The sequence below is a fragment of the Caballeronia sp. LZ001 genome (genome assembly GCF_031450875.1).
GTDB lineage: Bacteria > Pseudomonadota > Gammaproteobacteria > Burkholderiales > Burkholderiaceae > Caballeronia.
In genome coordinates this window covers 1-110,619 of sequence record NZ_JARTVX010000004.1, presented here as the reverse complement: position 1 = coordinate 110,619, position 110,619 = coordinate 1, and the positions used below count along the sequence as shown (strand labels likewise).

Sequence of the window (110,619 nt, the reverse complement as noted above, 5' to 3'; positions counted from 1 at the left end):
CGAACGTACGAAAGCTTGCGACCCTCTCGGAGGGTGCGGCGAAGGCAGCACGCGCTGCAATCGCGGCTCACAACACGGCAGCCGCCCGTATCGCAGCGCTCGACGAACAGTTCCACCGTGAGAGGATTTCCCATGAAGCTGACAACGCCAAAAATCGCGCCGCTATTGCTGACGGCACTCGTCGGTTGCGCGTCGCAATCGCCAAAACAACCAGCGGTGGCATTGCCCCACTTACAGGCACCACCGCCGGCGGCATGGGCGATGGAGCCAGTCGCTACGCCGAGCTATCACCAGAGATTGGAAGAGATCTTTTTGCAATAGTTGACGATGCTGATGGCAACGCCCGAATGAAGGCAACTTACTTGCAGCACTACGTGCTCATGCTGCAACGGCGAGGTCTGATCACCGGAGTCGAGCCGTCTAGTAACGTGGCCAAAGAATTTGATTAGCGAGGCGGGATACTCGGTATTCCTCCATCAATAATGCGTCGATCCGCCGGGGCGCTGAACGACGGGTCAGGTTCTAGCGAATAACCAACCAATTCAGGTTGTATTGGCGAATGTGGTGTTCGGTCGTTCCGGAGGGACGCTTGCTCGACGACACCGTTCGCGCACAAAATTGAACGTCACGGAAAATGACAACACGGCTTTGGTTTTGAACGACCTACACGACGTTGTTGTCACGTCAGACGAGGCGCAGACATTCGAGATTTCATATGGATCAAACGGCATCAGGCAGCACACGGAATGCAGACAGAAAACTTCCGGCATTCGGCGGGGAGCGGCACGATGCATTTAGCAACGCCTACCACCTGGGTAACGGATACAGAGCGTACAGTCCCGCATTAATGCGCTTCCGATGCCCTGATAGCTTGAGCCCGTTTGGAGCGGGCGGCATTAATCCCTACGCATATTGCGCGGGCGACCCCATTAACAGGCTGGATCCCTCCGGGCATCTCAGTTGGCAGGCCTGGATGGGTATCGGTTTGGGGGTAGTGGGGCTCGGGCTCGCGGCATTCACCGCAGGCACTTCCATCGCCGCTGCAGGCGGTGTCATAGCCGCAATCGAAAGCGCTTCCGCCGTGGGACTGGCGGTTGGAGCGGTGGGCGTGATCGGTGACCTTGCGGCAATTGCGAGCGGCGCTGTTGAGGATAGCGAGCCGAAGGCGTCGGCCGAGTTGGGGTGGCTTTCGTTGGCGTCTGGCGGGGTAGGCGTCACATCTGCCGTTTTAGGCGCTGTCAGGGCAAGCATGGCATCGCGTACTGCGATTGCCATGACGCGCCCTGTCGCCATGGGCGGGGACATCCGCCTATTGACGGTGCCGACGAACACAATGTACATGTTCGCCGATGATTACAAATTCGGCCGGCGCCTCAACATCGTAGCCCATTCTTCCCGGATGGAAAATGGTAGGCTAGCGCTCGCGCTCAACTCGCGAAGGTTCGTGACAGAACCAAGCCATTTGCGCAACGTCATCATGCTTTCTCATGTCGACGTTCCGGCGTACAAAACCATTCGTTTGATCGCATGTTTTACCGCAGACGGCGATATCAACTCCTTTGCTCAAGGCTTTGCGAACGCTATGCGGAAGCCTGTTAAGGCCTATGAAGGTCAGGTTTGGATTCCCCAAAGATTCCAGCCATCGAATTTCTTGACCGCGTTTCGGCAAGGTCGGCCTGGCGTGCCTCCATCGGATGGGCATCGACTAGCATTTTTCAACGCCCGCTCGACACAGTTCGAAATTGTTAAGGAACAACCTGGTGTCAGTTATAGTCCTCACTGGTTCGAGCCGCGTAGCCCCTCGCCACCACTGAATGCACCTGAGATCTGACTCTCCTATTTCGCTGATGAAGAGGAAAGTAGCCTTTCAACGATCAAACAAGATTGCCCGGACGACAAAAATTCTTGATCTTCGTCAATAAACCTCGACTAGCGACAGTTGTGTTCCAAATTCGTCCATGCTGAGGTATTCGCTATTTTTCGTAACCGATCTCAGTACTGCGAGCCGCGAACCGAAGCGCATGCCTGGCACGTTCGGGGCAAGCTCATAGAGCACTCCATACCGACCTTTATGGAGAGGCGGCAGGGCGGACGGCCCCGCTTGTCGCATGAAGTCGGATATAGTCCGAATTAGAATCGCATAACGAGCACGTCACTTCGGTTTCCGCTGCGCCTGTATCATTCGTGTAGCATATTCGAAAGGGTCGGCGCGAATGCGCTGCGTACCGCCAAATGGATCGTCGCTGTCAGCAACAAGCCATAACATCGCGCCAAGAAACGCCGCGTAAAAAAGGAAAATCGGCATGTGCTTCCTCGATAGTTGACGATAACGGAAAATCGTGAGCGCAACGGTGGCGACGCTCGACAAGATCAACAGCAACCACAGTGGCCCTGTTACGCCATCGCGAGCGAGAGCGAAGCGATGAGTTCGGTTGACGTTAAGCTCTTTGAGCTCTGCGACAATTGCGTCATTCAAGGTATGATCCTGCGGTTCATCAGTTACGATCACAGCTCGCCAAAGCCTGTCGAGAGTTGCGTCGGCTAAGGGCACTTGGTCGATCGGCTTTTTTCCCGTGCTTGCCAATATTGGCCAATCGTTATCCCGTACTTGTTCGGTGTACGACTGGAGCAGTCCAAGGATCTGGCTGCGTCGCGGCTCCGGGAGTCTTTGCGTCTCGCGCATTAAATTGTGGATCGCTCCCGTCTCGTTTGCTACTGTGTCACGGATTGCATTGTATTTCTCCCAGACGACGACGACCACAAAGGCCAAAAGAAGTGCGCTCAAGGTAGCAATCGCACTGGCGATCGTATCGGCGACCGCACTCTCATCCTCGTCGGCAGCGCGTGCCGCGGAATAACGGCGCGCAGACAATAAAATGCCAAATGTCACTACGAGCATGCCGCCGATAAATGCTGCAAGACTGTTCCAGCCTCCGCCCACCGTCAATCGCTCGCCTATAAGCATTTGAAATTTCCCCAATAGCTGGCGCTATACATTGATACACCCCAGCTTAGCTGGCTACGAACAAGCAACCTCTTGCACATTACGCGCTTCCGCAAATGCAGCCTCACTAGCATAGGAGCTTTGAGTATGGTGGGCAATCAGAACTATGATGTTCAGTTTGTGTCTAATGTGCGATCTCAAATACCTTCTTTCATGCATCGCGAAACAGGCGCGGTTGCTGGTCGCCCGCAGAAATGATGCTGACGTCGAGACCCTTTCTCGCCAGGTGACCGCGAACCTGAAGATGGGTGTCGAACATTGCGGGTGGAAGTTCGGCGGGAAATGAAAAGGCCCGGCGCGCGGCCGGGCTGCGTCGCCAAGCAGATGACTTATGCAGGCTGAAGGTTCATTGAAGCCCAATCTGCCATCTGAACCACGAACACCCTATGAGATAGGCCAGCGCGGAGCTGAGTCGACGCTGCAGCACTTGCCTTATTGCGGACCGTCTTTGTGGTCGCGAGCGCCTCTGTTGTTGAATGGACGTACTCAGCAGGTGGAAGATGTGCCTTGCTGCCGTCCGAGCTGACAATTACAGTGCCGAACCCGGCTGCGCGCATGCGTGCATGGAGGTGTTCGTAATCGGCGGCAATGGTTCTGCCGAGCAGTTCAACCCCGGATGCTAAAGTTTTTCATTTAGACGATTCCTCTGGGCGCGCCTTGACATCGCTCCATTGAGCGGCCAATATCACGACCTGTACGTTGCAGAAAGGCCTCGCTGATCTCGGAAAAGATGATGAGGCCGCTTGCAGATTCAACTAAGGCCACTTCCTTGCCGGGACGTGGCCTTTTCGTTTCCGCGGTCAGACTTTAACCCACTGCGTGGGCCATTTCCACAATATCTTGTTCTTGCAAAAAGTTCGATCCAACCTATAGGTGTCCGTGTTCGAATTCTCGGAACCCTCGTCGCTGGATAAGAAATGCCCGGCGCGCGGCCAAGCAAGAATGAATCACGGTTCGGCGGCGGCGTCACCGGACATGAGCAGTCGCAGACCCGGGAAGGAGACATCGCATCGCTCGTGCTGCGCAGCGGCAGTGCGCCTTGGACAGGCGGCCAGCTTGGCGCCGAGTTCGGTCACCGGGAAGTCCTTGCCATATTCGGCGACCAATCTACTGATCGGTATCGCCCCTTTCGATCGCAACGAGAGCAGGCGATGTTGATGTGGCTTGCGCGGGCTGCTATCTGGCCGAGCGAAACACTTCCATTCCTCATGATCAATCCTGCGCCTGCACCTCGACGGGCGCCGGTTCGATCCAGTCGGGCTGCTCGTACTCGTCGTCGTGTTCGTTGACCACGCAGTCACAGTCGCCGCACATCCGCCGGTTCGGCACATCGCCGACCGCCGGCTGGTACTCATCGCTCCGGTCGGAATGACGCGGCTTTCGTTGTCGTCGACGACGACGGTCTATCTCGTCATCAGCTCCAACTTCTCGACCTCGACGAACTCTGCATACGGGTTCATCGCGGCGCGCCGTCGGCGCTATTTGGTTATCCCCGCCGAAAGCCGCTCGTCGAGGGTGGCTTTTCGTTTCTAATGTCCGGCGCATGACCGATCGCACAGCCGCGGCGTCGCCGCAGTCTGACATCTACCGCGGCGATTCCTGAAGTTTCGCCGCTCCGACGTGGGCAAGAAACGCGTTGATTTCCCACTCCTCGTAACCGAGCAATCGGCCTATCTCTCGCTCAACCTCCGGTATGTAGCCTCTACCACGCGTACTGAGGTTGAGCGCCATCAGCCGTTCTGCGTCGGCGTTATGCCCGCGCATGTAGAAGATGGTGCACATTCCCCTCGTGTCGCTAATGACGTCCATGTCAAGATTGGACGGGTTGTCAATAAACTCGTCCGGTATCAAATCCGAGAACATAGCCAGTTTTTTCTTGCCTTCACACATGAGTCGATACTCGATTTCGCTATGCGGGCCAACGCCCTCGGGGATCTGTGCATCGTCCATTAGAGAGTCATTTCCTTATTTCGGATTGATCGGTGTCGGCGGCACGAAGGGTTTCGGCGGACACTGCTTGCTATGGCAATCAGGGCACAACGGGTAGTAGCAACCACCGTGTGGCGCGTTGCATTCTTGGCATCGGTAGGTGGGGACTTTCGTTCCACCTACTTGAGGTTCTTGTTCACTGACTCTTTGGAACCGGCCTTCAGTTTTAACAGAAACATCGGATACGCTTGCCAACGCTACAACCGATACACACAAAACCGCGCTGGCAACGCTAGCCAGCAGCACCCCAACCTTTCGTTTCATACTCATCTCCGCAGTGATTGGCCGAGGATGAACCTCACCATGAGGAATGATCCCGGCCGGACTCGTGCAAAGTGAACGAGCAAACGGAGTGTATTCGGCTATGACATTCCTATGAAGGTAAACTTTTCAACGGCAAGAAAGGTGCCGTTAGGAATTTTTGATGCTAACGAATGGTGAATTTTAAGGCGCAGTTAAGGATGATCCGGCTGTCTCGGTCAGACCCATATTGTTCCATGACGATGCCGCATTGGCTGGGGGTAGGGATGTGGGTAGAACCCCCGGATCGCCCGCAAAGCATTGTCGCACGGTGCTCGCGTGCTGACCCTCTCTCCGCCAGGATTTCAAGCCCTTGATTGTTCAAGGGCTTTTTTCTTTTCCAGCCGTAATTTTCGCCTTGCTCTTAGGCGATTCTCATCACGACAACGTCCGCGTTCCAGACGTTTCCCCAAGCGATGCACTTCACGCAACGCAAGCGATCGCCATTTCTCACGCGCGATCCAACCGAATACTCATCCGCGGGGAAAAGCCGCACTCCTAAGCGTACGTCCTTGAAAAATTTAGTCAAATTCGCATCACTCGATGCTGGAAAGACTAACCTTCGACGGTACTCCGCGCTAAGGTTCACGCGCTGCAACTCCCTATCAACTCAAGGAATTGAAACATGAGCATCTTCGGTGACATCGTCAACAAAATTTTCCACAAGGCAAAGCCCGCCGAGCAAGCGCCCGCAGTCGAAGCGCAACCGGTCCCGGCTGATGTCGCACAAGCCGACGCGGCGCCGGCTCCTGCCGCACTGTCAGACATCGACGTGGCCGCCGTCATGGACAGCTTGGCGCGCGAAAGCGGCCAGACGCTCAACTGGCGCGTATCGATCGTCGATCTGATGAAGCTTCTGCAAGTAGACAGCAGCCTCGACCATCGCAAGCAGTTGGCCGCCGAGCTGAAGTACAGCGGCGACACCAACGACTCGGCGACGATGAACATCTGGTTGCACAAGCAACTGATGCAGGCATTGGCTGCCAATGGCGGCAAGCTGCCGTCGGATATGCTTGCTTAAACGCAAGCAGAAGACAGTCAGCAGAACAAGCCCGCTATCGGAGTCATTTCCGATAGCGGGCTTTCTTTTAGGACAGACACGGGGAAAAGGAGGCGCCGTAAGAACGATGGCTACGACGGCAAGGCCAGGCCTCTAATAATGCTCGATTGAATCGCGCACATGGCAGGGCGGGGCCAACCGTGTATCCATCTCTTACGACATCCAAAAGAATAGTCGATCCTGCTTCGGTGTCGATATCGGATTAATCGTGTTTCTGCAAACGTTTCATCGTCAAATTGCCGAAGAAACGTACGCTCCGTGCTTACCGTTGCCGCGGCGCAGTCGCGAAAGCCTCGATCGGATCGCGCGACGCGGCCGCTTTTTCCTCGCGTTTCCTGGCTGATGAGTCCGGTCGCGCGAACGCGGCGATGGGATCGGACTGGTTTGCGGTATCGACGTGCTTTGATGTATCCGCCACTTTTCGTTTTGGTGACACCGTCTTCGCCGCATGTTGCGGCGTGCTTTGTCGCGCGCCCGCCGTACTGCTAACCCATTCTTCGCTGTAGGTCGCGAAGGCCGACGATGCACAGGTCAACGCCAGGAATCCGAATGAAACAATAAGAGCGCTAAGTGTTCGCATGATTTCGTGATTGTTTTCCAATTGGCGGATGCACCATGACGCTGCCTGGTACGTGGACATGGGCGCGTAACGGTTGAAATCGTTGCAGTGAGAAGCCCCGCGCGTGCGGGGCTGTGAGTCGCTCGACTCGATACCGCGTGCTTTTGCTCGTGGTTAAGTCGCTTAGTGAGCGATCATTGCTTGCGCAGCCTGCTCTGCGTCGAAATGCAATGCGGCGTTTGCCGCCTGTTCCTGCGCCATGAATTCACGCGCCGTCTGAACGCCCTTTTCAAAGGACGCGCGAGCCGTGTGCTCTTCGAGCGCGGCGATCAACGGCATCTGTTCTTCTGCGACGGAGTGGAGCAGGCTCAGGATGTCGCGACGCATGGTTTCCGGATACGAGCAAAAGTGTTCGAAGCCGCCCGGCGCTGCGACGATATTGACGAGCGATGACAGCAGGCGCGCACGATTGGCGCAATGCTCGCCGATAGCCATGGAGTGGGAAGTGGTGACGCGGCCGTTGGAGTCGACGGAAACTTGCAGGTCCTTCATTATTGTGAGCCTCTTTATGGTCTGTAGGAGGTATGCATTTAAGCGACTCACGCTGCAAAAAACCTTCGGACAATTCTTAATCGTTGTGATGGAGACGATAATTAACGTTTAGGAGGTCCGATGGCGATCACGCCAAACCGTTCGCGAGTGTCGCGCCCAAGCCGCCAACAGTAATGGACGCTTTGTCCGGAAACGCGCGTGTCAGCGCGCCGCACGAATGCACGGCGCGCGGTTCTATGTCACGCACGACTACTGCTTCATCGTCCCAGTAGAATTCGCGCCCTTTGCGGGCGCCTGCGTCGCGTCGGGCGCCATGCCCTTCTCGCGCTGTTGCATGAGCGTGCCGCTTCCCGCTGTGCCCGACGGCACGCCGCCCTGGGCCGAGTCGTTCATGTTCTTGCCCGGCGAGACGCCCGGTTGTACCTGCTGCATTTGGGAAGGACGCTGATTCAACTGATCGCGCGACATCTCCTGCGCCAGCGTGGCGGTGCTGACTAAGGCAATGAAAGCGCCGGCAACCAATGCGGTGGATTTCATGTTTGTCTCCTAGAAGTCCGGCGCGAGAGGTGCGCCGTGTGCCGACTTCGTAAGCATCGCGCGTGCCGCGTCGAAACGGCGGCTTTCTTGTCTTAAATCATTCGCAAAGACTAGGATTTATGGACGGGCAAAAGCCGCTGTTGGTTCGTTACAATTCGTGGTCCAGAAGATCTGGAACGGATCGAAATCCGTTTCAATCAACAGAATGTTACGGAGTTTTCCATGTCGATTTCCCTGAACGAATTAATGGCATGGAGCGCACGCATGCCCGATCCATCGAGCGAAGAAGCGCGAATGCTTCAGACCATGATTGCGCGCCGCGATAGCGAATTGCGCTTGCGCATTGCCGATCTCATCTCGAAAATAAGTGAGCGTGAAAATTGGCGCTTGCATGTGTGCGCCGCGACTGCGCGACGTGTCGAGCAAACGCCTGCCGATGGTCTGGAAGCGGTTTATCAGTTTTTCGTCGGCCGAAATGAAGGCACCATCCGTGCCGATATACCGGCGCCCGAGCCGCTTCCCGAACCGCGGGTGAATACGCCGGTCGTCGTCGAAAACGTCAGTCGTCTGTCCGCGTCCACGCACGCTGCGCCGCCCTCGCGGGTACATGGCGTTGCGCCTATCGAACATCTGTATCTCCACATGTCCACGCTTGAGGCCAGCGTCGCCAAGACGCCCGGCATTACATGCGGCGTACAGGGCATTCGAATCATGCGCATGGTTGCTTTAATGTCCAAGGCACGGTCGGCGCAATTAGCCAAGTTGCGCATGAGTGGAACGCAGGCAATCTACCGCCATATGTGATTAGCGTTGCCGGAAGAGTCACGGCGTTTCACGGAATTGCATTCACGGAAACGTCGCGAGTCACTCCTACGAGATACATGAGAAGCCTCGGCCTTTTCAAGGCGTCGATTGAATCTAACGACGCCTAGGCTATACTAAGTTTTCCGCAGTTCAATCGTATTGAAGATTAAAGCGTCATTGAGCGATACATATTAGTGGCGTTTCAATCTTCAAGCTCGCAATTCATCGCGAAGCAATTTAAGTCGCGAACTTCGAATACGGATCGCGTGACATCTGGCGATCGGAACGAGGCGCAGCCGGGGAGTCAATGTGAAGAGTCTGCTCAGCAGAAGAGGCACCTTACTCGATAATGCGCCATCGTTTCTCTTACGGCCAAAAGCGCCTGATTCCTTTCGAATGCACGCCCCTCAGCCGCTTGACGATGACACTGGTGCCGAGCCGCCTACCGTCGCCACACCCGCTGCGCAAGCAACGCGCGTCACGCCTCTTCGGCCGATAGGCGCATCGGCGCAGCAAGTCAATTCACAAGCGTTGCAGGCTGCTCAAATAGCTGAAGTCGAATGGCTGATTCAGCAATCATCGTTATCGACGTTTCGCGCTTTTCAAAGTTTTGCGTTTTCGACCACTCTCCTGTTTTACCCGCGTGACCTGACGTACTATTCGGTACTTTTCCACGACGACGCTGTCTGGCGAGTCCTGAAAGCAGAAGATGCCGATGCCGCTGAAGCCGCGTTCCGTCACTTCGTCGAGCAAGCCATGCGACTCGCCGAAGCCGAAATGCGGCGCGCATACCTGGAAGCACAGAACGAACAGTACACACGGTTGATTGCAGAATCCGAAGCGCAAGTCGAGCGTGTGCGGGTCGATCTGCAGCGTGGCAATAGTCAGGATCAGCAAGTCGCAGCCAGGCAGCAGGAAATACGTCGCGAGCTTGCCCAACTAGAAGGCCGGCGAGTCTCGGCACAGGTGCAGCTCAGCAAGCTTCAACGTCAGCTTCATCAACTCGAAACGACCTGCAACGAAGTTGTCCCGTACCTTCCGTCGCGTCGTTGAGTTGTTCCATAGTGGGGCAAAAAAAAGAGTGCTGGCGGCAATAAGCTAAAATGGCGGTTTTGGCGGCTAGCTAATTTTTTCGGCATACTCGCCGCCGTATCGCGAAATGTAGGTGCTTAGCCCGCGTCCAGTGTTAGCTAGCCGTTTCATCTCCTCGACTGTCGTACGCCCCGGCGTGCAATAGTCGTATAAATAGGTCCCGCCGTTGACGAAGCGTATTTTTATGCCGTCGTGCAGGATTTCGAAAGCCGCAATGCCCGATTTGCCCGAAAGATTTTCATAAGGCTGCATGAGTAGTTTCCCGCATGCTGGATCTGGCGCGGCCGTGTGGCCGTGTAATGCGAGTCCGACAGCGCGCGTGATCCTAAAGTATTGCCGGCGTCAGCCGTTATCGATTTCATGCAACCGCCGCGGCCGGGGCCGACAGAGTGTCATGGATAAAGATCAGATACCGTTTCTGGATTCGAGCGATCCACACTTCGAACACGCTCGTGCGTTGAGCCTGTCGGTCGGAGCCATCCGGCGTGCACAAGGCAAATGCAATCCCAACGACTTCCCCGTGGGCTCGCTCGAATGGCACTTCGCTATCGAAGACTTCGCCGGCGACGTCCTGAAGGCGCTGATGGGCGAGACCGAAGGCGTCGACGTCCACGTCGGCGAGCGCCGCCGCGACTAGGCGGCTCGCCGAAATCCGTCCGCCCGTCAGAGCTTGACGCCGCCCGCCTCGGGCGCGTCGACGCCGGATGGCGGGATCGCGCCCATCGGACTCACATCGTCCGGCCGCGTCTCATTTGTCCAATAAGGCTCTCGTCCGTAGTGCTGATGCACCGTGGTCGCCCAGACGCGGTCGGCCATGGAAGGCCACGCATCCTTGTCGAAACCGGGCGAGCTGCGCACTTCCTCGGCAGTCGCGGTTAGCCGAAAGCAGCGATTGTCGGTATCCAGCGTCAGCGCGCTCCAGGGAATGGCCAGCAGCTTGTTGCCGATGCCAAGAAAGCCCCCGCTCGACAGCACCGCATACGCAATACGTCCGCTGCTCACATCCAGCATGATTTCCTTCAGCGAGCCGACGTCGTGACCGTCGCTCGACAATACCGAATTTCCATCGAGCGTACTGGCGGCCATCACGTCCGGGCCAGGTCCGGCGGCGGTCGCGGCGCCTTTGCCTATGATCGTCGCGCCGCCTGAGGCGGGTTCCATCGGTTGGTTCATGATTCGCTCCTTACGCGTGAAAAACGTTGCGCGGTGTCGGTTTTCAAAGGTGCATGAGCCGCTCTTTTTCTTCAACTAAGCAGCAACGTTCGTTCCCATCGATGCCTGTTTGAATGCGCGCTGATGGCGTCTGCTAAGCTCGGGCTTCTTTTTCCCCGATGCCTCCTTAGTTCATGATCGATGTCGAGGAACTGCTTGCGGTTGCCTATAAGAAGGAACGTGAACGGAGCCGCCGGCTGTCCAAAGGCGCTTCGTTGTCCGAGCACGAAGCGCTCATCAGGACGATGACGAAAGTCGCCGGTTCGCAAAGCCTCGCCGATTTGATCGCGACCCGACGTGCAACGCAGCGGAAGTTTGCCGATGCCGTACGAACGCGCGAGGCCGAGCGTGCGAGCCGCGCGAACCGAAAACCCGTGGTCACCGATGCGCCCGCCTGGCGCGGCTGGTTCGACGGCTCCGCGCTGCCGAATCCGGGGCGCGTCGGCATTGGCGCGGTATTGCAGAGCCCGCAAGGCGAAGTCGTCGAAATCAGCGCGGAAGCGGGACGCGGCGACAGCAGCGTTGCCGAATATCGCGCGCTCATCGCGCTATTGGAAGCCGCCTTGCGCGAAGGCGCGACGGAGATCGCGATTTACGGCGACAGCCGCGTCGTGATCGACGATATGCACGCCAGCGAAGGCGCGGGCATTCGCTCCCTGACTCATTTCGCACGCGAGGCGCGGGCGCTCATCGCCCGGATCGGCGCGGTCCGCCTCACGTGGATTCCGCGCGAACGGAATACGAGCGCGGACGTGCTGTCGCGTCGGGCGCTCGACGGAGCGTCGATTCAAATGGACACGCACGACGCTCAGCCGAGCTCGCGCACGTCCGCTATGGCCGCGCTGCCGAACGCATCGCTCAACAAGTAGGCGATCAGCTTCTCGGACGATTGTCGCGGCGTCGCGAGCTGACCGTCGCGCTTGAGGGCATCGAAACGTTCCCGCAGCGGAAAGCGTTCGAGTCCGGTCGATCGGATTTCAGCCTGCATGTCCGTATCGACGACACCCGGCGCGACGCTGCAAATGCGCAGCGTGCGATCCCCGGCTTGCTCCGAATCCAGTGCGACCGCGCGCGCGTGGTGATCGAGCGCGGCCTTGGTCGCGCAGTACACGCTCCAACCGGGATAGGCGTTGCGCGCCGCGCCGCTCGAAATATGCGCGATGCGTTTGTCCGTAACGTGCGCAGCCTGTGCGGCGAAGGCCGCGGCGAACATCAGCGGAGCGGCAACGTTGACGCTGACCGCGCGCGCGATGGTCGCGGCGTTCTGATCCGCGAGCGCGCCGATCGGTGCCAGCATGCCCGCATTGTTGACGAGGAGCGCCTGGTCCGCGTCGCCGATGAACGTGCGCAATGCGTCGCCTTCCAGCCAGCGGCCGAGGGCATCCAAGTCGGTCAAATCCAATTCCACCTCTTCGAGCTTGCCGGAATAGCGCGCGGCGAGCGCGGCGTTTGTGTTGCGCGAGAGGGCGAGAAGCCGAATGTCTCGCGCGAGCAGCGTTTCGGCGAGCGCCGCGCCAAGGCCGCGCGTGTGGCCCGTCACGATTGCGATGGTGTTTTTCGACATGGGGCGTGATCCGGTTGTCCGTGAGCGCCTCGATTCTAGCGGCAAGCAACACGGGTCGCTGACTATGCTGAAGAGGGCGAAATCCGCAACCTCAATAAAGCAGAAAAAAGCGCGTTCGTTGGTTCAAGGTCACAGAGGGCTTTGCTGACGCTTTTCGACCTGACAACCTCGATTGCAGAATCGACAATCGCTCTCAGAACCAAAACGAACTATCGGAGCTCTTTATGCCAATCCGTCCGCGAAACTGCCGCGATACTTCTTCGGCCGTCGATGCTGGCCTCACGCCATCCAGCGCGCTGTTCGGCGTCCAGGCGGCGGTGGCAACCATCATCGCAGTCGTCGGGACGCCGTCGGCGGCCTGGGCGCAAAGTTCGGTGCAACTTTATGGCGAAATCGACACCGGCGTGGCTTATGTCAGCAACGTGGGCGGGAAGTCGCAGTATCGGCTGACGAGCGGCACGATCGATGGCAGCTATTGGGGGCTGCAAGGCTCGGAGGACCTCGGCGGCGGCGCGCGCGCCATCTTCCGGCTGGAGCGCGGGTTCTCGTCGGTATCGGGAGAGGGCTTGAACGATCATCCGATGTACGTCGGACTCGGCACCGACGCGCTCGGCACGGTGACGTTCGGGCATCAATACGATTCCATCCACGATTACCTCGCGCCATTCACGTTGACAGGTGGCACTGGCGGCGCCGCGTTCGCCCATTTGCTCGATAACGACAACGCCAACAATTCGTACCTTGCCGCAAATTCCGTGAAGTACACGAGCGCTTCCTATGGCGGCCTGAGCTTCGGCGGGTTGTACGCGTTCTCTAATGCCGCCGGCCAGTTTGCGGAGAATCGCGCGTACAGCATCGGCGCGAACTATTCGCTCGGGTCGTTCAGCGCGGGCGCTGCCTATCTGCATAACAACGGACGCGGCGACACCACGAGCGGCGCGTACGACGCATTGGCGCTTCCCGGCGCGGCCAGCACGGTCTACTCGGCGAACGTTCAGCAGCAAAATACGTTTGGCGTGGGCGCAAGCTATGAACTCGGTGCGGTCACGCTGGGCGGCGCGTTTTCACGCACTGTCAATTCTGGCGTGACCGATGCCGACACCGGCAACGTCATGCCATCGCTCGGGCTAAACAACTACGAGATCAACGGCATTTACAAGCTCACGCAGTCCATCGCGATAGCGGGCATGTATGTCTATACCAGCGGCGGCGGCGCGCACTGGCATGAGGGCGCGCTGCAGGTGGATTATCTGCTGTCGAAACGCACCGATGTTTATCTCGAATCGATTTACCAGAGATCATCGTCGCAGGCGCCAGCGGTGGTTTATGGCAATGATCCGTCGAGCGGCCGAAATCAGTTGATGTTCACGACGGGAATTCGGCATCGTTTTTAAATGTGGTGCTGCACATTTTCACGTAATTCGAACGATTATTACGCTCGTAATTGCGATGCTCTTTTGGCATCGCAAAGTCTGTTTCCCCAAAGATTCGTGGCGATATGCGCAATTAAAATTGCAGCGGTTGTCGTGCAGCGCGAGATTGGCAAGAGAATCTCGTTGGTCTGCCTTGCAATACCGGTGCGTCGGAGTTTTGTCGGCATCCGCTGCGGCAACTTGCGCAATAGCCTGTTTCTCAATTTCCCCCATGATCCACACCGCGGATTTGCGATAATCACCCATTTTCCCGCTCGAACACGCCTTACAGTTATTTGACTTTTTCCTGATCACCCTTTGAAGCGACGTTTCTCGCGCCGCTGATTCGCCCATCGTTGTGCAAGGATTTATCGATGATTACTCGCCCGCACGGCACGTCTGAGACGCGCTCGTTCACCACGGTTTTTCTGATCGAGATGTGGGAGCGTTTTGGTTATTACGGCATGGCTGCGTTGCTCGTACTGTTCATGATTGACAAGATCGGTTTCGCCGACGAGCACGCCAATCTCACATGGGGCGCATTTACCGCGCTGGTTTTCTCCGCGCCGTCCATAGGCGGCTGGATTGGCGATAAAGTGCTCGGCGCGCGGCGCACGATGACGCTTGGCGCAATCGTGCTTGCGCTCGGTTATTTCATGCTGGCGCTGCCATACGACGCGCTCGGGTTCATGTATGCGTCGCTTGGCGTGATCGTCGTCGGTAATGGGCTTTTCAAGTCGAATGCGGCGAATCTCGTGCGACGAATTTACGAAGGCGATATCGCACGTATCGACAGTGCGTTCACCATTTACTACATGGCGGTGAATATCGGCTCGACCTTTTCGATGCTCGCCACGCCGTGGATCAAAGATCACTGGGGCTGGCACGCGGCCTTTGCGGTGTGCTGCGGCGGCATGCTGCTCGGACTTCTGAATTTTGCGCTGATGCGACGCACGCTCGCGCATATCGGCTCGGCGCCCGACGAAGCGCCTTTGAACTGGAGGCGCTTGTTCGCGGTGATCGGCGGCGGCGTGATGTTAGCGCTGGCAACAGTGTTCATCCTGCAGCACAAGGCCGTGGCCGTGACGTGCGTGTATGGCGCGGGCGTCGCGATTCTCGCGATCTTCGGCTACATGCTGAGCGTGTGCGATCGTAGCGAGCGCGCGGGACTCGTCGCCGCGCTGATCCTCGTGTTTCAGGTCATCCTGTTCTTCGTGTTCTATCAGCAGATGTCGACGTCGCTCACGCTGTTCGCCCTGCGCAATGTCGATCCTTCGTTCTCCATTGCAGGCCAGCATCTCTTCAGTTGGAGCGCGGCGCAGTTTCAGGCGCTCAATCCGATCTGGATCATGCTGCTGAGTCCAATGCTCGCGCTGGCTTATACACGCCTCGGGCGTAGCGGCCGCGACATTTCCGTTGCGGCGAAGTACGCCCTTGGCTTTGTCGTCGTGGCGATCGGCTTTTTCGTCTTCGGATTGAGCGGGCGCTACGCGGTGGAAGGGCGCGTGTCGTCGTGGTTCATGGTGGCGGGGTACGGACTCTACTCGCTCGGCGAGTTGCTGGTGTCGGGCCTTGGTCTCGCGATGATCGCGCGTTACGTGCCGGCGCGCATGAGCGGCTTCATGATGGGCGCGTATTTCGTGGCGACGGGCGTGTCGCAGTATCTTGGCAGCGTGGTTGCCAATTTGGCACGCGTGCCGAGCGGCAGTCTCGATGCGGTGCAGTCGTTGCCGCTTTATACGCATCTGTTCTTCGGACTGGGATGGCTTGCGACGGCCGGCGCGGCCATCGCATTCATCTTGCTGCCATTGCTCAATAAACTTTCGCGGGAGCACCATCGAGCGTTGCAGTCTGGCGAAGAAACGCACGCCAGCGAAACACTTCTGCGTGTTTCATCGACTTGATGAAAACTCCGTTTGACGTAGCGAGCAAGTTGCGCCTATAATTCAATTCTTCAGACGCGGGGTGGAGCAGTCTGGCAGCTCGTCGGGCTCATAACCCGAAGGTCGTAGGTTCAAATCCTACCCCCGCAACCAAGTTTCAAAGCAAAGAGCCCGGTTAAAGCCGGGCTCTTTGCTTTTGTGCGTTTGTTTGGCCTTTGCGCGCCGATATCCTGGTTGCAAGTAAAAACCAAAACACAAGGCCGCGTCGAAAAATTCTTCCCCGACAAGCACGAAAAGCCTGCATGAGCATTCACTCATGCAGGCTTTGTGCATTCTTGCCAGCCGTTGTCCGAAGTACGCACGTCGAGTGCGCGTACCACCCGCGAGCTTTCGCACCGATGACCAGACGGCCACTCAAAAGCGAAACCGCGACTAATCAGACTAAGGCTATGACCGGCTATCGGGCCGCTGTACCAGACAACTCAAACGACTCCGAACAGCTTTGATGCAGGCGAGGGCTCGAGCCCCGCGTCGATCAATAGAATTTCTTCGGCAATTGCGCGCGACGGATCTGCTTGCGCAGGCGAGCGACAGCAGCAGCTTTCTTGCGCTTGCGCTCGGTGGTCGGCTTTTCATACGCCATGCGCGACTTGAGTTCTTGAATCAGGCCCGTGCGCTCGACGGTACGGCGAAAACGGCGCATGGCGACGTCGAAAGGCTCATTCTCTTTCAGCAGTACTTTTGTCATTGAATTCTCGGTTGATCTGGCCCTGCCAGAATTTAGGGCAAAGCACAATTGTACACTTTTTGAGAGCCGGCCTGCATCCTCTTTCCACTCGGACATGCTTGGCGGTGACTCGGGATGTTCATCGTAGGTCGTTGAATCGAGACGACAATCCCGGAATACCCGGGTTCGCGGAGTCAGAATCCGCGCGAGCGTGAAGGGCGCGGCGAAGGCACCATCTCACGCGCTTCGGGCTGCTCGATCACCACATCCGACGTCGCAAGCGCCACGCACGGCAGAACCCAGCGTTCGGCTTTTTCTTCCGCCGTGAGCCCTGGCCACTCTATTCGATACCGCACGTCGCCTTCGATCAGGCGGCACATGCACGCGCGGCACGTGCCGTTACGGCAGGAACTCGGCAGCGCCACGCGTGCCTTTTGCGCGGCTTCGAGCAGCGAGACGTTTTCATCGACCGGGACGACGAACCCGGCCGGCTCGACGCGCATTACGAACGCGCTCAAGTGCGCACCTCGACATTCGCGCGGCCATGGGTGAGGTCGCGCAATTCGGCGGCAGCGGGTTCGCGTGCAACAGCCGCCATCTTGACGACGAGCCGCACGCGCATGCCGTAGGCGCTTTCCACGAGTTCGGCGGCGTTCTGTTCGATCCAGCGTCGCACGCGCGCTTCATCGGCGTAATCGATGTCGATCTCGACGACTCCTTGCTCGATGCGCTCCACACGCTCGGCCAGTTGCATGGCGCTGGCGATGGCATCGGTGTAGGCGCGCACGAGCCCGCCCGCGCCGAGCTTGATGCCGCCGTAATAACGTACGACGGCGGCGAGCACGCCATCGACTTCGTGATGGCGCAGCACTTCGAGAATCGGGCGGCCTGCCGTGCCGGATGGCTCGCCGTCGTCGGACATGCCCGACTGGCCGCCCGCCAAGAGCGCCCAGCAGACATGCGTCGCCGATGGGTGCTCCGCGCGCAGCCGTTCGAGTTCGCGCATGGCCGCGTCGCGGTCGGCGACGGGAATCGCGAGCGCGATGAAGCGGCTTTTGCGGATATCGATTTCAGCGCTGACGGCGGAGGCGAGTGTGTAGGTCGGCAAGGCGTGCTCAACTCTTCCCGTCGATGACCGGCGCCGACGCATCGAGCGCACGTTGCATCAGCACGGAATCGACCCATCGGCCATGCTTGAAGCCGACATCGCGCAGCACGCCCACATGTCCGAAGCCGAGCCGCGTATGCAGCGCAATCGACGCCGCGTTGCCGCTGTTGCCAATGACCGCGACCATCTGACGCCAGGGCCCGGCCTCGCATCGGTCGATCAGCGCGCTGAGAAGCGTGTAGCCAAGACCGCGGCCATGAAAGCCCTCGGCGATATAGATGGAGTCTTCGATCGTATGCCGATACGCCGAGCGCGCCCGATACGCCGACGCATAGGCATATCCGGCCACTTCGCCATCGATCTCGGCGACGAGATAAGGCAAGCCCGCAGCCACGATGGCCGCCTGACGCGAACGCATTTCATCGGGCGATGGCGGGACTTCCTCGAAGGTGGCGAGCGCATGGTCGACGTAATGCGCATAGATGCGCGCGATGGCGTCGAAATCGCCGGATGCGGCGTCGCGAATGATCGGCGCGGTGGCGCTCTGTGCGTTCATCGTCGTTTCTGGAGCAAAAGTGATAGGCGGATTCTCGCACGACCGGCCGAGGCAAAAAAAAGGGCCTGCGGGCCGTGCGCCAACCCACCAAGCCGGCGACTTATAGGTTAAAGAAAGCGTTGAACCGGGCGGGCGCTGCCCCCTACACTTAGTCGTCTGTCCGGGACGGCGGACGGCGCTGCCCTGCGCGCGCCCCGCCGAGTCGAGCATCCGAACGAAAAACGCGCTCAAAGCGCGTGCGGCGTAAGACCAGTATCACCCAACGCGCCGCGGACCATAACATGCAATGAACAAATTCCAACGTGGGGCGCTGGCGGCGCTTCTGATCGTCATCGTGGTGACTGCGGCGCTCGCACCGGCGGGCATCGGCTTTTTATTGGCGGAGCGCAGCCGCCGGCAGGAGCGAGTCGAATTGCTGAACACCGCCGCCGCCGCCGCGCTGTTTCGGGCGGAAGACGTAACGCGCCGTCTGTCGGGCGCGCTCGGCGAAATCGGCAAGGTGAGCGCCACGCCATGCTCGACGATCTATCTCCACGAACTCAGGCGCATTGCGCTGACACATACCCAAGTGCGCGATGCGGGCGCCTACGATCACGACGGCCGCTGGCAATGCTCGTCGCTTCTGGGCGCGGTGTCGGCGGGCACGCTCGAAGGGCTCACACTGCCGGCTCCGGACTGGCGTTCGCGCGACGGTGTGAGCGCCTGGTATGCGCTCTCGCGTTTGCCGGGCGGCAAGGAGTCGCTCGTCATGGGCCGCGACGGTTTCTACGTCGCCGCCGATCCTTCGCTTTATCTCGATGGTCGCGACAACGCGAGCGCGCCCGCGAGTCTCGCGGTCATCAACACCGAAGCGAGCCGCGTGATCGCGCGCACGCCCGCCACCGATACCGCCGCCATCCTCGCCGTTTATCGCACGCCATCGCCCGGGCCCGATTGCGCGTCGTGGGTCGTGCGCCGGTCCGTGTCGCTGCCGCTCGCGGTGGTCGTGAGCGCGCCGCATCAGACCTTCAGGCAGCGTGTCTCCACCTTGCCGTGGGGATGGCTGCTCGGCGGCATGGGCGCGGGTCTCGCGTGCGCGGCCTGGGCCGCATGGTTCATCGTGAGAAGGCTCTCGCCGCGCGGTCAGTTGAGCGACGCGGTGCGGCGGCATCAGTTCATCGTCGCGTATCAGCCTATCGTCGATCTCACCACGCGGCGTTGCGTCGGCGCGGAAGCACTCGTGCGCTGGAAGCATCATGACCGGATCGTGCGGCCGGATCACTTCATTCCGCTCGCGGAGCATGGCGGGCTGATCCAGGCCATCACCGATCAGGTGCTCGACACCGTGCTCTTCGAACTCGGCGAGTTTCTCAAGCGCTATCGCGATTACTACGTGTCCGTGAATCTGTCCGTGCCGGATCTCACGACGCACCGTTTTCTCGACGTGCTGCGCCCGGCGGTGGCGCGGGTCGGCGTGCGGCCGCAGCAGATTCGCATCGAAGCGACCGAGCGCAGTTTCCTCGATGCCGCCGCCGCGAAGGAAGTCATCAGCGCGTTCCGCGATGCGGGGCACGCGGTCTATCTCGACGACTTCGGCACCGGTTATTCGAGCCTGTCGCACTTGCAGAATTTTCGCGTGGATGGCCTGAAGATCGACAAATCGTTCGTCGATACCATCGGTCAGGACGCGGCATCGAGCAGCGTGGCCTCGCATATCGTCGACATGGCCGAGACGCTCGATGTGCAGGTGATCGCCGAGGGCATCGAGCGCGAGGAACAGGCGGCGTATCTGCAAGCGCGGGGCGCGAAGTTCGGTCAAGGCTGGCTCTTCTCGCCGCCGCTCTCGGCTGCCGAGTTCATCCGCTACGCAAGCAGGACGCGCGGCCACTGAGCGGGTTGGAATCGCCGGTATCGTCCTTATCTGGTGGGCTGACCTCAAGGAGCCACGACCATGAACGACCAGACAGCAAGCGCTTTTCTTCGCGATGTCCGTCATCCGCTGCTCACGCTTCATCGCAGCGTGCTCGCGCACATGCGCGTGCGCCACGAGGCCGAGTTCGGCGCGGTGTCGCCCGGCGAGTTCCTGCAGATCGTGATCAACGGTTCGGCTTATAAATGGCTCTCGCCCTTGTCGGCCGCGATCGCCGCCATCGACGAGGTCCTCGACGACCGTGAAGCCACGCCCGAGGCGCGCATCGAGCACGCGAAAGCGGTGGCCGCGATGTTCCGCGCCGAAACCCGCGACGCCGCCTTCGCCGAACGTTTCCTGCCGCTGCTGCAGGAAAGCGCCGATATCGCGGTGGCCAACGGCCAGGTCGCGCAACTCGTGCGCGCGCTGCCAGCGGATTGAACGCGACGCGGCCACGATAGGTCATCGTCTGGACGCCGACGCGTCTATCGAAAATGCGACCTGAAAGCGCGATTTTTCAACGTCGTGCGTGCGCGGGTTCCGATCCGCGCTCGCGTACGCAGCGGCGTCTCGACTGCCTTCACACACGGATGCTGCATCGCAATACAAGCCAGCTTGCGCTTTGAGCGATTATTTTTAGCTTGCGAGGATCGCCGCCAATCGAAGAACGAATTGGAGGCGCTCCTTGTCTTTACACGGTTTCGGTCCGCTCCTCTGGGCGGGCGCCAGGGAAACGCTCGCGCTCGCGGTGCTGTCGCTTCTCGTGGCGGTGCTGCTCGGACTTGCGGGCGCGACGGCCAAGTTGTCGCGGCATGGCGCGCTGCGCGCTATCGCCACCGCCTACACGACACTCATCCGCTCCGTTCCCGATCTCGTCCTCATGCTGCTCTTGTTCTACAGCATTCAGATCGCGATCAATCGCGTCACCGATGCCTTCGGCTGGGACCAGTTCGACATGGACCCCTTCACGGCTGGCGTGCTGACGCTCGGGTTCATCTACGGCGCGTACTTCACCGAGACCTTTCGCGGCGCGTTCCTCGCCGTGCCGCGCGGCCAGCTCGAAGCGGGTAGCGCCTACGGCATGAGCGGCATGCGCGTGTTCGGCCGCATTCTTTTTCCGCAGATGATGCGCTTTGCGTTACCGGGCATCGGCAACAACTGGCAGGTGCTGGTGAAGGCGACCGCGCTCGTGTCGATCATCGGGCTCGCGGATGTCGTCAAGGCGGCGCAGGATGCGGGCAAGAGCACCTTCGACATGTTCTTCTTCATCCTAGTCGCGGCGCTCATCTATCTCGCGATCACGAGCGCTTCGAATCTGGTGCTGATGGCGCTGGAACGCCGCTATTCCATTGGCGTGCGGCACGCCGAACTCTGACCACTCGCGCTTGCCATGATCCAGATCCTTGCCGAATACTGGCGCCCGTTCCTGTACTCCGACGGCATGCGCGCGTCGGGTCTCGTCGTCACGTTGTGGCTGCTGGCGGCATCGATCGCGACGGGCTTTTGCGCCGCCGTGCCGCTCGCCTGCGCGCGCGTGTCGAAGCGCCGCTGGCTCTCGACGCCCGTGCGTCTCTACACCTACGTGTTTCGCGGCACGCCGCTCTACGTGCAGTTGCTGCTGCTCTACACGGGCATGTACAGCCTCGAATTCGTGCGCTCGCAGTCGCTTCTCGAAGCGTTCTTCAAAAGCGGCTTCAATTGCGCGATCCTCGCCTTCGCGCTCAATACCTGCGCCTACACGACCGAGATCTTCGCGGGCGCGATTCGCGCGATTCCGCACGGCGAAGTGGAAGCGGCGCGCGCCTACGGCATGAGCGGCTTCACGATGTATCGCCGCGTGATCCTGCCATCCGCGCTGCGCCGCGCCTTGCCTTTGTACAGCAACGAGGTGATCCTGATGCTGCATGCCACGACGGTCGCGTTCACCGCCACCGTGCCCGATATCCTGAAGGTCGCGCGAGACGCCAACTCCGCCACGTACCAGTCGTTCGAATCGTTCGGCATTGCGGCGCTGTTGTATCTCGCGATTTCGTTCGCGCTCGTGGCCGCGTTCCGGCGCGCGGAGCGGCGCTGGCTCGGCTATTTGAGACCGGCGAGCCGTTGACGAGCGGTAAAATCCGAAGCCATGCATCACGACAAGCCATCATCCGAGGAGAAAGCGTTGGAGCCTACCGCCAAAGACGTCGCGACCAAGCTCGTCGCCAGTGACATTCACAAGCGCTACGGCGACAACGAAGTGCTGAAGGGCGTGTCGCTCTCGGCGCGCGCGGGCGATGTCATCAGCATCATCGGCGCGAGCGGTTCGGGCAAGAGCACGTTCCTGCGCTGCATCAACTTTCTGGAGAAGCCCAACGCGGGGCAGATCGTCGTCGACGGCGAGCCCGTGCGCACGAAGGCGGACAAGGCCGGCAATCTCGATGTCGCCGATCACAAGCAGTTGCAGCGCGTCCGCACCAAACTCGCGATGGTGTTTCAGCACTTCAATTTGTGGTCGCACATGACCGCCATCGAAAACGTGATGGAAGCGCCCATCCACGTACTCGGATTGTCGAAGAAGGAAGCCGAGGACCGCGCGCGTACGTATCTGGAGAAAGTGGGTTTGCCGCCGCGCGTGGAGAAGCAGTATCCGTCGCATTTGTCGGGCGGCATGCAGCAGCGCGTGGCGATTGCGCGCGCGCTTGCCATGCATCCCGATGTCATGCTCTTCGACGAACCTACGTCCGCGCTCGATCCCGAACTCGTCGGCGAAGTGCTGAAGGTCATGCAGAAGCTCGCGGAGGAAGGCCGCACGATGATCGTCGTCACGCACGAGATGGGCTTCGCGCGCAACGTGTCGAATCACGTGATGTTTCTGCATCAGGGACGCACCGAGGAAGAGGGCGCACCCGCCGATGTGCTGAGCGCGCCGAAAAGCGACCGCCTGCGTCAATTCCTGTCCGGCAGTCTCAAGTAAGGTGGGGCTGTCGCCGCCGGGTTCCGCGGGCTCGTCCGGGCCGTTGCAGGTCGTGATCGTGGCGCTGCCGCCGGTATCCATGAGCGGCATCGCGCCGATCATCGACAGTCTTCTGCTCGCCAACGAGATCGACGGGCACAGGCTTTACGAATGGCGGATCTGTTCGTGGGACGGCCGGCCGGTGCCGCTCTCGGGCGGCGCGCACATGCCCGCCGATTGCGCCTTCAACGACGCGGTGCAGTGCGACTGGCTCATCGTGATCTCGGAGCGCTACCAGCAGTTCGCCGACTACCGCCTCTTTCTGGCAAGCCTCGCGCGCGTGGCGCCCCGCACGCCGCTCGTTTCCGGCATCCATCACGGTGTCTGGTGGCTCGCCATGGCGGGACAACTCGCGCAGTATCGCGTCGCGGTGAACTGGGAAACGTATCAGCAATTCACCGAGCAGTTCGAGCGCGCAATCGTCTCGCAGCAGATCTTCGAGATCGACCGGAATCGCGCGACCTGCGCGGGCGGGCAAGCGAGCATCGACTTCATGCTGGCGATGATCGCGCGCGATCACGGCCAGGATCTTGCCGAACGCATCGCCGACTCGCTCGGCGTCGGCGTGTTGCGCGCGGGCACGGAGCGGCAGCGCATTCCGTTCGTGACCGCGCCGGGCGAGCGTCATCCGCGTCTGAACGACGCCTTGCAGCTCATGGAAGCGAATATCGAAGACCCGCTCGCCACCGATGAAATCGCGAACCTCATCGGCATTTCGCGGCGGCAGCTCGAACGGCTGTTCCGCCAATACCTCGGCGCGATGCCATCGAAGTACTACCTCAATCTGCGGCTCACCAAGGCGCGCACGCAATTGCAGCGCACGAGCAAGTCGGTCGTGCAAATCAGTCTCGCATGCGGCTTTTCTTCAGCGGCGCATTTTTCGAATGCTTATCGCGACCGTTTCGGCGTGACGCCGCGCGAGGAGCGCCGCAACTGGATCGAGAAGCAGCGCGGCGGCGTGGTCGACGAACCGCGCGGCGGCGCGCTCATTGAACCGCCCGATGACAGCGGCCAGCGCAATTGACGAGGTGCCTCGCGGCGCACGCCATCGACCGAAACGGAGCCTGTCCGCCGGTCGATGGACGCATCGAGCGAATCAACAAGTTTTGCACCGGCGCTTCTTTTATGAAGTCGCCTCCGGCAAGGTATAGACGCTCGTTTTTCTCATTTGCATCGTGTACTTGGTCGTCATTCCGTCCGGCCCCGACTTGGGATCGCTCAACGTTCCTTTTTCCGCCAAGACGCGGACCGAGACGGTGCCGTTCATGTCCTTGGAGATGACCGCTTCTCCAGTGCCTACCACGCTCTTCGAGTTGTCGGGTTCGAAGTAGTCGAACATCGACATTCGTTCAGCGGAGTTGCCAGTACTCGGATTCGTCAGGCTTCCGGATTTGCCGTTATAAACGATCACCGAGAATGGATACTTATTGCCGACGTTCATCAGGTCTTGACCGCCGGGCGAGGCAGAAGCAACGACCGGGCTATCTGGGCGCATTGCGTTGTGCGCCCGGACGATTTCAGCGGCGCCGTCCTTGGAGGTCGTCCATCCTGGACCCGCGCGATTGGTGCCGGCGTGGTAAGCATAAAAGTTCCGTCCGTCCGATGCCATCACCACGGAACATCCGGACAGAGTGCCTGTAGTCACGAGGACGGTTCCCCCGCGCGGAATCTTCGAGTACGGCACCGCGATGGCACCGACTCCCTCCCGGCCGTTGTCGATACTGATGATCTGATCGGTTTTCTTGAGCGAGATGCCTTTCTTGTCCCAATAAGTACCGGTGAACATCTTCATTCTGCTGTCGTACGAGGTCGCATCCTTCGTCTCGCCTACGTTCAGCACGTCGCGGCGCTGATCGTATCGCGCTTCGGTGGCGTCCATCGGCGTGGCCATGTCGGTGACGTCTCTGTCGTGCCGATAGTATTCGAACCGCACGCGTATCGAATTCATTCGTTGCTGTTCGGCCGCCTGATCGGTGGGTGCACGTAATTTGAGCGGGCCTTTTCCGGCCAATTTCTCGACATCGCGCTGGCCGAGCTGGCGGGCAGGCGGCCGTGTCGTGCTGCCGCCCCCGGCTGTCGAAACGCCGGAGGTACCGGGTTGTTCCGGGCGCATGCGCGGTGGTTTGGTCGGCCCCAACAGGTACCCGATGCGCCCGTCCTGGAGATGTACAGGCCGCTTGACGAACGGCGTCGAAGGTGTTGCAGGCGGCGTCTCGTTTCGTGCGCTTTGCACGGCTCCCAAGTCCGGCCGCACGTTCAGCACGTCGAGCAGCTCGTGCGCCGATTCTTTCGTGAGTGGCTTTCCTTCCTGGACTTGATTCAAGCCGCCAGTCAACACACCGGCGACTTTCATGACCCTGCCAGCAGGCGTCAATGCGTTGGCCTGGTCTAAAATGCCGGTATACCATTCTATGGTCGATGCCTCTTCGGGAGTAAGCGCTTCTCCTCTTGCCAGCTTCTTACCGAGGTCATGCGCGTTCTTCACGAAGGACGTGAAGGGATTTTTGAGAGCCTCGGACGTCATTTCTAGAACTTCGGCTTGCGTATAGTCCGTCCGGATAATCGGGCCGCCTACATATCTGATCTGCACTTCGTCTTGAGTATGGGTGGACGGTGTGTCCAGCATGCTCTTGAGCGCGGGATCGACACGCGCAAGATATTCCGTCGCGACAGCGAACCGCCTTAGAGCGACGATTTCGTCCGCCGTTAGCTCCTGATGAGCCTGCAATTTGCCTTCAATCGCGAGAACGTTATTTCCCAGCATGCCGAATCGATTGGTAATTGTCTGCGCGACCAAGTCGGGGCTAAGCGTGAGCCAGCTTCCTCCCTTCGCGGAGACGGAATATCCGTTTGGCGTATAGCGCGTGAATACGTTCTGCCCGTGAAACTTGGGTGGCGTTGTTGACGGCGTTTGCGGGCCTCCCGTCGTGCTTGCGCCCCCAGGCGAAGTATTTGCGCTTCCCACACGGGGCGGCGGGGCCGCCAGCGCTCTCGTACCGGCCGGCATCAGCGATTCCGGCGGCAAGCCGCTCGTATCTTGCGTCAGTGCATCATTCGATACGCCGTACATATACCCAGTTTGCGAATTTACTTGCATACGGACCTCCTCAACGAGTTGTGGTCAATCCTTTTGTTACAGCTCGAGCGTACGAGATGAGGTCCGGCAGGGGTGATACGCGATCAATGCGCCGGATAAATCGCGCAATCCTGCGATAGGGAAGCGTGCTCCAAGGCATTGCGCTGCGGTCTTGCACGCGCCGTTCCGCGAAAAGCCCTCGAAGCATGTCGCGAACGCGCAAGACGGATGGCGCGCGATTGCCTAATATCGGAGACATTGCAATGGCAGACGAGGAGCACAGCATGAGCGAGATCAAGGTAAGCCGCGATACGTTCGACGAAGTCATGGTGCCGGTATTTTCGCCGGCGAGTTTCGTGCCGGAGAAAGGCCGCGGCTCGCGCGTGTGGGATACCGAAGGAAAAGACTACATCGACTTCGCGGGCGGCATAGCGGTCACGGCGCTCGGTCATGCGCATCCCGAACTGCTCAAGGTCTTGCACGAGCAGGGCGAAAAGCTCTGGCATATCGGCAACGGCTACACCAACGCGCCGGTGTTGCGCCTCGCGAAACGCCTCACGGACCTCACTTTCGCGGATCGCGCGTTCTTCGCCAACTCGGGCGCCGAAGCCAACGAAGCCGCGCTGAAGCTCGCGCGCCGTTATGCCATCGACACATTCGGTCCGGAGAAGATCGGCATCGTCTCGTTCACGCAATCGTTTCATGGCCGCACTTTCTTCACGGTGAGCGTGGGCGGCCAGCCGAAATACGCGGAAGGCTTCGGGCCGCAGCCGCAAGGCATTCGGCATCTGCCGTATAACGATCTCGCGAAGGCCGTCGAAGCCATCGGTCCCGACACGTGCGCGGTGATCGTCGAGCCGGTGCAAGGCGAAGGCGGCGTGCTGCCCGCCGAACCCGCGTTCCTCGAGGGTCTGCGCCGAGCCTGCGACAAGCACGGCGCACTCCTGATTTTCGATGAAGTGCAGACGGGCGTCGGCCGCACGGGCACGTTCTACGCATACATGCAGTATGGCGTGACGCCCGACATTCTCACGAGCGCGAAGGCGCTGGGCAACGGTTTTCCCATCGGCGTGATGCTGACCACCGAAGCGATCGCAAGCCATTTCTCGGTCGGCGTGCACGGCACGACGTATGGCGGCAATCCGCTTGGCGCATCGATTGCGGAAAAGGTCGTCGAACTGATCAGCGATCCGAAGGTGCTCGCAGGCGTGGAAGCGCGCAGCCGCGCGATCAAGGCGCATCTGCAGCGGATTGGCGAGCGCTTTAACATGTTCAGGGAGATTCGCGGTCGCGGTCTTCTGATCGGCGCGGAACTCAAGGACACCTACAAGGACCGCGCGAAGGACGTGCTCAATGCGGCAGCGGCGAATGGCGTGATCATGCTGATCGCCGGCCCCAACGTGCTGCGTTTCGCGCCGTCGCTCATCATGCCGATGGCCGATCTCGACGAAGGCTTCGCGCGTATCGAGCAGGCAATCGGCCAGCTCGTGAACGCGTCCGCCGTCACTCGCTAATAGGACCCGATGATGCTATTCGTTCGTCCCGCAAGACTCTCCGATCTCGACGAGCTCGAACGGATGGCGCGTGCGGCGCAACCCGTGCTGCATTCGCTGCCGCGCGACCGCCGCGCGCTCGAAACGCGCGTTGCGCTCTCGGAAGATTCGTTTCGCGCCGAGGTGGATTTGCCCGGCGAGGAGTTCTATCTTTTCGTGATGCAGGATTCGGCGACGGGCAAGCTGCTCGGGACATCGAGCATCGTCGCGTCGGCAGGGTACTCGGAGCCGTTCTACGCGTTTCGTAACGACGCGCTGATCCACGCATCGCGCGAACTCAAGGTGAATCGCAAGATTCACGCGCTCACGATGTCGCACGAACTCACGGGCAAGAGCCGTCTTACGGGCTTTTATATCGATCCGTCGCTGCGCACGCCCGAAGGCGAAGCGGCGGCGCATTTGCTGTCGCGCTCGCGCATGTTGTATATCGCCGCGAACCGCAAGCGCTTTTCGAGCGAAGTCTTCTCGCTGATGCTCGGCGTCAGCGACGACACCGGCGCGTCGCCGTTCTGGGAAGCAGTGGGACGCAAGTTCTTCAGCCGCGACTTCGAGCAGGTGGAACTCGAATCGGGTGGACGCAGCCGCACGTTCATCGCCGAAGTCATGCCGAGTTATCCCATCTATGTACCGCTCCTGCCGGGCGAAGCGCAGCGCGTGCTCGGCGAGCCGAATGAAAGCACGCTCCTTGCATACGACATCCATCTGGAAGAGGGCTTCGAGCCCGACCGTTTCGTCGATATCTTCGACGCCGGCCCGGTGTTGACGATAGCCGTGGACAAGAGCGCATCGGCGAGTTCGGGCGAATTGCGCACGGTGCGCGATGGCGCGCTTGCCGGTTCGCGCGCCGCGCCGTATCTCGTGGCCGCGGGCGGCGCGCACGAATTTCGCGCCATCGTCGCACCATTGGCGGGCACGCGGTCCGACGGCGCGGCCTTGAGCGCCGACGCGCGCGCGGCGCTCGGCGTGCAGGAGAAAGAGACGGTGCGTGCCGTGCCCTTGCATCAGGCTTCGGGAGAATTGCAATGATCGTCGTGCGCTCTGTGCGGCCGGGAGATGTCGACGCACTCGTCGCGCTGGCCCTCGAAACGGGGCCGGGCCTGACCACCTTCAAGCCGGATCGCGATGCGCTCGCCGCGCGCGTCGAACGCGCGCGCCGCACGCTTGCGGATGCCGCCGAGGCTTTCGAGGCAGGCTATCTCTTCGTGATGGAAGACACCGCGACGGGCGATATCGCGGGCGTTTGCGGCATCGAAACGGAAGTCGGACTGGAGCAGCCGTTCTACAACTATCGCGTGGCAACGGTCGTGCATGCGAGCAAGGATCTGGGCGTATGGACGCGTATGTCGCTGCTCAACATCTCGCACGACCTCACCGGTTACGCGGAAGTGTGCTCGCTGTTTTTGAGCCCGCGTTATCGCACGGCGGGTGTCGGCGGTTTGCTGTCGCGCTCGCGCTTCATGTTCATCGCGCAATTCACTTCGCGGTTTCCGCAGCGTCTGTGCGCCGAGTTGCGCGGTCACTTCGATGACAACGGCGAGTCGCCATTCTGGAACGCGGTCGGCTCGCATTTTTATCAGATCGATTTCAACGAAGCGGACTATCTCAGCTCGCATGGCAAGAAGTCGTTCGTGGCGGAACTGATGCCGCGTTATCCCGTGTACCTCGACTTGTTGCCCGATGCCGCGCGCGATGCGGTCGGCATCACGCATCGCGATACCGCGCCCGCGCGCAAGATGCTCGAAGCCGAAGGGCTGCGCTACGAGAATCACGTCGATATCTTCGATGCCGGTCCCGTGCTCGAATGTCACGTCGCGGATTTGCGCACGGTGCGTGAAAGCGTGCTGGCCGAAGTGAGGATCGGCGTGCGCGATGCCGCCATCGAAAGCGATGCGCGCAGTCTCGTGTCGAACACGCTGCTCGAAGGGTTCCGCTGCGGCGCGACCGTCGGCGCGGTCGATGACGGCGAGTTCCTGCTGACTCAGGAAGAAGCCGATGCCCTGCGCGTAACCGCAGGCGATGCCGTGCGCGTGCTCACGTCTTATCCGCGCGCCAAGTAAAGAGAAACGACATGACTATCCAGAATCAGTTGTATATAGGCGGCGAGTGGCTCGAAGGCAAGGGTGCGGCGTTCGCCTCGCGCAACCCGGCGACAAACTCGGTCGTCTGGCAAGGCAACAGCGCGTCGGCCGACGATGTCGAGCGCGCGGTTTCATCGGCGCGGCGCGCGTTTGCGTCGTGGTCGGCGGTGAGTTTCGATGAACGCGTCGCCATTGCGCGCCGCTTCGCCGCGTCGTTGAACGAGAACAAGGAAGCGCTCGCCGACGCCATCGGCCGCGAGACCGGTAAGCCGTTGTGGGAAGCGCGCACCGAGGTGGCTGCGATGGCCGCGAAGGTCGATATCTCCGTGCAGGCCTATCACGAGCGCACCGGCGAGAAGCGCGCACCCATGGCCGATGGCGTCGCCGTGTTGCGGCATCGGCCGCATGGCGTCGTTGCCGTGTTCGGGCCGTACAACTTTCCGGGGCATCTGCCCAATGGTCATATCGTGCCAGCGCTCATCGCGGGCAACGCGGTCGTGTTCAAGCCTTCGGAACTCGCGCCGGGCGTGGCTGCAGCGACGGTCGCGTTGTGGAGCGAAGCAGGCTTGCCCGCCGGCGTGTTGAATCTCGTGCAGGGCGAGAAGGACACGGGCGTGGCGCTGGCGAATCATCGGCAAATCGACGGGCTTTTCTTCACCGGCAGTTCGGATACGGGCACGCTGTTGCATCGCCAGTTCGGTGGGCGGCCGAAGATCGTGCTCGCGCTGGAAATGGGCGGCAACAATCCGCTCGTCGTCGCGCATACGGACGACGTGGACGCCGCCGTGCATCACACCATTCAATCGGCGTTCTTGTCGGCGGGACAGCGTTGCACGTGCGCGCGCCGTCTCTTCGTTCCCGACGATGCCTTCGGCGAGCGCTTCATGCAGCGCTTCGCCGAAGTGAGTGCGAACATTCGCGTTGGCGCTTACAACGAAGATCCGCAGCCGTTCATGGGCGCGGTGATCTCGGCGCGCGCGGCGACGCGGCTCCTCAAGGCGCAGGCGCATCTGATCGAAGCGGGCGCGGCGCCCGTGCTCGAGATGAAGCAGCGCGCGGCGCATCTGGGCTTCGTCACGCCGGCTATCCTGGATGTGACCCACGCGGCCGACGTTCCCGACGAAGAGCATTTCGGGCCGCTCGTGCAGGTCACGCGCTACCGGACTTTCGACGAGGCCATCGAACGCGCGAACGATACGGCCTACGGTCTCTCGGCGGGCTTGCTCGCCGACGACGAAGCCGCGTGGACGCACTTTCAGCGCACCATTCGCGCGGGCATCGTCAACTGGAACCGGCCGACCAACGGCGCTTCGTCGGCGGCGCCGTTCGGCGGCATCGGGCGCTCGGGCAATCAGCGGCCGAGCGCGTACTATGCGGCGGATTACTGTTCGTACCCGATGGCATCGGTGGAAAGCGCGCAACTGCAGATGCCCGCGAGCGTGTCGCCGGGACTCACGTTCTAAAGAACCGCGAAGGATCAAGGATGTCTTCATTCGAAGCAAACTTCGACGGGCTGGTCGGCCCGACGCACAACTACGCGGGGCTGTCGTTCGGCAACGTCGCGTCGCGCAGCAACGAGAAGTCGGTGGCGAACCCGAAGGCCGCCGCGAAGCAGGGCTTGCGCAAGATGAAGCGGCTGGCGGATCTCGGCTTTAAGCAAGGCGTCTTGCCGCCGCTCGAACGGCCTTCCGTGCGTCTTCTGCGCGATGTCGGCTTTTCCGGCGACGATGCCACGGTCATCGCGCGCGCCGCTCGCGAAGCGCCCGAACTGCTGGCGGCGGCCAGTTCCGCATCGGCGATGTGGACCGCCAACGCCGCGACCGTCAGTCCTTCCGCCGACACCGCCGATGGCCGCGTCCACTTCACGCCCGCGAATCTCGCCGCGAAGCTACATCGCGCGATCGAGCATGGCGAAACGCGCCGTTCGCTCGCCGCGATCTTCGTCGACGAAGCGCGCTTTCGCATTCATCACGCGCTGCCCGGCACGCCCGCGCTCGGCGACGAAGGCGCGGCGAATCACACGCGTTTTGCGCGCGAGTATGGGGAGAAGGGCGTCGAGTTCTTTGTCTACGGACGCAGCGAATATGCGCAGGGACCGCAGCCGCAACGCTATCCCGCGCGGCAGACGCTGGAGGCGAGCCGGGCCGTCGCGCGTCTGCATGAACTCGATGAGTCGGCGACCGTTTTCGCGCAGCAATCGCCCGATGTGATCGATGCCGGCGTGTTCCACAACGATGTCATCGCGGTCGGCAATCGCACGACGCTGTTTTGCCATCAGCGCGCGTTCGTCGATCAACACCGCGTGTACGACGAACTGAGCGCGAAGCTCGCGGCGCGTGGCGCGGTCTTCACGGCGCTCGAAGTGCCGGAGAGCGAAGTGAGCGTCGCGGATGCGGTCTCGTCGTATCTTTTCAACAGTCAGTTGCTGTCGAACGTTCAGGGCAAGCAGGTGCTCGTCGTGCCGCAGGAATGCCGCGAGAACGAGCGCGTGGCCGCGTATCTGGATTCGCTGGGCGAGCGATCCACGCCGATCGACGAAGTGCTCGTCTTCGATCTGCGCGAGAGCATGAAAAACGGCGGCGGCCCGGCGTGTCTGCGCTTGCGCGTCGTGCTGAACGACGTGGAGCACGCGGCCGTCAATCGCGATGTCTGGATGAACGACGCGCTCTTCACCCGCCTCGATGCGTGGATCGACACACATTATCGCGATCGCCTCGCGCCCGCCGATCTCGCCGATCCGCAATTGCTCGATCAGTCGCGCACCGCGCTCGATGAATTGACGGCCATTCTCTCGCTCGGATCGATCTATGACTTCCAGCGCTGATGCCTTGCTGCTTAACGATTTCTTGCGCTTCACGCTGTCGGGCGCGCAGCCGTCGCAAACCTTCGGCGTCGCGCCTTCGGGCGTGCGCTGGACCTGGCAGGACGATGGCGTGCTGTTACTCGAACCCGCGGCGAACGAGGCATCGCCAAGCGTGATTGCATCGGCGGGCATTCATGGCGATGAAACCGCGCCCATCGAAATGCTGTCGCGGCTCGTTGCCGATATCGCGAGCGGCGCGGCGCCACTTGCCGCGCGCATGCTGGTGATTCTCGGCAACATCGAGGCGATGCGCGCGGGTGAGCGGTATATCGACGACGATCTGAACCGGCTTTTTAGCGGCCGCCATGCGAAGTTCACGCAGAGCCGGGAAGCGCCGCGCGCGGCGTCGCTCGAAGCGAGTGCGTTGGCGTTCTTCGAGGGCGTCACGCATGCGCGATGGCATATCGACATGCACACGGCGATACGCGCCTCGGTATTCGAGCAGTTCGCCTTGCTGCCGCACACCGGCGCACCGCTCGCACGCGCGATGTTCGACTGGCTGCGCGATGCGCGCTTGCAGGCGGTGCTTTTGCATCGCGAGAAGAACAATACGTTTTCATACTTCACGGCGCAGGCTTGCAACGCGCTTGCCTGCACGCTGGAGCTCGGCAAGGTGCGTCCGTTCGGCGCGAACGATCTCACGCGTTTCGCGGCATCGGATGCGGCGTTGCGTCGTCTGGTAGGCGGTGAGCGGCCGGACGCGGATGCGCCTTTGCGCGTATTTTCCGTGGTCGCGCAGATCGACAAGCAAAGCGATGCGTTCGTGCTGAACGTGGCTGGCGACGTGCCGAATTTCACGGCGTTTCCAGCGGGCACCGAGCTCGCGCATGATGGGGATTACCGGTATCGCGTATCGCACGATGAAGAGCGGATCGTGTTTCCCAATGCTCGGGTCAAGGCGGGATTGCGCGCGGGGCTGATGGTCGTCGATACGACCGAGGCTACGCTGGCGGCGCTCGATTGAGCGCTGGCGTTTGCGGTGGCGCTTGCACGTTTGTTCGAGCGTCGAGTCGTGCTTGTGGCCACACATCGGTCGCGATTATTGGGCGGCACATCGCCGAGATTTCTATCGAGGTGGGTGGCACGCCTTCGCGATCTGTCGCGTGTTTGCACTTGTGCGTGGCTTGCCCGTGCGTTTGCGTTTGGGCTCTAGCTTGAGCTTGCAGCACGCACCTGCCCGCGCACCCGGCCGTCCATTTGCACTTGCATGAACGCGACCGCCACTTGCAACTTTCCCGTCCACGTTATCTCCACAGTCTGTTGCCGCGACCGCGCTACAATCGCGGCCCTGTGTTTGATGCGGCGCAGCGATCATCGCCGAGACGTTTGAGCATGGCTTTCCGTGCCGCGATGCTTCGGACGCTGGCGGCATGCGGCATCTAACAGAGACGAACGAATCGAACTGGAAGGAGATGGACTTGATTAAACTGCAATGGCTCAATCGCAGGTTTGCCGCGCTCGCGCTCGTGAGCGTTTCCGCGGCGGCAGGCATGGCAACGCTCGACGCGCATGCCGCCGACAGCATGAAGGAACTGCGCTTCGGCGTGGAGGCGTCTTACGCGCCGTTCGAATCCAAGACGCCGTCGGGTGAACTGACGGGCTTCGATATCGACATCGGCAACGCGGTGTGCGCGAAGCTGAAGACGAAATGCGTGTGGGTCGAAAATTCGTTCGACGGCCTGATTCCGGCCTTGCAGGCGCGCAAGTTCGACGCCATCAACTCGGACATGACGATCACGGACAAGCGGCGCGTCGCGATCGACTTCACCGATCCCATTTATACGATTCCCAACCAGCTCGTCGCGAAGAAGGGCAGCACGATCCTGCCGAGCGTCGCTGGTCTGAAGGGCAAGCGCGTGGGCGTGCTGCAAGGCTCGATTCAAGAGACATACGCGAAGGCGAAGTGGGCGCCGGCGGGTATCGATGTCGAGTCGTATCAGGCGCAGGATCAGATCTACGCGGATCTCGCGACGGGCCGTCTGGATGCCGCGTTCCAAGATGCCGAGGCGGCATCGAAAGGCTTTCTGAAGCATCCGCAAGGCGCGGGTTTCGCGTTCGCGGGACCGGCGGTGTCGGATGACAAGCTGCTCGGATCAGGCGTCGGCTTCGGCGTGCGCAAGAACGATAAGGCGCTGAAGGATGCGCTCAATCGCGCGCTGAAGGAGTTGAAGGACGATGGGAGCATCGACCGGTTCGCGGCCAAGTACTTCGATGTGAAAGTGGTTTTGAAGTAAGGCTTGGTCTTGCTTGAGAAAGCCCGTTTCTGGCGAAAGCGGAACGGGCTTTCGTACCTCACATCGCCCCAATCACCACCGTACAAGTCGTTCCCGCCGCGAGCAGCACGCCTTCCGGCACATCATCGATCTTCACGCGCACCGGCACGCGTTGCGCGAGCCGCACCCAGTTGAACGTCGGGTTCACATCCGCGAGCAACTCACGGCTTTGGGGATTGTCGCGATCGTAAATGCCGCGCGAAATGCTCTCGACGTGACCCGTGAGCTCGCCGCCGCTCATCAAACGAATCCGCGCCTTGTCGCCGATCTTCACATGCGGCAGCTTGGTCTCTTCGAAATAGCCATAGACCCAGAACGAATGACTATCGACGATGGCGAGCTTCGCCGCGCCCGCCGTCGCGTAGTCGCCGCGATACACGTTCAGATTCGTCACATAGCCATCCACCGGGGAAAACACCTTGGTGCGTTCCAGATTGAGCTTCGCGGCATCCAGCGCGGCGTTCGCCTGCTGCAACTGCGCCTCGGCAGTCGATGCCGTCTGCATGGAGTTCTCGCGTGCTTCCTTCGAGACGACCAGCGCGTCCATGTCCGCGCGACGCGCCGCATCGGCCCGGCGCATGCGCAACTCGGCCGCGCGCGCCGCGACGTTCGCCTGCGCCTGCTCGACGGCGATCTGGTAATGCGACGGGTCGATCTCCAGCAGCAAGTCGCCTTTCTTCACGAACTGATTGTCGTGCAACGGCATCTGCACGACCGCGCCCGACACGTCCGGCGCCACGTTGACCACATCGGCGCGCACCCGTCCATCGCGCGTCCACGGATCGTTCATGTAATGCACCCACAGCATGCGGCCGATGACGAGCGCCGCAGCGAAGATGGCTATCGTCATGACGAAGCCGACGAGTTTTCTGATCAGTATGATGCAACTCTCTTGAATATGTTGTTGGCGACGAAGCGGTCGAGAATCATCGATAAACCGCGAGACCCAGCACGCCGCACACGCAGACGAGCAGGCTCGCGCGAAACAGCGCCGGATGCCAGACCACGCGATACAGTCCGGTCAGCGCCAGCACGCGGTCGATGATCCAGGTGACGAGCCCGCCCGCGAGGCACAGCAAAAGCAACGTCGGCACGTAAGCTTCGAGAATCGCGGTATCACGCGGCATGGGACGCTCCTTCAGGCGAAATCGGTTGGAACGCTGCGAACGGCGATTCCGGGTCGAGCAGCGCGGTACGAATGAAATGCAGATGACTCACGATGCGTTGCAGCCGATGCCGCTCTTCACGCGGCGTATCCGAATCCGAAGCGTGCGAAGCAAGCATGGCCTGCATCTCGTCGATGGCGTGTTCCGTCGCGACGAGCGCGCCATCGAAACGCGCTTGCCGTGGCCGATCGAAGAGCCGCGCCACCGCATCGAGCGTCGGGTTCACGACGCGTTCGAAGCCCGCCATTTCGCGTCGCAAATCGATCACCGCATTGCCGAATTCGAGCACCGCGAAGAGCCACTGCAAGGCCTCGCGTTGCAGCGCGGGCTTGTCGGAAGCGAGCGCGTTGATCTGCGAAAGCAGGTCGCGCGTGCGGCTTTCGAAATGCGTCGTCAGTTGCGCGAGACGTCCGCGCCGCGCGCTCACTACTTCGCGGCGCAGGTCCGCGAGCAGCAGACGGCGCAGCCACGGCGCATCGGTCGGCAGGAGCACGGCGAAGGCGATCGCGGAGACGATCATCGACAAGACGAGCGCGATGGCGTCGTTCATGAAGCCGGTCGGATCGTAATGCACGAGGTTGTCCGGCCCCGCGAGAAAGCAGAAGAAGATGCAGTAGCCGATGCCCACGCCCGCGAGCGAGCGACGCGTCGTCAAGAACGCGCCGAGCATGAGCGCGGGCACGAGCGCCGCGCACATCAGCACGAAGCCGTCGATATGCGGAAACACGCCGAACACGACGATCATGCCCGTGATGCTCGCGAGCGTCGTGCCGATAGCCATTTGCGCGGCCATCTGCGTCGGCCGTGGCGACGACGACGCCAGCGCGCATACGGCAGCGGCGTTGAGCACCATCGTGCCGCCGCTCGGCCACGCGCTCGCGATCCAGAACGCGCTCAGGACGAACATCACGACCGCGCCGCGCAGGCCGGAAACCGCGGCTGCGAGCAGATTGGTCTTGGGCACGTAACGCGCGACCCAGCGCTCGCGTTCATGCGACGGCGCCGCGAGCGACGCGTAGGTGTCGGCATACGCGAGCATGTCGTCGACGAAACGATAAAGCAGCTCGGTCGCGGTATCGAATTCGAGTGCGGTGAAGCCGGGCGCGGCTTCGAGCGAGATACGCGTCGCGCGCACGCGCTTGGGCAACGCGGCCTTGTAGTCGCGCAATTGCGCGGCGGCGTGCGCGGCGTCGGCAGCGTTGCGCACCGGCTCGCCCGCAATCAGCAACAGCGGCGGCACTTCGTGAATGAACGGTTCGAGCGCATCGATGGTCGTGCCCGACGCGTTTGCGCGCAGCCGGTTCATCAACTGATGCAGCGCGTGAAAACGCGTGGATGCGCTCATGAATTCGCTATTCAGCCGCGCGAGCCGCCCGCCGCGCCGCCGCGATTCGGGATGCTCGAAAATCGCGACACTGCGCGCCGCCTCGAAGCCGACGATATCCGCGACGAAGCTCAGATTGGTGCGTTCGATTTGCGCGCGCTCGAGCTTGCCGGACATCGCGTGACAGACGTAATCGACGAATTGCGTGAAGCGCCGTCGCACCGTGGTGCGGATCTGCTCGCCCGCGAGTTGCGGAAACACGAGCGCGCTCACGGCGCCCGCGCACACGATGCCGAGCGACACTTCGCCTACCCGCGTCAGGGCCGACAGATACGCGCCATCCGGATGCTGCGCCGCCGGTATGCCGATCAGCGCCGCCGTGTATCCCGCAAGCACGAAGCCATACGAGCGGAAGTTGCGATTGCGCGCCGCGCCCGCCGTGCAGATGCCGACCCAGAGCGCCGTCGCCGAGAGAAACAGCACCGGCTGCTGCGAGAACAGGCTGATGAATGCGAGCATGACGACGAGACCGACCATCGTGCCGCAGAAACGGTAGAAGCTCTTCGCGAGCACCATGCCGCTTTGCGGCTGCATCACGACGAAGACGGTGGTCATCGCGGTGCGCGGCTGCTGCATGTCGAGCCGCATGGCGATCCATAGCGCGATCAGCGCCGCCAGCACCGCCTTGAAAATGTAGATCCACGCGAGGCCGTCGGTGCGCGCCCAATCCGCGAAGGCGTTCACGAGCGATGCGCGCTTGTCGATGAGAACAGTGGCCATGAACGTTCTCCTCACTTCACCGAGGACGACGCGCCGAGCGACGAACCGAACGGGCCGATATGCTTCGCGGGCGCGAGCGCCGTTTCTTGCGGACCATTCGAGGGATCGTCGATGCCGCCGCCGAGCGCGGAGGTGAGCGTTGCATAGGCTGCGAGCCGTTGCGCCCGCACGCGTGCTTCGCCGTCCTGCGCGCGCAGCAATTGCGCTTGCGCGATCAGCACGTTGACGTAATCGGTCAGGCCGCGCTTATAACCGGCGTTGGCGAGGTCGTAGTTCTTGCGTGCGGCGGCGACCGAGCGCCCCGACGCTTCCAGCTGCGTGTCGAGCGAACGCACGCGCACGACCTGATCGGCGATGTCCTTGAGCGCGGCGACGAGCGTCGCGTTGTAGTGATCGACGGCTACGTCGTATTGCGCCGACACCGCGCCGAGTTGCGAGCGCAGCCGTCCGCCTTCGAAGATAGGCAACGACAGCGCCGGGCCGAATGTATAACCCGTCGCCTTGCTCGTGAGGAAGCTGAGCAGCGCGCCGCCCGCGAAAGTCTGCGTGAGCGACGCCGCGAGATTGATGTTCGGATAGAACTCGGCCTTCGCGACATCGATACCGCGCGCTTGCGCCGCCACCATCCAGCGCGCCGCGACGATGTCGGGCCGATGACCCACGAGTTCGGCGGGCAGCGACGAGGGCAAGGGCAGCGGCGTCGCGAGCGCGAGCGTGGGACGCGTGAGCGCATCGCCCGCGCCGGGACCTTCGCCTGCAAGCGCGGCGAGCTGATGGCGCGCGAGCTCAATCTCTTCCTGATAGATATCGACCTGACGCTCGTACTCGGGCAACGGCGTTTCGGCCTGACTCACTTCGAGCTGTGTGCCGATGCCGCCTTTTAAACGCCGCTCTGCGAGATCCGCGATGCGCTGCTGCTGCGCGAGCGTCTGTTGAGCGATATCGAGCAGCGCGAACGCCTGCGAAAAGCCGATGTAGGCGCGCACCACGTTGGTTTCGAGTTCGAGCTGGGCGGCGCGGGCATCGGCCGCGCGCACGTGGGCGACATCGAGCGCGCGTTCGGCGGCGTTATCGTCGCGGCCCCAGAGATCGAGGTCATAGGAGAGCGAAAGGCCGGCGGTGTCGTCCCACGTAGTCGTGCCGCCGTAGTAGCCGGGGCCGTAGAAGTCGTTCTCCGGCCAGTGCTTGCGCTGCAGGCTCATCGCGCCATCGACGTGCGGCAAAAGCGCCGAGCGCGCCACGCCGGCTTCCTCGCGCGCCTCGCGAACGCGTGCGGCGGCCATCGCCAGTGTCGGGTTGCCGCCGGTTGCGCGTGTAATCCAGGCATCGAGCTGCGGATCGCGATACGCGCGCCACCATTCCTGGTCGGGCCACGCGGCGTCCGCATTGGCGGCGCGAATGGCGTTGCCGACATCGAGCGTTGCCGCGTCTTTCAGCGGATCCTGCGGCGCGACCTTGCCCGTACTTGCGCATCCGGCGATTGTTAAAAATGCCGTAAGAACCGCGGCATAAGCGGCGTAACTGAACGACCGGCTCCGCACGATTCCCTCCCAAAATTGAATAGAATTTGAGAGTGAATTATATTTTTGCAGGGATTGTCGAATAACCAGTAACGATGTAAAGCATTCTTACTGAGATTGCGATAATCGCTTTTACTGGTCGTGTAACAATTCGGTCTACATAAACGCCGAAAAACGGGAAAGCGTCATGGATACGCTCCAAAACATGCGCGTGTTCGCGCGCGTCGTCGAGGCGGGCAGTTTCACCGCCGCCGCGCAGCATCTCAATACGACCACCGCCTACGCGTCGCGCGCCGTGTCCGACCTCGAAGCGCATCTGCGCACGCGGTTGCTCAATCGCACGACGCGCCGAATCGCGCTAACCGAGGCGGGCGAGCGCTATTTGCAACGCTGCGAGCAAATTCTCGCTTACGTCGATCAGGCCGAAGCCGAAGCCAGCGACGCCCACGCGCGTCCGGCCGGCAAACTCAAGGTGCATTCGATGACGAGCTTCGGCGTGCACTATGTCGTGCCGATGATTTCGCGCTATCAGCAGCGTCATCCGTCCGTGCAGGTCGAGCTGACTTTGGCGCAACGCGTGCCGGATCTACTGGACGAGGGTTACGACGTGTCGGTGGTGCTGGCTTCTGAGTTGCCGGATTCCGCATTGGTGTCGGCGCGGCTCGGCACGGTGTTCAGCATTGCATGTGCGTCACCGGCGTATATCGAGAAGCACGGCACGCCGCATGTGTTGTCCGACCTGGTGCGCCACACCTGTCTGCAATTGATGACGCCCGTGTTTCCGCCCGACCGCTGGGTCTTCGACGGTCCGAACGGGCAGGAAACGGTCAGTCTCGGCGCTTCGCCCTTCACGGTGAACGTGGCCGACGCCATGGTGACGGCGATCCGGGAAAACATGGGCATCGGCGTATTGCCGACGTCCTCCGCGCTGCCCGCCTTGCGCGCGGGCACTTTGGTGCGTGTGCTGCCGCAATACACGATGCAGGAACTGACGGTCTACGCGCTGTACCCGTCGCGCCAGTATCTGGACGCCAAGATCCGCACGTGGGTGGAGTTTCTGCGCGAGGCGTTGCCCGACACGCTCGCCGCCGATTCCGAGTCGCTCAAGGAGTTCGTAGTAGGCTGAATATGCTTGCCGTCAGTGCTGTCGGCTCCGGCGCGCTGACCGAAGTCCGGTTACGAAATAAGCTGCGGCGCAACACTTGCTTACTCCTGATTCACCCGCATTTGCTACTGTCTGTCTACGTTCACTGCATTTAATTTTGGGGACTCGTCTGATGAGCACGCCACTTATGTTCGCTCTTGCCGCGCTTGTGTCGTTGATCGCCGTTCCGGCGTCGCGCGAGCTTTTCAATGCCATGCGTGCCCAGTCGGAAGAAGAGGCAAGAAAGCGCCTGATCCCGATTCGCGTCGAAAGCAACCGCGACCGGCGCACCCGCTGAATCTAAAAAAGCGCTTCCAGCGGCTCGATGAGCCGCGCTTCGTCCGTGGTGGCGCGGTTCACATCGGTTGAAACGCGGTGCCAGACGAAGTGCGAAGCCGGCACGCCGTCGGACTTCACGAGCCGCGCCAAATCCTCCGCTGATGCGTCCGGGTCCAGCCAGCGCCGCGCCGTGGCTGCGGAGAAAACCAGCGGGCGGCGGTCGTGGACGTCCACGAGGCCTTCGTCGGCTGCTGCCGTGACGATCACGAAGCCCGCGCCGGGCTGCGCGGCGTCCTCCTCGCGCGTGATGCTCGTGAGCGCGGCAAGGAACATGGGCTCGCCGTCGGCGCGTCGAATGTAATACGGTTGCTTGAGGGGCTTCGCGGCGGCGGGTTTGGTCGCCAATTCGCCCGGACGCGGCTCGATTCGCCATTCGAACCAGCCATCCGCCGGCACGAGAATGCGCGCTTTTTTCCACAGATTGCGAAAATAGGCACTGGTCGACGCCGTCTCGACGCGCGCATTGATGGTCTGCGGCAACTTCTTTTGTATCGCCCACGGCGGGCAATATCCCCAATGCACGGCGCGAATCGATTCGTCGGGATAGACGGCGAGCGGATGCGTGCCCGGCGACAAGTTGTAGCCGGGTCGCCGGTCGGCGGCATCGACGAGTACGAACGGGTTCTTCAGATGCAGACGTTGCGCGTAATGCATCGGCAGTCGGTACTGGCTGATTCGGCCGCACATGGCTTGGCTCCCGTTATTCGCGTTGCTCCGTCAGATTTCGACGACCTTGTCCCAGGCGAACTGTTCGTTTTCCCAGCGCCCGGAGCGACGGTCGAAGTAGCCGCGCGGATTGCAGACCACGCGCGTCCCATTCGCCGTGTAGTCGAACGACGTATGCGTGTGGCCGTGAATCCAAAGCGCGGCGGGCGTGCGGGCGAGCGTCGGCAGATGATTGACGAAGCCCGCCGACACGATATCCGTCGCATACCGCTCGGACAGACTTTCGCGCAACGGCGCGTGATGCGTGACGACGATCGTCTGGCCCGCGAACGGTCTGGCCAATTCGTTTTCGAGCCACGCGCGCGCTTGCTCGTGCAGCGCGAGGGAATCTTCCGGCGCGAACGCGCGGGGTTCGCCGTCTTGCTCCGGCCACGCGAGCTGGATCAGCCCTCGATAATCCAGCATGACCTTGATGCACGCTTCCTGCGCGCGGCCGATTTCTTCGTCGCTCGACCCGAACAGCGCGAAGTCGGTCCAGAGCGTCGTGCCGAGAACGCGCCACGCGCCGCGCCGGTCGACGAGCGCCGCGTTGTTCAGGTAATGCACGTTGTCCACGCTTTGCGCCGCGTCGAGCATGGCGGCTTCCATCGCGCCGAATTCGGCGTCGTAGTACTCGTGATTGCCCGGCACATAGACGATAGGCACATCCGAACCGAAATTCTCCACCGCCCAACGCACGCCTTCCGCGTGATTGTGGATATCGCCCGCCAGCACGACGAGATCGGCTTCGGCATAAGGAATCGCGAGCGGCTCGTCGTTTTCCAGGTGCAGGTCCGACAGCACGCGTATCTTCATGCGATGTTCTCCTTCCTTGTCCCGGCTTGCGCCCAGCGCACGACCTTGCCCGGATTCATGCGATTCTCGGGATCGAGCGCGGCCTTGATGCTTTGCATGAGGCGCACCTCGACGGCCGATTTATAGTGCATCGCTTCGTCCACCTTCAGTTGCCCGAGACCGTGCTCCGCGCTGATACTGCCGCGATGCGCATGCACCTGGTCGTAGACGAGTGCGTTGATCGGCGTCTGGAACGCTTCGAGAAATTGCTTCTGATCGACGCCTTCGGGCGCCTGCACGTTGTAATGCAGATTGCCGTCGCCCAGATGTCCAAAGGTCACCATGCGCGCGCCGGGCGTGGCTCGAGCGATGATCGCGTCGGTTTCCTCGATAAAGCGGCCGATGCTCGAGATCGGCACCGCAATGTCATGTTTGATGTTCAGCCCTTCCTCCGCCTGCGCGAGCGGGATATGCTCGCGCAAATCCCAGAATGCCTGCGACTGCGCGAGGCTTTCCGCGACCACGGCATCTTCGACGATACCTTCTTCCATAGCCTGTTCCATTAGCCTTTCGAACAGCGCGCGGGCGTGTTCGTCGCTTTCGCTGTCGGAGAGTTCGAGCAGCACGGTTTGCGCGTGCGGTTCGCCGAACGGATAACGCAGTTGCGGAAAATGCCGGCCGACGAGGCGCATCGAGAAGTCGGACATGAGCTCGAAGCCGGTCAGGAGCGCACCTGCGTGACGTTGCGCCATTGCCAGGAAATCGAGCGCGGCGTGCGGCGAGGCAAGACCCGCGAGCGCCGTCACGCGCGCGACCGGCGCGGGATGCAGTTTCATCACCGCCGCCGTGATGATCCCGAGCGTGCCTTCCGCGCCGATGTACAGATCGCGCAGATCGTAACCGGTGTTGTCCTTGCGCAAGCCGCGCAGGCCGTCCCAGATATCGCCTTGCGGCGTCACGACTTCGAGGCCCAGGCACAACTCGCGCGTGTTGCCGTAACGCAGAACGCCCGTGCCGCCCGCGTTGGTCGAGAGGTTGCCGCCGATCGTGCAACTGCCTTCGGCCGCGAGACTCAGCGCGAAGAGACGTTGTGCGCTTTCGGCGCGCGCCTGGACTTCGGCGAGCACGACGCCTGCTTCGACGGTAATGGTGTTGTTATGCGGATCGATACCGCGAATGCGGTTCAGGCGGCGCAGGCTCAATACCGCTTGCGCGCCGCTCTCGTCGGGGGTTGCGCCGCCCGCGAGTCCCGTGTTGCCGCCTTGCGGCACGATGGCCACGCCGTGTTCATGCGCGAGTCCGACGACGGCGGCGACTTCCGCGGTGTCGGCGGGAAGCAGCACGGCGCACGCATTGCCGCGATAGCGCTTGCGCCAGTCGACGAGAAACGGCTCGGTGTCGTGATCGTGCGTAAGAACGTGGGACGCGCCGAGCAGTTCGGTGCAGGCGGCGATGAACGGGGCGTGAGAGGCAGTCATGGATGAGGGCAGATTGGACCGTGTAGCGTAGTCGACAGTATCGCGCAGCGGGGCGCGGCTTGCGCCTCGGCCGAATGGCATAGGCCGCGCGCAGCGTTTCGATCCGTGCTAAAAAGCATCACGTCCGTATGGAAAAAAGCGAACGATTCAGCGTTTTCTTGCACGCGCCGCACGTTTGAAGGGGGCGACGAAGCCGAGCGCGCAGACGAAGAATGCGAACGCAAGCAAAGTTTCGAGCCAGGCGAGGCGCGCGGAGAGGCCGGTATCGGTCATGCCGCGCACGATGCCTTCGGCGAAGTAGAGCAAAACGAGCATCGAAGCCCATTGCAAGGTATAGACGTTGCGCTTGATGACACCGGGCAGCGCGCATGCAAGTGGCAGTGCTTTCAACGCGAGTGCCCATGCGCCGGGACGCAGCGGCGCGAGCCACAGCTCCCAGAGAAGCGAGAGCACGATGAGCGCGGCAAGACTCGTCAGCGCACCGATGGCAAGCGGCGCGTTCGTTCGCGGCTCGGTCAGCGAAGGTGCGGTCATGGCGGGCTTAAGCGGGTTCAAACGGACTTAAGCGGCCTTCGCGCCACGCACGAGGTCGAGCGCGGTGCGCGCGAGCCTTGCGCCGAGCGCGACGGCGAGCGCTTTCTCGTCGGCGGTGATGCCGTGCTGGCTGGCGTCGCCCGTGCGCGCATGATGCGATGCGCCGTAAGGCGTACCGCCGCTTTGCGTGGTAGTCAGGCGCGACTCGGTGTAAGGAATGCCGACGATCAGCATGCCGTGATGCAGGAGCGGCAGCATCATCGAGAGCAGCGTGGTTTCCTGGCCGCCGTGCAGGCTGCCGGTGGAGGTGAAGACACTCGCCGGCTTGCCCGCGAGCGCGCCGGACAGCCACTGCGGCGTGGTGCCGTCGAGGAAATATTTTAGCGGTGCGGCCATGTTGCCGAAGCGCGTGGGCGAACCGAGCGCAAGACCCGCGCATTCCTCCAGATCGCGCAGCTCGGCGTAAGGCGGGCCGTCGGCGGGAATGTCGGGCTGCGTGGCTTCGCAGACGGTGGAAACCGGCGGCACCGTGCGCACCCGCGCGGCCATGCCAGGAACGCTGTCGACGCCCTGGGCGATGGCGAGCGCAAGCTCGCGGGTCGCGCCGTGGCGGCTGTAGTAGAGCACGAGGATGTCGTTCATAAGGCTTTTTAGTGAACGGCTATTATAGGGATTAGCCTGTTTTTAGGGGCGCGCAGGGCAATAGCCTCACGCGGCCTCGCTTGGGAGAATGCGTTTGCGGCACGTTTTCATCGATCTCGCGGCAGTCAAGCGTCTCGCCGGTTTCGTCGCGCGGCGTCTTGGCGAGGATCGCGTCGCGCAGGTGGCGGGCAGTCTCACGTTCACGAGCGTACTGTCCGTCGTGCCGCTCGCAACCGTCGCGTTCGCGCTCTTCACCGCGTTTCCCATTTTCGGTTCGTTCCAGTCGTCGTTGCAGGACTTCCTTGCGGCGCATTTAATGCCGACGCAGATCAACACGCAGATCTTCAACTATCTGAACCAGTTTGCCGCGAAAGCGAAGGGCCTGACCACGGTCGGCCTCATTATCCTGTTCGTCACCTCGGTGATGACCATGATGACCATCGAATCGGCGCTCAACGTCATCTGGCGCGTGAAGAAGGCGCGCCCGTTCGCGCAACGCGTCATGGTCTATTGGGCCATCATCACACTCGGGCCTATTCTCTTCGGCTGCAGTCTGTCCATCTCGTCCTACGTGTTCGCGCATTCGATCGCGTTCGCGGGGTCGCACAATCTCATGCCGCCTATCGTCGAATGGGCGCTCACGGGCGTTTCGTTGCCGCTCACGGTGTTTGCCTTCACCATCATTTACGTGTTCATGCCGAACTGCAAGGTCGAATGGCGCGATGCCGTCATCGGCGGGCTGATTGCAGCGGTGGCGTTCGAACTGGGCAAGCGCGGCTTCGGCTACTACGTGCGGCGCATTCCCACTTACACCGCCGTGTATGGCGCGTTCGCCGCGCTGCCGGTGTTTCTACTGTGGGTTTATCTCTGCTGGATGATCGCGCTCGTCGGTGCAATGGTGACGTCCGCGTTGCCGGCCATTCGCATCGGGCAATATCATCGGCGCGAGTTTCCGGGCAGTGACTTGCTTTACGCGCTCGAAATACTCGCGCGACTCGTCGAATTGCGCGACGAAGGCAAGCCTGGCTACACGGCGATGGAACTCGCCAAGATGGCGCGTTGCGATCTGGATACCTCCACGCGCCTGATCACGCGGCTCGATGCGCTCGGCTGGATCGGCCGGCTCGAAGACTCGAAGATGCCGCGTTTCGTGTTGATCGCCAACCCGGCGCACATCACCATGACCTTGCTGTTCGACCAGTTCGTGATCGACCGGGAGGAACTGGATTATCAATTGCGTCTCGATGCCACGCATCTCGATCGCACGGCGCTGATGGAAGCGCTCGAAAACGACAGGCTCGAAGCCACGCTCAATTCACTCGTCGCGGCGCGCGCGGCGGCGCTCACAAACCCGCGCCTGCTCGAAACACCGCGTTCTTCCATGCCGCAGCAACCGGCCTGAGTGCGCGGTTCAAAGCGAGATCCTGCCGATGCAGATGTCCTTGAACATCACCCAGTCGCCCATCAGGCTATAGACCGGATGGCGAAAGGTGGCAGGGCGGTTCTTTTCGAAAAAGAAGTGGCCGATCCACGCAAAGCCGTAGCCGCAGATCACGGCGGCCGGCAGCCAGAGCCAGTCGCCGGTGGCGATGGCCATGGCAATGCAGCCAATCACGCCGAGTGAGCCTAAAAAGTGCAGCCTGCGCGATGTCAGATTGCGATGCTCGTCCAGATAGTACGGATAGAACTCGGCGAAGTTCGCGAAGTGTTCTCCGTGTGTCGTCTGCGCCATGATCGCCTCCCGGTCGATGCGGTGCCTTCCACCTGACGAAAGCGCCAGCAAGATTCATTCTGCGACGGCGCGCGTAGTGGTGCAAGCGATGCAAGGCTTTGACGCGCGAGGCTTTAACTTCTTGCAAACCACGCGCTCACCGGTTTTTCCATGCACTTCGGTGCCAAGACAAACGACGCGTCCGGTTACCCGGCTATGTGCGCAAAATCGTCACTCGGACCTAATGCACCTACCGCTTCCCCACACCCTTCGGCGCCAAGACGAACGACGCGTCCGGTTCCTCGGCCAACAGCGCAGAATCGTCAATCGGTTCGAAAGCGCTTACCGTTCCCCCACACACTTCAGCGCGAACGCAAACAACGTGTCCAGCACGGCATCCGGTTGCTCGGCCATCAGCGCATGACCGCCGTCCAATTCGACCGCGCTCACCGTTGCGCCCGCACGCTTCATCGCCTCGACGAGCGGGCGGGAGGCGCGCGGCGGCGTCATCACATCGCGCTTGCCGCTCAGTACGAGTACCGGACACTGCACCGTTGCAGCGCGTTCGAGCGCATCCGCGTAACCGTTGCACGCGCTGAAATCGGTGTGAAAAAGCTGCGCCTCGCCTTGAGCGCTGACGCGTTCCATCAGGCGCTGATTGACGCCTCGCAACCAGAATCCGGGCGCCGGAGCCGACGGTTTCGCGGCGATGGTCGAATGCGACCATTGGTTGACCATATCGATCGCTTCCGGCTCGTGTTCGCGCGCGGCATCGAGAAGCATGTCGGAGACGGCCATCGGTGCGGCCGTGCTGACGAGCGCCAGTCCATGCGCGCGGGCCGGATGGCGCGCGGCGGCATCGAGCGCGATCAGCGAACCCATGCTGTGCCCGACGAAAATGGCCTTGTCCGTATGGGCTGCATCGAGAAGGTGAATCGTCCAGTCGGCGAGCGCGGCGATGGTGCTCAACGCGGGCCCGGCGCTACGGCCATGCGCGGGCAGGTCGGGCGCGAGCACGCCGAAACCGTGATGCGCGAAGTAACGCGTCTGCAAGCCCCAAACGCTGTGATCGTGCTGCGCGCCGTGCAGGAAGACGATCGTTGGCCTGGCGGCATCGAACGGTTTGCCGCCGGTGTAGGCATAGGCCGGGCGCCCGGCGATATCGAACATCATGCGCGGCTCCCAAGCGGCGCGGCGCGCGAGCCTTCGCTGCTTTTGTCGCTCTCTGCGCTTTCGGCCGCCTTTTGCGCTGCCTTGAGCCCGCGTTTGAGATCGTCGATGAGATCGTCCGCATCTTCCAGTCCGATAGACAAACGAATACGTCCCGGACTGATGCCCGCCGCGGCGAGCGCCGCCGCGTCCATGCGAAAGTGCGTGGTCGAGGCGGGATGGATGACGAGCGAGCGCGCATCGCCGACATTGGCGAGATGCGAAAACAGCGTCAGCGACTCGATGAACTTGCGCGCCGCCGGCACGCCGCCACGCAGATCGAAGCTGAACACCGCGCCCGCACCGCGCGGCAGAAGCCTCTTGGCGAGCGCATGGTCGCGATGCGTCGGCAGTTCGGGATAAGCCACGCCTTCGACTGCCGGCGAACTCAGCAGGAATTCGATCACCTTGCGCGTATTAGCAACGTGCCTATCCATGCGTAACGGCAAGGTTTCGATGCCTTGAAGCAACTGCCACGCAGCCTGCGGATGCAGACACGCGCCGAAGTCGCGCAGCCCTTCGCGCCGCGCGCGCAACAGGAACGGCGCAACCGTGCTTTCCTCGGCGAAGACCATGCCATGAAAGCCGTCGTAAGGCTGGGTGAATTCGGGAAAGCGTCCGCTCGCCGCGAAGTCGAACGTGCCGCCATCCACCAGCACGCCGCCGATGGTCGTACCATGACCGCCCAAAAATTTGGTCGCGGAGTGGTAGACCAGGTCGGCGCCGTGTTCGAGCGGTCGCAGCAGGTAAGGCGTGGTGAAGGTGGAATCCACGAGCAGCGGCGCGCCGTGCTCATGCGCGATCTCCGCGACGCCCGCGATATCGAGCACGTCGAGTCCCGGATTGCCGAGCGTTTCGCCGAAGAAGAGGCGCGTTTCCGGACGCGCCGCTTGACGCCACGCATCGAGATCGTGCGGCGCGACGAAGGTGGTCTCTATCCCGAAGCGCCGCAGCGTGTAGTGCAGCAGATTGTGCGAGCCACCATACAGCGCGCTCGATGCCACGACGTGCGAGCCCGCGCCCATCAGTGTGGCGATGGCCAGATGCAGCGCCGCCTGGCCGCTCGCCGTGCCGATTGCACCCGCGCCGCCTTCCAGCGCCGCCACGCGTTCCTCGAAAACCGCCACCGTCGGGTTCGAGATGCGGGAATAGACATGCCCCGAGCGCTCCATGTTGAAGAGCGCGGCGGCGTGATCGGTATCGCGGAAAGTGAACGACGTGGTCTGGTAGATCGGCGTGGCGCGCGCCCCGGTCACGGGGTCGGGCGCGGCGCCCGCGTGCAGCGCGAGCGTGTCGAAGCGGTTGGCGGGCATGGTTGGCGGCCTGTGTGGAGCAGGTCAGGAAAATAGCGGTCGATCATCGTAACATCCGCCTCGCGCGGGAAAACTTAGGGCGAACACGCGCGCATCGAATGGGAGATCGGCCCGCAAAGCCTTATCCGAATGGCCAGACAAGGCTGCTTTGCTTTCTTTTTGCGGGCCTTTCCGATAGCATCGAAACATGGTTTCAAGAACGTTCGGCAATTGAACAGGCATTTCGCGAGGAGACAGTCATGCGAGTCAGCGACATTCTGAAAGTAAAGGGCAACGCGCTATTCACGGTCACGCCCGACACGCCGCTCGCCGAAGCAATCGACGCCATGGCGGCGCATGACATCGGCTCGCTCGTCGTCATGGAATATGGCGATCTGGCCGGCATGCTTACCTTCCGCGAAATCATCGTCACCTTGCGCGACAACGGCGGCAGCGTCGGCACAACGAGCATCCGCAAGATCATGGACGACCATCCGCTCACCTGCACGCCCGAAACGGACGTCAACGAAGTGCGGCGCATGATGCTCGAGCATCACGTGCGTTACTTGCCGGTCATGGAGAATCGCGCGCTGATGGGCGTGATCTCGTTTTATGATGTCGCGCGCGCGGTCGTCGAGGAACAAGGCTTCGAGAATCGCATGCTGAAAGCGTATATACGCGACTGGCCTGAGCAACAGGAAGAAGCGCGCTGAGCACCTGCCCGATCCAACGTTTCGACGCTTCGCGTGACACCCCATGGAAGCGCGCCCCGGTGGCGCGCTTTTTTTCGTCCGGCTCGAACGCCTTTGCAGGCTTCGAGCTTCTTTTCCCGTGACATCCGCATTCGATCGCGCGGCGCCATTCAAGCCCGGTTCGCGGTCAACTCCGGATCAATTTTTGTAGATAGCCATGAGTAGTGAAAATCCGTCGCGTGCCTCGTCGCGCGCATCCCGCGCCGCACGCCACGAAGAGAAAGGCCAGTTCGGTCTTTTGCGCGAACGCCGTTTCGCGCCGTTCTTCTGGACGCAATTTCTAGGCGCGATGAACGACAACGTCTTCAAGGTCGGCTTCACGTCGCTCGTCACGTTTCAGGCGGCGCGCTTTTCCGGCGTCGATCCGGGCACGGCCGCGTTCCTCATTTCGGCCATCTTCATCGTGCCGTTCGTGCTGTTCTCCGCGACCTCAGGCCAGATCGCCGACAAATACGACAAGGCCACGCTCGCGCGCCTGGTCAAGAGCTTCGAGATTCTCGTCATGTTGATCGGCGGCGCGGGCTTCGTGCTCCACAGCGCGCCGCTTTTATACGTCTGCACATTTCTGATGGGCGTGCACTCCACGGTGTTCGGGCCGGTGAAGTATGCGTATCTGCCGCAGCATCTGGAGGCTTCCGAACTCGTCGGCGGCAACGGGCTCGTGGAAATGGGCACATTCGTCGCGATTCTCATCGGCACGATCGTCGGCGGGGCGGCGGCGGGTGCGGTCGAACACGGGGCGATGGTGCTCGCGGCGGCGTGTCTCGCGTTCGCGATCATCGGGCGCGTCGTATCGAGCTTCATTCCGAAGTCCAAGGCGTCGCAGCCGGATTTGCGCATCAACTGGAATCCGGTCTCGGAGACGTGGCGCAATCTCAAGCTCGCGAAAGCCGACCGTACCGTGTTCTTGAGCCTGCTCGGCATTTCATGGCTGTGGTTCGTCGGCGCGACTTTTCTCACGTCGTTCTTCAACTTCGCGAAGGACGTGCTCTCCGCGAACCCCGATGTCGTGACCATTCTCCTCGCGACGTTTTCGCTCGGCATCGGCACGGGTTCGCTCTTGTGCGAGAAGCTGTCGAAGCGGCGCGTCGAGATCGGACTGGTGCCGCTCGGGTCCATCGGCATCAGCGTGTTCGCCATCGATCTGTTCTTTGCCAGTCATCGGATTGCGCCGGCGGGGCATCTGCTCGGCGTTGCGGAGTTTCTGCTCGCGTTGCCGCACTGGCGCATTCTCGCGGACCTCTTTCTCCTTGCCATGTTCGGCGGCTTCTACAGCGTGCCGCTCTACGCGCTGATCCAGGCGCGCAGCCAGCCGACGCATCGGGCGCGCATCATCGCCGCGAACAATATCCTGAACTCGTTCTTCATGATCGTCTCGGCGTTGATGGCGCTCGGGCTCACGGCGCTCGGCGTCGGCATTCCCGGGCTCTTTCTCGCGACCGCGCTGCTCAACGTGGTTGTCGCCGTGTACATCTATTCGCTCGTGCCGGAGTTTTTGCTGCGCTTCATGGCCTGGGTGCTGGTGCATACGTTCTACCGCATTCGTCTCGTGGATGCCGAGCGCATTCCATCGCGCGGCGCGGCGGTGCTGGTGTGCAATCACGTCAGTTTCGTCGATGCCATCGTCATCATGGCCGAAAGTCCGCGCCCGATCCGCTTCGTGATGGATCACCGCATCTTTCGCTCGCCGGTGATCGGCTGGCTGTTCCGCCATGTGAAGGCGATTCCGATCGCGCCCGCGCACGAAAACGCGGAATTGCTCGAACGCGCATACCAGAAATGCGCCGAAGCGCTCGAAGAGGGCGAGCTCGTGTGCATCTTTCCCGAAGGCAAACTCACGCGTACGGGCGAGATCAATCCGTTCAGGCACGGCGTTTCGCAGATCCTGCGGCGGCATCCGGCGCCGGTCGTGCCGGTCGCGCTGCGAGGCTTGTGGGGCAGCGTGTTTTCGCGTCATGAAGATGCGCGCTGGCCGCGGCCTATCCAACGCGGCGTCATGACCCGCCTGACGCTGGCGGTAGGCGAACCGATCGCGCCGGAAGAGGCGACGCCGGAACGTTTGCAGCAGATCGTGACGGCGTTGCGCGGGGCGCGGCGCTAGATGCCACTGGCATAATGTCGGTTTCCCCGGCACTTTTCTAAGGTCGACGCTCATGTCCGGCAATACCCTTGGCACGCTTTTCACCGTCACCAACTTCGGCGAGTCGCACGGACCGGCGATCGGCTGCGTGATCGACGGCTGCCCGCCCGGCATGGCCCTGACCGAGGCCGATATCCAGGTCGAACTGGACCGCCGCCGTCCCGGCACGTCGCGCCACGTGACGCAGCGCCAGGAAGCGGATCAGGTAGAGATTCTCTCGGGCGTGTTCGAAGGCGTGACCACCGGCACGCCCATCGCGCTGCTTATCCGCAATACGGATCAGCGCAGCAAGGACTACGGCAATATCGTCGAAACCTTCCGCCCCGGTCACGCCGATTACACCTACTGGCAGAAATACGGCGTGCGCGACTATCGCGGCGGTGGCCGTTCGTCGGCGCGTCTGACGGCGCCGACAGTCGCGGCAGGCGCGGTCGCGAAGAAATGGTTGCGCGAAAAGTTCGGCGTGGAAACGCGCGGCTACATGAGCGCGCTCGGCGAGATTCCCATTCCGTTCGTCGGTTGGGAACATGTGCGCGAGAATCCGTTCTTCGCGCCGAATGCCGACGTGGTGCCGCAGCTCGAAGCGTACATGGACAACTTGCGGCGCGACGGCGACTCGGTCGGCGCGCGCATCGAAGTGGTCGCGACCGGCGTGCCGGTCGGCTTGGGCGAGCCGCTTTACGATCGACTCGATGCCGACATCGCCAAGGCGATGATGGGCCTGAATGCAGCGAAGGGCGTCGAGATCGGCGCGGGCTTCGCGAGCGTGGCGCAACGCGGTTCGCAGCATGGCGACGAAATGACGCCCGAAGGTTTCGCGACCAACAATGCGGGCGGCATTCTCGGCGGCATTTCGAGCGGGCAGGACATCACCGTGTCGATTGCGATCAAGCCGACATCGAGCATTCGCACGGCGCGTCAGTCGATCGACAAATCGGGCGCGCCCGCGACTGTCGAGACCTTCGGCCGTCACGATCCGTGCGTGGGTATCCGCGCGACGCCTATCGCCGAGGCGCTGCTTGCGCTCGTGCTAATGGACCACGCGCTGAGGCATCGTGCGCAGAACGGCGATGTCGTCGTCGGCACACCGAAGATTGCGGCGCATACGCCGGCTAGTTGATCGCGCTTTGATTGCGCTTTTCTGAACGGCAGGCTTGCCCGCGACGGCGTTATCCTCGCCGATAAAAGCACGGCGCCGGTACAAGACCGGCGCCGTACGACAGCCGCGCCCACGCGCAGCCCACCATCTCACCCGATTACATATTCGGGTAATTCGGCCCGCCGCCGCCTTCAGGCGTCACCCACACGATGTTCTGCGTCGGGTCCTTGATATCGCACGTTTTGCAATGCACGCAGTTTTGCGCGTTGATCTGCAGACGTTCGCCGCCATCGTCCGTCTTCACGAACTCGTACACCGCTGCCGGGCAATAACGTCCTTCCGGACCTGCATAGGTCCGCAAATTCACGTTCACCGGCACGCTCGGGTCTTTCAGCGTCAGATGCGCCGGCTGATTCTCTTCGTGATTCGTGTTCGAAATGAACACCGACGAAAGTCTGTCGAACGTCAGCTTGCCATCCGGCTTCGGATAAACGATCGGCTTGCTCTGCGACGCGGGCTTCAGCATCTCGTGATCCCAATGCTGATGATGCAGCGTCCACGGCACGTTGCCGCCCATGACCTTCTGTTCCAGCCCGACCATGAACGTGCCGAGGTACAGGCCCTTGCTCATCCACTGCTTGAAATTGCGCGCGCGATGCAGTTCGGTCTTGAGCCAGGAAGTATCGAAGGCTTCTGGATACGCGCTCAACTCGTCGCTCTGACGGCCCGCCTGCACCGCGTCGAAGGCGGCTTCGGCGGCCATCTTGCCGGACTTGATCGCCGCGTGGCTGCCCTTGATGCGCGATGCGTTCAAAAAGCCCGCGTCGTCGCCGGCCAGCGCGCCGCCCGGAAACACGAGCTTTGGCAACGACATCAGGCCGCCCGCGGTAATGGCGCGCGCGCCGTAGGAAATGCGCTTGCCGCCTTCGAGGAACGGGCGAATGGCCGGATGCGTCTTGTAGCGCTGAAACTCTTCGAACGGCGAAAGGTACGGGTTTGAATAGCCGAGCCCGACCACGAAGCCCACCATCACCTGATTGTTGTCCATGTGATAAAGGAACGAGCCGCCGTACGTGTCGGGATCGAGCGGCCAGCCCGCCGTGTGGATAACGAGCCCCGGCTTGTGCTTGACGGGATCGATCTCCCACAATTCCTTGATGCCGATGCCATATACCTGCGGATCGGCATTCTGATTGAGCTTGAACTTGTCCATCAACTGACGGCCGAGATGCCCGCGCGCGCCTTCGCAGAAGAGCGTGTACTTCGCGTGCAATTCCATGCCGAGCTGGAAGTTCTCGGTCGGCTCGCCATCCTTGCCGATGCCCAGATTGCCGGTGACGACGCCTTTCACCGCGCCACTGTCGCTGTACAGCACTTCGGCGGCCGGAAAGCCCGGGAAGATCTCGACGCCCAGTTCCTCCGCCTGCGCGCCCAACCAGCGCGTGACGTTGGCGAGACTCACGACGTAGTTGCCGTGATTCTTGAAGTTGTCGGGAAGCAGCCAGTTCGGCACCTGCTTCGCGCTGTCCTGCGTGAGAAAGAGGAAGCGGTCTTCGGTCACTTCGACGTCGAGCGGTGCGTTTTTTTCCTTCCAGTCGGGGATGAGTTCGGACAGACCGCGCGGGTCCATGACCGCGCCCGACAAAATGTGCGCGCCGATCTCCGAACCTTTTTCCAGCACGCACACGCCGATTTCGACGCCTTTTTCTTGCGCAAGCTGCTTTAACCGGATAGCCGCTGACAAACCGGCTGGCCCGCCGCCGACGATGACGACGTCGTATTCCATCGATTCGCGGGGACCGTACTGCTCGATAAGGCTCGCCGGGGTCATCAATGCTCCTCTGTACCGTTAGAATGGCCTTTTAAGATCGCGTATTGTCAGCGAACGTCAGGCAGGCTGCAACCGACCTTGTCTGATCGAGTACGATCGTACTATTCTAGACGGCGCCGCGAAATCGGTGTCGATGCCACTAGCGGACTGGCGCATGCCGCGTGCCGCGTAAGGCCGAATCAACCGTAAAAGAAGGAAGCACAATGGGCCGTTCGATCAATCTGGAAGGCAAGGTCGCGCTGATTACCGGCGCGTCCAGTGGACTTGGAAAGCGTTTTGCGCAAGTACTGTCGCAAGCCGGCGCGAAAGTGGTGCTGGCGAGCCGCCGCACCGAGCGTCTCAAGGAATTGCGCGCGGAAATCGAGGCATCGGGTGGCGCGGCGCATGTCGTGTCGCTGGACGTGACCGACTATCAGAGCATCAAGTCCGCGGTCGCGCATGCGGAGACGGAAGCCGGTACCATCGACATCCTCGTGAATAATTCGGGTGTGTCGACCACGCAGAAGCTGACCGACGTCACGCCCTCCGACTACGAATACGTCTTCGGCACCAATGTGCGCGGCGCGTTTTTCGTGGCGCAAGAAGTAGCCAAGCGCATGATCATGCGCGGCAGCGGCGCGGCCAAGCCGGCGTATCGCATCATCAACGTGGCTTCGGTGGCGGGACTGCGCGTGTTTCCGCAGATCGGCCTCTACGCCATGAGCAAGGCGTCGGTCGTGCAGATGACCAAGGCCATGGCGCTCGAATGGGGCCGCCACGGCATCAATGTGAACGCCATCTGCCCGGGTTATATCGACACCGAAATCAATCACCATCACTGGAAAACCGAGCAAGGCCAGAAGCTCGTGTCGATGCTGCCGCGCCGCCGCGTGGGTTCGCCCGGCGACCTCGACGGCCTTCTGCTCTTGCTCGCCGCCGACGAATCGCAGTTCATGAACGGCGCGATCATCTCGGCGGACGACGGTTTTTCGCTCTGAGCGCGCGCGCTATCTTGACCAGGCAAACATGAGCAACAACCCTTTTCACACCGTCTTCGAACTTTCCATGCCTATCCGTTGGGGTGACATGGACGCCTTCGGGCACGTCAACAACACCGTCTACTTCCGCTACATGGAGCAGGTGCGAATTTCGTGGTTCGAAGAGCTCGGCATCGTCGGATCGAACGCCGAGGGACAAGGGCCGGTGATCGTCAATGCGTCGATGGAATTCCTGCAGCAACTGCATTATCCGGGCAACGTGATCGGCCGCATGTCGGTCGGCAAGCCTGGACGCAGCAGCTTGGAAACGCACTTCGAGCTGTATCGCGACGACGCGCCCGGTGAGCTCTTTGCAAAGGGCGCGGCCAAGATCGTGTGGGTGGACTACAAGGCGGGCAAGTCCGTGCCGCTGCCGGACTTGCTTCGTCAGATCATCGAGACGGCTGCGCCCGCACTATGAGCGTGCGCGCTCAGTTGCCGAGCAGGCGCTGCAGCAACTCCGTCGCGTTGCCCGTATCGTATTTGCGCATGAGCCGCGCGCGGTAGATATCGACCGTGCGCGGGCTAATGTCGAGCACGCGGCCAATTTGTTTGCTCGTCTTGCCGGTCACGAGTTGCGCGGCGATCTCCCTTTCGCGCGGCGTCAGTTCTATGGCCACACGCCGCGTCGCGCTCAAATCCTCGAAAGTCCAGACGCCCGCCGCATGCGGTGCGTCGCGTTCCAGCGCGCGGCCGGTGACGTGGCACCAGAACATTTCCCCATCCGAGCGCTTCATGATGCGATCGTCGCTGTAGGTGCCTTGCGTGCTGATATGCGCGGCAATACGCTCGCCGATGCGCGCAAACTCGTCCGGACTCGGATAAAGCACCTGAAACGACTCGCCAATGAGCGCCGCGCGCTCGAAGCCGAACATGGCGCAGACCTGCTCGTTGCAGTCCTCGATGATGCGCTCGCGCGAAAGCACGAGGCCAACGGGCGCGAGATGAAACGCGGTTTGGTAGTCCAGTTCAGGCATGAGGAAAAGGTGCGCCCGTGCTTCGCTCCCGGACGGAACCAAAGGGCGCGGGCAAAGACTTATGTATTTTTGCGTATTGTGCCGGATGGATCGCTAAGCGTAATCTTTGCCCAAGTCTAAACGCCGCCTTGCATGCCACGGCGGCCAAGAAAAGCCGGTTTTCAGTCAGGTTCACAAATGGAAGGGACAATCAGATGAACAAGGTCTATCCCAGCGCGAAGGCGGCGCTCGATGGCATCGTCAAGGACGGGCAGACATTCGCCGTCGGCGGTTTCGGGCTGTGCGGCATTCCCGAAGCGCTGATCGCGGCGTTGCGCGACTCGGGCGTGAAGGACATCACCTGCATCAGCAACAACGCGGGTGTCGACGGCTTCGGGCTCGGCCTCCTGCTCGAAACACGTCAGGTCAAGAAAATGATTTCGTCTTACGTGGGCGAAAACAAGGAATTCGAGCGGCAGTATCTGGCCGGCGAACTCGAACTCGAATTCACGCCGCAAGGCACGCTCGCCGAAAAACTGCGCGCGGGCGGCGCGGGCATCCCGGCGTTCTTCACGAACACGGGCTTCGGCACCGTGATCGCGGACGGCAAGGAAACGCGTCAGTTCGGCGAAAACCATTACGTGCTCGAGCATTCGCTGACAGCGGACGTCGGTATCGTGAAGGCATGGAAAGCCGACAAATCGGGCAATCTCATTTATCGCCGCACGGCGCGCAACTTCAATCCGATGTGCGCCATGGCCGGCAAGATCACCGTGGCCGAAGTGGAAGAGATCGTCGAAGTGGGCGAGCTCGACCCCGATCACATCCATACGCCGGGCATCTTCGTGCAGCGGCTCGTCCTGAATGCGCACCCTGAAAAGCGCATTGAGCAACGTATCGTCCGCGCGAAAGGAGAATGACCATGGCTTGGACTCGTGACCAGATGGCCGCGCGCGCGGCGAAGGAATTGCAGGACGGCTTCTATGTGAACCTCGGCATCGGCTTGCCGACGCTCGTTGCCAACCATGTGCCGGACGGCATGGAAGTATGGCTGCAATCGGAGAACGGCCTGCTCGGCATCGGCCCGTCGCCGACCGAAGAAGAAGTGGACGCCGATCTCATCAACGCCGGCAAGCAGACGGTGACCACGCTGCCGGGCTCGTCGATCTTTTCGTCGGCGGATTCATTCGCGATGATCCGCGGCGGCCACATCAACCTGGCGATTCTCGGCGCCATGCAGATCAGCAAGACGGGCGACCTCGCCAACTGGATGATTCCCGGCAAGATGATCAAGGGCATGGGCGGCGCGATGGACCTCGTAGCGGGCGTGAAGAAGGTCGTCGTGCTGATGGAACACGTCGCGAAGGGCGACCAGCACAAGATTCTCGAGGAATGCTCGCTGCCGCTGACGGGCGTGGGCGTGGTGGATCGCATCATCACGGACCTCGGCGTGATCGACGTGACCGAGAATGGTCTCAAGCTCGTCGAACTGGCCGATGGCGTCAGTGCCGAGGAGATTCAGCAAAAGACCGGCGCGCCGTTGGATGTCAGCGGCGTGAAGTAATCGGGTTGAAGTAAAGCGGCGTCTTTCGACGTGGAAAGGCGGGTGGGGCTGCGAGGCTTCGCCCGCTTTGTTTTTGATCACCGTGGTCAAGGGGTCGTCCGTTCGGCCGATGTTCAGTCGGTTTCGCGCGCGGCGCTTACAATCGATTCGACATCTTCCTGCGAGGAATACCCATGAGCACATCCATCGTCGTCGAAGCGCCGCATCCGGCGGCCGCCGTGCCGCGCCAGCGTTTCGTGCAGTGTGCGAGCCCGGCCGGTCTGCATCGCATGGCCTACACCGAATGGGGCGATCCCGCCAATCCGCGCGTGCTGATGTGCGTGCATGGCCTGACGCGCTCGGGCCGCGACTTCGACAAGGTGGCGCAGGCGCTCGCAAACGAGTATCGCGTGGTGTGTCCGGATGTCGTCGGGCGTGGTCTGTCGGACTGGCTCGCCGACCCGCGCCATTACGGCGTGCCGCAGTACGTCGCGGACATGGTGACGCTCATCGCGCGTCTGAACGTGGAAACGGTGGACTGGTTCGGCACCTCGATGGGCGGACTCATCGGCATGGCGCTCGGCGGCTTGCCGAATACGCCGATTCGCAAGATGCTCATCAACGACGTGGGACCGCATATCGAGCCCATCGCGCTCACGCGTATCGGGGAATATCTCGGCAAGCCCACGCGCTTCGCCTCGCTCGATGAAGGCGTGCGGCACGCCGCCGCGCTTGCGGCTTCGTTCGGTAATCTCACGGACGAGGAGTGGACAAGCATCAATACGCCGCTTCTGCACGAGAAGGACGGCGCGTGGCGCTTCCGCTACGACCCGGACATCGCGAAGCCCTTCAAGGCGTCGACGCCCGAACAGAACGCGGCGGGTGAAGCGTACTTGTGGCATGCGCTGGCCTCGTTCAAGACGCCGGTGCTCGTCGTGAGAGGAGAGCATTCGGACTTGCTGTCACGCGAGACGGTCAAGCGAATGGTGTCGAAAGGGCAGGCGGTCACGAGCGTCGAAGTGGCGGATACCGGACACGCGCCGGCCTTCCTCGCGGCGGACCAGATCGCCACCGCGCGCGCCTTCTTTCTCGGAAATGACGCGGGCGCGGCATAATATCGGGCTGAGCGCCTGGCGCTTTATCCCAATTTGCATCTTCATCGAACAGGAACGCATATGGCAGTTACTCGTCATCACGTCGGCGCACGGCTTTCGGAAATCGCCATCCACAACGGCACCGTGTATCTCGCGGGCCAGATCGCCGAGGACACCGACCAGGACATCACCGGCCAGACGCGCGAAGTGCTCGGCCATATCGACCGTCTGCTCGAAGAAGCGAACAGCGACAAGTCGCATCTGTTGTCGGTGCAAATCTACGTCTCCGACATGGTGCACTTCGCCGCGATGAACGCCGTGTGGGACTCGTGGGTCGCCGCGGGCAACACGCCGCCGCGCGCTACCGTCGAAGCGAAGCTCGCGAACCCCGCATGCCTGGTGGAAGTCGTCGTCGTGGCGGCGCAGCGCTAAGCAGGTTCGCCGAAGAGCAGTCATTCGCGCATGACCGAGTCCGCCGTTATCGCCGACACCTTGCCGGAGCCATCCATCGATGATGCGCTCGCGTTCATTCGCGAGCACGCGAAGGATGCGCGCGTCTCGACGGGCGAACTGCTCACCGAGCACGCGGAAGGCACGGCGCGCATCATGCAGACGCTCAACGTCGACGCTCACGCGATCGCCGCTGCGGCGCTCTTCGTGTTGACGCCGCATTTGGACGACCCGGAAAAGGTCATCGAGGAGCGCTTCGGCGCGGAAGTGCAGCGGCTCGTCGGCGATGTGCGCAAGCTCTTGCGTCTCGGCTCCGTCAGTTCGCGCGCCACGCTCGCGGACTTGCCCGAGAACACGCGCGACGCACAGGCCGCGCGGCGCGCGCAAGTCGAATCATTGCGCAAGATGTTGCTTGCTTTCGCGCAGGATATTCGCGTGGTGCTGATTCGCCTCGCCTCGCGCCTGCAAACCTTGCGCTATCACGCGGCCAACAAGATCGATCCCTCGCCCGATGTGCCGCGCGAGACCATGGAAATCTACGCGCCGCTCGCGAACCGTCTCGGCATCTGGCAACTCAAGTGGGAGCTCGAAGACCTGTCGTTCCGCTTCGAGGACCCGGTCACGTACAAGCGCATTGCGAAGTTGCTCGACGAGAAGCGCGTGGAGCGCCAGTCTTATGTCACGGACGCCATCGCGCGGCTGCAAACTGAACTCGATACCGCGCAGATCAAGGCCGAAGTCAGCGGCCGGCCAAAGCACATCTACAGCATCTGGAAAAAGATGCGCGGCAAGCATCTCGACTTCTCCGAACTGAACGATGTGCGCGCGTTTCGCGTGATCGTCGGGGACATCAAGGACTGCTATACCGTGCTCGGCATCGTGCACAACTTGTGGCAACCGGTGCCGCGCGAGTTCGACGACTACATCTCGCGGCCCAAGCCGAATGGCTACAAGTCGCTGCATACGGTCGTGATCGGCGACGACGGGCGCGCATTCGAAGTGCAGATCCGTACCTACGAGATGCATCAGTTCGCCGAGTATGGCGTGGCGGCGCACTGGCGCTACAAGGAAGCGGGCACGCGCGGCTACGCGGGCCAGGTCACGGCAAGCGAGAAGTACGACGAGAAAATCGCCTTTCTGCGCCAGTTGCTTGCCTGGAAGGACGATGTCGAAGGCGAGCAGCCCGGTTGGCAGCAGTTGCGCGACGCCACCCTCGACGACGACCACATCTATGTGCTGACGCCCCAGGCGCGCGTAATCGCGTTGCCGCACGGCGCGACAGCGGTCGACTTCGCGTATCACCTGCATAGCGAGCTTGGGCATCGCTGTCGCGGCGCACGTGTCGATGGCGTCATGGTGCCGCTCAACACGCCGCTGCAAAACGGGCAGACGGTCGAGATCGTCGCGGTGAAGGAGGGCGGCCCGTCGCGCGACTGGCTCAATCCGCAGCTCGGCTATCTGCACAGCCCGCGCGCGCGGCAGAAGGTGCGCGCGTGGTTCAACACGATCGATGCGGCGGAGAACATCGCGGAAGGTCGCGCGATCGTCGAAAAGACGCTGCAGCGCGAAGGGAAGACCTCGGTCAATCTCGATCAGCTCGCGAGCAAGCTCGGCTTCAAGGCGCCCGAGGATCTGTACTCGGTCGTCGGCAAGGACGAATTCAGCCTGCGCAATATCGAACAGGCCTTGAGCGATACGCCGCCCCCCGAGCCCGAACTCGAGACGCCCGAGCAGTTCGAAAAGCGCAGCAGCGGACAGAGCGTGGCGCTCGGGGCGTCGACGGGCGTGCTGGTCGTCGGCGTCGATGCGCTGCTCACGCAGCTCGCGCGTTGCTGCCGCCCGGCGCCGCCCGATCCTATCGCGGGGTTCGTCACGCGCGGCAAGGGCATGTCCATTCATCGTTCCGATTGCGCGACGTTCCAGCGCATGGCGCAGCGTTCGCCCGAGCGCGTGCTGCATACGACGTGGGCGGCGCAGGTGATGAACGGGCGCGGGTCGTCGGTGTATCCGGTGGATTTGTCGGTCGAGTCGGCGGATCGGCAGGGACTATTGCGCGACATCACTGAAGTCTTCGCGCGCGAGAAGATCAACGTGATAGGCGTGAAGACGCAAAGCCGGCGCAACGTGGCCTACATGCAGTTCACCGTGGAAGTGTCCAACGCGATGCAGATTCAACGTGCGTGCACCTTGCTCGGGGAAGTCGTGGGCGTGATCCGCGCGGCGCGCCGAGCCTGAACGCAAGCTACGGCCGGGAGCGTCACTGCGCGAAAAGTTGAACGGATCGACGAATAATTTTTCGATTCATCGCACAGATGCACTTGCCAAAAATCGAAACGCTCCATATAATCTCACTTCTTTCAGGCTCGTAGCTCAGCTGGTTAGAGCACCACCTTGACATGGTGGGGGTCGTTGGTTCGAGTCCAATCGAGCCTACCAACGAAAACGAAGCCTCGGTCCGCCGAGTCTTCAATCCGCAAGAAGCGCATTGCGCACAAGGCGAAAAAATATGGTACGTCGAACGTTGACCGAAACAACTTCGGAGCGACGCTAGTCGAGGACCTAATTCGCCTTCTGCCAATCTGTTTGCGGTATGTGTGAAAAGTGAATGCGGCCCCTCGATAGCGGGGCCGCATTTTTTTTGTCTCTCGGGTTTTGCACGGTATCGAGCGGCATGTTTTAGTCGAACTCGCCTGGCGTGAGCTGGCGTCTTGGAGAACGAAATGGTTTCGGTACGTTTGCCTGATGGGTCGGTCCGTCAATACGACCACCCGGTGACCGTCGCGGAAGTCGCGGCATCGATCGGCGCGGGTCTCGCCAAGGCCGCGCTTGCCGGCAAGCTCAACGGCGAGCTCGTCGACACGTCGTTTGTCATCGACCAGGATTCGTCGCTCGCCATCGTCACGGACAAAGACCCGGAAGGCGTCGATGTCGTTCGTCACTCTGCCGCGCACTTGCTGGCCTACGCGGTCAAGGACTTGTTCCCCGAGGCGCAGGTGACCATCGGACCGGTCATCGACAACGGCTTCTATTACGACTTCGCGTACAGCCGTCCCTTCACGCCCGAAGACCTCGAGAAGATCGAAAAGCGCATGCAGGACCTCGTCAAGAAAGACGAGCCCGTGTCGCGGCGCGTGGTGTCGCGCGACGAAGCGGTCGAGTACTTCAAGAGCATTGGCGAGAAGTACAAGGCGGAGATCATCGAATCGATCCCGGCTTCGGACGAAATCAAGCTCTATTCGCACGGCGGTTTCACCGACCTGTGCCGTGGTCCGCACGTGCCGTCCACCGGCAAACTGAAGGTTTTCAAGCTCATGAAGGTCGCGGGCGCGTACTGGCGCGGCGACTCGAAGAACGAGCAGTTGCAGCGTATCTACGGCACCGCCTGGACCAAGAAGGAAGACCAGGAAGCGTATCTCCACATGCTCGAAGAAGCGGAGAAGCGCGATCATCGCAAGCTCGGCAAGCAGCTCGACCTGTTCCATTTGCAGGACGAAGCGCCGGGCATGGTGTTCTGGCATCCGAAGGGCTGGTCGCTGTGGCAGCAGGTCGAGCAGTACATGCGCCGTCGGATCAATGAGGCCGGCTATCTCGAGATCAAGACCCCGATGGTCATGGACCGCTCGCTGTGGGAAGCGTCCGGTCATTGGCAGAACTATCGCGAGAACATGTTCACGACCGAGTCCGAGAAGCGCGACTACGCCATCAAGCCGATGAACTGCCCGGGCCACGTGCAGGTGTTCAATCACGGCCTTCGGTCGTATCGCGATCTGCCGCTGCGCTACGCGGAGTTCGGATCGTGCCATCGCAACGAGCCGTCGGGCGCGTTGCATGGTCTTATGCGCGTGCGCGGTTTCGTTCAGGACGACGCGCACATCTTCTGCACGGAAGATCAGTTCATCGCCGAATCGATCGCGTTCAATACGCTCGCGATGAGCGTGTACAAGGACTTCGGCTTCGATCACATCGACATCAAGTTGTCGCTGCGTCCGGAGCAGCGCGCCGGTACCGACGAAACCTGGGATCGCGCGGAGCAAGGCCTGCGTGACGCGCTCACCGCGTGCGGCCTGCAGTGGCAAGAACTCGCGGGCGAGGGCGCGTTTTATGGTCCGAAGATCGAGTACCACATCAAGGACGCGCTCGGCCGGTCCTGGCAATGCGGTACGCTGCAGCTCGACATGGTGTTGCCGGAGCGTCTCGGCGCGGAGTACGTCGGCGAGGACAACAGCCGTCGCCGTCCGGTCATGCTTCACCGCGCGATCGTCGGGTCGATGGAGCGTTTCCTCGGCATCCTGATCGAGCACCATGCCGGTGCAATGCCGCCGTGGCTCGCGCCTGTGCAGGCAGTCGTGCTGAATATTGCCGAAAGTCAGGCCGAATATGCGGCTTCTCTGGCCCAATCGTTGCAAAAACAAGGGCTTAGAGTTGAGAGCGATTTGCGCAATGAGAAGATTAGCTATAAAATACGCGAGCACACGCTGCAAAAGGTTCCGTATTTGCTGGTCGTCGGAGACAAAGAGCGTGATGCACAAACCGTAGCCGTGCGTGCTCGTGGCGGTGTCGATCTGGGCGTGATGCCGGTCGACGCATTCCTCGAACGTCTGCAGCAGGAAGTGCGGGCGTTCAAGTAAGTCACTCGCAGCGCGGCTTGTTTTTTCATATTTAGAGGAAACGTAACATCGCTACTGATAAGTCGTCACATCGCATCAACGGTGAAATCACTGCGCCGGAAGTGCGCTTGGTCGGAGTGGACAACGAGCCGCTCGGAATCGTGAAACTGGCCGAGGCTTTCCGTCAATCGGAACAGCTCGACGTGGATCTGGTCGAAATCGCGCCGCAGGCTTCACCGCCTGTCTGCCGTTTGATGGATTACGGCAAGTTCAAGTACTCGGAAGCGAAGAAGCAGCACGAGGCGAAGCTCAAGCAGAAGATCGTGCAGGTGAAGGAAGTCAAATTCCGCCCCGGCACGGACGACGGTGATTACAACGTCAAGCTGCGTAACCTCACGCGCTTCCTCGAAGACGGCGACAAGACGAAAATCACGTTGCGTTTCCGCGGGCGGGAAATGGCGCACCAGGAAATCGGCATGCGCATGCTCGAACGTCTGAAGACGGATCTGGACGAATACGGTCAGGTCGAGCAAATGCCGAAGATGGAAGGGCGTCAGATGATCATGGTGCTTGCCCCGAAGAAAAAGGGTAAGTAACGAGCGTCGTAAAGCGTTGGATCGCGCGCCGTTGAAAAGCGTGAGCGCGGCATCGCAGGTGGTTTCAGGGCTGGCGTCACTTTGGTGACGCCGCTCATGAAAAGCGGTAGCCACAAAAGGCTGTCCGCACATAAGTGGAGCGTGGGTTTCGAAGGGCGGCAAGGGGTCCGATGTTTGTTTGACGGATCATCCGCACACCCATGACCATCTAATAGACTGGAGTAGTTTCATGCCGAAGATGAAGACCAAGAAGAGTGCTGCAAAGCGCTTCGTGGTGCGTCCGGGCGGTACCGTCAAGCGCGGTCAGGCCTTCAAGCGCCACATTCTTACCAAGAAAACCACCAAGAACAAACGCCATTTGCGTGGCACGACGGCCGTTCATGAGTCAAATCTGAACTCCGTCCGCGCAATGTTGCCGTTCGCCTAACCCTTAACCGACACTCATAGGAGCGCAACATGCCTCGAGTAAAACGTGGGGTTACCGCACGGGCCCGTCACAAGAAGATCATCCGTCTGGCCAAGGGTTACCGCGGCCGTCGCAATAACGTCTATCGCATCGCCAAGCAAGCGGTCATGCGCGCAGGGCAATACGCCTATCGCGATCGCCGCAACAAGAAGCGTGTGTTCCGCGCATTGTGGATCACGCGTATCAACGCGGCGGTGCGTCAGCACGACATGACGTACAGCGTGTTCATCAACGGCCTGAAGAAGGCTTCGATCGAACTCGACCGTAAGGTGCTGGCCGACATGGCCGTGTTCGACAAGGCTGCTTTTGCTGCGATCGTGAATCAGGTGAAAGCCGCCGTTGCAGCCTAATTGCGAAATTAGTACTGCGTGGTTCGCCTGAGCGTCGTCCGGTTGTTCAGGGTGGCGCGAAGGTAGAAAACGGGGCTCTCACCGAGCCCCGTTTTTGTTGGTCGGACGGTTTTGCTTATCGCATGTGAGGCGTACGAACCAATCGTGCGCATAAGCCAAACTGTAATTCAGTTAGAACTTCGACGTTGAAAAGATGGGATCAATGGATCTGGACCAGATTGTCGCCGACGCAAAAAGCGCCTTTGAAGAAGCCTCCGACGCCGCCGCGCTCGAAAACGCGAAGGCCCGCTTTCTCGGCAAATCCGGCGCGCTGACCGAACTGCTGAAGGGTCTCGGCAAGCTCGATCCGGAGGCGAAGAAGACCGAAGGCGCGCGTATCAACGTGGCCAAGCAGCAAGTCGAAGCGGCGCTCAACGCGCGTCGTCAGGCGCTGGCCGACGCGCTCCTCAACCAGCGGCTCGCTGCCGAAGCTATCGACGTTACCTTGCCCGGACGCGGCGCGAGCACGGGCACGCTGCATCCGGTCATGCGCACGTGGGAGCGCGTGGAGCGCATCTTCGGCACGATCGGCTTCGATGTCGCGGACGGTCCCGAGATCGAAACCGACTGGTACAACTTCACGGCGCTCAATAGTCCTGAGAACCATCCGGCGCGCTCGATGCAGGACACCTTCTACGTCGACGGTAAAGATGCCGAAGGCCGCCCGCTGTTGCTGCGCACGCACACGAGCCCGATGCAAGTGCGCTACGCGCGCATGAACAAGCCGCCGATCAAGGTGATCGTGCCGGGCCGCACGTATCGCGTGGACAGCGACGCCACGCATTCGCCCATGTTCAACCAGGTCGAAGGCCTGTGGATCGAAGAGAACATCAGCTTTGCGGACCTGAAGGGCGTCTATACCGATTTCCTCAAGAAGTTTTTCGAGCGCGACGACATTCTCGTGCGCTTCCGCCCGTCGTATTTTCCGTTCACGGAGCCGTCGGCCGAGATCGACATGATGTTCGAACACGGCAAGAACGCGGGCAAGTGGCTGGAAATCTCCGGCTCGGGTCAAGTACATCCAACCGTCATCCGCAACATGGGCCTCGACCCGGAGCGCTATATCGGTTTTGCGTTCGGTAGCGGCCTCGAGCGTCTCGCCATGCTGCGTTACGGCGTGCAGGACTTGCGTCTGTTCTTCGAGAACGACCTGCGTTTTCTGCGCCAGTTCGCTTAAACGCCGCACGGCCCGCGGAGCCCGGTTTGGCAACAGCAACCGGGCGAGAGACACCACCTCATTCGAACGTAGACACACATGCAATTCCCAGAATCCTGGCTCCGAAGCTTCGTCGATCCCGCACTCACGACCGACGAACTTGCGCACGCACTCACGATGGCCGGTCTCGAAGTCGAAGACCTGCGGCCGGTTGCGCCGCCGACCAAGAAGATCGTCGTCGGACAAGTGCTGGAAGTGGCGAAGCATCCGGACGCCGACAAGCTCAACGTCTGTCAGGTCGATGCCGGCACGGGCGAGCAGTTGAGCATCGTGTGCGGCGCGCCGAACGTGACGCCCGGCATCAAGGTGCCAGTCGCGCTGGTCGGCGCGGAGTTGCCGCCTGCCGAAGCCGGTGGCGCGCCTTTCGCGATCAAGCTCTCGAAGCTGCGCGGTGTCGAAAGCCAGGGCATGCTGTGCTCGGCGCGCGAACTGAAGCTCTCGGAAGACCATAGCGGCTTGCTGATCCTTCCGGCCGATACGCCGATCGGACAAGACATTCGCGAAGCGCTCAATCTCGACGACACCGTCTTCGAGATCAAGCTCACGCCGAACAAGGCGGACTGCCTTTCGGTTTTTGGCGTCGCGCGCGAAACCGCCGCGATCACGGGCGCGACGTTGAAGTCGCTCGACATGCCGCCGGTCGAGGTCAAGCTCGACGAAAAGCTGCCAGTGAAGATCCTCGCGCCGGATCTGTGCGGCCGCTTTTCAGGTCGCGTGATTCGCGGTGTGAACGCGCGCGCGAAGACGCCGCAATGGATGGTCGAGCGCCTCGAACGCGCCGGTCAACGCAGCATCTCGGCGCTCGTCGATATCTCGAATTTCGTGATGCTTGAACTCGGCCGTCCCTCGCACGTGTTCGATCTCGACAAGATTCACGGCGGTATTGAAGTGCGTTGGGGCAAGAAGGGCGAATCGCTCAAGCTGCTCAACGGCAACACTGTGGAACTGGATGAAACCGTCGGCGTGATCGCGGACGGCGCGCAGGTCGAAAGTCTCGCGGGCATCATGGGCGGCGACAGCACGGCTGTCACGCTCGATACCACCAACATCTATCTCGAAGCCGCCTTCTGGTGGCCGGACGCCATTCGCGGCCGTGCGCGCAAATACAACTTTTCGACGGACGCCGCGCATCGCTTCGAACGCGGTGTCGATTACTCGACCACTGTCGAGCATATCGAACGCATTTCGCGACTGATCCTCGACATCTGCGGCGGCGAGGCCGGCCCGGTGGACGATCAGACCGTCAACGTGCCCGAGCGTCATCCGGTGACCATGCGCGTGTCGCGCGCGCACCGCATTATCGGCGTGGACATTAGCGTGGACGAGATCGCACAGATTTTCACGCGTCTGAATCTCGCTTTCGAGCGCGACGGCGATACCTTCAGCGTGACGCCGCCGGCTTATCGCTTCGATATCGAGATCGAGGAGGATCTGATCGAGGAAGTCGCGCGCATCTACGGTTTCGAGAAAATTCCCGCGCGCCCGCCGGTTGCTGCCAGCGAAATGCGGCGCACGAACGAAACGAAGCGCTCAATCCACACATTGCGTCATGCCGTGGCCGCGCGCGACTATTCGGAGACCGTGAACTTCAGTTTCGTCGATGCCGACTGGGAGAAGGATTTCGCCGGCAACGACAATCCGGTGAAGCTCATCAATCCGATCGCGAGTCAGCTTTCGGTCATGCGCACGACGCTGTTCGGCAGTCTGATCGACGTGCTGCGCTACAACCTCAACCGGCGCGCGGACCGTATTCGCTTGTTCGAAGCAGGGCGTGTGTTTTTGCGCGATGCATCGGTTACGGCGGGCGAATTGGCTGTCGAAGGTTTCGCGCAACCGAAGATGATCGGCGGTCTCGCCTACGGTCCCGCGCTCGACGAGCAATGGGGCGCGCCGTCGCGCAGCGTCGACTTCTTCGACGTGAAGAGCGACGTCGAAGCGCTGTTTGCTCCCGTCGTGCCGCGCTTCGTGAAGGCGGAGCATCCGGCGCTGCATCCGGGACGCAGCGCGCGTGTCGAAGTGGCGGGCCGGGCGGTGGGCTGGATCGGAGAACTGCATCCGCGCTGGCAGCAAAAGTACGACCTGCCGCATGCGCCGATCCTCTTCGAAATCGAAGCGGACGCGTTGATGGATCGCGCGCTGCCGGCGCCTTCGGAAGTGTCGAAATTCCCGCCCGTGCGGCGTGATATCGCCGTCGTCGTGGATCAGAAAGTACCGCTCCAGGCGTTGCTCGACGAGCTTGAAAATGCCCGTTCCGAACCTGCCTGCAAGCACGTCACAAGGGTTGCGCTTTTCGACGAATTTCGTCCAAAATCAAATACTTCCGGTGGGTTGGCGGAGCACGAGAAAAGTCTTGCCTTCCGTGTTACGTTGCAAGATACTGGCGGCACGCTTCAGGATGAAACGGTCGATACGGCCATCAAAACGCTGGTGGATCGCCTGGCTCGAGTACACGGCGCGCGGTTGCGCGGATAGCCTGCGGTTGGGCATGTAGTTGGCCTGCAGTTGGCTTAGTCCGTCTTCATCGTCGTCCGCCGTTTTACCGATATGAACCAAATGAACTCGAGTGATTTCGAAGCCCTTCTTTCGGCGCAGCGTAGCGCCATGACCCGAGATATCCCGACTTCGGGCGCCGTGTCCAATGACACGCCCACGCTCACGAAAGCCGAACTGGCCGAGATGCTGTTCGACCACGTCGGCTTGAACAAGCGCGAAGCGAAAGACATGGTCGAAGCCTTCTTCGAAGTCATTCGCGACGCGCTCGAAAGCGGCGATAGCGTCAAACTCTCCGGCTTTGGCAACTTCCAGTTGCGCGACAAGCCGCAGCGTCCGGGACGCAATCCGAAGACTGGCGAAGCCATTCCTATCGCGGCACGGCGTGTCGTCACATTTCATGCAAGTCAGAAGTTGAAGGCGCTGGTGGAAACGGGAGCGGAGTCAGGTCTCACGCGTTGAATTCGCTCATGCGCTGAACATCGCGCGAATCGCTTTTGCTTGCCGTGCTTCATCGACATCACTCACCAAGATGGTTGATCGACGATGGAAAAAGTCGTCTTGCCTCCGATCCCGGCCAAGCGTTATTTCACGATTGGCGAAGTCAGCGAGCTGTGCGGTGTCAAGCCGCACGTGCTGCGCTATTGGGAGCAGGAGTTTACGCAGCTGAGGCCGGTCAAGCGGCGCGGCAATCGGCGCTACTATCAGCATCATGAAGTGCTGCTGATCCGGCGGATTCGCGAACTGCTATACGAGCAGGGATTCACCATCAACGGCGCGCGTAATCGGCTTGATTCGCAAGGCCGCCCGATCAGCGATGACGCCGAAGCCGAAGATATCGAGGGCGTAGCGGCTGCGCCTTCAGCGGGCGTCGATGTCGATCAGTTGCGCAAGGAGATCACGCAGGTGATCGATTTGCTCGGTGGCTGAATGCCGCTGGTCTTGTAGGAATGACCAATGCCGCGACGGACTCGCGGCATTTTTTTGGTCTGTGTGCATTGCGTTCCGAGTGCGACTGCGCGAGGAACATGGGCTGTATGGTGCCGGTCTACCCACGCAATGGCGAATCACAAAGCATGGGTTGAATCTATCAGCCGACGGTCAAGTTCGCGCTTGGCGCCTCTACACCAACCGACCAGTACACAAGGCTCGGCCCCATACCCATAGGCGGATAGATACGCCAGTCATCAGGTCCGTGATGGAAGAAGTACAGCGCAAAGCGCCCGCCATTCTTGTATGCGCTCACACATACATAGCGGCTCCCGCCCAGATAGATGCGGCCGAACCGTGTAACGCGCGCGGATGACACCGAAACGAACCATCTTGCGACTTCGAGACGCAAGCTGGAAGTTCGGGCTGAAAGCGGTTGCCTTTGAACGACAGGCGCTAGAGCAAGCGAAGGCATCAGGCGGCGTTCCTTATACGTCACTTTAAGATTAGAGCTTAAGGGCCTGAGTTACAAGTGCTTTTTGTGCCTTTTAAGTCTGAATAAAAGCGGGCAATTGCTTTAGGGAGACGATACTTTCTTGTTTGTGATCTGCAGTGAAAACCGACGAATCCAAGCGCTTCGGAACAAACTCCAGACGGTTTCGGCGAGCATACCGCAAACGTTTGCTTTGCGAACTACTTTTCAGCGTGCAGAGTCATGCGCAATTGAGAAAAGCAGCGATTAGCTTTCACGTGCTGTGAAGCAAGCGGTGCCATACCGCTTCGGAAAGTCTGATTAGGGCGACAGTATTGTCAAATGCGTCGACTGTTCTTCGTTATCCATACGCCGCAGGAATCGCGATGCATCGACCGGACAAAATAGCGCTTCTGTGCGGACTAACGGCGGATGAGTCCGTCGAGCTTCTAATCGCCGGTTCGGTGCCTTGCATTTTTATGCGGTGAGCGGGTCGCTGAGCGTCGCGTCAAAATCGCGTTAAGGCAGGCACGGCCAATCATCGCGAACGCCGCGAGTTCAGTGTTTTTTGCATTGCATGCAGCGCGCAAACCTATCTGAACGTTTTAGCGCGCGCATTTTCGCGTATGAACTTCGGCATGGCGACTGCCGCCCATTTTTCTGCACACGTGCGGGAGAGCACGGTCAGAAGAGGATAAGCAACTCTCGGGTTTCGCACGACGAGTCGGCCCATCTCGAGCAGCACGGCAATTCTCTGGCGGCGATGCATTCGTAAAGTCCAGGATGTGCGACGGTGGTCCTTGCCCGACGGTCGATTGACGAAGGACGATATTCGCTGAGCAAGAGGCTTCATCACTACAGGCGCCTGGCGCCGAGTGACCATTGCATTACGACGCCGCTTGAAATCGCTAGATCAGCTCTGTTGAGCAAGACGGCACTGTCGACTGACTACCTGATGTGCGGCGTCGATAGCTTCCAGGAACTGTTGCATGCCGGCCTGACGTGCCTCGCCATTGGCGATGAATTGCAAGGCTTCAAGGGCATCCACTTGCAGCAGATGGCCGGACGTGTTCGCCAGGTCTTTGATTTCAGCGTGCTTGCGTTCTAGTTCCTCAAGCACGGCTTTGGGCCAAGGCCGTTCAGGATCAGTCTGATACATGACTCGGAACACAACGCCCGAAAGATCGGCGAGCGTTCCGAGCACTTCACGATAGACATGTGCGAGTGCATCCGCTGTCACCTCCGGCTTCTTGTCTCGACGCCCGAGATAGTGGAGGCTGGCGGTGGCACCGCGGACGACAACTGAGAGAATGGCTGACACGGCACGCCCCGATTTTTTATCTAATGATGATGATCGGAATATGAGGCAGTCTGGTTAGAAGTTGAGTGCGCCACTTAACGAAACGCCGCAATCAGCGTCAGGCCTGTCGAAAGTTTGGCGTGATTTGCATGATACTCGCGTGCCTCGCGGTCTTTCAGGTGGCGATCAAGGTGCAACGGCAAACACTGCGTGTGCCTAACAATCGTGGCCGCTCGAACTGATCCGATGATTTGTCGATAGATTGCGCGAAGAAGCGGTTGTCCGCATCGAAGCGCCTGGGTCAAATGATTTTTGGCAGTAGGATCTGCTCGGCGATAACGGGCAAGGCGATTCCGCACAAGAGAGTACAGCTAGGATGGGCAAAGCGTCGATGCCGCAAGCGGAGCCAGTATCGGACACGCCTATAGGAGTTTTGTAGAGAGGGCAGTGCGGCTTCATCACCCATGGTCCTTCAGAGACACATTCCCATCGTTGAACGAGAAGCAAATGAACAAGACGCCAAACGAATCCGCCATCCGTCAAACCGAATTCTCAAACAGCATTAGAAAATCATTTATATCTGTGCTTTTCATCAAGAGCGGATTCAACGTCTCCGGATTGTGTTCCCACCAACGTGAGTCGAGTAATCGGGCTATCACGTCTGGCTCGAAGCGATAACGCAGAACGCGCTGCGGATTACCGACGACTATCGCGTAAGCAGGAACATCTTTGCTGATCGTGGCGCCCGCCCCGATGATCGCTCCGGTGTGGATCGTAACGCCTGAAACGATGGTGGTGTTTGCGCCGACCCAGACATCGTTGCCAATGACGACGTCTCCCTTCCATCTATTGGAAGCATTTATTTGATGCAGCGTCGTGTTCGTAGACAACGAAAGCTTCGGATGCTCGCCGCCTAACACGAATGTTGCTCCCTGAGCAATTGAGCAGTAATTCCCAACCTCAAATGCACACGGAGCCCCCCAGTAATAAACGGTTGGTCGGTTTATATGACTGTGGTTACCGACCGCGACTCTGATTTCCTGAACTGGGAAAAAGAACCGTCCGTCAGTCACTTCCGGTGGCGGTTACGGAACCTCGACTGCCGGTTGCGGGGCCTTTCTCGAAAAAAATTTAGATAGCGGCTTCATGCTTCATCACCTGTCTCGCGCGCTGGGGCCGTTGTGAAAGTCGTCGTTGTCAAGCCGATTAGCCGGACGGCGCTGTGCACACGAATCCTTCGTATCCACACTGTTGGCCCGTGCTACAAGACACTTGAGCTTGGCTCGTGGCGCTACCACGAGCCGCCATCACGCAGGCAGGCATGATAGCAAGCGGGGCGAAATGACTTTGGATTCGTTGATGTGTGAGACAGAGCCGATCTTCCTCTCGCCATGACGAAGCCCGCTGCAAAGCGTGAACGGTTCCTCGCTATTGCGGGCGAAAGTATCTGACGGTCGGTGGCGCACAAAACGATGCTGCGGAAGCGGCGCGGCGGAAGGTAAAGAGGCGTCTCACGCCTGGCTGGACGCGGAAGTGCGCAGGCATCCGACTATGAAACCGCTCATCCCGCTGCTAGTTATCAAATATGAGTTCTTCGAGGTTGATGGCTATCAGCCAGCTCGGGGGAGACTACGAACGCAGCGACTTGCTGATCTTCCGTCGCCCAACACAACGACTAGCCTTAAAGTTCGGAGGCCCGGGCCAGTGCAAGCGTGTCGATGTACTCGCGAATGCTCGCGACTTTGCCATTGCGAACGATGATGGCAAAGATCCAGTGGTCTTCGAAGGTCTTGTTCGTGGCTTTGATTCGGCCCGTCGCGAAGCCGACGACCAGAACCCGGTCACCCTGAGCAACGAATTCGGGCGGGGCGGGGTAGGACGTATCCACCATCTCGGAAGCCTTCTGCAACAGGTTCGCCAAGTCCGCGTGCCCACGGTGGGTGCCGGCCAGCGCCCACTCGCCCGGAACGATCCACTCGATGTCCTCTGCGGAAATGGCCAGCAAAGCTTGCTTATCGCCGCTGCCCAGCGCGGCAAAGAAATCCTTCACGACCTGGACGTTCGCTTGTGTGCTCATCGGTATCTCTCCATGTTCGTGACACAGGCCCGCAACTGAAACAGGTCGCGCCCTTACGTCGGACGGCCTCTGCTCAGCGATGTGCCGCGCGTTTCGCAGTCCAACACGCGGCACTTAGGACCCACGCATTCCGCCGTCGACCGACAAGCCCACTGAAGGGGCACTGCGAACGACGTTAGCCAGAGCCGCCACAACACATTAAAGTTGCGCCAAGCCGCCGTCGACGGCCACCTCGCTGGCGGTCATGAAGCTGCTGTCCGACGACGCGAGAAAGGCAGCCACCGCTCCGATCTCGGCCGGATCGGCCATGCGCTGAAGCGGAGTCATCGAGGCGAAAATCTTCTGGCCTTCCTCGCCCAGCGCTTCCTTCGCGAGTTCGGTTGCCGTCGCCCCGGGTGACAACACGTTCACACGGATGCCGGTGCCTTTCAGGTCCTCCGCCCACGTTCGCGCGAGGTTGCGCACGGCCGCCTTGCTCGCGCTGTAGGCGCTCATTCCAGGAGCGCCCGTAGTGCCGGCGCTCGATCCGGTCAGGATGATCGAACCGCCATCGCGCATCAGCGGCAACGCCTTCTGGACCGTGAAGATCGAACCCTTCACATTGGTGTCGAAGGCTTCGTCGATGTGCTCGGCGGTGATCTTGCCGAGCGCTAGCTGGCTTCCCGCGCCAGCATTCGCAAAGACGATATCGAGGGTCCCGCGCTCGTCCTTCACCGCTGCATAAAGTCGGTCGAGGTCGGCCTCATCCGAGACCGAGCCCTTTACCGCACGGGCATTGGGCCCGAGGTCGGCCACGGCATCGTCGAGTGCGTCTTGCCGACGGCCGAAGATGAAGACGAAAGCGCCTTCCTCGATGAAGCGCTTCGCTGCCGCGCGGCCAATGCCCGTGGCACCACCGGTGATGACAGCCGTCTTTCCGTTAAGTCTGGTCATGTCGTGCATCCTTCTTTCAAGTTGTACGGAAGCAGGAATCGCTTGCTTGAAACAAGTATGCAGTTGGACTAACCTAAGAACAAGTATGCACCTTTTGGTAACCACGAAATGACCGACTGTTCTCCGACCTGCGGTGGCCGCTACTCTTACGGGCTAGCCGCGACCCTCAGCATCATCGCGGGCAAATGGAAGCCACTGATCTTGTACTTCCTGCTCGACGGCCCGAAGCGCTACGGCGAACTCAAGCGCAATGTCCACGGCGTCAGCGCCAAGGTGCTGATCCAGCAATTGAAGGAACTCGAAGCCGATCGCGTCCTCGCGCGGACCGACTATCAGGAGGTGCCGCCGCGCGTGGACTACACGCTGACGCCGCTTGGTCGAAGCCTGGCCGACAAGATCGTCCCGCTGTGCACTTGGGGAACCGAGAATATGGCCGAAATGGTGAACATGCTCGCTGAGCGCGACAGGTTGAGATAAAAGACAGCCGACATCCACGTTCAACGCTATCAAAACGTGCCCGCGCTGTTTTCGCCACTCAAAGAGCAGGGAAGTAGTGGCCATTGTCGAGGTCCTCTATCAGGCCGGGCTGGGCAGGCTTCCAGCCGAGAGCCTGACGCGTGATGAGATTGGACGCCGGAAGGTCCAGCGTGACCAGGTTTGTCAGGAAGCCAAAATATCCCGGCAGCATCAGCACATCGATGGGAATGCTCACGGCCGGCAGGCCCAGGCGGCTGCCGATGGCCTCGGCGATCTCGCGCAAAGCGACGCCTTCGCCCTCGATGCCGTGCCAACTTTTGCCAGCCGGACCTTTCTCCAGCGCGAGACGGAACAAGGTGGCGAGGTCGCGGCCATGCACGGCCGGCCACAAGTTTGCGCCGTCTCCCGGATAACCGATGACGCCCTTGTCCTTTGCGAGCGCAATCAGCAACGGGAGGAAGCCGGCATCGCTCGTGCTGTGCGCGATGGGAGGAATCCGCACGACCGAAGACCGCACGCCCCGCTGCGCGAGTGCTATCACGGCGAGCTCCACGACGTTACGAACTCGCAGCGTTCCTTTGTATGCATCGCCGGCCGGAAGGGCAGGGTCGTCCTCGCTGACGGGCCGGCCGAGGCTTTCCCATCCGGGTGAGCCGATGCTCGCCGACACGACCAGCGGCTTGCCGGTTCCGGCCAGTGCGTCGCCATACGCAAGCATGATCTTGAGTTCCGCGGCGGCCACGGCATCGAGCCCGCCAGAGGGAAGCAGGTCTTGTCTATGCGCGACATGGATGACACCGTCTGACTCCGACGCCGCGGCCTTCAGTTCACTGAGATCGGAGATATCGCCGCGACGCACCTTTGCGCCGAGCGCGGACATCGCCGCCGCGGATTTGTCCGACCTGGCGAGGCCGGTTACCTCGTGGCCGGCGGCGATGAGCTCGGGAATGATGTACGAACCGATATGGCCGGTCCCGCCCGTGACGAAAACGTGCATGTTATCGCTCCCTCCAGAAGATGTGATGCGAGATGTCGTGGCGCTGGTGCAATCAGCCGAACAGGCTGACGCCGATTGAGAAGTTGGCGTGCTTGACGGAGTGAGTGAGCAGTCCCAGCGACAGCAGGCTGACGTGCTCCAGCGTCTTCGCCATGAGCAGCGGCCCGGTATCCATCGGGCGCAGTCCGAGGCTCGCGACGAATGCCGAGACGCGTGCTTTCGCTTGTGCGTCGTCCCCAGCGATGAACACGTCGAACAGGCGGCCCTCTACTGGATCGGCAGCCAGGACGTGAGAAAACAGGGTGTTGAACGCCTTGACGATTTTCGCGTCGGTAGGCGCGGCCTTGGCGATCTCCCGCGCGCCGAAGCTGTCGCCCGGAGTCACGAAGCTCACGTGATCGGAGGCAATGGGATTGGTGATGTCCACGAGAACCTTGCCTGCAAGCTCGTTCCCGTATTGCTTCACCACATCGAGAACGGCTGGGTAGGGAAGCGCCAGGATGACCACGTCCCCGGCCGGGGCGACGCCGAACGTTCCTGTCGTCGCGTTGGCTCCAAACTCTTCGGCAAGCGCCCGCGCCTTGGCAGCGTCGCGACTCATTACCTCGACTGTGTGTCCCGCCTTGGCGGCAAGGCCGCCGATCGCTGCGGCCATGCCGCCTGTGCCAATGATGCTGATCGTGCTCATGCAGTCTCCTGGTGAGTTGGGTGGTGCTCGTAACCACTAGCAACCATCCTATTCACATAACTTGCAAAAAACAAGTAAACGAGGAAATTTACTTGCTTCATGCAAGCGATGTTATTATTTGGCCATGAAGACGACATCCAAAGAAGACCTTCGATCCCATTGCGCGGTGAACTACGGCGTGGAGATCTTTGGCGACCGGTGGTCGCTCTTGATCATTCGCGACATCGTTTTTGTTGGCAAGAAGACGTATGGCGAGTTTCTGAGATCGGAAGAGGGAATCGCGACCAATGTCCTTGCGTCCCGCCTTGCGTTTCTTGAGGAGCAAGGAATTCTCTCGAGGGCGCCCAGCCCCGACGATGGGCGCCGTGACTTCTACACGCTGACCGAGAAGGGCTTGGACCTCATCCCTGTCGTGCTGAACATCGTCCTATGGAGCGCGAAGTACGATTCAAAGTCGTACGTTCGGCGAAGTAAGGCTTTCATTGCCCGATTAAGGCAAAGTCCCCTACTGGTGAGCGAAGAGGTGAAGACGCTGGTTCGGAATGGCGGATGTATGTTTCCGGAGAGCAAGGAATAGACAGGACGGCAGGCATACCGTGCTACGTCCATAAACGATCCGCGCATGGCTAGCCGAGAGGTGCGGCGAATAGCGGCCCGATGTCGAGAACGGTTCTGGAGACCGTGACTGAGGTTCAGCGGCCTGAGCGGGCGAAAAGTCGCGCCGGCTTCGGTTCCATTCCGTACGCGGTCTAAGACAATAGGGCGAGCGCGATAACGGATGAAAAGAAAGCGCGACCACTACATCGACGCCCTTCAGTCCGCCGTAGCACACGCCACGCGCGCGCAAGACGAGATGACGATTCAGCCGCGCAGAAGTTTCATCTTGACTGTACGCAACGCGCTTCGGCGGCGTTCTTTTGGAAGCCGTCAGAACTGCTACTTCCGCCATGACATACAAATGAGAAAGCCCGCGTAATCAAAAGATTACGCGGGCTTAATTTGGTCGGGGCGAGAGGATTTGAACCTCCGACCACCTGCACCCCATGCGGGAACTCACTCGCCGCAAAGGCTCTGAATTAAAGGCCGCGATCATACCACGCCTAACAGATGCTCAAAGATTAATCGGCTTGAAACCCGCATGCAGCCTAGTTCCCTGTTTCCGTATTAGGCGCATTCCAAGGCAGTGCGACGTCCATTTCCGAGCGTTCGGCGATGACCTCCTTAATGTAGATTTCGCTCGTTCGGCCGCTGGTATGCGCGAGCCGCGTCTGGATCTGCTTCTTGTCCTTGCCCTGGCGCGCCGCGTCTGTCGCACCGAGCGCGCGCAGGTCCTTGAACACGACGTCGTCTGTGATCTGGGCGCGCTCCTTCGCGCGGCGCCACATCGAGTGCAGGCCGGTCTTCGTGTACGGCGTGCCCTTCGTCGACGGGAAGAGGTAGGGGCTGATGATCTTGTACTTCCGCTTGATCCCCTTCGCGCGCTCGATCACCGCGTCGATGGACGGCGTGATCGCGATGTCCACCATCTTCCCGCTCGACTTCGCCGTCTTCGTGGGTTTGAACCGGATAGCGCCGCCTTCGATCTGCGCGTCGCGGAGCATGCGCACGTCGATCGCGCGCTGCCAGCACAGATAGGCCATGTCGACGATGCACTGGAACATCGGCCCGGACTCGGTCGGCAGACCATCCTTTCCGGTCAGCGCGGCTTCGCGGATCTTCGCGATGACGTCGTGCGTCGGCAAAACCTCGCGCCGCTGCGTTTCATAGTCGGACAGGTCCAGCTGGTCGCACGGGTTGTCGTCGCGCAGGCCCATCTCGCTGATCGCCATCTTGAACATCTTGCGCAGCACGTTCACGTACTTCTGCGCCGTGTTGTGCTTCTCCGCGAAGTACTTCCTGAGGAACACGGTGATCGTCCTGGCCTTCACGTCGGCGACGGTGAACTCCTCGAACTTCTCGGCGATGAAGTCGGCCATGCGCTCGTATTCCTTGCGCACGGCGGGCGTGTAGCGCGCCAGCTTGCGCTGCTTCCATTCCTCGCACAGGTTCGGCATCGTTCCGCTGACGAGCTTCTTCTCCTTCATGAGGAAACCGAGGCGCTCGTACATGACCGCTTCGCCTTCCTCGAATCCGCACAGGCGAATCCAGCGTTGCTCCTTCTGCGTCCACGGGTTCCGCATCGGCTCCGGCGCGAAGAAATAGAACGCGCCGTGATTGACGATGACGCGGCGGGGCAGACCGCGGTGATGTTTTCTTCTGCGGTTCATTTGACGCGTGGCTCGCGCCGGATCGTTGCGGTGGGGATCTGCGCCGGCGCGATGCAGTGCATGCGCATGACGAGCACGGAGTTGTCGGGGCGGCGGCGCGCGGGGATGCCCAGCGACTTGAGCATCTCCATCTGCTTCGAGGGGCGCTTATAGCCCGTGATGCGCGCGAGCTCGTCCTCCGTCAGTTCAAGCGGCGATTCAAGTACTGCTGCCATCGTTGCTCTCCCCCTGAGCGATATGGGGCGGGATTTGGCTTGCCAAAAAGTGAATCTCGGCCCGAGCCTCGCACTTCAAGGCTTCGCGCTTCGCTTTCAGCGCCTCAGCCTTTGCTGCCTTTTTGGCAGCGCGTTGCTCAATTGTCATCGCCTTGCGCGGCATGATCGAATCCTCGACTTCCTAATAAGTACAACTACTTGGTTAAGAGGCCAACGCGACGTAAAACGAATAAAGCGGCGGCCTACCAAATCGTGATGTGTGATTACACCTTGACGAAGCGGTGATTATCGTCGAGGGTGTATAGCGTGTTCGGCTCCAAACCCTCTTCGCCGATGTAACCAACCTTCATTCGGTATCGCATCTCATAGAAGTCCCAGTACCAGATGCTGATCTGTCCTTTCTCGCCAGTGCTTGCCTTCCCGCCGAATCCCACCATGGCCGTCCCATGATTGCCAGCTCGTGCAGTTCCGCCATCACCTGCAATAGCTGTCCCGCGAACACCCGCGGTGGATTCACCACGAAAGCCCGTTGTCGCCGTTCCGCCATACCCCACAGTTGCAACTCCTCGATACCCAGCCATGGCTTTGCCGCCGTCGCCTGCAGTCGCACAACCCAAAGCGCCAACAAATACAGCACGGTGATCGCCGACCGCGCGATGGGCGCCGATGACAGGAAGTTCACGGGCGCATGGATCGTTATCGAGCAAATAGTCAGCAGCGCCCTTGCTCGTGCCGACGAATACAACTTTGCCGCGTGGAAACTTGCAGAAACCATCGAGCTCGATGATGTCGTCCGTATCTACCTCGATGACGAGCCACTTTGCTGTCGGCTCGATGTAGCCGCCGATCGCATGATCTCCGTGGCCATGAAGCCATCCGTGCAAACCTGCGCCGCACCGATGCGTTGGTTGCCAATCGGGCGCTTCAGCTACTTCGCCTGCACGCGGCCATTTGAAGCCATGCCCAGATGACATGTCCTCTCGGCAAGCGCGCAGAACCAAGGATTTGCGCTTGCGGTGCTCCTGCGGCGGGATCGGTCTGAATGCAAATCCGACGCGGGCGTTGGGTCGCTTCAAAAGTTGCGGCGCAGGGAAGAGTGTTTCGATCATTGCTTGCTCCGATTAGTACAACGTAATTCGAAGTTCTGGTGCGTCCGAGAAGACTTCAAGGCTCGATCCCAAGAGTGCTCCAGCCGCCGCTGCCACGCGGAGATGCTAGACGAACTTGCATGCAGGCGCGTGCGTGCCAGTGCTGTATAAGCGTTATGCGTACAAAGAAAAGCTGAACCGACCAGAGAATACCCCAAAGGGAATGATCAGTGCAATACCCTAGGGTAAATTTTGGTTTGTGTACGGGCGTTTGCATCGCGCGGCAACGAGCGGGCGCGGGATCTGAGGGCGTGCGGCGAGAATAAAGGGGAGCAATGCTCCGCTTTTGGCGCTTTCCTAGTAGCGGACCACTTTTGACTTCACGACGCCACAGATTGTGGCGTTGTTATGCACTTCGATAATCCGCGTTGGCCAGTCAGGATTAAGTGCTCTGAGGTATTGCTTGCCGCCCTCAAGCACAAGCTGCTTAAAGGTTGCCTCCGATTCATCATCAAGGCGTACAACAACCAATGACCCGGAGTGGGCGCAGCATTGCGGCTCAACAAGGATCAGATCGTTTTCGTTGAAGGAGGGCTCGCCTGTGGGGTTGAACATGCTTAACCCTTTGACACGGAGGAAATAAGCATTCTTGGAGGTGGCGATCGGCGAGAGCAACCAATCTTCCGCGTCGCCAACAGCTAAATCATCCACAAACGACTCCCAAGCGCCAGCCTGGACCCAAGAGATCAATGGCACCTTGCCCCGGATGTCTGGACCCGCCTCAATGTTACGCTCGACGAGCTTACTATCTGTCGCAAACGTTTGGCTACCCCACTCCAGCCTCGCCTTTTCACGTCGATCATCTTTCGAAGCGGCACCAGTGACACCGGGCAGTTGCTCCGAATCAAACGTGCCTCGCTTCCAACCAAACGCTTCTTCTATCTGATCGACCATCGCCTCACCAATGCGTTTCCGGCCATTTCGGTCCTCTGGCCACAGCATTCTCGTAACGTAGGAATCAGATTTCCCGAGTTTCTTCGCGAGTCCAGTTGCAGTACCACCGCAAAAACGGTCGCGGATTTCGATAAGGCGGAGTCGCCTTCGCTCAAATTTGTTCATTGGATCATTTCAGCCTAATGTTACTCTCAGGTAAATTCCCCTTAGGTATTGACGAGATTCTTACCCAAGGGTATCGTCGGGGTCATGGAAGCCCTGCGCGCATATCTCAACTCTAAGTCTCCCCAAGAGCAGGCGGAGTTCGCTCGACGCTGCAACACAACCATTGGATATCTGCGTAAAGCGATCAGCGCAAAGGCCGAATTCGACGTTCAGCTGTGCATCAACATCGAAGAACAGAGCAATGGTGTGGTGCGGTGCGAAGATCTGCGGCCCGCGGTTCGCTGGTCATTTCTACGGAATTCAAGTCGATGCCTGGCGCTCGAGTCGCCTATTTACAGGAACTGCAATGTCACGGAGAAGTATGGCTAGCGCTTTGGCTTTTCGATGCAACTTTTCCTTCACCCGGCCGAAAGGGACCGCAATCGTAATGATTGAAGCATCCCTCAGCGGTCGCTCGTCAAACGGCCGCGTCGTTGTCGACGGTCAGCTCATTCCCGGCGTCAAATCCGTCAAAACTTCGTTGATACCTAAGCATAAACAGGGAATGACGTCTTATTGTCGTTCGATTGAGTCACAGAGTCTCCGGCTCAAAAGCTGTGTCATGTTGCGAAAGCGTGATGCCAGGGGCTTAAGCCCCGCCTTACAAAGAGGAAACCAAGAATGCACATCGAGCGGCACCAGCAGATGCTTAGAAATGCAACCCGCGAAACACTCGGAGCGGTTATCACGCAGATGAAGTAGGAACGTCGCGAGGCCTTCCAGATTGAAACCGGCGCGAACGAAATGCTGTCGCAACGGCGCTTTGCCTATGAACCAGCAACGCCACTGCCGATGGCGGGCTTCAACGTGACACGCAAAGACGCAGCAGAGGCAATACAGGAAAGTATGCGCAAAGCGCCGGAGCGGTCGGTTAAACGATAGGGCGGAAGGAGCGCAGTCGTTGAGTGATTCTTTGTGTGTTAGTACAACTATTAAAGATTTACCGGGCGCCGTTGCTGATCCTTGCGGCGACAAATCATGCGTTCGTAACTTCTTTAGCGGTGAGATCTGATGGATACGACCGATGGCAAAGAACTCGATTGATGCATACGGCGCGTCGGGGAAGACAAACCTGCTGTTCTTCGACCCCGACAAGCTGGTGCTGGTGACGGATACGGCTTCGCCGCTGTATGACCCGCGCGTTGATCTGCCGGTGAACGAGGATCTCGCTCGGAACATCGATTTCCAGGGTGTGCTTCAGCCGATCTCAGTGATGAAGAACACCGAGACGGGCGAAACGGAAGTTGCGGTTGGGCGACAACGCGTTAAGGCGGCGCGCCTGGCGAATGAATGGCGGCGTGCGCGCGGCGAACCGCTGCTCCAGGTCCCCGGGCAAGTCCATCGAGGCGAGAGGCGCACGGCGCTGACCGCGATCATCAGCGAGAACGAGCTCCGGGAGGCAGACACCCCTCTTGGCCGCGCAGAGAAGATGCGCCGCGTGATGGCCTTCGGCTATAGCGAGGCAGAGCTCGCGACGATCTTTGGCTGTTCGGCGGCCACGGTACGGGCAACGCTCGCACTGCTCGAATGTTGCGCTGATGTTCGCAAAGCGATCGAAAGCGCGCGCATCAACGTCACTCACGCCCGTCACCTTTCGAAACTCCCACCGGCGCAGCAGCGCGAGAAGGTTCGGGAGCTAGTTGCTGCCGGCGCGAACGTCGCTGGTCATGCACGCGCCCGAGCGCAGCGCGAGGCGCTTGGCGAACGCACGCCCAGGATGCGAAGCCGCAAGGAAATTTTGAAGGAGTTGGGCGCGTCGTCGGGTGAACGTGCTGAGGCGTTGCGCTGGGTATTACAGACTACCGAGCAGGAGCATGGTGAATGGCGACATTGAAGGAAGGAGCTCAATTTATCGAGCTAGCAGAGGCGAAGGATCGTGACGATGCGGGAGCCGCGGAATCGCGAAAGATCTGTCTCAGCTGCGGAGCAAAGCAGAACGACGACGGCTCTCTGCCGTGCGGTCACGATAACGATCTGTAGGGTGACCAATGAGTAACGCTATCAAACATAGCCCGAGAGTTGACTTGGGCGTGGTCTTCCTCGCGGGCAAGCGGCAGCGCATGGAGCCCTATAAGACGCACGTCGAGACGGGCCGCGTTGAAGTTGGCGTTGGCGTGACGGATGACGAGCGGCAATACGCATTCAAGTACTGGAAATTCACCCCGAAAGGTTTCGAATGGATTGCCGGCAAGTGGATGGCGCGGCAGCTCGCTGAGCGTGACGCGCGGTGCGCGGAGGCTTAATGCGCATGCTCTCGACGTCCCAACCCTTCCGCGACGAAGGTCAGCACCAACATACTGAGCGAAACACCTTCGGGCTTTGCGAGCATTTCAGGCTTGGACGCTTCGCTTTCGGCAAACAGGTCATAACGAATACCTTTCCCCCGCGTCGCGTGTCCGGGGATCAATCGCATGAACAGGTGCTTCACATTCAGCGGAATTCGTTTCTGGCCTGCGTATCGCGATCGAAATTAGTCGCTTTTAGCCGCTTGAACAAAGCTGAGTCCGGTCACGTGCTTTGCAGATCCCGAAGCGCTTCCGGGTGCAGCGCAGCTACGCGCAACAAGGTTTGGGCGGCGCCTGTCGGTTTGCGCCGGCCTTGCTCCCACTCCTGCAACGTGCGCAGTGAGACGCCTATGAGCTTGGCGAATTCACTTTGCGATAGCCCGCTCTTGTCGCGAGCGATGGACGCTGTAGATGGTTCCACATGCGTAACGCGTGCTGCACGGCCTTCCTTCATTTCGCGTACAGCACGAAGCAACTTGTTCCCGAGCTCTTCGCCGGTCATTTCTTCATTCGGTTTCATCTTGAATCGATTCCTTAATGGCTTTAAGGGTGTGCGCAGGAATGTTGCCTCGCACGTTCTTGGCATAAATAACCAACAACCAAATTTCGCCGTTTTCGAGCCGGTTGTAGTAAATAACGCGGACACCGCCGCGTTTACCCATGCCGGGTCGTCCCCAGCGCACCTTTCGGCATCCACCCGAACCCGGAACAACGTCACCCGCCAAAGGATTTGCGGCAATCCACGCGCAAAACGCGCCACGTTCGTCTTCGCTCCACAAAGACCGAGCGTCTTCCATAAAAACATGTGTTTCGATAATCGTATGCATTGCGGCCATCATACGTCATTGACGTATCCGGCGCAAGACTTGTGTCGCTTGACCGCCACCGGCGCTGTTGCCTATACTTCGATCATCTCGGTAGACAACCGAGCTGCGGGCGTCGAAACCCGGTGTCACAAAGGCGGACGAGCCGCCGCGCAAGCGGCTTTTTTATCGTCCCTTCGTCTCTGCACGCCTCTTTCAATGGCGGGCCGGGCGGGGCCAGCTTCGGCTGGGCCGGTTTGCCTTTGTGGCCGGTTTTCGACCCCCGCTGTCGGGCCCGCCACCCCTCACGTCGAAATGAGCGGCGGGCCTTTGTCCCACACAAAGGAGCCCGCCATGCGTGCTAACGTCCGCGCTCGTCCTGAGCAAACGCAATTCCTTTCCTTCCAAAACTACCGCTTCGACGTTATCGACCGTGAGGGTCTGCGTTGGCTAAGGCTACCCCAGATTGGGGTAGCCTTGGGCTACGCCAATCCTCACAAGGTGCAGCAGGTATTCGAGCGCAACGCTGCCGAATTCACCGACAGCATGACCGCCGTTGTAACGCTCCCCACAGCGGGTGGCGATCAGCAGGTACGCATCTTCTCGCTACGCGGCGCGCACTTGCTGGGCATGCTCGCACGCACCTCAAAAGCCGCTGCATTTCGCCGGTGGGTATTGGATCTTCTTGAGCGTGAAGCTCAAACCGCTGAGTCGCCCCAAGCTCGACCGCTCGACAGTCGCTGGCTGATGTACTTCGACCACGACGGATGTCAGCGGATGCAGCCCGTGGCATCGGACGCGGTAGTGATCGCGCCTCATGCGCTCGCGAAGCTTATTGGTGAGCCGGGCGTGGTGTCGGTGCGCCTTCTTCCCGAAATCATCGCCTCTGCCGCGAGCCGGCTGCAGGCGATCGAGCGCGTCCGTCAGTCAGACGACTGTGCTCGCCATCGTAGGAGCGCCCAGCAATGAGTGGTTACGCATATCAATGGGCCAAACGTCAGCACGTCGGCGATTCAGCGGCCAAGACACTCTTGAAGACATATGCGCATTGGGCGGCCGAAGACTACACCACGTGGGTCACGAACGACGAGCTCGTGCTCGACACTGAGCTCGACGTCAAGACCATTCGGAAAGCGCGCGAGAAGCTCGTGTCGCTTGGTTTCCTGACTGAGACACCGCGTCGCATGGGCGGCACGAAAAGCATTGTCGTTTATCAGATGCTCGCTCCATCTGGCTCTGTTGTCGTTCAAGCGGTCGATCAGCGCACGGGGGATGCTATCTCGTTGAGTCCGCCGTCTGTGGAGGAGTTAGATGCTAAGCCCCTCCATAAACGGAGCCCCTCCAAATTTGGTACTGCTAAGGGGGACCAGAAACGGAGCCCCTCCAAATGTGGAGCCCCTCCAAATCCGGATGGAAGCCCCTCCACATTTCCCTCGAAGCCCCTCCACATTTCCCTCGAAGGGGTACCAAATGTGGAGGGCAAGAAGGGTTTAGAAGAGAAAGAGAAGAACTTAGATAAGCAACCTGCGCGACGTGCGTCGCGAGTTGCGTTGCATGAGCAGATCCGAAATCTCGAACTGCCGGACGAAATCACGCCGGCGGTCTGGGCGATGTGGTGCGAGCACCGAGAGGCGAAGCACAAGGACGCACCGTGGACGCGAGCGGCCGCTGCGCTTTCGGTCAAACGTTTGCTTTCGCTCGCAGCGGGCGGCCAGTTGCCCGAGGTGACAGTCGAGGAGGCTGTGCTTCGTGGCTGGACAGGGCTTTTCCCCGTGAAAGCTGAGACGGGGGCGTCATCGCCGCCTGGCGGCGCGAGGACGATCGTTGCGGACTGGTGGCGCACGTCGAGCGGCATCGAGGCGCGTGGCGAGCAGCTTGGCGTGAAACAGGGCGATGGCGAAACGTTCATGCGCTTCAAGGCCCGCGTGTTCAAGGCCGCCGGCCCAGGCGGATGGATGGAGGACATGCTGCGCACGGTCGGCCGCGAAAGCGAGGAGCACTACGAGGCGCTGTACGCCTACTTCAACGACATCCCGCGAGATCGACACGGCAACACGGAGGCGGCATGAGCAAGCGTAGCTCGAACCGCGCCGCCTCGAATCAGCAAGGCGACCTGCTCGGTACAGAACTCGGTGCGAAGGACTGCCAAACCTGCCGATACGCGGTCAAGACGCCGGGCCTTGAGCCCATGCATCGCCTTGGCTTTGCGAATTGCGCACTGCTGCCCGACTGGCAATACGTGTCCAGCGTATCGACCTGTCGTTTCAACCCTGTTCGTTGGAGTCAAAATTCATGAACGCTCAAAAGCTCGCCCGCGCCGTCCTGTTCGACGTGTTACTCGTCATCTGCCTATACCTGTGGGTCGAGGGCGGTCACGCGCTCGCACGGGATGTCGCCATCGCCTACCTCTGTGTCATCGCCGAAATCATGTGGATTGCGGCCTTACTCGTGTCCGCGAAGGATTACGAGCACGGCTATCCCGTGAATGCCTTCTACGATTTCGTGAGCACGATGGCGATCCTCGGCGTTCTGGTGTGGCAACGCGAATCCATCGTTGCGGCGCTGCTGGGCATCCCGTACTTCCTCACCTTGGCAAAGCGGGAGGTGGCGCAAGCATGGTGAAAACGATGCAGCCAATAGTGCTAACCGTGCGCGTCCCTGTTGTCGGTCTCGTGACAGATCGCGGCATGCGCGGCCGCTACACGATCATGACGCAGAAAGCGCCGATCACAACGATGGTTCATGGCTTGCGCCGCGTGCGGCATCGCAATCCGAGCGGCCGAGGCGACGAGCAATACAAGGTCAACGCGCTGGCATTCATCCCAGTGGGATACCGCGGCTCGATCTCAAGATCAGATTGGGTCGATCACGAATACGCGTGGGTCGATTGCCTGTATGCCGATAACCGGAAATCACTTACCGCGTTTCGCGATAGCGGCGATCACACATGGATGGCGCCGGATGCGCCGATATCGGAAGGAAGCAAGGTATGACACCAGCAAGATTTCAAGCGGCGCTGAGCGGGCAATCTGCGATTGCGAAGAAAGTGCTGGAGATGGTGCCGAAGCAAGACGCATGGTCGCGCAACGAGATCGCGATGCATCTGCGGCGAGTGACGAAGAGCTCGCCTGATGTCGCGGTGCTCGATGGGTGCTTGCTTCGGTTGCAGGACGCTGGTTTGGTCCGCGAGAAGTTCAAGGGGCGCTTTCAGCGCGTGGAAGTAAGAGAAAAGGAGAGCATGGTGACCGTAGCAGCGAAACAAATCGAATCCAGCTCAGGGGGTAGCGTGCCGAGCCATTCGGTGCTCGACATTCTGTCCGCGCTTTCCGGTCGCGCGCGCAAGCTCGCCGGGGATCTGACGGAGCTAGCCTCTGACGTGGAGACCGCGGCGCTGACGATCGAACAGCAGCAAGCACAAGACAGCGCCGACCTGGAGAAGCTGCGTCAGTTTCACGCGCTTTTCAAAAGTCTCGCCTAGGAGCCGTCATGAAGACGCCGCATACATGCTGCGCACGGGGGGCCCGGGTTCGCATAGTACTTCGTAACGGAGAGGTGATCGTCGATCGCTTTGTCGAACGCACAGGCAAATTCATCGTGCTTGCCAAAAACCGGCTTCGCGGAGGTGAATTGAAGTCGTTCGGGATCTATAAAGAGGCGAGGCGGTGAGCTATCAGTTATTTCGTGTTGGAAAACGCTGGCACTACCGGTTCCAGGTGAACGGCGCGCGGGTGCAACGCAGCACACGCGAGAGCGTCAAGCACAAGGCCGAAGCCGTGGCGGCGCGCGCCTACCACGACGCCAAACTATGGTCGAGAGGACGCGAGCCGGTGCCGACGCTGCGGGAATTGTTCGTCAAATGGATTGCGGCCAACGAGCCGATTGTGAGCGGCGCGCACATTAAGTCGATGCGAACGGTCGCCCGTTTGCATTTGTACGGGCTCGGCGATGTTTCGGTCGATCAGTTGACGAACGGGGCCATTGAGCAGGCGCGTCTTGAGCATTTGCAGACGCACAGCCGGGCGAGCGCCAATCATTGGCTCAAGTCGATCAAGGTCGTGTGCAACTGGGCAGTTCGGCGCAACATCCTGCCGATGGTGCCGTGGTCGGTGAAGTTGATCAAGTTGCAGAAAAGGCCACGCACGACGTTGCCGGCGTCGATGGCTTCGAAGTGGTTGATCGAAGTGGATGCGGCGGCCGCTCGGCAGCCGGGCGTGTCGATCGCCGTGCGGTTGATGCTCGGATTGGGGCTGCGCGAAATGGAGACCATCACGGCGCGTTGGGAGTGGCTCGACTGGGAGCGCGGCACCTATACGCCAGGTCGGACCAAAGGGCGCGAGGCCGACCCCGTACCAGTGCCTCGATGGTTGCTTGACTATCTGCATCCGATACGCCACGCATGCGGACTGATCGTGACGCGCAAGAGCGGTGAGGCGTTCAAGGCGGGTTTTACGCGTCGAGCGATGTTCGCCGCAAACGCCGCATGTGAAGTGGTCGGGCTCACACCGCACCGACTGCGCGGCACGTTCGCCACGCTATTGAGCGAACAGGGTGTTCCCATCCAAACCATCCGGCGCGTGATGCGCCACAAGGATGCGCGTACGACGATGGTGTACCTGGAAGCTGACCTCGGCTCGGTTGTCGATGCGCAAGCACGATTAAGCGAACGAATGGGCTTGGTCGATCTCGCGAAACGCAAAGTAAGTGGCGAAAAAGTGGCGAAGAGCATCGCTCAAACCCTTGTCGTTACTGAGTTTGCAAATTCCTGTGAGTCATCCGCTCAAGGCGCAAAAAGCGGGACTAAGGTCATCATGAAACCATCGACATCATGAGCGCGTACACCTACATTGAGATGTCTTCTGTCCCGCGCCCGCTCTTGCAGATGGCCGTGCGACAAGTAGAAGGATTGCAGAGTTGGATCTCGTTTCCCGGCTGCCCATTCGCTGGAATCGAAGAAGAAGGTGAGGTCCAGTTCCCGTATCCGAGCAACCGCGAATTGCGCGAGCAGCTGGTCGCTTGGCTGGATCACTGGAACATTTCTTACGGCGTTGAGCAATAGCGCGATGAGGAGCGAGGCTATGAGTGAACATAGTTTGAATGAAGATGCGCGAAACGCGGCAGACGACAAGGTTCATCGTTGGGTCGCTTGGTGTCTGACACGCCGCATCTTCGCGCCGTATGTAAAGTCGAATGTGCTCGCGCGTCTGCAGCCCGCCCGTCGAGCAATGGCGCGCGAGCCGGACTCGTTTTTGGATCCCGAGATGCCGTTCTTCAATATGGCGATCCATGCGCTGTGCGAACAAGGCGGTAGCGCGCACGAGGCGGAGTGCTTCCTCGGGGTCTATTGGTATAACGCGAACATTAAGGCATTGGCCTACGAGCAGAAATGTGCGCGTGGCACAATCTATAACCGCGCCCGGCGGTTTGCGGTACGCGCCGAATCGCTTGGTAAATCAATCCGCCGGGCAAGTGAGAGCTTCATGTCCGAAAAGTGTTCAAGAATTATTGAACAAAATAGTTCTACTGCTGATTGAACACTTTCATATAAAATCGGCTCTTAATCGATAGGCTGCATCATTGTCTTTAAGGCCCGCATGGCTCAAACCATGTGGGCTTTTTTGCGTTGGTGCGCGTCTTGCGCGATAGCCTCGTTCGAGGCTAGTTCATCCATCTCTGTGTTGCAACCTGCGAATGGCGAGACTGAGGACCCTTAAGCCCCGACTGGGTAACGTGAAGGCCAATAGGCTCTCGTTGTTGGACGTGAAAGCTGGATCCACGGTGCGCATTCGCGGGCGCAGATGGATGACGACGCGCATGCGCATCGCCGCGCGTGACAACTTTTGCTGCGCGCGGTGCGGCCGATTGTGGAACGAGCATCTCGATCACGTCGATCACCGCGTTCCGCTCGAAGCTGGCGGCAGTAACGACGACGCCAATCTGCAGTTGCTCTGCGTTGACTGTCATGCGCGCAAGACGGCGGCGGAGGCTGCGGGGCGGTTTGGACGTTGAGCAAGTGTTTGGGGGGGAGGGGGTGTCGAAAGTCTGGTGGGTTCGAGGCTCGGACACCGAGCGTTCTCTCACGCGCACAAAATTTCCCCTTTTACGAGAGTTGCTAATGTCCCTAACGAATAAGCAACGGCTGTTCGTAGAGGCGTATCTGGTTGACGGAAAAGGGAAAAATGCCGCAGTCGCAGCCGGATACAGCCAACGTACCGCTAGCATCGAAGCTAATCGGTTGCTAAAGAACCCGCGGGTGTTAGCGGAGATCGAGCGTCGAAAAAAGTTGCTTGATCGTCCCGCGAAGGTCGATGCGAATTTGGCAAGTGTGGCCGCGGCCGCAGGGTTCGACATATCTAAAGCGGTCGCGACGCGCGACGCGCTGGAGTTTTTAATCGCGGTGTTTAATGATCCGATGACCGAGCCGAAATTACGCGTTGATTCGGCGAAAGCGGTTGTTCCGTATCAACACGCGAAAAAGGGCGAGGGCGGGAAGAAAGAGCTGCGTGATGAAGCCGCAAAGAAGGTCGCGAGCAAGTTTGCACCTGCCGCGCCGCCCAAGCTCGTCGCGGCAGGCGGCAAGAAGGTGTAAGTATGGAGTGGACGACAGCCTGTCCCGATTGGGAAGCTCGTTTGATCGACGGGAGGTCGATCATTCCGGCTCCGATTTTTCCTGATGAAGCAGAGCAGGCGCTGGCGATTTTCAAAGAGCTGCGCGTCGTCGATCTGCCGGGCAAACCGACGTTTGGCGAGTGTAGCGAGCAGTGGGTTTTCGACTTTGTCTCTGCTATTTTCGGAGCCTACGACGCGCAGAGCGGTGCGCAGTTAATCCGCGAGTTCTTTCTGCTTATCAGCAAAAAGAACACGAAGTCGACGATCGCTGCCGGGATCATGTTGACGGCCGTTATTCGCTGCTGGCGTGAAGAGGAAGAGCATCTGATCCTGGCGCCCACGAAGGAAGTCGCCGACAACAGCTTCAAACCGGCCGCCGGCATGGTTCGAGCCGATGATGAATTGTCGGCTTTGTTTCACGTGCAAGATCATGTTCGAACCATCACGCATCGCGTGACGCGTGCGTCGTTGAAGGTGGTGGCCGCTGATACGGACACCGTCTCGGGCAAGAAATCTGGACGTATTCTTATCGACGAGCACTGGCTTTTTGGCAAAAAGGCGAACGCTGAGAGCATGTTCATGGAAGCGACGGGTGGTCAGATCTCGCGCGACGAAGGGTGGGTTGTCATCCTGACGACGCAGAGCGACGAGCCGCCGGCGGGCGTCTTTCGCGAAAAGCTGAACTATCACCGCGACGTGCGCGACGGAAAGATCATCGATCGCAAGTCGCTCGGCGTGCTGTACGAGTTTCCTGCAAAGCTGATCGAATCGAAAGGCTATCTGGATCCGGCGAACTTCTACATCACAAACCCGAACGTTGGGCGCTCAGTCAGTGCCGAGTGGCTGGAGGATCAGTTGCGCAAGATCCGCCACAAGACGGATGGCAGCTTCCAGCAATTTGTTGCTAAGCATCTGAACGTCGAGATAGGCCTGAACTTGCGCTCCGATCGATGGGCGGGCGCAGACTTCTGGGAAAACGCTGCGCGCGCGCCTGGCATCACGCTTGAAGAGGTGATCGAGCGAAGCGAGGTGATTGACGTCGGAATTGACGGCGGCGGCCTAGATGACTTACTGGGGCTTGCTGTGATCGGGCGCGAAAGACAAACGCGCAACTGGCTTGTCTGGACGCACGCGTGGGCGCATCCGTCCGTCCTTGATCGTCGAAAGGAGATCGCGCCGCGGCTGCACGATTTCGAGGCTGCGGGTGACTTGACGATGGTCGCGCAGATCGGCGATGACGTGCGAGATGTTGCCGACATCGTTGCCACGATCTATCAGGCCGGCCTGCTCGACAAGGTCGGCGCTGACCCGGCCGGAATAGGCAGCGTGCTTGATGCACTCGCCGAGCTCGGTATTCCCGAAGACAAGGTGATTGGTATCTCACAGGGCTGGAAGCTCTCCGGCGCGATCAAAACCGCGGAGCGGCGCCTCGCTGTTGCGGCAAACACCAGAGTGAGCGCAGATGACGTTGTGCCTGACGGCGTGCTGATGCATGGCGGTCAGCCGTTAATGGCGTGGTGTGTAGGTAACGCGCGCGTCGTACCGGTCGGGAACGCTGTCAATATAACGAAGCAGGCCAGCGGATCAGCAAAGATCGATCCGTTGATGGCGTTGTTTAACGCTGTGACGCTGATGGCACTTAATCCCACAGCGTTGTACGGTGGTTCCGTTTATGACCAAGGGGTAGGCGTTTGAAGATAATCGGAATTGCTGGCTGGGTCGCTGGACTGGTTGGCTTTGGACTGCTTGTTTTCGGTGTCGCGCTTGTTAGTGTGCCAGCGGGATTTATCGTGGCGGGACTGCTCCTTCTGTTCTGGGCATACCTTGCCGACCGTGCCGCGGCTCGCATCGGGCAGGCGACGCAGGCAAAGGAGTAGGTAGTGTTTTTTAGCAAGCATCTATTGCCGAGCGTCGGTGTCTCGCAGACAGGTTTAGGCGGATGGATCTCGTCGCTTCTGGGTAGCGTGCGCTCCGACTCGGGCCAGATCGTTACCAAGCAAAGCGCGCTATCACTCACGGTGCTGCAGGCCTGCGTCACTTTGTTGGCCGAAAGCATTGCGCAGTTGCCGATCGAGCTGTATGAGCGATCTGGCGATGATCGGAAGCCAGCCGTTAATCACCCGTTGTATTCGATACTGAAGTACGAACCGAACTCGTGGCAAACCCCGTTCGAGTACCAAGAGCAGTCGCAGCTTGCCGTCGGACTCTGCGGCAATAGTTATAGCTTTATCGATCGCGATTGCGATGGGGTCGTTCGAGGGCTCTATCCCCTGCCGAGCGAATCGGTGGTAGTTAAGCGCGGTGGGGATCTCAAGCCAGTTTACATTGCCTTTGGCAGGGAGCCGATGCCCCAGCGCCTGATCCATCACGTTCGCTGGATCACGCTCGATAGTTATACAGGGCTGTCCCCAATCTTGCTCCATGCGAATGCGATTGGGCATTCTCAGGCGATACAGCAGTATGCGGGAAGGTCGTTTCTGAATGGCACTGTGCTCTCCGGCGTGATTGAGCGACCGAGTGCAAGCCCGCCCATCAAGGATCAAGCGGGTGTCGATCGCATTACCGACAGCTGGAACGCGAAGTTCGCAGGCTCCGGCAATGCAAAGAAGGTTGCGCTCCTGCAGGAGGGAATGACTTTTAAGCCGCTGTCGATGACTAACGTTGACGCGGCTTTGATCGATGCGTTGCGGCTTTCCGCGCTCGACATCGCGCGGATCTATAAGATTCCGGCGCACATGGTGAACGAACTTGAGCGGGCCACGTTCAGTAACATCGAGCACCAGGAGATTCAGTTTGTGATCTATACCTTGTTGCCATGGGTCAAGCGGCACGAACAGGCGAAAACGCGTGATTTGCTCCTGCCGTCCGAGCGCAAACGGTACTTCATCGAATACAACCTGGCAGGGCTGCTGCGGGGTGACCAGGCGTCGCGGTACGCAGCTTATGCGGTTGGGCGTCAATGGGGCTGGTTGTCAAGCAATGACATCCGGCGCTTGGAGAACATGCCGCCAGTGGATGGCGGCGATACCTATCTGAGCCCGCTCAATATGGTGGACGCATCCAAGCCGCTGCCCATGCCGCCGAGCGAAGCTCAGCCCACTAAAGCCCAAGTTGCAGACGTCGAAAGGATTCTGTTTTGAAGCCACATCTCAGACTCGCGAGCCTGATTTTCAATCAGCCGCAACTCGTTAGTGATCACATGATGTCGCTGGCGGTCCAATGGGCTAATCAGGCCCTGTATCTGAATATCGTGAATTTGAGCGTGCACGGCACGCAGCCGAAAGTCACCGACGACGGAGACTTTGGCGGCAGCGCGCAGATGGCGGCGGCATCCGAGCGCCGACGCACAGTGGTTGCCGATACTGGTCTGGACATCATTCCGGTCGCCGGCATCCTTGTATCGCGCTCCGCGCACATGAACCCGTGTGAGCCGATGACGAGCTATGAAGGACTGCGCGCGTCGCTGAACCAGGCTGTCAGCGATCCCGCGGTCGAGCACATCATTCTTGACATCGACAGCAACGGCGGCAGCGCGACGGGTGCGTTCGAGTTAGCCAACGACATCCGTGCTGCCACGAGAGTGAAGCCGATCACGTCGATCGTCAATTTCTCCGCGTTCTCGGGCGGCTACCTGATCGCGGCGGCCGCGTCGAACGTGATCGTCAGTCAGAGCTCTGGTGTCGGTTCGATCGGCGTAATCGCCAAGCATCTGGACATGTCCAAGCGCGACGAGCAGCAGGGCATCAAGGTTACCTCGGTGTTCGCTGGCGACCGCAAGAACGATCTTACGCCCCACGAGCCATTGAGTGACCAGTCACTCCAGCATCTAACTAGCGTAGTGCAAACAAACTACGCGCAATTCGTCGATGCAATCGCGAACTTCCGAGGCCTCACCACTCAGGCGGTCAAGGACACGCAGGCGGGAATTTTCTTTGGGAAGCAAGGAGTAGAGGCGGCACTGGCCGACAGTATCGAAACGCCTCAGTCTGCTGTGAATCGGATAGCCGCAGAGATACGAGCGTCGCGTGGCGAGCGCAAGGCGAGCACGGCTTCACGGCGAAGCGTTGCCGCGCAGGCCGCTGCGATGAGGATGCGAAGTACCTACTGACATACACGAGTTTCGCACGTCAGCGCGTTCGCGGCTGAACGAGTACTGCCGCCTTCAGGCGGCTTTTTTTGGAGATCGATCTTGAATATCAACGAACTTCGCCGCGAACGCGCGAACATTAACCAGCAGGTCCAAGCGCTTGCGGCGAGCGAAGCGGGAGGCGTTGCGCTGTCTGCCGAGCAACATGTCGAATTTGCTAGTTTGAGTACGAAGTTCAGCGAGATCACCGCACAGATCGAACGGGCAGAGATGGCCGAGCGCATGGCGGCCGCGGCGGCAGTTGCAATCGATCCGACGCCGGCAGCGGTGGCGAGCGGCGGGGCACCGAGCGTTCCGGCGCAGCCGAAGATGCCGGAGGTGAAAGGCGCGAAGGTGGCGCGTATGGTGCGCGCGCTGGCCGCAGCGCGTGGCGACACGCAGTTGGCTTCCAAGTTGGCGCTGGAGCGCGGTTTTGGTGAAGACGTCGCCATGTCGCTAAACACCCTCACCTCGAGTGCGGGTGGCGTCCTGGTGCCGACAAACCTCTCGAGCGAAGTGATCGAGTTGCTGCGTCCGAAGTCGGTTGTTCGCTACCTAGGAGCACGCACGCTGCCGCTGTCGAACGGCAACATTACGATTCCACGCTTAAAGGGCGGTGCTGTAGTCGGCTATATCGGCGCAGACACGGATATCCCGGCCGCACAACCGAAGTTCGACGACTTAAAGCTTACGGCGAAAAAGCTTGCCGCGCTGGTGCCGATCGCAAACGATCTGCTCAAGTATGCGGGCGTGAATCCAAATGTCGACCAGATCGTTGTTAGTGACTTGACCAGTGCTATCGGCTCTCGAGAGGATAAAGCATTCATTCTCGACGACGGAAATTCGAACACACCGAAGGGCCTCCGTCACTGGGCGGTTCAGACAAACAAGATCGCCGCAAGTGACGGGTCGTCCGTGCAGAAAGTCGACATCGACTTGAATAAGGTAATTCTGGCACTCGAGGGTGCGGACGCAAACATGATCACGCCGGGATGGATCATGGCGCCGCGCGTGTTCCGGTTTCTGACGAGCTTGCGCAACGAAACCGGTAATAGGGTCTATCCGGAGCTCGACAAGGGCATGTTGAAGGGTTATCCGGTCGGGCGGACGACGCAAGTTCCGATTATTGGCGATCCTGATGGCAAGCCGGCCGATAAGACCAATGCGTCGGAGGTCTACTTCGCTGACTTCGGCGACCTGTTCATCGGCGAAGAAGATTCGCTTGAGATCGACTACAGCAAGGAGGCCACCTACAAAGATTCGGATGGTCAGGTAGTCAGCGCTTTTCAACGTGACCAGACGTTGATCCGGGTGATCGCCAAGAACGACTTTGGTCCGCGCCACGTCGAATCTATTGCCGTGCTCATCGGCGTACGCTGGGGTTTGTAACAACCCTCGATGAGTTCACTCGCCGGTTAAACTGAATGGCCGCTTTGCTGCTTAAATACTTGGATGCCGAACCACTGACGTTCGAAGATGTCGCTGCGCAATGCCGAATTGACGACGAGGATGAGCGCGATTTCATTGAGCGAACTGTGATCCCAGGCGCGCGGCAGGCGGCGGAAAGTAAGTCGGGCGCTGCGATTCGCCACGCGCGGTACGTCGAGCGTTTTGCTAGCTTCCCGCGAGGCGAAATCCCGTTGTCAACTGGACAGGTCCTAACCGTCGAAAGCGTGCAATCGCGCATTGCTTCGGAAGAGTTGACAACTCTGGATAGCAATACCTATGAGGTTGTGCAGCTGGGTCGTGAGACGCTTCTCGCGCCCAAGGCCAATAGAGCCTGGCCCGATGCCAGTACGGTTTTGATCACCTACCAAGCGGGCATCGACCTGTCGCGCTATCCATCGGTGCGTTCGTGGATGCTTCTGGCGGCCGCATGGGCATATGACCATCGCGAACTGTATGCACGGGGACAAGCCATCGGCGAGATGCCAGGTGGCTATGCCGACGTGCTGCTCGCGCCGATTTGCGTGCCATCGAGATTTTGATGCCGGCAGGAGTGTTCAATCGGACCGTGCGCATCGAGCGCCGTGTACGAGATCCAAATCGTGAATCGATCGCGTGGGAGCTTGTCATTAAGACGCGCGCGTTTGTGATTATGCAAAGCGGCAAGGAGATCATTGCGGCCGATGCGCCCGTCAGCATCACGCGAGCAAGCGTGCGTATTCGGTATAGCCGGATAGCTTGCAAGGCCATCCGGCAGGGCATGTGCTTGACGGTTGATGGCCTCGTCATGCGCATTGAGCAAGTGCAGCCGGATGTTGCTCGGCGCGAGTACATCCAACTTATCTGCGTCACCGATGAGCGCCGGGAAAATCGTTCGTAATGCGCTCGCGCATCTGGCCGACGGGCGCGTGTTCGAAGACGTGGTGGATGACGATGTTCGCCCCCCGTGGATCGTTTATCAGATGGCCGGCGGACGTTTTCCCGTCGGTCTGAGCGGCAAACCTTTGGGCGTAATCCGAGCACGAGTGCAGATTTCCGTGTGGAGTACTACGTCTGAGGGTCGCGCGAAACTGATGCATCAAGTCGTCTCGGCGATCGTCAACCCTACGGTTGGCGCGGTGCCTCTAGGCGCACCTGAGGATGTCTTTGAACACGAGACCCGCCTCTTTGGAAGTCATCTTGATGTGAGTATCTGGGGCAAGTTTTATTAGAACGTGATGCAGGACCGCCGCGGCGATTTTTGAATAACGGAGTAAAGGCAATGGCAGAGAAAACCACGCCGGAAGATATTTTTCGCGCAGATAACGACTCAAATAAACAGCAGTCGACCGCAGTTCCATCGCAAGGCACCACGCTGGCGTATAAGGACGCAAGCGATGACAACGCTTCGTTTGCCGAAGTAGCAAATTTCACAGACATCTCAAGCTTCACGGGTTCGGCAAACCTGGTTGACGTCACGCGTTTGAATAGCACCGGTCGAGAGAAAAAGCGCGGTATGCAGGATTGGGGGCAAGTGACGCTCGCACTTCACGTGAATATGACCGAGAAGTCGCATCAGGCATTGTTCAACGCGAGAAAAAACGGAACGCTGCTTGAGTTTAAGCTCACTTTGTCGGAGGGAACGGAAATCAAGTTTAATGCGCATGTGAAGGATTTCCCGATCGCGGCGAAGGTCGATCAGATGCTGACCAGCTCCGTCAACCTGGAGGTGAGCGGCGAGATCGAGATTACGTTCGGTAAAAAGCCGAATTTACGGTAAGGCTCTATCTAACGTCAGTTTATCTCATTCGCAGAACCAATCTAAAGAGGCATGACATGCAACGAGAACAAATTTTATCGGCTCTTCAGCCCAATATCGTCGATGAGAACGTCGTGGCGCTCGGAGGTGAGCGAGTACGCTTTCGCGAGCTCACGGGCGCGGCGCGCGACGCGCTTTACGACAGCGTTAAAGATCGCGCTGGAAACAGCGCATTTGAAGCGACGCTGATCGCCGCCACCGTGGTTGATGAAGGAGGTGAGCCGCTGTTCAGCGGAGACGACATTGAAGCGCTTCGTGCGGGGCGCAAGCCGCTCCTCGAAGAACTCGCGCAGATCGCGATGCGGCTGAACGGTCTCGGTAACCGCGCCCAGGAGGAAGCCACAAAAAACTGAAAGCCAGCCCGCAGAAACTGATGTGGATGCGCATTGCCATGATATTGGGCATGTCGGTGCGGCGCGCCAAGCTCGAGGTGTTCAGTGCCGAATATTCGGATTGGGTGGCGCTGTTCGAACTCGAACCATGGGGCGGCCACATTGAAGATCTGCGGGCCGGCACACTTATGAGTCTGTTGTACAACATCCATCGTGGCAAGGAAGCACCGCTCGCGTCGGCGGCGGAGTTTACGCCTTGGTCTGGTTGGAGCCGCGAGCATTCAAAGCCTAGTGGGCGCAGCGCCGAGGAGATTGTGGCCGACACGTTTGGTGTCAATCTGGACGCAGCCAAACGCTCTGGCGCAAAGCGCCTCGTCGTGCGCAACGGGGAGGTGCTCGAGGGTGAGTAAAAACTATCGTGTTGAGAATCTTGAGACGTTGACTGAGATGTTCGCTAAGCTCGATGACGCGGTAAGTGAAAGCACGCTCCGCCAGGCGGCGGTGTGCGGCGCTCGCGTGATTCAAGAAGAAGCGAAACGGCGCGCGCCAGTAGGCGATCGCATCGGCAAGCGTTTCGGCCGACCCCATTCGCCTGGATTCCTGCGAGACCATCTTCTTATTGCATACGATCAAGAGGAATCAGTGCCCGGCAAGCTTGCCTCCTACATCGTCACCTGGAGCGCGGACGCCTTTTATGGGCGTTTTGTGGAACTGGGCAAGCGAAACGCAGTGCCGTTGACGAAGCGCACAGTCGCGCGCGGCATTCACGACATCGAGTTTGGTAGTTCGCGAACGCCTGCGCAGCCGTTCATGCGTCCCGCGTTCGACGCCAAGAAGTCAGAGGCAGCTCGAAAGATGGCTGAGGTCGTTGAGCAGAAGTTGAAGGAGGCAGGCTGTGGCTAATGAGGTCGTCACTCGTATCAGCGCCGATGCGTCTGGTTTCGAAGCAGGCATGGAGCGAGTGAAACGCGCGAGCAAGGGTTTCGTCGCTGATCAACAAGCAAGCGCGCGAACCTTCGAGGCTTGTCAGAAAGACATGGCCGTGAGCAGCTCGGTGGTTGCGCGTGCGTTAGAAGAGGCGGCCAGTAACGGCGCTGCGGCGAGCGTGCGTCAGGTCAACGCTGCGGTGAAGGGCTTTCAAAAGGTGGCCGAGACCGCGGGCAAGACGCGTTTCGATTTAATGCGATTGAAGGCAGCAAACCTTGGCATTGCTGCGTCTGCGGAGCCATTGATTGCGAAGGCTGAAGCTGCCTCGCGCGCCATGCATCATCTGGGAGCCGGGTCGGCCGCCGCTCGGCGCGAGTTGTTTGTGCTTGGACACGAAGCCATGCAAGGCACTTGGAAGAATTTCATGGGCTCGCTCATGGTGCTCGGCGAGCGCATCGATGTCTTGCCGATGCTGTGTGGGCCGGCTGGCATCGCCTTAGGCGCCCTGGGTGCAAGCGCGTACGTTGCCTATCATGCCATTCACGCACTGAGCGAGCAGCAAGAGAAGCTCGATCATGCGATGGTTCTTTCTGGCAACTATGCAGCGCTTACCCAGGGCAAGTTACTGGTCTACTCCGACACCCTCTCGGGTCGTGTAGGTGTTTCGACGAACGACGCGCGCCAGGCGTTGATGAGTCTCGCGCAATCCGGGCGCGTCGCTGCGGCAGATCTCTTGCAAGTTGCCGAGGGTGTGGCGGCCTATGCAAAGGTCTCGGGGCACTCGACAGAGGACGTAGTGCGTCAATTCGAGCAGTCGTATGGACATGCTGCTCAAGCCGCGCGGAATTGGGCTGACACGCACCACGACCTGAGCCGGGCGCAGATCGAGCAGATCCGTACAGTCGAACAATCCGGCGACAAAGCGGGCGCATGGGCGCAGTTCGTACAAGCGGCGAGCCAACGCGCGCGAGAAGCCGTCGTGTCCGACAACAAGGCAATGACGGATAGCTACGAGACGCTTGGCCAACGGTGGGAGCGTTTTTGGCGGGGCGTCACAGGCAAGGGAGATGAGCTCGCGAAGTTGCAGGATGCGATTGCTTCCCAGCGAGGCATGCTGTATGACGCCGACGCTAATCCGTTCGGGACGAACACGGAGGCGATCGAAAGGGAGATCGCGGCGCTTGAGCGCCGCAAGCATGCTCTGCTTGACCAAGCATCTAAAGCAGACTCGCACAAGAAGAGTGTCGACACGTTTGCATCCATGATGGCGCATCACGACGAAGAGATGAAGTCAGTGCGCTCGTGGAAGGAAAAGCTTGACGATGCGAACGCCAGCGCACGCGCAGCCAAAGATGCGATCCTGGGCGTCGCCAGAGCGGCCGGCAAGAGTCATCAGGAGCTTCGCGAGCTTGGGGCACGGCTCGATGCAGATCTGAAGAAGACGATTGCTCACAATGAGTCGCTCTACCATGCGCCAAAGGCCCAGGTCCGGGCGTCGCACACAGATGATGCCGCAAGGCGTTATCTCGACCGGCTTCGTGAGCAGGCTGCTGCGCTTCGGGCGCAGATGTCGACGACCGACAAGCTTAGCGACGCGCAAAAGGAGCTGGCGCGATTCAACGAGAAGATGGCCGCATTAAAGACGCACGCCGCGAATAGGGAAGAACAAAGTCTCGGGCACGCCCAATCAGCGATTCGATTACAGCTCGAGCGGAATATCGGCATGGAGAAAGAATTGAAGCTGCGCGAGGCGACAGCGAAGATCGCCGTGCAGGCGCTGCATGCGCGTGAGAGCCTGCGCGAGTACGGTGAGGAGCAAGCTGGCCGTTACGCGCGCGCGCTCATCGGGCGCGACGCGGATCCATTGCGCCGAGACGAGCAAGCTGATCTGAACGAAATCACGCGCAAGCACCAACGCGAGCTTGATGAGTTGCGAAGGAGCGCAAGCTCAGACGTATTAAACAGCGATGGGTATCGACGAGCGGTGGCGGATGTTCAAGCGAGTCTCGTCGCATCGATCGCGAACCATGACCGGTATTACGCGGAGCTCAGGAGGCACCAAACCGATTGGCTCGAAGGTGCAAACCACGGCATGGCGGAGTTCTTCAAGGACACGCAAGCTCACGCGGAAACTGCACGCCACGCGGTGGTCAACGTCATGAGCCGGATGGAAGACGCGGTGACGAAGTTCGTGACAACGGGCAAGCTCGGTGTGAGAGAGTTTGTCGCCAGCGCGCTCGCTGATCTGTCGAAACTTGCATTGCACCAGGCAATGGGCGGAATTCTTGCAAGTCTCATAGATTGGTCACCGACCACAGGGGTGGTTGCGCAGCTTCTGAAGCTACTGCCCCACCGCGCACAGGGCGGATCCATCTCCGGGCCGGGTACGGGCACAAGCGACAGCATTCCTGCGATGTTGTCCGACGGAGAGTACGTGGTGAACGCCGCCTCGGCACGTCAGCATCATGCGCTGCTCGAGGCAATCAATTCCAATCACTTGGCGCATTTCTCCTCGGGCGGCCTCGCGGGTGGGTCGAGCGCGGTCGCGGCACGATCGGAGGGCGCACAGGTTCACCTGGCTGTTCACCATCATGGAGGCTCGAGTCTAAGCGATCACGACCTTCGCGCGCTGCAGGAATGGGTGGGGGTGTTCTTCGACCAGAAGCTTGCGCGCAAGATGGGCGGCCAGGGCGGAGTCGGTTATTTGATGTCGCAGGGGTTGCTCGCGTGAGAGTCTCAGCTATGCATCGCACCTTTACCTGGTCACCTTCTGTTGATGCGGAGGGAACCACGCACTTTCGAGTGCGCACGGTGCAGTTCGGCGACGGCTACAGCCAGGCGGTGGCCGACGGCATGCGTAACGTCACGGAGTCGTGGCCGCTTCGGTTTGTTGGTGACGGGCAAGAAATCGGCGCAATCCGCGCGTTTCTTGATGCCACGCGCGGTACCGAAGCCTTTTACTGGACACCGCCATTACGCACGCGCGGTCTGTTCCGACTCGACGCTCAGCAAGGCGTGCAAACCCGCGCGCTCGGCGGCGATCTTTACGCATTAAGCGTGACATTCATGGAGGTCTTCGACGCATGAGTGAAGTGAGCAATACTGCACGTGCGGATGTGCAGCGACTGGAGCCGGGTGCGCTGATCAATTTATTCGAGCTCGATCTGACAAGCCGAGGCGGTGAAGTTCTGCGGTTTCACGCGCATCAGCATGGTGGCCTAATCAAATGGCAAGGGCAGCAGTATCACGCATTTCCCGTGCAGATTATGGGCTTCGGACGAACGGGGGACGCCGCACAACCCACGCCTACGCTGAGCGTCGCCAATCTCGACGGCGCGATTTCCAGACTATGCGAGCGATTTGCCGATCTCGTGGGCGCGCCGGTGCGGCGGCGCAGAACGCTTGCGCAGTATCTTGACGATAGCGCGCAAGCCGACCCGCATGCCGAGATGCCCGTCGAGGTGTGGCTAATTGAGCAAAAGACGCTTGAAACGGCGGCGGTGGTCGAATTCTCTTTGAGTTCACCCTTGGATCTGTCGGGGCGCAAACTGCCTGCACGCCAGATTATCAGTGCGGTGTGCCGATGGGAGTACCGCGGCGCTGAATGCGGTTATCGCGGAACGGATTTCTTCACGCGCAACAACATCAAGACGAAGAAGCCGGAAGAGGATAGGTGCGGTAAGCGATTGTCGAGTTGCCGAAAGCGCTTTAAGGACGTGCCGCTGCCTTTTGGCGGCTTTCCCGCTGCGGGCGCGGATGGCGCGCTTTCGCGAGGCGGATAGGTGATGCTTGCCGGGTGCACGCGTGCGGCAATTGAATCGCACGCGCTTGCGTGTTATCCAAACGAATCGTGCGGGCTAATCGTGAACGGCGATTACCTGCCGTGCGCCAATGTTTCGAATCTTCCGTCTGAGCACTTTTCCATTTCAGCGGCCGCCTATTCTTGCGCAGAAGATGTGGGGTCCGTGCAGGCCATCGTTCATTCGCATCCTGATGCGAGTGCTCTGCCAAGCCTTGATGACCTGTTGGCATGTGGGGCGTCAGGCGTTCCAGTGTGGTTTATTCAAAGCGTGCAGCGCGACCAGCACGGGGCCGTCCACGCTGGCCGCCTTCATCACATCACGGCGCAAGTAATCGCCCGAGCGACTGCCACAGCGCCGCTGATCGGCGCGCGCTTTGTGCACGGCGTGGACGATTGTTACGGCGTCGTGCGTCGTTATTATCACGCCGCACTTGGGCTGGAGTTGCCGGACTTCGAACGCGCCGGAAAGTGGTGGACCGATACTGCGTGCTCGCTGTATCTCGACAACTACGAAGCGGCGGGCTTCATCAGCCTGGGGTTCGACGCGCGTTTGCATACGGGCGACGTCTTACTTATGGCAATTGCGAGCCGATACGGCGTGCCCAACCACGCCGCGGTCTATCTTGGGAACGACGAGATACTGCATCACCTTTGGGGTCAGCTCTCGCGACGCGAGCTGCTGCCACGCTACCGCAAACACGTGACGCATGTGCTGCGTCATCGGGAGACACTCAATTGGAAGATGTAGTGCGCCCAATCAGGCTCTATGGGAGTCTGGGGGCCAAGTTCGGTCGCGACCACGCCTATGTTGTGCGTTCTCCTCGCGAAGCCTTGCGAGCGCTCAGCACGATGATTCCCGGATTCTGGCAGGAGCTCGTCAGAAGCGGCCAGCGGGGCGTGCGTTATGCGGTATTCGTGGGCCAACGCAATGTCGATAAGACGCAGCTCGATTGGCCCTCGGGCGGCGAGCCGATCCGCATCGCTCCGGTGATTGCGGGCAGTAAGGCCGGCGGGATATTCCAGACGATCGCAGGCGTGGCGCTTGCCGCCGCCGGGGCCGCCTCGATGTGGCTCATCCCGGGCAATAAATTTGGCATCGACATGATGCTCATGGGCGGCTCCTTGGCGCTGGGGGGAATTGCGCAGATGCTCTCGCCGCAGACGCCGACTCCGAGCCCGGTAAGTCAACACGGGATGCCAGGCATCCAGAACGTCGTCGCTCAAGGTGGTCCGGTGCCTTTGCTATACGGGCGCATGCGCGTTGGATCAACAGTGATCAGTGCGGACATCCAGGCCATCGATGCTCCGGCGCGTGCGGCCGAGCAGGACATTGCGCCGGTCGCGACGCAGACGTCAGGCGGCATTGAAGGGCAAGAGAAGACGGTTATCAACAGTCGCCTTTGCTGCACCATTGTCGATCTTATTTCGGAAGGAGAGATAGAGGGATTGGCCAACAACGTTGGTCCATTTCCCGCTAAAGCTGTTCAGCGTCGCTCTGTGTATCTGGACGGCGTTCGAGTCGAAAATGACGACGGGAGCTTGAATTTCGAAGTTGAAAAATTCGATTTTGTCGAGGGGAAGGTTCGGCAGGACTCCATCAAGTGGGTCACGGCGGCTTCAAGTGAGGTGCAAGTGGGCGTCGAGCTTCAGCGTCGTCTTGCCGACGATTATAAGGACGGAAAGAAGATCAAGGTTACGCAATTCACGCCCTGTAAGATCGAGGTCGCAGAGCCGGACGTGGATGAGGTGGATGTTACTGTCCGGGTAAATGATCTGTGGTGGGATTCGAATAAGGGGCACACCAACGCGACGATCAAACTTCAGTTCGCACCATCGTACGAACCGGCGAGCGAGAACGTTCCTGCGCCCGAACCAGAGATTAGAGAGATTACTGGCATCTGCCAGAGCTATTGCAAGACATTCACGTTTCCAGTAAAGCTGGTCGGAAGTGCGCGTTTTGTGCTGAAGATCTCGCGTGCGGACGAGATCAATCAAGATAAAAACCCCGGAAAGGAGCACGGTACGGCACATGTAGTGAGCTACACAAAAAAGCGAACCGGCGAGTTCAAATATCCCACTAGCGCAGTGGCGGCGATGCGCATCACCTCCGATAAATTCGACCGAATTCCAGCCCGCTCATACGACGTGAAGGGGTTGCTGGTTGAAGTACCGGACAACTACGATCCGGTCGACCGCAAGTACGGCGAGGAGTGGACCGGGAAGTTTAAGCGCGCGTGGACAGACAATCCGGCATGGATCTTTCGAGATCTCCTTCTCAATGGCCGCTACGGCGCTGGTGCCTGGCTGCGGGATTCCCATGTCGATCGCTTCGCGTTATATGCGATTGCGAAGTACTGCGACGAGAAGGTTCCAAGTAGTGGCGGCGGCACAGAGCGGCGGTTCACCTGCAATTGCTACATCACGACACGTTCGCACGCGTTCGCCTTGTTGCAACAGCTTGCGAGCGTATTTCGCGGCATTGCCTACTGGAGCGCGGGCAGTGTGCTGACGTCGGCAGACATGCCGTGCGATCCGGCATATATCTACAACCCGAGCAATGTAGTGGAAGGGGTGTTCAAGTACACCGGGAGCACGCTGAAGTCACGCTACACGGCCGTGATGGTCACATGGTGTGACCCGAACAATGGCTTTCAGCGCGCCGTCGAGAGCGTCGAAGACCTTGATGGCATCGCTCTATACGGTTACAACACGGCAGAAATCACAGCGTTTGGCTGTACCAGCCGATCGCAGGCGCAACGGGCTGGGCATTGGCTTCTTGAGACCTCGCGCTTGGAGACCGACACCGTGACATTCGGTGTCGGTCTGGATGGAGCGCTTGCGCTTCCAGGACAGGTGATCGAGATTGCCGATCCGTTGCGCTCGCAGCGTTCGATAGGTGGGCGAATTAAGGGTGTGACGGATACAGGCCGTGTGATCCTGGACCGGGAGGTCGAGGCCCTTCCTGGGAGTTACCTTACGTTGATGCTGCCGGATGCGCAGATTCAGCGCGTGGAAATTGAGAGTGCGCACGGCGCGGAGGTTACGCCTTGCAGGCCACTCTTGCAGACGCCGGTTTGTGATGCCGCATGGACGATTCAGCCGGCAGCCGAGGTACGGCAGTTGTATCGCGTGGTCAGCATATCTGAATCGCATGACGGAACGTCTTTCACGATCACGGCGACGCGGCACGCGCCAGAAAAGTTTGCGCTCGTCGACAATGCGGCGTCGACTGACATGACCGATCAAGCTTACGTGCCGATTGCCGCGCCAAGCGCGCCGCGCATTGAAGCACTCGCGGACTACGGTGCCAGAATGTCGGCCAAGATATCGTGGGGCGCGGTGGCCAGCGCCAAGCAGTATTTGATTGAATGGCATGAGCCGGGTCACGAAGTAAAGAAAGAACGGCTTGCAAACACGAAGTGCGAGTGGGTCGTGCACGACTTAAAGCCCGGCAACTACAAAGCGCGCGTTCAGGCCGAGGTGTGGGACGGTCGCTTGTCGGAGGTGGCTGAGGTGGGCCGGACGCTCAATGGATTGGTCTCAATCAAGGACCTGCGCCTGGGACGAGATCGTAGAGCGTTGAGGATCGACTGCGAGCTCGAAGGCGCAACGAACACACTGCAATGGCGCGTTGAGGTTCGCCTAGGTGAGACGGACAAGTTCACTGATGCCAGGGGCAACCTATACGGCGAAACTGGCTCCGCACGGATGCAGATACACGCGCGCCGTTCAGGATATTGCTGGGTCCGGGTGATCTATGCGATCCCCTCTCCATCTGGCGACTTCGATAGCCCTCATTCAAGCGCCTGGTTTCCGAGTGAAGTCGGGCCTGGCATGCGATACGAAATGGATTGACGCGATGAAAGCGAACGGGACCGGGTGGGATCTTTTACCTTGGAATAAAGGTTTCGACTATAAGAATCGCCGAACGGGCAAACTGATCCTCACGCAAACCGACAGTGAATTTCGAGATTCGCTGCGTGAGGCTGTTTCCAAAAAGCGTGATCTCAGCCATATCGACTTGGGTAGAACAACAATATTTAGTGGCGCTCCGCTATCAAATTCGCAGCTGCGCGCAGCGCGCCTGGCCGACGCAAATTTGGTGGGGGCGAATCTGGAACGAGCTACGATTGAGCAAGCCGATATGCGCAGTGCCGATCTAGAGGAGGCAGTGCTCGTTGGCGCGCAATTGAGCGGTTCCGTTCTGTGCGGCGCTAATTTGGTCAATGCCAAGATGGCTGGGGCTGTATTGCGTGGCGCGGATTTGACGGGCGCTAACTTGTACGGCGCTGACTTGAAAGGGGCTGATTTGCGCGATTGCAACCTGAGCGGCGCGATGCTTGAGGGCGCGAACCTCGACGGCGCAATTCGCAGCGACACGTCATGGAAGGGTGGTACTGAGATCAAAAACCGTCATACCGGCGCGGTCATACTGACCACGCAGAGCGACAACCTTGCTGACGATCTCAGTCATGCCGCGAACAGGAATTTAAGTCACGCAGATCTTGGCGGCGAGCATCGGGGCAGTGCGCCGCTCGTGAATGTGAAGCTCGCGAACGCCTCGCTTTGCGATGTCGACTTCACTGGAGCAAAGCTCACATGCGCGGACCTAAGTCGGGCCGATATGCGGGGTGCGATTCTTGTGCGAGCTGCGCTTGAGGGCGCGAATCTGAGCGGAGCATGTCTGCGCAGCGCGGACCTGTCCGAAGCTGACTTGCGCGGAGCGGACCTAAGCGGCGCGGACCTGGACGGAGCGCGTTTTGAAAAAGCGAAGCTTCGGGGAGCGGACCTAGCAGGTACGAATCTACGCGGTGCGCACATGGAAGGCGTTGTGCGATAGCGATCAACGTTCACAAATCTCTTAGCGGGAAATCCAATGAAAGACGAGTGGGGCGCCAGCGCGGCGAAGGCCGCGCCCGTGGCGGGCGGAAACTTTTGGTTGTGGCTGAGCAGTCACGACATCAACTGGTGGGTCGCGGTGGCGACGCTTGCCTATATTGGCGCAAGTTTCGTGTTCGCCTGGAGAAAAGACCGGCGCGATCAACGCGCGCGCGAACGCGAGTCGGCTCACGCTTGATTTGCCTGAACATGAATGACGCCCCGTTTGCTATCGGCAGGCGGGGCTTCGTTGTTTCTGGAGAACATTGAATGGCAAACCTTGGGAAAGCAGCGCTCGCGGGCATAGTTGGCACCGTAGCTGCAACCACGCTGTATTGCATCGTGCCTCGCTTCGAAGGGGTTGTGCATCGCGGTTACCTCGACCCTGTAGGTGTTGCAACGAAATGCAGCGGCGACACGCACGACGTCGTTGTCGGCCAGTCGTACAGTCCAGACGAGTGCTGGGAGTCGTTAAACCGCCAACTTATGACCCATGCCGATGATGTGCTTCGATGCACGCCGAGCCTCAAGGACCATCCTAACCAACTCGCGGCCGCGGTGAGTTTTGCCTACAACATAGGCAGTCGCAACTATTGCGCGAGCGCGACTGCAAAGCGATTCAATGAGCACGATTGGAAGAGCATTGCC

At 60.3% G+C, this 110,619-nt stretch carries 120 protein-coding genes and 2 tRNA genes (1 of these 122 only partly in view); 79 read left to right on the top strand and 43 right to left on the bottom strand.

All coding sequences use genetic code 11. The annotated features are described in order from the left end of the window. A protein-coding gene (locus tag P9292_RS10725; protein WP_309958815.1) for a lysis system i-spanin subunit Rz crosses the window boundary here: on the top strand, window positions 1–449 show its 3' portion. It extends 124 nt beyond the left edge of the window; only the last 449 of its 573 coding nucleotides appear in the window; its start codon lies off the left edge, out of view; the stop codon is at window positions 447–449. 266 nt (window positions 450–715) lie between these two features. Next, entirely contained in the window at window positions 716–1,831 is a 1,116-nt protein-coding gene (locus P9292_RS10720) for an RHS repeat-associated core domain-containing protein (RefSeq protein ID WP_309842471.1), read from the top strand. A gap of 321 nt (window positions 1,832–2,152) precedes the next feature. On the opposite strand, the gene P9292_RS10715 is transcribed toward P9292_RS10720, so the two are convergent. The 3 genes from P9292_RS10715 to P9292_RS10705 form a co-directional block, all read right to left on the bottom strand. Further along, window positions 2,153–2,965 carry a hypothetical protein gene (locus P9292_RS10715; RefSeq protein WP_309842474.1) on the bottom strand — a complete coding sequence of 271 codons (813 nt, stop codon included), beginning with the start codon at window positions 2,963–2,965 and terminating at the stop codon, window positions 2,153–2,155. 986 nt (window positions 2,966–3,951) lie between these two features. Continuing rightward, window positions 3,952–4,110: a hypothetical protein gene (locus P9292_RS10710; RefSeq protein WP_309842479.1), complete on the bottom strand. Its 159-nt coding sequence runs from the start codon at window positions 4,108–4,110 to the stop codon at window positions 3,952–3,954. 478 nt (window positions 4,111–4,588) lie between these two features. Continuing rightward, on the bottom strand, window positions 4,589–4,954 hold the full coding sequence (locus tag P9292_RS10705; RefSeq protein ID WP_309842481.1) for a hypothetical protein: 366 nt from the start codon (window positions 4,952–4,954) through the stop codon (window positions 4,589–4,591). Between the two features lie 964 nt (window positions 4,955–5,918). On the opposite strand from P9292_RS10705, the gene P9292_RS10700 reads away from it, so the two are divergent. Further along, window positions 5,919–6,314, top strand: coding sequence for a DUF3597 domain-containing protein (locus P9292_RS10700; protein ID WP_244827639.1), 396 nt, complete (start codon window positions 5,919–5,921; stop codon window positions 6,312–6,314). Window positions 6,315–6,615: 301 nt separating this feature from the next. Here the strand turns inward: P9292_RS10700 and P9292_RS10695 are convergent, their stop codons facing one another. From P9292_RS10695 to P9292_RS10685, 3 genes are all read right to left on the bottom strand, one after another. Beyond that, window positions 6,616–6,954 (bottom strand): hypothetical protein, encoded by a 339-nt coding sequence (locus tag P9292_RS10695; protein ID WP_309958814.1) that lies wholly within the window; start codon window positions 6,952–6,954, stop codon window positions 6,616–6,618. Window positions 6,955–7,095: 141 nt separating this feature from the next. Further along, the gene (locus P9292_RS10690) at window positions 7,096–7,464 is read right to left on the bottom strand and encodes a hypothetical protein (protein ID WP_250508867.1); all 369 of its coding nucleotides are present in this window, start codon (window positions 7,462–7,464) and stop codon (window positions 7,096–7,098) included. A gap of 249 nt (window positions 7,465–7,713) precedes the next feature. Next, window positions 7,714–8,001 (bottom strand): hypothetical protein, encoded by a 288-nt coding sequence (locus tag P9292_RS10685; protein ID WP_309958813.1) that lies wholly within the window; start codon window positions 7,999–8,001, stop codon window positions 7,714–7,716. Between the two features lie 222 nt (window positions 8,002–8,223). Here P9292_RS10685 and P9292_RS10680 point away from each other — a divergent pair, with 222 nt between their 5' ends. Continuing rightward, window positions 8,224–8,805 carry a hypothetical protein gene (locus P9292_RS10680; RefSeq protein ID WP_309958812.1) on the top strand — a complete coding sequence of 194 codons (582 nt, stop codon included), beginning with the start codon at window positions 8,224–8,226 and terminating at the stop codon, window positions 8,803–8,805. A gap of 396 nt (window positions 8,806–9,201) precedes the next feature. Next, on the top strand, window positions 9,202–9,858 hold the full coding sequence (locus P9292_RS10675; protein WP_309958811.1) for a DUF2968 domain-containing protein: 657 nt from the start codon (window positions 9,202–9,204) through the stop codon (window positions 9,856–9,858). Window positions 9,859–9,924: 66 nt separating this feature from the next. Here the strand turns inward: P9292_RS10675 and P9292_RS10670 are convergent, their stop codons facing one another. Beyond that, window positions 9,925–10,149: a hypothetical protein gene (locus P9292_RS10670; RefSeq protein WP_309958810.1), complete on the bottom strand. Its 225-nt coding sequence runs from the start codon at window positions 10,147–10,149 to the stop codon at window positions 9,925–9,927. Window positions 10,150–10,291: 142 nt separating this feature from the next. On the opposite strand from P9292_RS10670, the gene P9292_RS10665 reads away from it, so the two are divergent. Further along, window positions 10,292–10,534 (top strand): hypothetical protein, encoded by a 243-nt coding sequence (locus tag P9292_RS10665; protein WP_250508871.1) that lies wholly within the window; start codon window positions 10,292–10,294, stop codon window positions 10,532–10,534. A gap of 26 nt (window positions 10,535–10,560) precedes the next feature. Here the strand turns inward: P9292_RS10665 and P9292_RS10660 are convergent, their stop codons facing one another. Further along, on the bottom strand, window positions 10,561–11,070 hold the full coding sequence (locus P9292_RS10660; protein ID WP_309958809.1) for a PRC-barrel domain-containing protein: 510 nt from the start codon (window positions 11,068–11,070) through the stop codon (window positions 10,561–10,563). A 173-nt stretch (window positions 11,071–11,243) separates the two neighbouring features. Here P9292_RS10660 and P9292_RS10655 point away from each other — a divergent pair, with 173 nt between their 5' ends. Next, the gene (locus P9292_RS10655; RefSeq protein WP_309958808.1) at window positions 11,244–11,978 is read left to right on the top strand and encodes a ribonuclease HI family protein; all 735 of its coding nucleotides are present in this window, start codon (window positions 11,244–11,246) and stop codon (window positions 11,976–11,978) included. Here the strand turns inward: P9292_RS10655 and P9292_RS10650 are convergent. Further along, a complete protein-coding gene (locus P9292_RS10650; RefSeq protein WP_309958807.1) occupies window positions 11,918–12,673 on the bottom strand; it encodes an SDR family oxidoreductase in 756 nt (251 codons plus the stop codon). The genes P9292_RS10655 and P9292_RS10650 overlap by 61 nt on opposite strands. A gap of 224 nt (window positions 12,674–12,897) precedes the next feature. Between P9292_RS10650 and P9292_RS10645 the strand changes: the two genes are divergently transcribed. Beyond that, window positions 12,898–14,067 (top strand): porin, encoded by a 1,170-nt coding sequence (locus tag P9292_RS10645; protein WP_309958806.1) that lies wholly within the window; start codon window positions 12,898–12,900, stop codon window positions 14,065–14,067. 18 nt (window positions 14,068–14,085) lie between these two features. Here P9292_RS10645 and P9292_RS10640 read toward each other — a convergent pair whose 3' ends face one another. Next, window positions 14,086–14,352, bottom strand: a complete 267-nt coding sequence (locus tag P9292_RS10640; RefSeq protein WP_309958805.1) for a hypothetical protein — start codon at window positions 14,350–14,352, stop codon at window positions 14,086–14,088. A 107-nt stretch (window positions 14,353–14,459) separates the two neighbouring features. On the opposite strand from P9292_RS10640, the gene P9292_RS10635 reads away from it, so the two are divergent. Beyond that, window positions 14,460–15,989, top strand: coding sequence for an oligopeptide:H+ symporter (locus P9292_RS10635; RefSeq protein ID WP_309958804.1), 1,530 nt, complete (start codon window positions 14,460–14,462; stop codon window positions 15,987–15,989). Window positions 15,990–16,044: 55 nt separating this feature from the next. Beyond that, window positions 16,045–16,121 (top strand) — tRNA-Met (locus P9292_RS10630). Window positions 16,122–16,503: 382 nt separating this feature from the next. Here P9292_RS10630 and rpsU read toward each other — a convergent pair. From rpsU to P9292_RS10610, 4 genes are all read right to left on the bottom strand, one after another. Beyond that, window positions 16,504–16,716, bottom strand: coding sequence for a 30S ribosomal protein S21 (gene rpsU / locus P9292_RS10625; RefSeq protein ID WP_006999077.1), 213 nt, complete (start codon window positions 16,714–16,716; stop codon window positions 16,504–16,506). A gap of 173 nt (window positions 16,717–16,889) precedes the next feature. After that, on the bottom strand, window positions 16,890–17,198 hold the full coding sequence (locus tag P9292_RS10620) for a 2Fe-2S iron-sulfur cluster binding domain-containing protein (protein WP_250464686.1): 309 nt from the start codon (window positions 17,196–17,198) through the stop codon (window positions 16,890–16,892). 11 nt (window positions 17,199–17,209) lie between these two features. Then, on the bottom strand, window positions 17,210–17,803 hold the full coding sequence (locus P9292_RS10615; protein ID WP_309958803.1) for a YigZ family protein: 594 nt from the start codon (window positions 17,801–17,803) through the stop codon (window positions 17,210–17,212). Between the two features lie 7 nt (window positions 17,804–17,810). Beyond that, entirely contained in the window at window positions 17,811–18,359 is a 549-nt protein-coding gene (locus P9292_RS10610) for a GNAT family N-acetyltransferase (protein ID WP_250464381.1), read from the bottom strand. A gap of 286 nt (window positions 18,360–18,645) precedes the next feature. On the opposite strand from P9292_RS10610, the gene P9292_RS10605 reads away from it, so the two are divergent. The 6 genes from P9292_RS10605 to P9292_RS10580 all read left to right on the top strand — a co-directional run bounded on the left by P9292_RS10605 (window position 18,646) and on the right by P9292_RS10580 (window position 24,263). Beyond that, a complete protein-coding gene (locus P9292_RS10605; protein ID WP_244827661.1) occupies window positions 18,646–20,229 on the top strand; it encodes an EAL domain-containing protein in 1,584 nt (527 codons plus the stop codon). Between the two features lie 60 nt (window positions 20,230–20,289). Beyond that, a complete protein-coding gene (locus tag P9292_RS10600; RefSeq protein ID WP_309958802.1) occupies window positions 20,290–20,688 on the top strand; it encodes a hypothetical protein in 399 nt (132 codons plus the stop codon). Between the two features lie 244 nt (window positions 20,689–20,932). Next, on the top strand, window positions 20,933–21,622 hold the full coding sequence (locus P9292_RS10595) for an ABC transporter permease (RefSeq protein ID WP_244827663.1): 690 nt from the start codon (window positions 20,933–20,935) through the stop codon (window positions 21,620–21,622). 15 nt (window positions 21,623–21,637) lie between these two features. Further along, window positions 21,638–22,351: an ABC transporter permease gene (locus tag P9292_RS10590; protein WP_244827664.1), complete on the top strand. Its 714-nt coding sequence runs from the start codon at window positions 21,638–21,640 to the stop codon at window positions 22,349–22,351. A gap of 21 nt (window positions 22,352–22,372) precedes the next feature. Then, window positions 22,373–23,200: an ABC transporter ATP-binding protein gene (locus tag P9292_RS10585; RefSeq protein ID WP_370652102.1), complete on the top strand. Its 828-nt coding sequence runs from the start codon at window positions 22,373–22,375 to the stop codon at window positions 23,198–23,200. A gap of 79 nt (window positions 23,201–23,279) precedes the next feature. Beyond that, window positions 23,280–24,263: a GlxA family transcriptional regulator gene (locus P9292_RS10580; RefSeq protein WP_244828008.1), complete on the top strand. Its 984-nt coding sequence runs from the start codon at window positions 23,280–23,282 to the stop codon at window positions 24,261–24,263. Window positions 24,264–24,362: 99 nt separating this feature from the next. Here the strand turns inward: P9292_RS10580 and P9292_RS10575 are convergent, their stop codons facing one another. Beyond that, complete coding sequence (locus P9292_RS10575; protein WP_309958801.1) at window positions 24,363–26,336, bottom strand: cytotoxic necrotizing factor Rho-activating domain-containing protein; 1,974 nt, start codon at window positions 26,334–26,336, stop codon at window positions 24,363–24,365. Window positions 26,337–26,599: 263 nt separating this feature from the next. Between P9292_RS10575 and P9292_RS10570 the strand changes: the two genes are divergently transcribed. The 7 genes from P9292_RS10570 (at window position 26,600) to P9292_RS10540 (ending at window position 35,043) form a co-directional block, all read left to right on the top strand. Next, the gene (locus tag P9292_RS10570) at window positions 26,600–27,829 is read left to right on the top strand and encodes an aspartate aminotransferase family protein (protein ID WP_309958800.1); all 1,230 of its coding nucleotides are present in this window, start codon (window positions 26,600–26,602) and stop codon (window positions 27,827–27,829) included. 12 nt (window positions 27,830–27,841) lie between these two features. Next, window positions 27,842–28,894, top strand: coding sequence for an arginine/ornithine succinyltransferase subunit alpha (aruF, locus tag P9292_RS10565; protein ID WP_250464691.1), 1,053 nt, complete (start codon window positions 27,842–27,844; stop codon window positions 28,892–28,894). Continuing rightward, window positions 28,891–29,925 carry an arginine N-succinyltransferase gene (gene astA, locus P9292_RS10560; protein ID WP_309958799.1) on the top strand — a complete coding sequence of 345 codons (1,035 nt, stop codon included), beginning with the start codon at window positions 28,891–28,893 and terminating at the stop codon, window positions 29,923–29,925. The genes aruF and astA overlap by 4 nt, the downstream gene beginning before the upstream one ends. 11 nt (window positions 29,926–29,936) lie before the next feature. Then, window positions 29,937–31,409: a succinylglutamate-semialdehyde dehydrogenase gene (gene astD / locus P9292_RS10555; protein ID WP_309958798.1), complete on the top strand. Its 1,473-nt coding sequence runs from the start codon at window positions 29,937–29,939 to the stop codon at window positions 31,407–31,409. Between the two features lie 20 nt (window positions 31,410–31,429). Beyond that, window positions 31,430–32,770: an N-succinylarginine dihydrolase gene (astB, locus tag P9292_RS10550; RefSeq protein WP_309842528.1), complete on the top strand. Its 1,341-nt coding sequence runs from the start codon at window positions 31,430–31,432 to the stop codon at window positions 32,768–32,770. Next, window positions 32,754–33,773 (top strand): succinylglutamate desuccinylase, encoded by a 1,020-nt coding sequence (gene astE, locus P9292_RS10545; RefSeq protein WP_309958797.1) that lies wholly within the window; start codon window positions 32,754–32,756, stop codon window positions 33,771–33,773. Before astB ends, astE begins: the two co-directional genes overlap by 17 nt. 457 nt (window positions 33,774–34,230) lie before the next feature. Then, window positions 34,231–35,043 (top strand): ABC transporter substrate-binding protein, encoded by an 813-nt coding sequence (locus P9292_RS10540; RefSeq protein ID WP_309963966.1) that lies wholly within the window; start codon window positions 34,231–34,233, stop codon window positions 35,041–35,043. Window positions 35,044–35,101: 58 nt separating this feature from the next. Here the strand turns inward: P9292_RS10540 and P9292_RS10535 are convergent, their stop codons facing one another. From P9292_RS10535 to P9292_RS10520, 4 genes are all read right to left on the bottom strand, one after another. Then, complete coding sequence (locus P9292_RS10535) at window positions 35,102–35,932, bottom strand: efflux RND transporter periplasmic adaptor subunit (protein WP_409015155.1); 831 nt, start codon at window positions 35,930–35,932, stop codon at window positions 35,102–35,104. Between the two features lie 76 nt (window positions 35,933–36,008). Next, window positions 36,009–36,209, bottom strand: coding sequence for a DUF1656 domain-containing protein (locus P9292_RS10530; RefSeq protein WP_250464390.1), 201 nt, complete (start codon window positions 36,207–36,209; stop codon window positions 36,009–36,011). Then, window positions 36,199–38,352, bottom strand: a complete 2,154-nt coding sequence (locus P9292_RS10525; protein ID WP_309958796.1) for an FUSC family protein — start codon at window positions 38,350–38,352, stop codon at window positions 36,199–36,201. The genes P9292_RS10530 and P9292_RS10525 overlap by 11 nt, the downstream gene beginning before the upstream one ends. 11 nt (window positions 38,353–38,363) lie before the next feature. Then, window positions 38,364–39,893 (bottom strand): efflux transporter outer membrane subunit, encoded by a 1,530-nt coding sequence (locus tag P9292_RS10520; protein ID WP_309958795.1) that lies wholly within the window; start codon window positions 39,891–39,893, stop codon window positions 38,364–38,366. A 166-nt stretch (window positions 39,894–40,059) separates the two neighbouring features. Here P9292_RS10520 and P9292_RS10515 point away from each other — a divergent pair, with 166 nt between their 5' ends. Together P9292_RS10515 and P9292_RS10510 are read left to right on the top strand one after the other, a co-directional pair. Continuing rightward, window positions 40,060–40,998 (top strand): LysR family transcriptional regulator, encoded by a 939-nt coding sequence (locus P9292_RS10515; RefSeq protein ID WP_244827676.1) that lies wholly within the window; start codon window positions 40,060–40,062, stop codon window positions 40,996–40,998. A gap of 76 nt (window positions 40,999–41,074) precedes the next feature. Beyond that, window positions 41,075–41,314: a hypothetical protein gene (locus P9292_RS10510; protein WP_309958794.1), complete on the top strand. Its 240-nt coding sequence runs from the start codon at window positions 41,075–41,077 to the stop codon at window positions 41,312–41,314. A gap of 2 nt (window positions 41,315–41,316) precedes the next feature. On the opposite strand, the gene P9292_RS10505 is transcribed toward P9292_RS10510, so the two are convergent. From P9292_RS10505 to wrbA, 5 genes are all read right to left on the bottom strand, one after another. Next, the gene (locus P9292_RS10505; protein ID WP_250525709.1) at window positions 41,317–42,042 is read right to left on the bottom strand and encodes an SOS response-associated peptidase; all 726 of its coding nucleotides are present in this window, start codon (window positions 42,040–42,042) and stop codon (window positions 41,317–41,319) included. 30 nt (window positions 42,043–42,072) lie between these two features. Beyond that, window positions 42,073–42,876: a metallophosphoesterase gene (locus tag P9292_RS10500; protein ID WP_250492212.1), complete on the bottom strand. Its 804-nt coding sequence runs from the start codon at window positions 42,874–42,876 to the stop codon at window positions 42,073–42,075. Beyond that, the gene (locus P9292_RS10495; RefSeq protein WP_250525711.1) at window positions 42,873–44,333 is read right to left on the bottom strand and encodes an FAD-binding oxidoreductase; all 1,461 of its coding nucleotides are present in this window, start codon (window positions 44,331–44,333) and stop codon (window positions 42,873–42,875) included. The genes P9292_RS10500 and P9292_RS10495 overlap by 4 nt, the downstream gene beginning before the upstream one ends. A 147-nt stretch (window positions 44,334–44,480) precedes the next feature. After that, complete coding sequence (locus P9292_RS10490) at window positions 44,481–44,867, bottom strand: DUF2069 domain-containing protein (protein WP_250464400.1); 387 nt, start codon at window positions 44,865–44,867, stop codon at window positions 44,481–44,483. A gap of 27 nt (window positions 44,868–44,894) precedes the next feature. Continuing rightward, window positions 44,895–45,509, bottom strand: a complete 615-nt coding sequence (gene wrbA / locus P9292_RS10485) for an NAD(P)H:quinone oxidoreductase (RefSeq protein WP_244827682.1) — start codon at window positions 45,507–45,509, stop codon at window positions 44,895–44,897. A gap of 94 nt (window positions 45,510–45,603) precedes the next feature. Here wrbA and P9292_RS10480 point away from each other — a divergent pair, with 94 nt between their 5' ends. Beyond that, window positions 45,604–46,911 carry a YihY family inner membrane protein gene (locus P9292_RS10480; RefSeq protein WP_409015154.1) on the top strand — a complete coding sequence of 436 codons (1,308 nt, stop codon included), beginning with the start codon at window positions 45,604–45,606 and terminating at the stop codon, window positions 46,909–46,911. Window positions 46,912–46,920: 9 nt separating this feature from the next. Here the strand turns inward: P9292_RS10480 and P9292_RS10475 are convergent, their stop codons facing one another. The 3 genes from P9292_RS10475 to P9292_RS10465 all read right to left on the bottom strand — a co-directional run bounded on the left by P9292_RS10475 (window position 46,921) and on the right by P9292_RS10465 (window position 49,742). Then, the gene (locus tag P9292_RS10475; protein ID WP_244827684.1) at window positions 46,921–47,241 is read right to left on the bottom strand and encodes an Mpo1-like protein; all 321 of its coding nucleotides are present in this window, start codon (window positions 47,239–47,241) and stop codon (window positions 46,921–46,923) included. A gap of 321 nt (window positions 47,242–47,562) precedes the next feature. Continuing rightward, window positions 47,563–48,393, bottom strand: a complete 831-nt coding sequence (locus P9292_RS10470; RefSeq protein WP_309958792.1) for an alpha/beta hydrolase — start codon at window positions 48,391–48,393, stop codon at window positions 47,563–47,565. Continuing rightward, window positions 48,390–49,742, bottom strand: a complete 1,353-nt coding sequence (locus P9292_RS10465) for an O-acetylhomoserine aminocarboxypropyltransferase (RefSeq protein WP_309958791.1) — start codon at window positions 49,740–49,742, stop codon at window positions 48,390–48,392. The genes P9292_RS10470 and P9292_RS10465 overlap by 4 nt, the downstream gene beginning before the upstream one ends. Before the next feature lie 239 nt (window positions 49,743–49,981). Here P9292_RS10465 and P9292_RS10460 point away from each other — a divergent pair, with 239 nt between their 5' ends. From P9292_RS10460 to aroC, 3 genes are all read left to right on the top strand, one after another. Beyond that, window positions 49,982–50,434 carry a CBS domain-containing protein gene (locus P9292_RS10460; RefSeq protein ID WP_244827687.1) on the top strand — a complete coding sequence of 151 codons (453 nt, stop codon included), beginning with the start codon at window positions 49,982–49,984 and terminating at the stop codon, window positions 50,432–50,434. A 196-nt stretch (window positions 50,435–50,630) separates the two neighbouring features. Beyond that, window positions 50,631–52,574, top strand: a complete 1,944-nt coding sequence (locus P9292_RS10455) for an MFS transporter (RefSeq protein ID WP_309958790.1) — start codon at window positions 50,631–50,633, stop codon at window positions 52,572–52,574. A gap of 52 nt (window positions 52,575–52,626) precedes the next feature. Then, the gene (gene aroC, locus P9292_RS10450) at window positions 52,627–53,733 is read left to right on the top strand and encodes a chorismate synthase (RefSeq protein ID WP_309958789.1); all 1,107 of its coding nucleotides are present in this window, start codon (window positions 52,627–52,629) and stop codon (window positions 53,731–53,733) included. A 136-nt stretch (window positions 53,734–53,869) separates the two neighbouring features. Here aroC and P9292_RS10445 read toward each other — a convergent pair whose 3' ends face one another. Further along, a complete protein-coding gene (locus tag P9292_RS10445; RefSeq protein ID WP_250464410.1) occupies window positions 53,870–55,543 on the bottom strand; it encodes an electron transfer flavoprotein-ubiquinone oxidoreductase in 1,674 nt (557 codons plus the stop codon). A gap of 203 nt (window positions 55,544–55,746) precedes the next feature. On the opposite strand from P9292_RS10445, the gene P9292_RS10440 reads away from it, so the two are divergent. Together P9292_RS10440 and P9292_RS10435 are read left to right on the top strand one after the other, a co-directional pair. Further along, window positions 55,747–56,520 (top strand): SDR family oxidoreductase, encoded by a 774-nt coding sequence (locus P9292_RS10440; protein WP_309958788.1) that lies wholly within the window; start codon window positions 55,747–55,749, stop codon window positions 56,518–56,520. 28 nt (window positions 56,521–56,548) lie between these two features. After that, entirely contained in the window at window positions 56,549–56,980 is a 432-nt protein-coding gene (locus P9292_RS10435; RefSeq protein ID WP_250464412.1) for a thioesterase family protein, read from the top strand. A gap of 10 nt (window positions 56,981–56,990) precedes the next feature. On the opposite strand, the gene P9292_RS10430 is transcribed toward P9292_RS10435, so the two are convergent. After that, entirely contained in the window at window positions 56,991–57,536 is a 546-nt protein-coding gene (locus P9292_RS10430) for a LuxR C-terminal-related transcriptional regulator (RefSeq protein ID WP_250464414.1), read from the bottom strand. Window positions 57,537–57,730: 194 nt separating this feature from the next. Between P9292_RS10430 and P9292_RS10425 the strand changes: the two genes are divergently transcribed. The 14 genes from P9292_RS10425 to P9292_RS10360 all read left to right on the top strand — a co-directional run bounded on the left by P9292_RS10425 (window position 57,731) and on the right by P9292_RS10360 (window position 71,296). Continuing rightward, the gene (locus P9292_RS10425; RefSeq protein ID WP_244827694.1) at window positions 57,731–58,435 is read left to right on the top strand and encodes a CoA transferase subunit A; all 705 of its coding nucleotides are present in this window, start codon (window positions 57,731–57,733) and stop codon (window positions 58,433–58,435) included. A gap of 2 nt (window positions 58,436–58,437) precedes the next feature. Further along, window positions 58,438–59,079 carry a CoA transferase subunit B gene (locus P9292_RS10420; RefSeq protein WP_244827695.1) on the top strand — a complete coding sequence of 214 codons (642 nt, stop codon included), beginning with the start codon at window positions 58,438–58,440 and terminating at the stop codon, window positions 59,077–59,079. A 173-nt stretch (window positions 59,080–59,252) separates the two neighbouring features. Further along, window positions 59,253–60,173 (top strand): alpha/beta hydrolase, encoded by a 921-nt coding sequence (locus tag P9292_RS10415; RefSeq protein ID WP_309958787.1) that lies wholly within the window; start codon window positions 59,253–59,255, stop codon window positions 60,171–60,173. A 60-nt stretch (window positions 60,174–60,233) separates the two neighbouring features. Continuing rightward, window positions 60,234–60,584 carry a RidA family protein gene (locus P9292_RS10410; RefSeq protein WP_244827697.1) on the top strand — a complete coding sequence of 117 codons (351 nt, stop codon included), beginning with the start codon at window positions 60,234–60,236 and terminating at the stop codon, window positions 60,582–60,584. Between the two features lie 30 nt (window positions 60,585–60,614). Then, on the top strand, window positions 60,615–62,837 hold the full coding sequence (locus tag P9292_RS10405) for a bifunctional (p)ppGpp synthetase/guanosine-3',5'-bis(diphosphate) 3'-pyrophosphohydrolase (RefSeq protein WP_309958786.1): 2,223 nt from the start codon (window positions 60,615–60,617) through the stop codon (window positions 62,835–62,837). A gap of 124 nt (window positions 62,838–62,961) precedes the next feature. Then, window positions 62,962–63,038: transfer RNA gene (locus tag P9292_RS10400), tRNA-Val, on the top strand. Between the two features lie 284 nt (window positions 63,039–63,322). Further along, window positions 63,323–65,230 (top strand): threonine--tRNA ligase, encoded by a 1,908-nt coding sequence (thrS, locus tag P9292_RS10395; RefSeq protein ID WP_244827699.1) that lies wholly within the window; start codon window positions 63,323–63,325, stop codon window positions 65,228–65,230. A gap of 47 nt (window positions 65,231–65,277) precedes the next feature. Further along, complete coding sequence (gene infC / locus P9292_RS10390; protein WP_074168877.1) at window positions 65,278–65,805, top strand: translation initiation factor IF-3; 528 nt, start codon at window positions 65,278–65,280, stop codon at window positions 65,803–65,805. 229 nt (window positions 65,806–66,034) lie between these two features. Next, a complete protein-coding gene (gene rpmI, locus P9292_RS10385; RefSeq protein WP_244827700.1) occupies window positions 66,035–66,232 on the top strand; it encodes a 50S ribosomal protein L35 in 198 nt (65 codons plus the stop codon). 29 nt (window positions 66,233–66,261) lie between these two features. Continuing rightward, window positions 66,262–66,621, top strand: coding sequence for a 50S ribosomal protein L20 (gene rplT, locus P9292_RS10380; protein ID WP_050454097.1), 360 nt, complete (start codon window positions 66,262–66,264; stop codon window positions 66,619–66,621). Window positions 66,622–66,823: 202 nt separating this feature from the next. Next, on the top strand, window positions 66,824–67,837 hold the full coding sequence (gene pheS, locus P9292_RS10375) for a phenylalanine--tRNA ligase subunit alpha (protein WP_244827701.1): 1,014 nt from the start codon (window positions 66,824–66,826) through the stop codon (window positions 67,835–67,837). 78 nt (window positions 67,838–67,915) lie between these two features. Next, a complete protein-coding gene (pheT, locus tag P9292_RS10370; protein ID WP_309958785.1) occupies window positions 67,916–70,348 on the top strand; it encodes a phenylalanine--tRNA ligase subunit beta in 2,433 nt (810 codons plus the stop codon). Between the two features lie 72 nt (window positions 70,349–70,420). Continuing rightward, window positions 70,421–70,828 carry an integration host factor subunit alpha gene (locus tag P9292_RS10365; protein ID WP_244827703.1) on the top strand — a complete coding sequence of 136 codons (408 nt, stop codon included), beginning with the start codon at window positions 70,421–70,423 and terminating at the stop codon, window positions 70,826–70,828. Between the two features lie 84 nt (window positions 70,829–70,912). Then, window positions 70,913–71,296, top strand: coding sequence for a MerR family transcriptional regulator (locus P9292_RS10360; protein ID WP_244827704.1), 384 nt, complete (start codon window positions 70,913–70,915; stop codon window positions 71,294–71,296). Between the two features lie 1,385 nt (window positions 71,297–72,681). On the opposite strand, the gene P9292_RS10355 is transcribed toward P9292_RS10360, so the two are convergent. The 4 genes from P9292_RS10355 to P9292_RS10340 form a co-directional block, all read right to left on the bottom strand. After that, window positions 72,682–73,089 carry a hypothetical protein gene (locus P9292_RS10355; RefSeq protein WP_309958784.1) on the bottom strand — a complete coding sequence of 136 codons (408 nt, stop codon included), beginning with the start codon at window positions 73,087–73,089 and terminating at the stop codon, window positions 72,682–72,684. Between the two features lie 518 nt (window positions 73,090–73,607). Continuing rightward, complete coding sequence (locus tag P9292_RS10350; RefSeq protein WP_309958783.1) at window positions 73,608–73,988, bottom strand: CatB-related O-acetyltransferase; 381 nt, start codon at window positions 73,986–73,988, stop codon at window positions 73,608–73,610. Between the two features lie 761 nt (window positions 73,989–74,749). Continuing rightward, window positions 74,750–75,145, bottom strand: coding sequence for a nuclear transport factor 2 family protein (locus P9292_RS10345; protein WP_309842587.1), 396 nt, complete (start codon window positions 75,143–75,145; stop codon window positions 74,750–74,752). A 198-nt stretch (window positions 75,146–75,343) separates the two neighbouring features. After that, a complete protein-coding gene (locus P9292_RS10340; RefSeq protein WP_250492282.1) occupies window positions 75,344–76,078 on the bottom strand; it encodes an SDR family NAD(P)-dependent oxidoreductase in 735 nt (244 codons plus the stop codon). A 108-nt stretch (window positions 76,079–76,186) separates the two neighbouring features. Between P9292_RS10340 and P9292_RS10335 the strand changes: the two genes are divergently transcribed. Beyond that, window positions 76,187–76,555, top strand: a complete 369-nt coding sequence (locus P9292_RS10335) for a helix-turn-helix domain-containing protein (protein WP_250464428.1) — start codon at window positions 76,187–76,189, stop codon at window positions 76,553–76,555. 58 nt (window positions 76,556–76,613) lie between these two features. On the opposite strand, the gene P9292_RS10330 is transcribed toward P9292_RS10335, so the two are convergent. Both P9292_RS10330 and P9292_RS10325 read right to left on the bottom strand, forming a co-directional pair. Further along, window positions 76,614–77,552, bottom strand: a complete 939-nt coding sequence (locus P9292_RS10330; protein ID WP_309958782.1) for an SDR family oxidoreductase — start codon at window positions 77,550–77,552, stop codon at window positions 76,614–76,616. A 52-nt stretch (window positions 77,553–77,604) separates the two neighbouring features. Next, window positions 77,605–78,240 carry an NADPH-dependent F420 reductase gene (locus P9292_RS10325; RefSeq protein ID WP_250508901.1) on the bottom strand — a complete coding sequence of 212 codons (636 nt, stop codon included), beginning with the start codon at window positions 78,238–78,240 and terminating at the stop codon, window positions 77,605–77,607. 124 nt (window positions 78,241–78,364) lie between these two features. Between P9292_RS10325 and P9292_RS10320 the strand changes: the two genes are divergently transcribed. Continuing rightward, window positions 78,365–78,817, top strand: a complete 453-nt coding sequence (locus P9292_RS10320) for a helix-turn-helix domain-containing protein (protein ID WP_244827711.1) — start codon at window positions 78,365–78,367, stop codon at window positions 78,815–78,817. A 568-nt stretch (window positions 78,818–79,385) separates the two neighbouring features. Here the strand turns inward: P9292_RS10320 and P9292_RS10315 are convergent. From P9292_RS10315 to P9292_RS10295, 5 genes are all read right to left on the bottom strand, one after another. Next, window positions 79,386–80,507 (bottom strand): tyrosine-type recombinase/integrase, encoded by a 1,122-nt coding sequence (locus P9292_RS10315; protein ID WP_309958781.1) that lies wholly within the window; start codon window positions 80,505–80,507, stop codon window positions 79,386–79,388. After that, entirely contained in the window at window positions 80,504–80,722 is a 219-nt protein-coding gene (locus tag P9292_RS10310) for a DUF4224 domain-containing protein (RefSeq protein WP_309842599.1), read from the bottom strand. Before P9292_RS10310 ends, P9292_RS10315 begins: the two co-directional genes overlap by 4 nt. Further along, complete coding sequence (locus P9292_RS10305) at window positions 80,706–80,885, bottom strand: hypothetical protein (protein WP_309842602.1); 180 nt, start codon at window positions 80,883–80,885, stop codon at window positions 80,706–80,708. The genes P9292_RS10310 and P9292_RS10305 overlap by 17 nt, the downstream gene beginning before the upstream one ends. A 100-nt stretch (window positions 80,886–80,985) precedes the next feature. After that, window positions 80,986–81,831, bottom strand: a complete 846-nt coding sequence (locus P9292_RS10300) for a hypothetical protein (RefSeq protein WP_309958780.1) — start codon at window positions 81,829–81,831, stop codon at window positions 80,986–80,988. Window positions 81,832–82,167: 336 nt separating this feature from the next. Beyond that, entirely contained in the window at window positions 82,168–82,929 is a 762-nt protein-coding gene (locus tag P9292_RS10295) for a S24 family peptidase (protein ID WP_309958779.1), read from the bottom strand. A 1,063-nt stretch (window positions 82,930–83,992) separates the two neighbouring features. Here P9292_RS10295 and P9292_RS10285 point away from each other — a divergent pair. Continuing rightward, complete coding sequence (locus P9292_RS10285; RefSeq protein WP_309854217.1) at window positions 83,993–84,802, top strand: ParB N-terminal domain-containing protein; 810 nt, start codon at window positions 83,993–83,995, stop codon at window positions 84,800–84,802. Between the two features lie 154 nt (window positions 84,803–84,956). Continuing rightward, complete coding sequence (locus P9292_RS10280; protein ID WP_309958778.1) at window positions 84,957–85,211, top strand: hypothetical protein; 255 nt, start codon at window positions 84,957–84,959, stop codon at window positions 85,209–85,211. On the opposite strand, the gene P9292_RS10275 is transcribed toward P9292_RS10280, so the two are convergent. The 3 genes from P9292_RS10275 to P9292_RS10265 form a co-directional block, all read right to left on the bottom strand. Continuing rightward, entirely contained in the window at window positions 85,208–85,396 is a 189-nt protein-coding gene (locus P9292_RS10275; RefSeq protein ID WP_309854211.1) for a hypothetical protein, read from the bottom strand. The two genes, P9292_RS10280 and P9292_RS10275, sit on opposite strands and share 4 nt — an antisense overlap. A gap of 80 nt (window positions 85,397–85,476) precedes the next feature. Beyond that, a complete protein-coding gene (locus P9292_RS10270) occupies window positions 85,477–85,773 on the bottom strand; it encodes a helix-turn-helix domain-containing protein (RefSeq protein WP_309958777.1) in 297 nt (98 codons plus the stop codon). Beyond that, entirely contained in the window at window positions 85,760–86,080 is a 321-nt protein-coding gene (locus tag P9292_RS10265; protein WP_309854205.1) for a transcriptional regulator, read from the bottom strand. Before P9292_RS10265 ends, P9292_RS10270 begins: the two co-directional genes overlap by 14 nt. Window positions 86,081–86,410: 330 nt before the next feature. Here P9292_RS10265 and P9292_RS10260 point away from each other — a divergent pair, with 330 nt between their 5' ends. The 30 genes from P9292_RS10260 to P9292_RS10115 all read left to right on the top strand — a co-directional run. After that, on the top strand, window positions 86,411–87,025 hold the full coding sequence (locus tag P9292_RS10260; RefSeq protein WP_309958776.1) for a Bro-N domain-containing protein: 615 nt from the start codon (window positions 86,411–86,413) through the stop codon (window positions 87,023–87,025). Next, entirely contained in the window at window positions 87,022–88,125 is a 1,104-nt protein-coding gene (locus tag P9292_RS10255) for a helix-turn-helix domain-containing protein (protein WP_309958775.1), read from the top strand. Before P9292_RS10260 ends, P9292_RS10255 begins: the two co-directional genes overlap by 4 nt. Then, complete coding sequence (locus P9292_RS10250; protein ID WP_309854196.1) at window positions 88,122–88,352, top strand: hypothetical protein; 231 nt, start codon at window positions 88,122–88,124, stop codon at window positions 88,350–88,352. Before P9292_RS10255 ends, P9292_RS10250 begins: the two co-directional genes overlap by 4 nt. Then, window positions 88,349–88,678: a hypothetical protein gene (locus P9292_RS10245; protein WP_309854193.1), complete on the top strand. Its 330-nt coding sequence runs from the start codon at window positions 88,349–88,351 to the stop codon at window positions 88,676–88,678. Before P9292_RS10250 ends, P9292_RS10245 begins: the two co-directional genes overlap by 4 nt. Before the next feature lie 5 nt (window positions 88,679–88,683). Further along, window positions 88,684–89,049, top strand: coding sequence for a hypothetical protein (locus P9292_RS10240; protein ID WP_309854190.1), 366 nt, complete (start codon window positions 88,684–88,686; stop codon window positions 89,047–89,049). Then, window positions 89,046–89,534, top strand: a complete 489-nt coding sequence (locus tag P9292_RS10235; protein WP_309854187.1) for a hypothetical protein — start codon at window positions 89,046–89,048, stop codon at window positions 89,532–89,534. The genes P9292_RS10240 and P9292_RS10235 overlap by 4 nt, the downstream gene beginning before the upstream one ends. Window positions 89,535–89,718: 184 nt before the next feature. Beyond that, window positions 89,719–90,885: a tyrosine-type recombinase/integrase gene (locus P9292_RS10230; RefSeq protein WP_309958774.1), complete on the top strand. Its 1,167-nt coding sequence runs from the start codon at window positions 89,719–89,721 to the stop codon at window positions 90,883–90,885. Beyond that, entirely contained in the window at window positions 90,882–91,112 is a 231-nt protein-coding gene (locus tag P9292_RS10225; protein WP_309936379.1) for a hypothetical protein, read from the top strand. The genes P9292_RS10230 and P9292_RS10225 overlap by 4 nt, the downstream gene beginning before the upstream one ends. Window positions 91,113–91,131: 19 nt before the next feature. Beyond that, entirely contained in the window at window positions 91,132–91,587 is a 456-nt protein-coding gene (locus P9292_RS10220) for a hypothetical protein (RefSeq protein ID WP_309853338.1), read from the top strand. Between the two features lie 226 nt (window positions 91,588–91,813). Further along, window positions 91,814–92,062, top strand: a complete 249-nt coding sequence (locus tag P9292_RS10215; protein WP_309958773.1) for an HNH endonuclease signature motif containing protein — start codon at window positions 91,814–91,816, stop codon at window positions 92,060–92,062. A 106-nt stretch (window positions 92,063–92,168) separates the two neighbouring features. Next, the gene (locus tag P9292_RS10210; RefSeq protein ID WP_309853957.1) at window positions 92,169–92,642 is read left to right on the top strand and encodes a terminase small subunit; all 474 of its coding nucleotides are present in this window, start codon (window positions 92,169–92,171) and stop codon (window positions 92,640–92,642) included. Window positions 92,643–92,644: 2 nt separating this feature from the next. Beyond that, window positions 92,645–94,357 carry a terminase large subunit gene (locus tag P9292_RS10205; protein WP_309853954.1) on the top strand — a complete coding sequence of 571 codons (1,713 nt, stop codon included), beginning with the start codon at window positions 92,645–92,647 and terminating at the stop codon, window positions 94,355–94,357. A gap of 185 nt (window positions 94,358–94,542) precedes the next feature. Next, entirely contained in the window at window positions 94,543–95,802 is a 1,260-nt protein-coding gene (locus P9292_RS10200) for a phage portal protein (protein WP_309853950.1), read from the top strand. Further along, window positions 95,799–96,770, top strand: a complete 972-nt coding sequence (locus P9292_RS10195; protein ID WP_309958772.1) for a S49 family peptidase — start codon at window positions 95,799–95,801, stop codon at window positions 96,768–96,770. The genes P9292_RS10200 and P9292_RS10195 overlap by 4 nt, the downstream gene beginning before the upstream one ends. An 81-nt stretch (window positions 96,771–96,851) precedes the next feature. After that, the gene (locus P9292_RS10190; protein ID WP_309853944.1) at window positions 96,852–98,177 is read left to right on the top strand and encodes a phage major capsid protein; all 1,326 of its coding nucleotides are present in this window, start codon (window positions 96,852–96,854) and stop codon (window positions 98,175–98,177) included. Window positions 98,178–98,212: 35 nt separating this feature from the next. Continuing rightward, entirely contained in the window at window positions 98,213–98,776 is a 564-nt protein-coding gene (locus P9292_RS10185) for a hypothetical protein (protein ID WP_309853941.1), read from the top strand. Further along, complete coding sequence (locus P9292_RS10180; protein ID WP_309853938.1) at window positions 98,776–99,114, top strand: phage head closure protein; 339 nt, start codon at window positions 98,776–98,778, stop codon at window positions 99,112–99,114. Before P9292_RS10185 ends, P9292_RS10180 begins: the two co-directional genes overlap by 1 nt. Further along, a complete protein-coding gene (locus tag P9292_RS10175; protein ID WP_309853935.1) occupies window positions 99,089–99,445 on the top strand; it encodes a DUF3168 domain-containing protein in 357 nt (118 codons plus the stop codon). The genes P9292_RS10180 and P9292_RS10175 overlap by 26 nt, the downstream gene beginning before the upstream one ends. A 50-nt stretch (window positions 99,446–99,495) precedes the next feature. Continuing rightward, complete coding sequence (locus P9292_RS10170) at window positions 99,496–99,993, top strand: phage tail tube protein (protein WP_309853932.1); 498 nt, start codon at window positions 99,496–99,498, stop codon at window positions 99,991–99,993. Window positions 99,994–100,049: 56 nt separating this feature from the next. After that, window positions 100,050–100,385: a hypothetical protein gene (locus P9292_RS10165; RefSeq protein ID WP_250464089.1), complete on the top strand. Its 336-nt coding sequence runs from the start codon at window positions 100,050–100,052 to the stop codon at window positions 100,383–100,385. Window positions 100,386–100,405: 20 nt separating this feature from the next. After that, the gene (locus P9292_RS10160; protein ID WP_309853927.1) at window positions 100,406–100,774 is read left to right on the top strand and encodes a hypothetical protein; all 369 of its coding nucleotides are present in this window, start codon (window positions 100,406–100,408) and stop codon (window positions 100,772–100,774) included. Then, complete coding sequence (locus tag P9292_RS10155; protein WP_309853924.1) at window positions 100,767–101,267, top strand: HK97-gp10 family putative phage morphogenesis protein; 501 nt, start codon at window positions 100,767–100,769, stop codon at window positions 101,265–101,267. The genes P9292_RS10160 and P9292_RS10155 overlap by 8 nt, the downstream gene beginning before the upstream one ends. A 202-nt stretch (window positions 101,268–101,469) precedes the next feature. Continuing rightward, window positions 101,470–104,022, top strand: a complete 2,553-nt coding sequence (locus tag P9292_RS10150) for a phage tail length tape measure family protein (protein ID WP_309958771.1) — start codon at window positions 101,470–101,472, stop codon at window positions 104,020–104,022. An 11-nt stretch (window positions 104,023–104,033) separates the two neighbouring features. Beyond that, on the top strand, window positions 104,034–104,378 hold the full coding sequence (locus P9292_RS10145) for a phage tail protein (protein ID WP_309936390.1): 345 nt from the start codon (window positions 104,034–104,036) through the stop codon (window positions 104,376–104,378). After that, window positions 104,375–105,073, top strand: a complete 699-nt coding sequence (locus P9292_RS10140) for a phage minor tail protein L (RefSeq protein WP_309936391.1) — start codon at window positions 104,375–104,377, stop codon at window positions 105,071–105,073. The genes P9292_RS10145 and P9292_RS10140 overlap by 4 nt, the downstream gene beginning before the upstream one ends. 3 nt (window positions 105,074–105,076) lie before the next feature. Then, window positions 105,077–105,841 carry a Mov34/MPN/PAD-1 family protein gene (locus P9292_RS10135; RefSeq protein ID WP_309958770.1) on the top strand — a complete coding sequence of 255 codons (765 nt, stop codon included), beginning with the start codon at window positions 105,077–105,079 and terminating at the stop codon, window positions 105,839–105,841. Continuing rightward, window positions 105,829–108,948, top strand: a complete 3,120-nt coding sequence (locus P9292_RS10130; protein WP_309958769.1) for a phage tail protein — start codon at window positions 105,829–105,831, stop codon at window positions 108,946–108,948. Before P9292_RS10135 ends, P9292_RS10130 begins: the two co-directional genes overlap by 13 nt. A 4-nt stretch (window positions 108,949–108,952) precedes the next feature. Further along, on the top strand, window positions 108,953–109,933 hold the full coding sequence (locus P9292_RS10125; RefSeq protein ID WP_309958768.1) for a pentapeptide repeat-containing protein: 981 nt from the start codon (window positions 108,953–108,955) through the stop codon (window positions 109,931–109,933). Window positions 109,934–109,969: 36 nt separating this feature from the next. After that, window positions 109,970–110,170: a hypothetical protein gene (locus P9292_RS10120; protein WP_309958767.1), complete on the top strand. Its 201-nt coding sequence runs from the start codon at window positions 109,970–109,972 to the stop codon at window positions 110,168–110,170. Window positions 110,171–110,241: 71 nt separating this feature from the next. Beyond that, a partial coding sequence (locus P9292_RS10115; protein ID WP_309958766.1) for a glycoside hydrolase family protein occupies window positions 110,242–110,619 on the top strand: 378 nt, incomplete at its 3' end.

What these genes read in the sequence shown, in the direction of transcription:
- P9292_RS10250 (WP_309854196.1), top strand. Translation starts at nt 88,122, where the DNA reads ATGAGCAAGCGTAGCTCGAACCGCGCCGCCTCGAATCAGCAAGGCGAC.
- P9292_RS10420 (WP_244827695.1), top strand. Translation starts at nt 58,438, where the DNA reads ATGGCTTGGACTCGTGACCAGATGGCCGCGCGCGCGGCGAAGGAATTG.
- P9292_RS10515 (WP_244827676.1), top strand. Translation starts at nt 40,060, where the DNA reads ATGGATACGCTCCAAAACATGCGCGTGTTCGCGCGCGTCGTCGAGGCG.
- P9292_RS10170 (WP_309853932.1), top strand. Translation starts at nt 99,496, where the DNA reads ATGGCAGAGAAAACCACGCCGGAAGATATTTTTCGCGCAGATAACGAC.
- P9292_RS10575 (WP_309958801.1), bottom strand. Translation starts at nt 26,336, where the DNA reads ATGCAAGTAAATTCGCAAACTGGGTATATGTACGGCGTATCGAATGAT.
- P9292_RS10175 (WP_309853935.1), top strand. Translation starts at nt 99,089, where the DNA reads ATGAGCGCCGGGAAAATCGTTCGTAATGCGCTCGCGCATCTGGCCGAC.
- P9292_RS10580 (WP_244828008.1), top strand. Translation starts at nt 23,280, where the DNA reads ATGAGCGGCATCGCGCCGATCATCGACAGTCTTCTGCTCGCCAACGAG.
- P9292_RS10270 (WP_309958777.1), bottom strand. Translation starts at nt 85,773, where the DNA reads ATGAAACCGAATGAAGAAATGACCGGCGAAGAGCTCGGGAACAAGTTG.
- P9292_RS10605 (WP_244827661.1), top strand. Translation starts at nt 18,646, where the DNA reads ATGAACAAATTCCAACGTGGGGCGCTGGCGGCGCTTCTGATCGTCATC.
- P9292_RS10120 (WP_309958767.1), top strand. Translation starts at nt 109,970, where the DNA reads ATGAAAGACGAGTGGGGCGCCAGCGCGGCGAAGGCCGCGCCCGTGGCG.
- P9292_RS10180 (WP_309853938.1), top strand. Translation starts at nt 98,776, where the DNA reads ATGCCGGCAGGAGTGTTCAATCGGACCGTGCGCATCGAGCGCCGTGTA.
- P9292_RS10460 (WP_244827687.1), top strand. Translation starts at nt 49,982, where the DNA reads ATGCGAGTCAGCGACATTCTGAAAGTAAAGGGCAACGCGCTATTCACG.
- P9292_RS10410 (WP_244827697.1), top strand. Translation starts at nt 60,234, where the DNA reads ATGGCAGTTACTCGTCATCACGTCGGCGCACGGCTTTCGGAAATCGCC.
- P9292_RS10590 (WP_244827664.1), top strand. Translation starts at nt 21,638, where the DNA reads ATGATCCAGATCCTTGCCGAATACTGGCGCCCGTTCCTGTACTCCGAC.
- rpmI (WP_244827700.1), top strand. Translation starts at nt 66,035, where the DNA reads ATGCCGAAGATGAAGACCAAGAAGAGTGCTGCAAAGCGCTTCGTGGTG.
- P9292_RS10160 (WP_309853927.1), top strand. Translation starts at nt 100,406, where the DNA reads ATGTGGATGCGCATTGCCATGATATTGGGCATGTCGGTGCGGCGCGCC.
- P9292_RS10600 (WP_309958802.1), top strand. Translation starts at nt 20,290, where the DNA reads ATGAACGACCAGACAGCAAGCGCTTTTCTTCGCGATGTCCGTCATCCG.
- P9292_RS10225 (WP_309936379.1), top strand. Translation starts at nt 90,882, where the DNA reads ATGAGCGCGTACACCTACATTGAGATGTCTTCTGTCCCGCGCCCGCTC.
- pheT (WP_309958785.1), top strand. Translation starts at nt 67,916, where the DNA reads ATGCAATTCCCAGAATCCTGGCTCCGAAGCTTCGTCGATCCCGCACTC.
- P9292_RS10310 (WP_309842599.1), bottom strand. Translation starts at nt 80,722, where the DNA reads ATGGCAGCAGTACTTGAATCGCCGCTTGAACTGACGGAGGACGAGCTC.
- astD (WP_309958798.1), top strand. Translation starts at nt 29,937, where the DNA reads ATGACTATCCAGAATCAGTTGTATATAGGCGGCGAGTGGCTCGAAGGC.
- P9292_RS10245 (WP_309854193.1), top strand. Translation starts at nt 88,349, where the DNA reads ATGAACGCTCAAAAGCTCGCCCGCGCCGTCCTGTTCGACGTGTTACTC.
- P9292_RS10685 (WP_309958813.1), bottom strand. Translation starts at nt 8,001, where the DNA reads ATGAAATCCACCGCATTGGTTGCCGGCGCTTTCATTGCCTTAGTCAGC.
- astE (WP_309958797.1), top strand. Translation starts at nt 32,754, where the DNA reads ATGACTTCCAGCGCTGATGCCTTGCTGCTTAACGATTTCTTGCGCTTC.
- P9292_RS10335 (WP_250464428.1), top strand. Translation starts at nt 76,187, where the DNA reads ATGACCGACTGTTCTCCGACCTGCGGTGGCCGCTACTCTTACGGGCTA.
- P9292_RS10135 (WP_309958770.1), top strand. Translation starts at nt 105,077, where the DNA reads ATGCTTGCCGGGTGCACGCGTGCGGCAATTGAATCGCACGCGCTTGCG.
- P9292_RS10530 (WP_250464390.1), bottom strand. Translation starts at nt 36,209, where the DNA reads ATGCCGCGTGATACCGCGATTCTCGAAGCTTACGTGCCGACGTTGCTT.
- P9292_RS10675 (WP_309958811.1), top strand. Translation starts at nt 9,202, where the DNA reads ATGCACGCCCCTCAGCCGCTTGACGATGACACTGGTGCCGAGCCGCCT.
- P9292_RS10430 (WP_250464414.1), bottom strand. Translation starts at nt 57,536, where the DNA reads ATGCCTGAACTGGACTACCAAACCGCGTTTCATCTCGCGCCCGTTGGC.
- P9292_RS10500 (WP_250492212.1), bottom strand. Translation starts at nt 42,876, where the DNA reads ATGAAGATACGCGTGCTGTCGGACCTGCACCTGGAAAACGACGAGCCG.
- P9292_RS10240 (WP_309854190.1), top strand. Translation starts at nt 88,684, where the DNA reads ATGCAGCCAATAGTGCTAACCGTGCGCGTCCCTGTTGTCGGTCTCGTG.
- P9292_RS10325 (WP_250508901.1), bottom strand. Translation starts at nt 78,240, where the DNA reads ATGAGCACGATCAGCATCATTGGCACAGGCGGCATGGCCGCAGCGATC.
- P9292_RS10495 (WP_250525711.1), bottom strand. Translation starts at nt 44,333, where the DNA reads ATGACTGCCTCTCACGCCCCGTTCATCGCCGCCTGCACCGAACTGCTC.
- P9292_RS10645 (WP_309958806.1), top strand. Translation starts at nt 12,898, where the DNA reads ATGCCAATCCGTCCGCGAAACTGCCGCGATACTTCTTCGGCCGTCGAT.
- P9292_RS10300 (WP_309958780.1), bottom strand. Translation starts at nt 81,831, where the DNA reads ATGATCGAAACACTCTTCCCTGCGCCGCAACTTTTGAAGCGACCCAAC.
- aroC (WP_309958789.1), top strand. Translation starts at nt 52,627, where the DNA reads ATGTCCGGCAATACCCTTGGCACGCTTTTCACCGTCACCAACTTCGGC.
- P9292_RS10285 (WP_309854217.1), top strand. Translation starts at nt 83,993, where the DNA reads ATGGCAAAGAACTCGATTGATGCATACGGCGCGTCGGGGAAGACAAAC.
- wrbA (WP_244827682.1), bottom strand. Translation starts at nt 45,509, where the DNA reads ATGAACGACATCCTCGTGCTCTACTACAGCCGCCACGGCGCGACCCGC.
- P9292_RS10610 (WP_250464381.1), bottom strand. Translation starts at nt 18,359, where the DNA reads ATGAACGCACAGAGCGCCACCGCGCCGATCATTCGCGACGCCGCATCC.
- P9292_RS10505 (WP_250525709.1), bottom strand. Translation starts at nt 42,042, where the DNA reads ATGTGCGGCCGAATCAGCCAGTACCGACTGCCGATGCATTACGCGCAA.
- P9292_RS10255 (WP_309958775.1), top strand. Translation starts at nt 87,022, where the DNA reads ATGAGTGGTTACGCATATCAATGGGCCAAACGTCAGCACGTCGGCGAT.
- P9292_RS10535 (WP_409015155.1), bottom strand. Translation starts at nt 35,932, where the DNA reads ATGACGATAGCCATCTTCGCTGCGGCGCTCGTCATCGGCCGCATGCTG.
- P9292_RS10315 (WP_309958781.1), bottom strand. Translation starts at nt 80,507, where the DNA reads ATGAACCGCAGAAGAAAACATCACCGCGGTCTGCCCCGCCGCGTCATC.
- P9292_RS10340 (WP_250492282.1), bottom strand. Translation starts at nt 76,078, where the DNA reads ATGACCAGACTTAACGGAAAGACGGCTGTCATCACCGGTGGTGCCACG.
- rpsU (WP_006999077.1), bottom strand. Translation starts at nt 16,716, where the DNA reads ATGACAAAAGTACTGCTGAAAGAGAATGAGCCTTTCGACGTCGCCATG.
- P9292_RS10660 (WP_309958809.1), bottom strand. Translation starts at nt 11,070, where the DNA reads ATGAACCAACCGATGGAACCCGCCTCAGGCGGCGCGACGATCATAGGC.
- P9292_RS10445 (WP_250464410.1), bottom strand. Translation starts at nt 55,543, where the DNA reads ATGACCCCGGCGAGCCTTATCGAGCAGTACGGTCCCCGCGAATCGATG.
- P9292_RS10435 (WP_250464412.1), top strand. Translation starts at nt 56,549, where the DNA reads ATGAGCAACAACCCTTTTCACACCGTCTTCGAACTTTCCATGCCTATC.
- P9292_RS10720 (WP_309842471.1), top strand. Translation starts at nt 716, where the DNA reads ATGGATCAAACGGCATCAGGCAGCACACGGAATGCAGACAGAAAACTT.
- P9292_RS10650 (WP_309958807.1), bottom strand. Translation starts at nt 12,673, where the DNA reads ATGTCGAAAAACACCATCGCAATCGTGACGGGCCACACGCGCGGCCTT.
- P9292_RS10185 (WP_309853941.1), top strand. Translation starts at nt 98,213, where the DNA reads ATGGCCGCTTTGCTGCTTAAATACTTGGATGCCGAACCACTGACGTTC.
- P9292_RS10320 (WP_244827711.1), top strand. Translation starts at nt 78,365, where the DNA reads ATGAAGACGACATCCAAAGAAGACCTTCGATCCCATTGCGCGGTGAAC.
- P9292_RS10125 (WP_309958768.1), top strand. Translation starts at nt 108,953, where the DNA reads ATGAAAGCGAACGGGACCGGGTGGGATCTTTTACCTTGGAATAAAGGT.
- aruF (WP_250464691.1), top strand. Translation starts at nt 27,842, where the DNA reads ATGCTATTCGTTCGTCCCGCAAGACTCTCCGATCTCGACGAGCTCGAA.
- astA (WP_309958799.1), top strand. Translation starts at nt 28,891, where the DNA reads ATGATCGTCGTGCGCTCTGTGCGGCCGGGAGATGTCGACGCACTCGTC.
- P9292_RS10260 (WP_309958776.1), top strand. Translation starts at nt 86,411, where the DNA reads ATGCGTGCTAACGTCCGCGCTCGTCCTGAGCAAACGCAATTCCTTTCC.
- astB (WP_309842528.1), top strand. Translation starts at nt 31,430, where the DNA reads ATGTCTTCATTCGAAGCAAACTTCGACGGGCTGGTCGGCCCGACGCAC.
- P9292_RS10405 (WP_309958786.1), top strand. Translation starts at nt 60,615, where the DNA reads ATGACCGAGTCCGCCGTTATCGCCGACACCTTGCCGGAGCCATCCATC.
- thrS (WP_244827699.1), top strand. Translation starts at nt 63,323, where the DNA reads ATGGTTTCGGTACGTTTGCCTGATGGGTCGGTCCGTCAATACGACCAC.
- P9292_RS10490 (WP_250464400.1), bottom strand. Translation starts at nt 44,867, where the DNA reads ATGACCGCACCTTCGCTGACCGAGCCGCGAACGAACGCGCCGCTTGCC.
- pheS (WP_244827701.1), top strand. Translation starts at nt 66,824, where the DNA reads ATGGATCTGGACCAGATTGTCGCCGACGCAAAAAGCGCCTTTGAAGAA.
- P9292_RS10700 (WP_244827639.1), top strand. Translation starts at nt 5,919, where the DNA reads ATGAGCATCTTCGGTGACATCGTCAACAAAATTTTCCACAAGGCAAAG.
- P9292_RS10585 (WP_370652102.1), top strand. Translation starts at nt 22,373, where the DNA reads ATGCATCACGACAAGCCATCATCCGAGGAGAAAGCGTTGGAGCCTACC.
- P9292_RS10360 (WP_244827704.1), top strand. Translation starts at nt 70,913, where the DNA reads ATGGAAAAAGTCGTCTTGCCTCCGATCCCGGCCAAGCGTTATTTCACG.
- P9292_RS10655 (WP_309958808.1), top strand. Translation starts at nt 11,244, where the DNA reads ATGATCGATGTCGAGGAACTGCTTGCGGTTGCCTATAAGAAGGAACGT.
- P9292_RS10235 (WP_309854187.1), top strand. Translation starts at nt 89,046, where the DNA reads ATGACACCAGCAAGATTTCAAGCGGCGCTGAGCGGGCAATCTGCGATT.
- P9292_RS10210 (WP_309853957.1), top strand. Translation starts at nt 92,169, where the DNA reads ATGTCCCTAACGAATAAGCAACGGCTGTTCGTAGAGGCGTATCTGGTT.
- P9292_RS10640 (WP_309958805.1), bottom strand. Translation starts at nt 14,352, where the DNA reads ATGGGTGATTATCGCAAATCCGCGGTGTGGATCATGGGGGAAATTGAG.
- P9292_RS10470 (WP_309958792.1), bottom strand. Translation starts at nt 48,393, where the DNA reads ATGATGTTCGATATCGCCGGGCGCCCGGCCTATGCCTACACCGGCGGC.
- P9292_RS10415 (WP_309958787.1), top strand. Translation starts at nt 59,253, where the DNA reads ATGAGCACATCCATCGTCGTCGAAGCGCCGCATCCGGCGGCCGCCGTG.
- P9292_RS10280 (WP_309958778.1), top strand. Translation starts at nt 84,957, where the DNA reads ATGAGTAACGCTATCAAACATAGCCCGAGAGTTGACTTGGGCGTGGTC.
- P9292_RS10440 (WP_309958788.1), top strand. Translation starts at nt 55,747, where the DNA reads ATGGGCCGTTCGATCAATCTGGAAGGCAAGGTCGCGCTGATTACCGGC.
- P9292_RS10140 (WP_309936391.1), top strand. Translation starts at nt 104,375, where the DNA reads ATGAGTGAAGTGAGCAATACTGCACGTGCGGATGTGCAGCGACTGGAG.
- P9292_RS10455 (WP_309958790.1), top strand. Translation starts at nt 50,631, where the DNA reads ATGAGTAGTGAAAATCCGTCGCGTGCCTCGTCGCGCGCATCCCGCGCC.
- P9292_RS10525 (WP_309958796.1), bottom strand. Translation starts at nt 38,352, where the DNA reads ATGGCCACTGTTCTCATCGACAAGCGCGCATCGCTCGTGAACGCCTTC.
- P9292_RS10295 (WP_309958779.1), bottom strand. Translation starts at nt 82,929, where the DNA reads ATGAACAAATTTGAGCGAAGGCGACTCCGCCTTATCGAAATCCGCGAC.
- P9292_RS10330 (WP_309958782.1), bottom strand. Translation starts at nt 77,552, where the DNA reads ATGCACGTTTTCGTCACGGGCGGGACCGGCCATATCGGTTCGTACATC.
- P9292_RS10265 (WP_309854205.1), bottom strand. Translation starts at nt 86,080, where the DNA reads ATGCATACGATTATCGAAACACATGTTTTTATGGAAGACGCTCGGTCT.
- P9292_RS10165 (WP_250464089.1), top strand. Translation starts at nt 100,050, where the DNA reads ATGCAACGAGAACAAATTTTATCGGCTCTTCAGCCCAATATCGTCGAT.
- P9292_RS10680 (WP_309958812.1), top strand. Translation starts at nt 8,224, where the DNA reads ATGTCGATTTCCCTGAACGAATTAATGGCATGGAGCGCACGCATGCCC.
- P9292_RS10690 (WP_250508867.1), bottom strand. Translation starts at nt 7,464, where the DNA reads ATGAAGGACCTGCAAGTTTCCGTCGACTCCAACGGCCGCGTCACCACT.
- P9292_RS10665 (WP_250508871.1), top strand. Translation starts at nt 10,292, where the DNA reads ATGGATAAAGATCAGATACCGTTTCTGGATTCGAGCGATCCACACTTC.
- P9292_RS10635 (WP_309958804.1), top strand. Translation starts at nt 14,460, where the DNA reads ATGATTACTCGCCCGCACGGCACGTCTGAGACGCGCTCGTTCACCACG.
- P9292_RS10345 (WP_309842587.1), bottom strand. Translation starts at nt 75,145, where the DNA reads ATGAGCACACAAGCGAACGTCCAGGTCGTGAAGGATTTCTTTGCCGCG.
- P9292_RS10205 (WP_309853954.1), top strand. Translation starts at nt 92,645, where the DNA reads ATGGAGTGGACGACAGCCTGTCCCGATTGGGAAGCTCGTTTGATCGAC.
- P9292_RS10220 (WP_309853338.1), top strand. Translation starts at nt 91,132, where the DNA reads ATGAGTGAACATAGTTTGAATGAAGATGCGCGAAACGCGGCAGACGAC.
- P9292_RS10705 (WP_309842481.1), bottom strand. Translation starts at nt 4,954, where the DNA reads ATGGACGATGCACAGATCCCCGAGGGCGTTGGCCCGCATAGCGAAATC.
- P9292_RS10475 (WP_244827684.1), bottom strand. Translation starts at nt 47,241, where the DNA reads ATGGCGCAGACGACACACGGAGAACACTTCGCGAACTTCGCCGAGTTC.
- P9292_RS10465 (WP_309958791.1), bottom strand. Translation starts at nt 49,742, where the DNA reads ATGCCCGCCAACCGCTTCGACACGCTCGCGCTGCACGCGGGCGCCGCG.
- P9292_RS10715 (WP_309842474.1), bottom strand. Translation starts at nt 2,965, where the DNA reads ATGCTTATAGGCGAGCGATTGACGGTGGGCGGAGGCTGGAACAGTCTT.
- P9292_RS10425 (WP_244827694.1), top strand. Translation starts at nt 57,731, where the DNA reads ATGAACAAGGTCTATCCCAGCGCGAAGGCGGCGCTCGATGGCATCGTC.
- P9292_RS10305 (WP_309842602.1), bottom strand. Translation starts at nt 80,885, where the DNA reads ATGCCGCGCAAGGCGATGACAATTGAGCAACGCGCTGCCAAAAAGGCA.
- P9292_RS10670 (WP_309958810.1), bottom strand. Translation starts at nt 10,149, where the DNA reads ATGCAGCCTTATGAAAATCTTTCGGGCAAATCGGGCATTGCGGCTTTC.
- P9292_RS10570 (WP_309958800.1), top strand. Translation starts at nt 26,600, where the DNA reads ATGAGCGAGATCAAGGTAAGCCGCGATACGTTCGACGAAGTCATGGTG.
- P9292_RS10365 (WP_244827703.1), top strand. Translation starts at nt 70,421, where the DNA reads ATGAACCAAATGAACTCGAGTGATTTCGAAGCCCTTCTTTCGGCGCAG.
- P9292_RS10145 (WP_309936390.1), top strand. Translation starts at nt 104,034, where the DNA reads ATGCATCGCACCTTTACCTGGTCACCTTCTGTTGATGCGGAGGGAACC.
- rplT (WP_050454097.1), top strand. Translation starts at nt 66,262, where the DNA reads ATGCCTCGAGTAAAACGTGGGGTTACCGCACGGGCCCGTCACAAGAAG.
- P9292_RS10620 (WP_250464686.1), bottom strand. Translation starts at nt 17,198, where the DNA reads ATGCGCGTCGAGCCGGCCGGGTTCGTCGTCCCGGTCGATGAAAACGTC.